This is a genomic window from Tolypothrix sp. FACHB-123, from assembly GCF_014697075.1.
Taxonomy (GTDB): Bacteria; Cyanobacteriota; Cyanobacteriia; order Cyanobacteriales; family Nostocaceae; genus Aulosira.
The window spans coordinates 1-115,343 of the sequence record NZ_JACJRE010000010.1 but is presented as its reverse complement, the minus strand read 5'-3'; the positions used below and the strand labels follow the sequence as shown (position 1 = coordinate 115,343).

Sequence of the window (115,343 nt, the reverse complement as noted above, 5' to 3'; positions counted from 1 at the left end):
GGAGATAAAGCCGGAATCGCTCACTCGTTCTATGAATTGGCAGAAGTTTATAATCGTCAAAAAAATGAGCAGCAAGCATTAACATACTATCAGCAAGCTTTATCTATTTACAAAGAGATAGGCGATACATCCAACGAAAAAGCTAGTCTCAACGCTATTGGGAAGATTTACTATCAGCGAGGAGGAGAACTTTCTCGCAAAGGACAATATCGCCAAGCTATAGAGAAATATCAGCAAGTTGTAGATATTACTACAAAACTCGGTCAGCAGGAAACAAAATTGCGGACATTCAACCAAATGGCAATAGCTTACAGCAGTTTGGGAGAATATAAATTAGCTTTAGATTACTATCATCAAGCTTTACCGATTCGCAACGAAATTTTAGGACATTGGGTGGGAGTTGAGTTTAATATTGGCAGAATTTACGAAGTGTTAGGACAGTATGATCTCGCGGTAAAATACTATAATGATGCTTTAAAAATTGCGAGAAAACCTACTTTAATTGCTAACAACGGCGAGAGTATTGGTGATTTTAAAGGAGAAGTCAACGCCCTCAATGCGATCGGGAATATTCATTACAAACAAGAGAAGTATGATTTAGCTTTAGATTATTATCGACAAGCTTTAAAAGTTGTCAAAAAAGTTGATGAGAAAAAAGCGCAAAAATTACTCGAATCCACAACATTTAACAGTATCGGCTTGGTTTACTTCAAGCAGAAAAAATATCAATTAGCCTTAGACTTTTTACAGCCAGCCTTAACCACATATCAACAATTCGGCTTTCGGCGTGCAGAAGGGGTAATTCTCCATAATCTTGGTAAGGTTTACTTTGCGCAAGAAAAGTATGATGCATCTGGAAAGTTATTACAGCAAAGTTTAGTCATTGCGCAAGAAATCGGTAATAAAGAAGGTGAGGGAAGCGTTCTCAATAGTATCGGTTACTTACTCGAAAAACAAAACAAACCAGAATTAGCAATCATCTTCTTTAAACAATCAGTTAATGCCAGGGAAGCCATTCGCCAAAATATCAGAGAACTCCCCAAAGAATACCAACAATCTTACACCGAAACCATCGCTAAAGATTATCGCCATTTAGCGGATATCCTCCTTCAACAAAACCGCGTTTTAGAAGCGCAACGGGTACTAGATTTACTCAAAGTCCAAGAACTAGAAGACTATCTGCGCAACGTGCGCGGAAGCTCGAATACTGCTCAAGGTGTCGCGGAACTTCCGCAAGAACAGCAGATTCGTCAAGGAATGACAGCACAAATCGATCAAGCGATCGCATTTGGTAAAGAACTCGCGCAACTCGAAAGCATTAACGTTACCAACCGCACCCCAGCGCAAAAACAGCGTATCCTGGAATTGCGGAAAAATCAGCAGGAAGTTACCAAACAGTTTAACAGCTTCCTCGAAAGTCCCAAAGTCCGGGAATGGGTGGTTCAACTCCAACAAACTACCCAAGGACAAAGCTTTAATTTAGAATCTTCCGCCAGCGCTTTGCAAGATAACCTGAAAAAACTCCAGCAAGATGCTGTCATTCTCTATCCCTTCGTTTTAAGCGATCGCTTAGAATTGGTATTAGTCACCCCCTACGCACCCCCAATTCGCCGCACCGTTGCAGTTAAACAAACAGAGCTTAACCGGGTAATTGCTGAGTTTCGTTCAATATTGCCCAACCGTACCGCTAACGCCAAAATTCCCGCCCAAAAGCTGTATAATTGGCTCGTTAAGCCCCTAGAAAACGACCTAGCCCAAGCCAAAGCCAAAACCATCATCTACGCTCCCGACGGACAACTGCGTTATATTCCCTTAGCTGCTCTGTATGATGGTCAACAATGGTTAGTCCAGCGCTACGGTATAAATAATATCACAGCCGTCAGCTTAACCGACCTCAACACCAAACCCCAGCCACAGTTAAATGTTTTAGCCGCAGCCTTCACCGAAGGTAGCTATACTATTGAAGTCGGCTCGCAAAAGTTTAAATTCTCCGGCTTACCCTTTGCAGGTGTGGAAGTCGAAACCCTCGCACAAACCGTTCCCCGCACCAAAAAACTGTTAGATCGGCAATTTAATCAAGATATAGTCTTAGAAATGAACGATTATTCTGTCGTTCATCTAGCTACTCACGCCGCATTCACTAGCGGACAACCAGAAGAATCATTTATTTTATTTGGTAATGGCGATCGCGCCACCTTAAGAGATATCAAAAATTGGCGCTTACCCAACGTCGATTTAGTAGTACTTTCAGCCTGCGAAACCGGTCTAGGCGATCGCTTAGGTGACGGTAGAGAAATTCTCGGTTTTGGCTATCAGATACAACAAACCGGTGCTAGAGCTGCGATCGCTACCTTATGGTCAGTAGATGACGGTGGTACTCAAGCCTTGATGAATGCCTTTTATACTATCATGGCACAAGGCAAAACCACCAAAGCCGAAGCCCTACGCCAAGCGCAAATCGCCTTAATTACAGGCAAATATGCAACCATTAACAACAAACAACCACAAATCAGCCAAAATCTCAATCACCCTTTTTACTGGGCACCGTTCATTTTAATTGGTAATGGCTTATAAATTAGCTGTATATTTTTGAATACTTAATTTTGAATTTTGAATTTTGAATTGTTAACCCGTGTCCAAAGCAGCAGATATTGGCAGTAAACGACTAATTAGCCTCGCTCCCGATGCGTGGGTACAATGGGTAACACAGCAATCTGATGTTGTAGCTAAAGAAATTTTAGCTTCTGAGTTTCAGTGGATTAGCCGAGAATCAGATGTGTTAGTCAAAGCATACAGCAACACCCACGGAGATTTTTTGATTCTCAATGAATTACAGTTGCGTTATACCAGAGATATGCCTTTACGCATGAGAGCATACGCAGCCTTAGCCCAAGAGCGGTATAATCTACCCACCTATCCAGTACTAATCAACATCTTACCGCCCCCATCTACCGTCACTATAGTTAATAGTTACGAATCAGAATTTATGGGATTACGCGCTATTCAAGATTACAACGTCATTAACTTGTGGGAAGTAGAAGCAGATATTGTATTTCGCCAGCCCCTACCATCCTTATTACCCTTTGTACCCATTTTACAAGGCGGTGCAGAAGCAACAGTTGTGCAAAGAGCATTACAGCAACTGCGAGCCTCAGAGCAATTTAATCAATTAGAACCATTACTAGCATTTTTTGCTAGTTTTGTACTAGAGATTCCTTTAGTTCAACAAATCATGAGGTGGGATATGTCTATTTTACGCGAATCTCCTTGGTATCAAGAAATTCTCACCGAAGGAGAGCAAAAAGGTTTACAACAAGGTGCGCAGCGACAGTTGATCCAAGTATTAAGACTGCGGTTTGGCGAAATTCCCCAGTCAGTACAAGCCAATCTGGAGAATCAAAGCGTTGAACAATTAGAAAATTTAATGGCTGTAGCGATCGCTGTCAATTCATTAGACGAATTTATCCAAAGCCTAGCGTAACTTAGGGATAACAGTTAACCGTCAACAAATCATATAGTTATGATGACTACAAATAAGACACTAATAACAGCAGTTGTGTGTTTTAGCTCTTGCTTCCTTGCATCGCCAACTCAGGCCATTGCAGATACAAGCATTTTTCCCCAAGAACAAGCTAGAGAAATACCTGTAACTGGATATTTTTTGAATGAGGCACAGCGTAGATGTAATACAGGAAACGAAAGCTTCTGCCATAGAATCAATCATCTAACAGACCAAGAAAAACAGCGGATTCGCGAACAAGAAAACGCTAGGCATATTCCCTATTTTAGCCTTTGTCAGCTTAATCAATCACAATTACTACCATTGCAATCCCAGCCGCAAATACCGCAAATACCGGAAATACCATGCTTGCCAAGATAACCAAATTCAACTCATCCCACCCCTAGCTAGAAAATAGGGACTAGGGGCTAGGGAAGAGATATTTTCATGCCCTCGTTGTGTGAAAAATCACATAACCGTCTAGCTAGAAAATAGACGCGGGGAATGAGATTTTCATGTTTGGTTGTGCCAAAAGCTGGCGTGGGAGACTAACTAACAGAAAATGGAATTTCACGAGCATAGGGGATAGAGCATAGGAAAACCACCAATGCCCCATGCCCCATGCCCCATGCCCATATCTATACCGTTTCCACCGGCTCATTAGTTGTTTTTTCAGTAACAGTTTTTAGGCGGGTGTTAGTACCTTTACGAATGCGATCGCTTTTCCGCACACCACCAGCCATGACATACTCTTGGCTATCTTTTCCGTATTTCACCGCAACTCCCATCAGCATCGTTTCACACAAATCGCTCAAGGTTTTTTCTAGCTCTACAATCTCTGTTTTGGCAGCATTAATCACAGCTAGAGCAGTGTTATGAGCACTCAGTTTATTACGTAACTCCTCAATTTTTTGTTGCATATTTTGCAAGCTGTTAGCATTGCCAAAATCGATATTTGGATCGATAGCTTTCAGCCCAGAAGCTCTGAGTTGAGCTTTTTTTAGAATGGGAGATGACTGTTTTGGACGCATAATAGATGTACTCCTAATAAATGTTCTAGTGTTAGCTTGTCTTAAACAAGCTGTATTCTGGCTCAGGGAAATTCACAAATATTTGGCTTTTTTTTAACAAAAATTTGCAGTATAATTCTGTAATTATGCGTAAGCTAGAGCAAGCCACCGTTTTGCTTATGTGACTTCATAACAACACTATTTCTCATTGATTGGAGTCACTTCTCGGCACAGACAAGCGACTTGTTGGTCACAAATGCATTCAGGTTATCGATGAATGAAATAATAGTGATAAGAAACGTTATAACCTTCGTCACAAATGCATTAACAGTTTTTATGGATGAAATAACAGTGATAAGAAACGTTATAAGGTTCGTCACATCTCTGATAACGTTTCTTATGAATGAAGTAACGCTAATAAGAAACCTAATAACGTTTGTCGGATCTCCTATTAGGTTCTCTATGGATGAGGTAAGGTTGGTGACGAAAGTTTGTTGCCAAAGAGCGTAGATATCCCATTTTCTGCAATCGTCAAGAGCGATGCCGTAAACTACGCACTTAAATATTCATCACCCATCGTCCGTAGGGGCATGGCACTGCCATGCCCTATAGTGTATGCATCCAAAGGAGAATCGCTATACATCCGCACTATGGAGGGTTTAGCATTGCTAAACCCCTATGATAGGTGTGTTTTCTTCATAACCTAATTCCTCACTGCATAACCACTCAAGCCTGAGAGATATATATAATCGCAACGCCAAAAAACTCACCACCAACAGCGTCAGCAGATTCCTATGCTCCGACAGACTTTATTAAATCTTGAAAAAATTACCAAAAAACTACTTATCAACCCTGGCATACTAACTAAATAAAGCCAAAATCTATTTTTACGACGTAAAAACCACAAATTGCAGAGTGTTTAGGGACTTCCAGAAAATAAATTATCCAATTTCCCAGAGAAGATATTGTTATTTTCCCCCTGCCCCGTGCCCCCTGCCTACACAGTGATAGTATATTTTTTTTAGTTGCAAGTCCCTTACCCACCACCAGGAAGCCGAAAAACTTGTCTCCTCAATTATCCCAGCCACAACCACCCAAGCGTTACCCGGTGAAATTGCTAACTTGGTCAATCGCTACAGCAATAGCATCAGGACTACTGATAAGTAGACCAAAGGAAGTTGCAGGACTTGCCCAACCACCACTATCAGCACAACAGTCCGCAGAGTTAGCCGAAGTTGAGCGACTCAATGAACAAGTGACGCAGTTGTATGAGCAGGGCAAATATAGTGAAGCGATCGCCTTGGCAGAAAAAGTTTTAGCAATTGGGGAAAAAGTACTTGGTAAAGAACATCCCAATGTAGCTACTCTCCTCAACAATTTAGCATTACTTTATTCCTCACAGGGGAGTTATGCTAAAGCCGAAGGTCTTTACCTCCGCTCTTTGGCGATTCGAGAGCAAGTACTGGGTAAAGAACATCCCGATGTAGCACAAAGCCTTAACAATTTAGCATCACTTTACTCTTCACAGAGAAATTATGCCAAAGCTGAACCACTTTTTTTGCGCTCTTTGGCAATTCGAGAGCAAGTACTGGGTAAAGAACATCCCGATGTAGCTACTAGCCTGAACAATTTAGCAGAACTTTACTCCTCACAGGGGAGTTATGCCAAAGCTGAACCGCTTTACCTCCGCTCTTTGGCAATTCTAGAGAAAGTACTGGGTAAAGAACATCCCAATGTGGCAAAAAGCCTCAACAATTTAGGATTACTTTACCGATTACAGGGGAGTTATACCAAAGCTGAACCACTTTACCTCCGCTCTTTGGCAATTCTAGAGAAAGTATTGGGTAAAGAACATCCCAATGTGGCAAAAACCCTCAATAATTTAGGATTACTTTATCGATTACAGGGGAATTATGCCAAAGCTGAACCGCTTTACCTCCGCTCTCTAGCTATTTACGAAAAAGTACTGGGACAAGAACATCCCGATGTGGCACAAAGCCTCAACAATTTAGCATTACTTTACTCCTTACAGGGAAATTATGCCAAAGGCGAAGGGCTTTTCCTGCGCTCTCTAGCTATTTACGAGAAAGTACTGGGTAAAGAACATCCCGATGTAGCACAAAGCCTCAACAATTTAGCAGCACTTTACTTTTCACAGGGGAGTTATGCCAAAGCTGAACCACTTTTTTTGCGCTCTTTGGCAATTCGGGAAAAAGTTCTAGGTCAAGAACACCCACTTGTAGCAACTAACCTCAACAATTTAGCTCTACTTTATTGGGCACAGGGTGATATTACCCGCACCACTGATTTTTTCAACCGTGGGCTTGCAGTTCAAGAACAAAATTTGCAACTCATCTATGCTGTGGGTTCAGAACAAAGAAAACAAAACTACGCTCAAACCTTTAGTGTCACCACTGACATTGCTGTTTCTCTGGCGCTACAACAATCTACCAGCAACCCCACATTAGCCAAACTCGCCCTAACTACAGTACTTCGTCGCAAAGGACGAGTGCTAGATGCCATGACTGACACTGTGCAGACATTACGCACTCAATTAGCAGCCCAGCCAGAAACCAAAAAGCTGTTTGATGATTGGTTAAAAGTGCAGGAAGAATTAGCCGCCCTCGTATATCGCGGACAGGGGCAAGAAAAATTTGCAGTTTATCAAGCTCAAATTCAACAATTAGAAACTCGAAAGGAACAATTAGAAGAACAAGTAAGTGCTAAAAGCGCCGAGTTCCGCAAAGCAATTCAAAGAGTGGAATTGGCCGCCATCCAAGCCCAAATTCCTCAGGATGCTGCACTGGTAGAAATTGTCCAATATCAGCCATTTAATCCCAAAGCTAAAAAAGAAAGCGAAAAATGGGGTAAACCGCTTTATGCAGCAGTAGTGTTGCGTGCTTCTGGGGAACCGAAATGGGTTGATTTGGGTGATGCGGCAACTATCGATCAATCTGTTGCTAGTTTCCGCCAGGTTTTGGTGTCTGCTCCGGCTGTCAGCAAATCTAATTCTAAGAACCCCTCACCAAACCTCTCCCCCACAGTCCCAGAAGTTGTGAATTCTCCCCCTTCTCTTCAAAGGAAGGGGGTTAGGGGGTTAGGTTCCGAGCATTTTAATGTTGTACAAAATACTTCTCAAACATCTGTTGAAGAACGGGGTGGAATTTTACCCACACCAATTGAGAGAAAAACCACTGTATCCCGACTTCAAACAGCCGCCCGCGCCTTAGATGAGCAAATCATGGCTCCCATCCGTCCCCTATTAGGCAATGCGCGTCACCTGTTGCTTTCACCAGATGGGCAGTTAAACTTGATACCCTTTGAAGCCCTCAAAGATGAGCAAAATCAATATCTCGTTCAACGTTATGCTTTCTCTTACCTGACCACTGGGCGAGACTTACTTAACTTGCAAAGTGCAGCTAAAGCATCCTCAAATTCTGTAATCTTTGCAGATATTGACTACGATCAACAAGATACTACAGTTGCAGCAAAATCTCGTGGTTTTGAAAATAAACGTTCTAGTGACTTTGCTAATTTAACATATGATTCATTGACAGCAACTTTAGCCGAAGGGCAAGAAATCAAAAAGATTTTTCCTCAGACAGATATTTTATTAGGAAAACAAGCCACAGAAGCAGCTATTAAACAATTAAATGCACCGAGAATTTTACATTTAGCTACTCACGGGTTCTTTTTACCAGATAAAGAAGATCAACCCCCAAACAATGAATTTCATCAGCAATTAGAAAAAGCACCAGTTTTAAATTTAGAAAATCCCTTATTACGTTCTGGTTTAGCTTTGGCTGGTTTCAATAACCGTCAAAATAAACAAAAAACCGATATAGAAGATGGAGTTCTCACAGCTTTAGAAGTAGCTGGGTTAAATTTACGCGGCACAGAATTAGTAGTTTTATCTGCTTGTGACACTGGACTGGGTGATGTGAAAATTGGTGACGGTGTTTATGGATTGCGGCGGGCTTTGGTAATAGCAGGGGCGCAAACTCAACTGTTAAGTTTATGGCAAGTGGCTGATGATGGCACGAAAGATTTAATGGTGAAATATTATGAGAAATTGCGAGCTGGTAAGGGTAGACATGAAGCGCTGCGAGAGGTGCAGTTAGAGTTCCTAAATAGTCGTCAATATCAGCATCCTTATTTTTGGGCGAGTTTTATTCCTTCGGGGAATTGGCGGGCGATGAATTAAAATTGGGCATGGGGGAGGCAGTGCGTTGGACGGGTTCCCCGGCTTGAAGCAACTGCCGTCATGGGGCATTGGGCATTGGGCATGGCACCAGTAACATTATTGTATGTAGCAAAAGATTGTCGGTGCCCTTGCCCCTACAGCGTGGTGTTCAATTGATTTAGGCGATCGCATTCCCCCTTAAGAAGGATGCAGGGATACAGCAGAGTATAGAAATTATAAATACACAAAGTTGTCTATCAGTTAAAATCTCCAATGCCACACGTCTTACTCGTGGATGATGAAGCCGCCCTGCGTGACAGTCTCACATATACATTACAAAAAGAAGGCTACACAGTGAGTACAGCCGTTGATGGGCATACAGCAATCAAACAGTTCCACAAACAAGTACCAGATATAATTTTGCTGGATTTGATGCTACCAGAAGTTGATGGAATGGAAGTTTGCTGGCGAATTCGCGCTTTTTCTAATGTCCCCATTGTCATGCTGACAGCTAAAGATCAGGATGTCGATAAAGTTTGGGGTTTGGAAGCGGGTGCAGATGATTATGTAACAAAGCCCTTCAATACCCGTGAATTGTTAGCACGGATCAAAGCTGTGTTGCGTCGGCGTTCGGAGGAAAAGCCTTGATGAAGGGCTTATTTCCCCGAATTAAATTAAACACAATTCATGCCAAGCTGTTAGGCACATATCTCATGGTCACAGCTTTTGGCACTTCGTTGCTAGCAGGTTATGTTTTGTGGTCGTTCGCTGATTATTTTATGCGAATGCGACAAGTAGATTTGGATAACTGGACGAATGCGTTAAGTGAAACTGTTGCAGATGCACTAGCCCAAAAAGATATTCCTCGCGTCAAGTTGTTAGTCGAGAGATATGGCGCACCGCAGAATGTGACACTGCGTGTTTTTAGTCACCAAGGTCTGTTGATAGCCACTTCTAACCCCAAATTAGATTCTCAGGTGAAAGACTGGTATCAAGTTCCCGGAATGCGCCAAGCTCTACAACAAAATCAATTACAACAGGGAATAGCCAAAGGAGTATTATCCAACGACGATCGCCTATACATTGCCAGACCCATTGAACGCAACGGTCAATTTTTGGGTGTATTGCGCATGTCTATTACTCTAGAGCAGTTTCAGCGACAATTTGCCAGGGTATTTTGGAGCGTTTTAGGTACTTTAGCAGTCACCTTTTTACTGTGTGCATTTATTAGCAGTCGGTTTGCTCGCAGTCTCGCCAAACCGATTGAGATTATGCAGAACTTTGCCATTCGCCTGGGTGGCGGTCATTTTGGTGATAAGCTCACAATCCATGAGAACAATGAATTAGATCAATTAGCAGCAGAACTAAACCGCATGAGCGAGCGGTTAGCTTCTCTAGATCAAGAACGGCGAGTGTTTTTAGCCAATGTTTCCCACGAACTGCGTACCCCAATCAGTAACGTTCAGGTAACAGTAGACGCGCTTCAGGGAGGAGCTTATGAAGAACCAGAATTACGCGATCGCTTTTTTCAAACTATCGACAGCGAAATCAAACGCTTATCACGATTAATTCACGATCTGCTAGATTTAGGACGTTTAGAAGCGGGAGTCACAAAACTTGAACAGCAAACCATCTCACTGCGGGGATTGATTAATCGTGCTGTCAATGCAATAGAACCGCGAATGCAAGCTGTGAAAATTTCTCTGGTGGTAAATGTAGATAACCTGATGATACATGGCGATCCAGAACGGTTATTACAGGCGATTCTCAACTTGTTAGATAATGCCATCAAACATGCACCAGCCAACTCTCAAGTATTTATTTCTGCATCCAGCAAAGGAAAACAAGCAATTATTCAAATTCAAGACCAAGGTAAAGGTATCAAAGAAAGCGATTTACCCCGAATTTTTGAACAATTTTATACAACAGACCCCGCACGTAAAGGAAACGGTAACGGTTTAGGATTAGCGATCGCCAAACGAATTATTGAAGCTCATCAAGGTAGCATCACAGCTACTAGCATTCCCAATCAAGGTGCTACTTTCACTATAAATTTACCTTTAACCTAACGCGAAAGTCCCCACCCTCAGCGCAGCAAGGTGCAGAGAAGCCCTCACATTTGCTATACCAAATCATTTCAGATAAATTCTCATGGTGTTTTTCGTAAAACTGCCGAACCATCAACCTTTGTGTGTCCAAATCCATTTCTTTAAGGTTAAAGCATATATAGCAATCTTATTTCAGTTGCGAAAATATCGGTTTTGGCTGTTGACTGGTGACTGTTGATTGTTGACTGTTAACGGTTAACAGTTAACAGTTAACAACCATGCTTGTAATATTTCATAAATCATTTGGGATTGCTATATAATTAATTTATCTAACAAGAAATACATACTATTTACTATATAGAATCATTAAATATTCGCACAAAAGTTATTGCAGAAATAAATCTAGTTCCCGAAGATAAATTGGCAGAATTATATAATTTTATTCATCATTTTCGGCTAGGTCTAGAAGTATCTCAAGATTCTCTCGATAAAACTATGCAGTTTGCTGGCTGTTGGAATGATATGTCGGATGATATATTTGCTAATTTCACTGAAGAAATAAGCACGCGCCGTCAGAGATTTTCGGTGCGTTAGGACTAAAGTCCATAACGCACCCTACCAAATTCTGCTGTATATGGGCATAATAAAAGGGCACAACATTGTTGTGCCCCTACCTGTTTAATTAATAAATTGTGCAGATTTAATTACGATGCAGAACTCTTAGATTTAGCTTCCAAATTTTCTAAGCGACTTCGCAATTCTTGATTTTGCTGCTTGACTTGATCGAGTTCTTCACGCAAATTCCGCAGCGCATTTTCTGTACCAATATTACCTTGAACTCGCGTAATCTCTTCATCAGCATAACGCCGCACCCGCCCATCTGGTGTTTGATCGGCTAGCGATCGCAATATTCCAATGGCTTTGGGTGTCTCCATTTGTCCTAAGGCGATAACTACTGCTACTTGGGTTAAGAAGAAGCTTTCTTTAGCTAGTTCGCCTAATCTTTCTAAAATACGTTCTAAATTGACGGGATTTTGCCCAACAGAGATTTTCCCTAAGGCGCGGATGGTGGCGAGGCGTAAGGCTTGGGGGACGCCGGGTTTCGTGTATTCTAGGAGCAGGTTTAAGGCTGCTTCTGAGGTTTTGAGTTCGGCTAAACCGGCGATCGCGCCACTGCGTACTACTTCATTCCAGCCTTGTCTTTCTTCTAAAACCGATTTCAGCAGTTTCAGGACTTTTTCTTCTCTGGGTTTTTCGTCTAGGTTAGCAGATGCGATCGCGCCTATCGCCCGACAAGCTGCTGATTCTACATAGTAACTGCGATCGCCATCTTGGACTAAGCCTTTGATAGCCTTATAGCTTTCCGCAGTTTTGGTTTTTGCTAGCGCATCAACTACAGCGCGGCGTACATAAGGACTTTTATCTTCCAACCCAACGACTAACCCATCAAAAGCTTGATCCAATTTAATTTCGGCTAATTGTTTGGCGACTTCAACCCGCACACCCCAAAATCCGTCATTTTTTAACGCCGCAGATAAAGCTTTTGTGGCTTCTAAACCGCCTTTTTTGGCTAAAGCTTCAGCCGCATAAATTCGCGAAAGTGGATCAGGATCGAATTCTAACTGAGCTTTTAATTCGGGAATTGGGTATTCTAAAGTAACAGTTTTTAGGTAATTATTCCCGACATCAAAGCTAATAAATTGGGGTTTGGTTTCTAGGGGGAAATAAAAACTTTGTTCCCGTTCGTTTACCCTCACTGTAAAGGTTTTGATTTTGGGAGATGTACCCGCTTCGCTATAACCAAAGCCAATAGGAATTTTTAAGTCAAATAACTCTTTACTTTGATTATTTTTAGCTTGAGTTTGGGTAACTGTTACCTTCGCTAAATTTGCATCGCCATCCCAAGAGTAAGCAACTTTAAAATCAGGATGACCTCCACGATACACATATTGGTCAAAGAGGAAGGCTAAATTTCTGCCGGTGGCTTTTTCAATTGCCCTTAATAAGTCTACTGTTTCGACAGTTTTATGAGCATTATCTTGGACAAAGGTGTGAATAGCAGGCCAAAACAATTCCTCTCCTAATTCCGCCCGAATCATGTGATAAACACAAGAACCTTTTTCATAAATATGGCGGTCATAAAGTTCAATTGCTTCGCGATAAACGTGAGTTACCATTGGTCGGCGGTAACGTCCGCTATCTTCACTAAAGTAACTCCGCGCTTCTAATAAGCGATAATATGCAGCTTCTTGGCTACCATATTCTTGTTCTGTCCACATCACCTCAGAATAAGAAGCCATTCCTTCTTTAATCCAAGCATGTGACCAATGTTTAATGACTAGCAAATCGCCAAACCATTGATGTGCTAATTCGTGAACTACTAAACTTTCGGTGTTGCGATTATCTAAAGCGGCGCGTTCATCTATTAAACAGCGATCGGTTAACAGAGTTGTAGAAGTATTTTCCATTCCGCCGAAAATAAAATCATCGACGCAAACCTGAGCATATTTCGGAAAAGCATATTTATAACCATACTTTTCACTTAAAAATTCGATCATGCGGGGAGTTTTGCCCATGCTGCGTTTTGCATCGGCTTCTCTACCTTTTTCTACATAATAAGTGACAGGTTTACCTTGCCATTCATCGCGAATTTCCGCAAAGTCACCAATCGCTAATGTCATTAAATAGGTAGGATGAATTTCTTGCTGCGACCAATGGTAGATTTTATATTTACCATCTTTACCATCTTCCTTGGTTTCAATCAGTTCGCCGTTAGAAATCGCGATTAAATGTTTAGGAACGCGGACGCGAATTTCTGAAGTCGAAAGTTGTCCAGGATAATCGAAGCAAGGAAACCAAAAGCGAGAATCTTCGTCTTCTCCTTGTGTCCAGACTTGGGTGGGCTTGTTGGGGTAGTGTTTGTCTGGTTGAATAAAGTAGATACCGCGTTGGGGTTTTTCTACAGCATAGGCGATCGCAATTAATAAGCGCTTACCTATCTCTGTCGGCGTTGAAAGCTTAATTACTAGCTTTTCGCCATCATAGTCAAACTTTTGTTCTACCTCATCCACCTGCACAGATTGAATATTCAAGTTGACAGCATCCAAAGTCAAATTATCAATTCCATTGCGGATGGGCGACAGGCGAATGCTACAGCTGCCAGAATAACTTTGGTTTGGAATATCCAAACTCAGATCTAAAAAAATATGCTCTACTTGTCCAGGGCGATCGGGGTTGTAATGAGGTTTTGCGCCTGGTAACTCAAAAGATCTGTGACCGTTATTTTCTGTATCGAAATAAAAATTGGACATTGATGGCTACTAACCTTATATCTTGATAAGTCTGGTTGGATGTAGTAAAAAATAGCGAGATTGGGTAGCTTTCCCAAATCAACTCAGCAATCTGGAAGGATTATCCTTTGCGGTTTGAGGATCGGAATCAATCAAAAGTGGCGAGAAACTTCATCTCCTTTTGGGTAGTTCTCGTCCCACCGCTTTAGACATTGGATATGCAGCATTGGTTATTTCTTCCCAATGCTCCATGCCCAATGCCCAATGCCCAATGCTCAAAACCCATCCCTCTCCCACAGTTGTTTGCCCTGATGTAAGCTGATAACCTGTACTTTTTGCCATCAGTTCAAGAGTCTCTTCTGCACTGATGCCATTTAAGTACAAATGCTCCCAAGTATTTTTATAGCTTAGGACAGTTTGCTAAATAGTAGCAGTAGATTTTTTAAGTGCAACAAGATACTATTTACGGATTTGTTTCTCACTCTGTTGTAGTAATTCTAGGAATGGTTTAAAACTGTTGGTGTATCGTAATACTAACTTTGTCAGTGAATACCGCCAAATCAGGAAAACTTATAAATACTTCCAAAAACTCTACAATCACGTTTTTACAAGCCTTCACAGCTATTGAAAAAAGAGAGGATAATGACAATGCCAGCAAGTAAATCAAAGATTTTAATTCCTGCTATTGGTGCGGCTGTAGTCGTCACAGGTGGTATAGCTGCCTATATGTTTCTTAAAGGTGGCCCCGTTGGCGATGGTGCCGGCGCTTTAGGTAGCGCTAAAGTAGTACCTTCTTCCGCTATCATGGCTACTTACATTACCACCGATCCCCAAGCTTGGGCGAAGTTGCAGCAGTTTGGCACTCCCGAAGCCCAACAGCTACTTAACAAAGGTTTAGAGTCTTTTAATAAAGATGTTTTTAAAGATAGTAATATTTCTTATGAAAAAGATATAAAACCTTGGGTTGGTGGGGTGATGGTGGCGATGTTACCACCAAATCCAGTTAAACCAGCACAATTTACACCCCCAAATGGGGCACCGACGCCAACAAGCAAGTTACAATCAGAACCAAAAGTTCTCTTTGTCGTCGGTATTAAAGATAAAATTGCAGCTTTAAATTTTAGTAACAAATTAAAGGCGCAAAAAGGAATTAAAATCCAAGAAACTGATTACAAAGGCGAAAAGATTACAGAAACCTCAGAATCAGAAAATGCTAAACCTACATATAGCGCAGTTTTAAATAATAGCCAAATAGTATTAGCTCCAGAAAAACAAGCTATAGAACAGGCAATAGACACCTATAAAGGCCAAGCTTCTTTTGCGAGTAAAGAAGGTGCAAATAGCATTCTCAGCAAAGGAATAGATGTTAAAAATACCCTAGCCCAAATTTATATTCCAGACTATGTGGGTATGGTAAAACAGTTAGCGGCGGCGAATCCCCAAGGAACCCAGTTACCACCCCAAACCCTGAAGCAATTGGAGCAAGTAAAATCGATGGTGGCGGGTGTGGGTGTAGATGATGCAGGTTTGCGCGTAAAAGCGATCGCCAATTTAGATCCGCAACTGAACAAATTCCAGTATCAAAATACGCCAGCCAAGATAGTCGGACAATTTCCCGCCGATACCTTAGCTTTAGTTAGCGGACAAGGTATCAGCCGCGCTTGGACAACCGTACTCGACCAGTCAAAAGATTATCCCGAATTTAACCAAGCAGTCGCCCAAGTTCGCCAACAACTCAAATCAACCGTCGATTTGGATTTAGATAAAGAAGTTCTTGGCTGGATGGATGGAGAATTTGCGGTTGGTGCGATTCCCTCAAATCAAGGGATATTAGCCAGCGTGGGTTTTGGCGGTGCGTTATTATTTGACACAAGCGATCGCAAAACAGCAGAAAGCACCCTCAGCAAACTCGACGAACTCATCAAAAAACAAACCCTGACAGTTGCGCAAAAAGATATCGGCGGTAAAAAAGTCACCGAATGGCAAACCCCCCAAGGTGCTTTACTAGCACATGGATGGTTAGATCAAGATACAGTATTTGTAGCCCTTGGTAGTCCCATCGCTGATGCGATCGCTGGTAATAAGAGCCAAACTTTAGAAAATAGCGACACCTTCAAAGCCGTCACTAGTTCCTTACAAAAACCCAATGGTGGATACTTCTACTTAGATATGGACAAAACCATGACCATATTTAACCGTTTTGCAGCATTTCAACCCGTACCACCAGAAGCAAACGCAATTTTAAATTCCATTCGCGGTTTGGGTGTAACTGCTACCAGTCCTGATAAATCTGTCAGTCAAGTAGAAATGTTATTAGCACTCAAACCAAAAACGACAAAATAGAAAATTGGGAAAAATGGCAAAATCAACTAATAAATAAGGTGTCAGGAACCCTTCTTTCTAGGGATGGGATAAAAGACACCTCGACACCTCGACACCGTTGACTGATGATTGATGACGGTTAACTGTTAACAGTCAACCGTTAACCGTCAACCTAAAATCCCATCCCCAGAGGGTGGGATCAGCTTAATAAAAACCTCTTGTAGCCTCAGAAAAAACAATTTTCTGAGCAAAATTTATTACTATTTTCAGGAAAAACTCATTTTTTTGGAACATCTAACGATTACAGTAAAGTTATTTTGATGATTAGATTAGCTACTAGAGGTAAAAAAGATGACAGCACATATCCTTGTAGTAGAAGATGAAGTCAAACTAGCGCGATTTGTAGAATTGGAATTAAGTAGCGAAGGCTATCAGGTGAGTGTAGCCCATGATGGAATTGAGGGTTTAACCTTAGCACGAGACAAATCGCCAGATTTAGCGGTGCTTGATTGGATGCTACCAGGACTTTCGGGTGTGGAAATTTGTCGCCGACTGCGGGCAACGGGTAACTCTATCCCCGTGATATTATTAACTGCAAAAGATGAAGTAAGCGATCGCGTGGCTGGATTAGATGCAGGTGCAGATGATTACGTAGTCAAACCCTTTAGCATTGAGGAACTTTTAGCCAGAATCCGCGCCCATCTCCGACGCACTCAAGAAACAGATGAAGATATTTTACTATTTGAAGACTTGAGTTTAAATCGTCGCACTCGTCAAGTATTTCGAGGTAAACGCGCAATTGAATTAACAGCAAAAGAATTTGATTTATTAGAGTACCTGCTAAGTCATCCCCGTCAAGTTTTTACTAGAGATCAGATTTTAGAAAAAGTTTGGGGTTACGACTTCATGGGAGATTCTAATATTATTGAAGTTTACATTCGTTACCTGCGTTTGAAATTAGAAGAAAATAACGAGAAACGCTTAGTTCATACAGTGCGTGGTGTTGGTTATGCACTGCGGGAATAGTGCGATCGCGCTTAATGTTTAATATTGAACAGCCTCAGTATAATCTGTGGATGATTTCACACGAAAACCAGTCTTGAAATCTCATATTGTTTTAGATAAATCGGTTTAACGGTGTGGTTGAGCGGCTGCAAGTAACCTTTGTATCCAGACTAAAATCTCGCGTCAATCCACTCCCAGCAAGTTATTGGTCTGCCATGAGCACCACTTACTCTACTACTTAATGTCGAATGTCTATAATATAACTGAATTCACAGATTTTCCATATATATACTTGAGTTGAATGATACAGCAATCTAATGCTCTACGAAGACTGGAAGAAATGCTTACTGAAGCAGTTAGCAATGGAGATAGAAATCAACCATCTGGGCCTATCTTATTAAAGGTAATGAAGCTAAGTAATCAGCCCCAAAATATTGTGGATTTCTATGAGCTTTTAAATAAGGCTGAGGAGGAAGCAAGAAGCATAAGAAATAACGCAAACATAAATAGATATCTACAAACGATAGAGGAACTGCATCACTGTTTTGTTGTTCATCATTTGTGGAATACTAAATGGGATACTTTTGCAACTTATATTGAGGGTAAAGGTGTTCTCAATACACTAGATGCACTAGCGTATTTTTTTAATTTTCAGAATCCTGCGATATTTCTAGAGCAGGACTTTCTAGATAAACTCAAAAGTGAGTTTAGCAGTCTTTTGGAGAGAATTTTTGAATCTGATTTATCTAAAGAGCTAAAGAGATTTTTGATAGAACGGATTGAAGATATACTAAAAGCAATACGCAGATATTATATAGACGGAACTGAAGGGCTAGAAAAAGCTACTAAATCATTGGTGAGTGATTTAGTGATGGCAGAGCATAGCCTTAAGGATAATGACAAGAATAATCCCTTGTATAAACGTGTCAAAGCATGGGGTCTTAGCCTGCTTATATACATTGCGCCTAGCCCTTACGACATCATTGGTGCTGTTCCTGATATACATGATTTTTGGGTTCCTAAATTTGAAGAGCTAGCCGCAGGTCAGCAGAAGGTTGAGCAAATAATTTGTGAAACCTCTACTATTCAAGAAGCTTTTGAAAAGACTTCATACATATTTAACAAGCAGCAACAAAAGATGATTGCAGGTAGGGAGCCAAAAGCTCTGCCTGCTTCTAAGGAAGATTCGGAAGTTACTAAAGATGATAAAAGCGATCCCTAAAAGTTAGAGATTGTATTGAATAGTACTTAAACACATAAAAATGGGATAGGCAACTTGCCCATCCCATCCAAAAATTAAGTTATATTTGCCACCCTAAATTATTAGGGTAAGCTTAGGTTCCAGAAGTCCAGGAATTGATGTACTCAATTTGGTCTGCTGTGAGGCTATCAATGTGAATTCCTAGCGCTTGTAATTTCAAGCGAGCAATTTCTTGATCTACTTCTCTAGGAACTGAGTGTAAACCAGGTTCGAGTTTACCTTTGTTCTTCACTAAGTATTCCACAGCTAAAGCTTGGTTAGCAAAGCTCATATCCATAACGGCGCTGGGGTGTCCTTCCGCAGCCGCGAGGTTAATCAAGCGTCCTTCGCCTAGTACAATCACTGATTTGCCACTAGGTAATCTGTATTCTTCAGTGAATGGGCGTACTTGCTTGACTTCTGTAGCTTTATTTGCCAAGTATTTGAGATCAAGTTCAATATCAAAGTGACCGGAGTTACAAACGATCGCGCCGTCTTTCATTGCGTCGAAATGTTCGCCACGAATTACATGTTTGTTACCTGTAACTGTGATAAACAAATCACCTTGAGATGCAGCTTCTGCCATTGGGAGGACGCGGAAGCCATCCATTACGGCTTCAATTGCCTTGATGGGGTCAATTTCGGTGACAATGACATTCGCACCTAAACCACGAGCGCGGAGTGCTGTACCTTTACCACACCAGCCATAACCAACTACAACGATGGTTTTACCAGCCAGCAGGATATTTGTAGCGCGGATAATCCCGTCTAGGGTTGATTGACCTGTACCGTAGCGGTTGTCAAAGAAGTGCTTGGTGTCTGCATCGTTGACGTTGACTGCGGGGAAGGTGAGAACGCCATCTTTGAACATGGCGCGTAAGCGCACGATTCCGGTTGTGGTTTCTTCGGTGGTACCAATCAAGTCAGCAATTTGATGTTGGCGTTGCTGAATCAGAGTGGCAACAACATCGCTACCATCATCAATAATGATGTTGGGGCGGTGGTCAAGAGCTATTTGAACGTGGCGGTTATAAGTTTCGTTATCTTCGCCTTTTTGGGCAAAAACGGGAATTTCGTGATCGACAACGAGGCTAGCTGCTACGTCGTCTTGAGTTGATAAGGGGTTACTAGCAATTAATACTGCATCAGCACCACCAGCTTTCAGGGCGATCGCCAAATGTGCAGTTTCGGTGGTAACGTGGGCACAAGCCACTAGTCTCAACCCAGCAAAGGGTTTTTCTTGAGCAAAGCGATCGCGGATTTGCCGTAAAACTGGCATTTCGCGTCCAGCCCATTCAATGCGCTGTCTTCCCAAGGGAGCTAGGGCGAGGTCTTTAACCTCGTGCTTTAATCGGGGAGAAGTTGCGGTCATCAAAAATGTCCTCTAAAAAGTCAAAAAAGGTACGTAACCTTTACGTACTCTAATAGATTATTCCACGACTCGCAATTTTTGGTTGTCATCACCAAACACTAGTCGAGGGTTCTCTGAACTAGCTTGACGTTTGATTGGGTTTCTGTCAACTGAAAACAGATGTAGCAAGATGAATTTATCAACTACTAAATATGAATTTTTGAATTAGGAAACTATTGCCAGTTACAAGTATATGTACTGGATATTTAATTTATACTTTTTTAATTTTTCCTTTATCCTGGATCGGAGTAATATCCAAAATTCCTGTAGTTATTACCCACGGTAAACAAAGTATGATGTCATCTGCCTAAAGAGATATTTCCACAAATTCTTAAATATCTCAGAAAAAAAGACAAATTCAACTTTAGATAGGTACATTTACTTAAAATTATTGTGGAGGATAGCTGGGCGGGTATTCCATAGAAGATGTTTAGCAAGGAGGTTTTGGAGTGCGCTTGAAATTTTTGGCGCTGATGAGTTCAATGGCGATCGCTGTTGTCTCAGTCCCCAAAGCTACAGCCCAAATTCCCTTTTTACCTAACTTGCCAACTCCTAGTAGTGTAAGTCAAGATTCCGACAAACAAATTGTTAGTGATTGGATTTATTTAGACGGTCGCAGGTTATTCCAGATAGCCGCAACTAGAGCTAATTTTCCAGAGCGATCGCAAAATATTCAACAAAACTTGAATGAAATTAGCCAAAATTACTTGCGTTCCTCGGCACAGACAATTAATGTCCAGGTAGAAAATACCAACAATGTGCCTGTAATTACCATCAATGGTCAATACCTAATGACCGTCACTTCCGAGGACGCCAAACTGCGAGAGGAAGATGCAACTCTGAGCGCCAATCAAATCGCGGATACATTGCAAGAGGCTTTACAGCGAGCCAAGCAAGAGCGGAACACGCAATTTATCATCGACCAAGCTAAAATAGCAGCGGCGATCGCCTTAGCAATGATTGCTGCTAGTTGGGGTGTATATCGTTGGCAGCGTCGTTCGCAAAAAAATGCCATACATTTGAGCCTACCGGCTTCTCGTGAAACGCAACAAATTACCACGCAACTAAATCAACAACAATATCGGCATTTAGACGAAGTTAAAAAACGTCTGTTTCAGCTCGCCCAAGCGGGGATTTGGGGTGGTGGTACTTTCACAATTTTGGGTCTATTTCCCTACACCAGAATTCTTCAGCTAGGAATTCTCTCAGCTGCGCAAATTCCCCTGAGATTGGGGATTGTCGCTCTGGGAACTTATGTAGTGATTCGTTTTAGCTATGCGCTAATTGACCGCTTTACCTCAACTCTCATCAACAGCGGTGCTTTATTTAATTCAGATACCTCTGAACGCTTACAATTACGTGTTTCTACTTTCTCGGGTGTAACTAAAAGTATTGCCACTATTACCTGTGTGATAGTTGGTTTTTTCCTCGCCTTAGTCGCCTTGGGAATAGATGTGGTTCCCTTATTAGCAGGTGCGAGTTTAGTGGGTGTTGCTGTCTCCCTAGCTTCGCAAAACCTAATTAAAGATGCGATTAATGGCTTTTTGATTATCCTTGAAGACCAATATGCCTTAGGCGATGTAATTAACGTTGGTACAGTCGGCGGCTTAGTTGAAAATCTCAATTTGCGGATGACTCAAGTCCGGGATTCGGAAGGAAGATTAATCACCATTCCCAATAGTGAAATTAAAATCGTCGCCAATCTTTCTAGCCGTTGGTCAAGGGCAGATTTAACTATTCCTGTAGATTACCAAGCTGATGTTGATGAGGTTTTAAAGCTAATTAGCACTGTGGCTTTAGATATGGATCAAGATCCATTATGGCAACATCAAATTGTCGAGACACCAAAAGTTTTGGGGGTGGATAATTTTGGCGATCGCGGTTTAATTATTCGCGTATGGATTAAAACCCAGCCTCTCAAGCAATGGGATGTAGCACGGGAATATCGTCGCCGTCTCAAAATCGCTTTTGATGAAGCCGGAATTATCATTCCTGTTCCTCAACAAGCCATTTGGATTAATGATGTGCAATTACAGCAACTTCAGGAGAATGGAAAAGCGAATTAGTCTTATTGATTAGTCATTGGTCATTTGTAATATAAGTAGCCAATGACACTTGAGCAAGACTTGCACAAATGCGATCGCTTATCTGGAGATTTCGCCGTCACCCTATAAAGGGTGCGGCTACTCTCACACAATTGGGTACAAATGTACTATAATAAGTATAGCGCCCACAAAGCCCGGTTAAGTTGAGAATGGCTCTGTGGAAGGTTTCTGGAAGGAAGATGGAATTAACAATTAGTACTATGATGAAGCACTACATTCTCAACCTCAACCCCACTGCTAAGCATGAATGGGATCGGTGCATTTTACGCGATCCGCTGACTGCAAAACGCCCAGATATAGCCAAATTAATCGCTGATGCGGTTGGTGCAGATACAGGAAGTTATTTGGTGAGTGTCAATATCGAAGTCACAGTATTAGAACAAGCTGCTGTACCGCAAGCCGAACAACTTTCGCTTTCATTTCCAGAGACGACTCCGCCATCCCAGCTACGGGAAGCGGCGTAATCAGGCAACCCCGATAAAAACATTTTCTCATACATAAACGACAAGGAGACACAAGGACGCACAGACGCAGGGAAATGACAATAAATAGCAAGGGACAGAGGACAAATATCCCATGCCCCATGACGGCAGTTGCTTCAAGCCGGGGAACCCGTCCAACGCACTGCCTCCCCCATGCCCTATGCCCAATTCCTAAGGAATATATTTGATTATGCAACTGAGCTATTATCCAGATGCAATAGTACAAGCTGCCCATCGAGTGAATGAACTAGATTCTCAATTAATGGCTGTTCAGCAGCAAATTAATCGATTTGAAGGTAATGCAGACCGTAGCGCCGCCTTTGATATGGATTTAAAAAACGATGCCCAACGTAAAGCACGTCGTTTTGAAGTTCTGCTGGTAAATCAGGAATATCAAAAGGCGATAGATACACAGCTAAGATTAACCGCAGAAAAAGCAAATGCGATCGCTCATTTGGAATATCTGCGGAACCAGTTTAGTATAGCCAAGTTGGAAGCAAGATTAGCGATCGCTCAACAACTTACTGATTTTGAATCTCGCGAATTAGTAGGATTGTAAGCCATTGCCCAACGCTTAATACAAACTTAGCTCCCCGACTTCTCTAAAAAGTCGGGGAGCTGTTTAGTGATTGATAAAGTACTTCCAGAAAATAAATTATCCCTTTTTCACAGCGGCAGATTTTTTCTCCTCTGCTTCCTCTGCTTAGACAGCAATGGAATATTTTTTTAGTTTTTTCAAACAACCTAAGACTAACTTAACTATACAGATATTTCATCTTGAATTTTAGTGGGAATTTTAATAATAAATTCAGATTTTTCGCCTTTAATAGAATTACAATTTAACGTTCCATTATGTAGTTGAGTAATTATTTGGTAGCTGATAGATAAACCTAGCCCAGTACCTTTACCTACTGGTTTTGTCGTAAAGAATGGATCGAAAATTTTGCCTAAATTATTTTCATCTATTCCTAATCCATTATCACTAATCCGAATTTCTATCCAATCATTTAAGAGCTTAGTATCAATCAAGATTTGACAATTATCTATTAAAAGATGATTTTGTCTTTTAGATTCTAAAGCATCTATGGCATTCACTAATATATTCATAAATACTTGATTGAGTTGGCTAGGATAACACTCAATTAAAGGTAAAACATCGTAGTTTTTAACTACTGTAATAGCGGGTGTTTCCGATGTTGCTTGTAAACGATGTTGCAAAATTGTCAAAGTACTTTCAATACCTTCATGAATATCTACTAGCTTAAATTCTGCCTCATCTAATCGTGAGAAATTGCGCAGACATATAACAAGATTCTGAATCCGCTCAATTCCTTTGTACATAGTACCTATACTTTTTTGCAGATCTTGATTTATTTCATCCAAATCTGCATACTCTAAGATTTCGGTAATTTTATGGCTATGAGCAGGGTATTCATGATGATAAAATTGAATAACTTTGAGTAAATTTTTTATGTCCTGATGCAAATAATTTAAATTTCCAAATATAAAATTGAGTGGATTATTTATTTCATGGGCAATACCTGCTACTAACTGCCCTAACGCCACCATTTTTTCACTTTGAATTAATTGAGATTGTACCTGCTTCAGTTCGCTTAAAGTTTCCTCTAATTGCTGTTTTTGGAAAAATAACTTTGCTTCTGTATGTAAACGTTCTTGAATTTCTTGTTCTAATAGTATAGATTGTTGTCGTGTTTTTTCTAGTAAATCAACATGCTCTAGAGCAATGCCTAACTGACTGCTAATTTGGACAATTATATTTATTTCTGTTTCTTGCCATTGACGAGGTGCAGAATTTTGATAAACTGCCAACAATCCCCAAAGTTTGCTATTAGCATAAATTGGTACTATTACGTAAGATTTTGCTTGCAGCTTCTCTAATAGAGAGATATAACAATTATTAAAATTAGCGTGATAAATATCTTCTACAACTCGGTAAGTTACCCCTTGGCTGTAAATCCCACCTTGTGTTGCTTGTAAGTATGTATCTTGAACCGAGAAATTAGTAGTATTTAAATTATCTGATTGCAAACTATTATTAAAAATACATTTATTATCTGTAATAATATTTTCTTGAATTTGCGGATTTTGCGTTTGTTCTTGACGTAAAGCAATCCATCCATCTGCAACAGACTCAGCAACAAACTCTCCACTCCAGTCAAGATTGAAGCGATAAACAACAACGCGATCGCACCCAATCACTTGGCGTAATTCAGAAGTTGTCGCCGCAAATATAGTTTCGATATCTAATGTTTGCCGCATTCTTTGAATTGCCATACTGAGGGCTTTTTCTCTATCGGCACTTTCTTTTAAAGCTGTTTGCCAAATTAACTGTTCTGTGTAGCGACGATCGAGTAAGGAAATAATCAAAGTAGCAACTAAAATCAAAAAACTAGCAATACCAATTTGAATCGCTAGCCATGAATTAGACGATCGCTCATTGAGATTAAATACAGATTCCGGTAGCTTAATAAAGCTGGTTGCCCACATTCCAGTGTAGTGCATACTACTAATAGCAATTCCCATCACTAAAGCACTACTCAATTTCAGCCAATCAAAACTTGATTTTTGCAGATTCCGGAAGTAGAAAGCTAGCCACAAAGCCGCACTTGATGCCAAAATAGCAATTACCACTGATAAAGCCACCAGCCATTGATTGTAATGGATCGTGGCTTGGGACATTTCCATCCCTGCCATTCCTAAGTAGTGCATGGAAGCGATCGCTAATCCCATCACCACACTACCGCCAAACAGCATTTGTATACTCAGTTTTGCACGACTAAATAATAGTAATGCTAGCCCAGAAGCAACAATTGCATCGCCCCAAGAAAGTAGGGTAATTTTCAGATCGTATGTGACTGAAATTGGTAGATTAAAAGCTAACATAGCAATGAAATGCATTGCCCAAATACCCGTTCCCATTGCTATAGCGCCTGCAACAATCCAACTCAATCTTGCTTTGAGTGGTAAATCGGGTGTAACTCTACCTGCTAATTCTAGAGCCGTATAGGAGGCAATTGTAGCGATGACAAATGATAGTACTACTAAAAGTAGTTCGTAAGTTCCAGATATCATTTTTTTATTGAAAAAAAGTAAGCTATTTACAGCAAAAATTTTAAATAAAAAATTTATTAATAACTTGCGGTTTCTTATGTTTTATTTAATACACAGTAATATTACTTGCAATACAATTATTTTTGTTTTATGATTTTGGTTTCACGATATAATTTTTGTTTTCCTATGCTTTCAGCATAGTATCTTTGTTTCGCTTTGTAAAATATTTTATCCAGTAATTGCGCTCGAAAAAATATGTATCATATAGAACAATTTCCTACACAAGCACATAGTTTAAGATTTGGTTAACCTCACTATGTAACTATGTAACTTAGCCTCTATGCTTGGCTTTTCAACTGCCATAGTTTTAATTGGAACAAAACAGCTAAAGGGACTCCAAAAGCTTCATCCCAGATATCAAATAATTTGATTACTGTAACGATGTTCCGGTGACCCTGAAGTGGGTAAACTAACTGTGAATATACTTCCTTCACCTAAGCGCGATCGCACAGTTACGCTTCCACCCATACTTTCTACCAAGGTTTTCACAATCGATAACCCCAAACCAGAACCGCCTGTAGCACGGTTGCGGGTTTCATCAACGCGATAAAATCTTTCAAAAATGCGAGATTGATGTTTTAGCGGTATACCATCACCGCGATCGCAAACTTGAATAATTGCTTCTTCTCCTTGCTGATTTAACTTCACAATTATGGGGGTATCAGCTTCAGAATATTTCACAGCATTATCAATTAAATTTAAAAATACTTGTTTGAGGCGGTTGTAATCTGCTTTTACTTCAATTGTTTGATTTGTCGCCTCAATTATAATTTGGCGATCGCTATATTTCTGCGCCATTCCTACCACTTCGACAATTAAATCATTCAGCACGCAAGGATCTAGAGAAAAATGTAAATAACCACTATCTGCTCGTGCCAAATCTAGTAAATCTTGTAACAGCCGAATCGTATGTTCTGCTTCTACAGCCGCAGTTTCTAAAGCTTCTAATTGTGTAGGTGTTAAATTATTTTGCCTTCTTAACACACTTTGTAAATAACCATGAACAATGGTTAATGGTGTCCGTAACTCGTGAGAAACATTACTAACAAATTGTCGCTCTTGCTCCCAAGATTGGGAGAGGCGTGATAATAACATATTAAAAGTTTGAGCTAATTCTTTAACTTCGCTTGGTGCACGCTCGATAGATAATTGTGCTTCTGGTAAATCGGCTAGAGAAATCACAGAAGTCATTTGGCTAAGTTGACGCAAAGGCAAAAGAGAGCGCTGAATATAAAATGCGATCGCTACAGAAATTACCAAAATCACTAAACTACTAGCAATCCCTAAACTTTGCACCATTGCCAAATACATCTTCTGTTCGCGAGTAACATCTTGTACGACGAATAACTTTCCTAACACATTACCCTTAACTGGTAAAGAACCACCGCACAAAACAAAGTAGCGCTGCTTCACCTTAGTTACTTGCGGTTTAACCGACATCTCTGTCAGAGACATTAACTCAGATGCAGCTGCATCCGATAGCTGATTCCAATTCTGAGATTTAGCAATAATTTTATTCTCCGAGCTTTTGATCCAGATAAATATATCGCTATTCATTAAGTTATCGATAGATTTTTGTACACCCTGTTCGGATGGCATCATTTCACTATAGATTTGCACATCACGGGGTAGGCGATCGGCAATCCGTTCAATATTATATTTATGGCTATTAATTAAAATTTGCTGCATTTTCAAACTAGTCCAAATAGCCAGACTACCTAATCCCAATGTTGAAAATGCAGCAATGCCAATCGTCAGGCGTATCCTTAATGAACCTGGATCAATTTTTTGCCAATTTTTGCTAATTTGATTCACTTTAATATTTGCGGTTTTGGTGTCAAACAAGTTTTATTCACAAAATCACACTGATAAATATAGGATTCTTGCCAACTAAGAGGAATTTGTAGTAAATCTCTTGTCCCTGTCATTCCTTGCCCAATAAATAGTAAGAGAGCAATGCAGTTTAAAATTGTATGCACAATCCGCCAGCGATGGGATCTATCCTGATAAATATCTTGTACAATTGCTAAAGAAAAAATCATCAGTAAAGCTGCGGTAATCCCAATATAGTAATGCGACCAATACCACTCACCTGTACGGCGAAAAACTCCATCTTGACAACCAAGAATTACTAAACCTGCGCCAGTTAAAGTAGCAAAAACTCCTCGCCACAGCCGTTGCTTTGCCTGATAGAGTAATACTAAACATGTAATCGTAGCCGCAAATATTAAGCCAATAAAAATTACTTGAAAAGTGGCTGTAGTTAACAATTGCTTTTTGACAATATTTTTACCAATTGCATAGGCTAAAGCTATTAAAGTTAAACCAACAACAGCACTTGTAAGCCACTCACCTAACTTTCTATGTTCTGGCCCAACTAATGGAGATATTTTACTTTTACCTCCAGCTAAATTTTGTAACCGTCGCTGGCGTGTTTGCCATGCGAAGTTTACTACATTACCAATCAATGGGAACACAAAAATAACTGCGATCGCTGGATGTATCAATCCTAGAAAATCAACTAATTCCATATAATACCTATCCACGTAAAATTAAAGCTCTCTAGCCAGTAAGTCATGAACATTAGACATGCTGAATCCTACCGCTACCTCACAGATAGCTGCTTAGTTGCAATCGAAAAATAGTTATTTTTCGCTCTTACGACTTTTGGGAATAATATTTTTACTGACTAATTTCAGTTTCAAATACTAGCCAAAGAAGCATAACCAAAAGTAGCATTAAATTTGCGACACCAGATTGCTACTGATTTAAATTCTCCTAACTTCACTGTTTCAGGAACAGCATAGCGTTGAGTACCGCTGGTTTTTTGTAAGCGGGCTAGACTCACATAATCTTTTTCTTTAATTCCAGATTTTGGCGGCGCATCCGAACGATATAAAATCACATATAAATCCGGGCCTTTATCAGTTTTAAAATCTCCATCGAACTCTAAGTAACGTTTTCCTTGTTCAGTGATGACTTGGACTTTTCCCTGAGTCGGATGTTCCCCAGCTTTAAATGCGCCAAAACCTCCAGCAGAAGTGGCTACATTAGCTTTAGGGGTTGTTTGAGAATCTGTTGAATTTGGGGTATTCTCATTTGTACAGCCAATGGCAATAGCCGCAATCAGACTCACAATGGCTAAATGCTTAAATCTCATACATTCATAACCGTAGATTCTTCTCTAATAACAATGTAAAGCGTTACCCCATCAACAAAATTAATTTAAGCTGAGAATTTATTAAAAATTTAGGCTGTTGATTTTTATCTCAACTTCAAAATTAACTTCCCATTCTATGGAAAATAAACCTATATTTTTTGGTACTTCTTGAGAATCTCAACTAGATTACTATCGTGGATTAAAAGTTGGAAACCATATTTATATCTCTGGAACCATAGCAACAGATGCTACAGGTGGAGTTTTTGCTTCTGGAAATGCTGATGCATAAGCAAAACGTTGTTTTGAAATTATTCAGCAAGATTTGCATAAACATTAATAATACTAGAATAATAATTTCTTCTCTCTACATACTCTGTGTACTCTGCGGTGCAAATATTATTCATCTGGGAAAATGCCATTTAGCCAACTCTTCTATATTTGAGATAGTTAAAAAATCAATAGTTTGAAACTGTCTGTCAATAGCCGGCAGACTACATATTTTTGCTCCTATATTTAAATAAGCTTGCACAATATTAGGAATAGCAACATTACATGAATCTGGACAATTTGCTGAAATTTCTATTGAATATGCTGGATTGGGATAAACTAGAATATGAGAATGCATCCAGTTATTACGTTGAAAATACTGATAAGCACAAACAGCTTCCCCAGGATTTTGTGTGAGTAAAGAAGCACATCCAAAAAAATATTTACTTTGACTGCGAATGAGATAATTTGCTAGTCCTTCCCAGAGTAATAAAAGTGCTTGACTATTGCGATATTCCTTAGCTATACATGCACGCCCAACTTCTACAGACATCTGAAGAATACCTTCGGGAATACTACTAAGATTAAAAATATCAGCAGCATCAAAACCTAATCCTTGAGAAGCCATTGTATAAGTTTGCATCCGATAAGTACCAATTGTTTTCCCAGTCAGTTGAGAAATCAGCATTAAATGATGGCAAACGGCATCAAACCTATCTCGATCCATTCGGTCAGTATTAGAATTAGAGAAACCCAGACCTAATTCCAGGTTAAAAACTTCAAATCGCAACCGAAAAATTGATTCTAATTCTGCTTCAGTTGTTGCCAGTTTTAAGATATAGTTTTTACTTTGTAGTACAGGAAAATCTATTAATGATGATGCAGGATTCCGTGAATTATCAGTGTTGGGACAAGAAATTTCCATCTGTCTTCCTACTGGGGATGGGAAAATTTTTTACTAAATTAAGGTAATGCAAAGGTAGTGATTCCTGAAAACCACCGATACCCAGATAACCAAAATGTTTGAGAATTCGGAGAGCTAATTTATCGCCAATAATTGAGGACTATTATAGTTGTTGATTCTGAAACTATACTTAGCTTTGAATATGGTTTAAAAATCTAGATGTCGTATTAAATTATGGCAAAGCAAGCGGCTTACTTAATTGTAAATTTTGCTTTTAATTCTACTGTTTGACAACTTCTCCTGAAATTAATGTATGGTTCGTTTAATTACCCACAACTACTGTGAAACATTATCTGTGTTTCCCAATTCCGAATAATTAGAGAACTGAGAAATGGGTGTTATTATTATGAATATAATTGCCTAAAAAATCTGGCAATAAGATACAGAATTTTTCTATTGTGTAATTTATCTGTCTAGTTCTCTTAATATATAGGGTCAGCCGACAAATTTATCCGTAGGCTAGCTGCTGGATACAAATAAATTTTTACAAACTAGCAAAAATTCCGGAACAATAAAATCTAAAACTTGATATCAGTTTGAGAAAAAAAGTTAACAGATGATGAGGGGCACAACATTGTTTGTGCCCCGATCGCTCATTGATGTGTCGCACACATTAGTTGAATTGGTATTACCTTCCTCCGAATTGCCTCATTATGAATTGGTAGCGATCAATTTGTACTGGAGAAAGACGCAGATCCCAACAAAAATGAACTTAAAATTAATTGCGGTGATTATTACTGTAGCGAACCCTAGTACCTGCCCACAGCAATTTTTCCCGTAGAGTCTGGTAATAGGAGTTATTTTCCCGCAAAATAATAAATTTCGCTCGACAATCAGCCATCCGCACATCAACGCGGTGTCCTGGCCAAATTGAAGTAGCTAAAACTCCGTCTGTCCATAGCTTGGTACTCAAATCATAATCCCCCAAAGGCCAAACGCTGACCACAGAACCAGGGGGTAAGACAAGAGGACGGCTAGAAAGACTCATGGGACAGATGGGAGTAATGGTAACCGCTTCCATCCCATCGTGCATGATTGGGCCGTTGGCGGAAACGGTGTAACCTGTAGAACCAGTGGGAGTGGAAACAATTAAGCCATCGCCAACATATTGATCGACAATTTCTCCGTCAATTTCCATTTCTAAAATTGAAGTGATCATGCGATCGGCAGAGGCTGGCTTGATACAGAATTCATTTAAAGCTAAATAGCGATCGCTAACTGGTTCAAAATGCGATCCTTGGCCTTCAAACACTGCTGCTTGTAACATCATCCGCCGTTGAATCGCATAGCGGTCTTCAAACAACCGATCCCAAACTTTCTCTGTATCCTGAAATTCTTCAACTGACTCGGTTAAAAACCCCAGATGACCTCCCACATTCACTCCCAGAATGGGGATGCCAGCTGGAGCTAGATGTCTGGCACCTGTTAAAACAGTACCGTCACCGCCAAGTACCAATGCCAGATCGATTGGTTGACCCACTGAAGCCAAAAACACCGGATAAGGGTTGTCTTTTGGGCCGCTAGGCCCCATCAACACCTGACATTGGCGATTTTCTAGTTGTTTAGCACAGATTTCTGCCCAGCGTTTACTCTGGGCATCTCGCGCTTTATAAGCAATGATTACCTGCTTGAGTTGCACGCGCAATTACCACTTGAGGAGATTAAACTGCTCCATATCGACGGTATCACGGTTGCGATAAATGGCAAGCACGATCGCCAAACCTACCGCCGCTTCGGCTGCGGCCACGGTAATCACAAATACGGTGAAAACCTGACCCTTAATTAATGTTGAGTCAAGAAAGTTGGAAAATGCCATTAAATTCAAATTAACAGCATTTAGCAGTAACTCAATTGACATCAGCACGCGCACAGCGTTGCGACTGGTAATTAAACCATAGATGCCAATACAAAATAAAGCGGCTGCGAGTAACAAAAAGTACTGGAGTTGCATGAATCTTTTGAGTTGTTATTCAAAATTTAGTTGTGAGTTGGGGTGAGCTAATTATTCGCGCCGCGAACCGCCACGATAAACAGGATTTTCACCAGATTCATTACCAATGTTACCGATTGCTGCCATTTCTCTGGGGCGTTCTGGCAAAGTTAACACTGTTTGTGGCATTTCAGAACTAGTTGTAGCATCTGGTAAATATTCGCGACGCGCCAAAATAATCGCTCCCACCATTGCCATCAACAACAAAACGGAAGCCAATTCAAAAGGTAGGAGAAAATCGCTAAAGAAATGCTCCCCAATCAACACTATGGAACTTTCAATAGTTACCGGAGCGGTTGCGTAAGCCCAAGGAGTTGCTAAAATCATTGTGCTTAAAAGCGCAAATAATCCCAGACTCACCACACCTGTGAATATTTTCCGCAGCCCAGCACTAGGATAGGGTGCAAAATTCTGCCGCTTGTTAACCAACATAATCGCAAACAAAATCAGCACGTTAACTGCACCAACATAAATTAGTACTTGTGCTGCTGCGACAAAATCACCGTTGAGTAACAGGTACAAGCCAGCAATACTGATGAATACGCCACCAAGCAAAAAGGCAGAATAGACGATGCTCGAAGACAACACCACGCCTATAGCTGCCCCAATCATCATCACAGCCAGTATACCAAAGGAAACAACCTGTACTCCTTCTGCTAGATTCACTGTTTTTTGTCCTCAATTCAGTTGTCAAGAATCAAAAGTCAATAGTCAATAATCAATAGTCAATAGTCATGTTTTAACTATGGACTATTGACTGTAGACTTGTGACATTTATTTTTCTGCTTTTTCTACCAAGTCTTGGGGAAGTGCACCAGCACGGGGAGCATCAGCAGGTAGATCGTGAGGTTCCATCACGCCTTTGGGCAGGTAAACTAGTTCGCGTAATGGTGTCACCATTGGGTCGTCGGTTACCTTGTAGGGTAAGCGTCCCAAGGCGACGTTGTCATAGTTCAACTCATGGCGATCATAGGTGGAAAGCTCGTAATCTTCTGTCATAGACAGACAGTTAGTAGGGCAATATTCCACACAGTTACCGCAGAAAATACAAACTCCAAAGTCAATACTGTAGTGATTGAGCTTTTTCTTCTTGCTAGCTTTGTCAAATTCCCAATCGACAACGGGTAAGTTGATGGGACAAACGCGCACGCAAACTTCACAAGCAATACATTTATCAAACTCAAAGTGAATTCTGCCGCGAAAACGTTCGCCAGGAATCAATTTTTCGTAGGGATACTGGACAGTAATAGGCCGCCGCCGCATGTGGTCGAAGGTAACAGATAAGCCTTGACCGATATAACGACCAGCTTGCACTGCTTCTTTGGCATAATCGCCAACTTGTTTGAGGAACTTTAGCATCGTGTTTTACTCTCTCTGGAATTTTGGATTTTGGATTTCCGATTTTGGATTGGATTTCAATCTAAAATCCAAAATCTAAAATCTAAAATTGGTTAACCACCGAAGGCTACGGGAAAAGCTAGTTTCAGGGCTGCGGTTAATAGAAGATTAACCAAACCAACTGGTAGCAAGAACTTCCATCCTAAATCTAACAATTGGTCAATCCGTACCCGTGGTACTGTCCAGCGCAACAGGATAGCGACGAATACTAGCAAGTAGGCTTTGAGTACGGTCATAATGATACCCAAAGAAGCAGTTACTACCTGCAAGACTGGGTTGGCTTCGCTGACTCCTACCCAATTAGCGATCGCACTAATGGGAATGGGGAAATCCCAACCGCCCAAGTATAAAATAGCAACCAGTAAGCTAGAAAGAATTAAATTAACGTAGGAACCCAGGTAGAATAAACCGAATTTCATCCCGGCATATTCGGTTTGATAACCTGCGACTAGTTCTTCTTCCGCTTCTGGTAAGTCGAAGGGTAAGCGTTCGCATTCCGCTAAGGCGGCGATCCAGAAAATCAGAAACCCAACTGGTTGACGCCAAATGTTCCAGCCTAAGATACCGTAGCCAGATTGCTGGTTAACAATATCAACGGTGCTGAGGCTGTTAGACATCATGGCGATCGCGAGTACGCTCAACGCCAAGGGAATTTCGTAACTAATTGATTGCGCTGCTGCCCGTAAGCCCCCTAAGAGGGAGTATTTATTATTTGATGCATAACCAGCCATCAACAAGCCAATTGGTTGAATGCTAGACAGGGCAATCCACAGAAATACCCCCATCCCCACATTCGTAATCACAATATTCTGTCCGAAGGGCACAATCAGAAAAGACAGAAACACCGGAATTACAACAATAATTGGCCCTAGGGTAAATAACCAGGGGTCAGATTTGGCTGGGACAATATCTTCTTTAAATACCAGCTTTAGACCATCGGCAACCGGCACCAACAAGCCAAAAGGCCCCATGTATTCCGGGCCAATCCGCTGTTGGGCGGCGGCGGAAATTTTCCGCTCTAACCAAGTGGCTACTAATACCCCCACTGTGGCTCCAATGAGCATCAATATCATTGGCAGAGGCATCCAAATAGCTTTGGCTGCGTCTGGTGGTAGTCCTAAATCCGTCAGGGATTTAATAAAAGTTCCTTGGAGGTCAATTCCTGAGTTCATGTTTCCGCTCTTTAAGTCATCTTGTGATGGCGAGTTACAAAATATTAGTTAAATTAATATCTGTAAGTTCACCCATTAATATCTCTACCGAGACGACGCCTGATTGAATTTTGATTGCTATTTCCCATGCCTAGTATACCGTTGGATGGTTTTAGCCCCCCGCAAATCAACCACAAGTTCTACTTATGGCAATAATTGGGATTCACGCAGCCAATCCCCTAATATTGTTGCCCCAGGACAAAGTTACCGCTTCCATTGTGGCAACGGTTTCTGCTTTCTTCAATGTTGATGATTCCCTTTGGTCGCCAGCTGCTATAGTAAGCAGTCCATCTGCTCATTAGCGTTGGTCAATCGGGGTATAAGAAACTTCGTGACGACCGTTATAAACCTGAGTTGGACGGAAAATCCGGTTTTCTTCTAGCTGTTCTTTCCAATGAGCTAACCAACCAGCAACACGAGCGATCGCAAAAATTGGTGTAAACAAGTCTGTGGGAATTCCCATTTTCCTGTACACCAAACCGGAGTAAAAGTCAACATTAGGATAAATTCCTTTGTGACCCAGCTTTTCTGCTACTACTCGTTCCATCTCTTGGGCAATCTCATAGTACTTGTCTTCCCCAAATTTGGAAAACAACTGTTCTGCCAAGTTTTGCAAAATCGTAGCTCTGGGGTCTTTTACCTTATAGACGCGATGCCCAAAACCCATAATCTTGGCTTTCCGTTGCAGCAAATCTTCTACATAGGGGCGTACATTTGCCACCGAGCCAATTTCTTCCAACATTTGAATGACTTCTTCATTGGCTCCACCATGCAAAGGCCCGCCCAAGGTACCCACTGCACTAGCAACTACAGCATAGGGATCTGTGAGCGTAGAAGCTGTCACTCTGGCACTAAAGGTAGAAGCATTCATCGTATGCTCGACATGCAGTATCAAGCAGACATCAAAAATGCGCGCTGCCAACTCATCGGGTTCTTTCTCGTTGAGCATGTAGAGAAAGTTAGCCGAATAGTCTAAGTCATCCCGCGGGCGCACTGGGTCGTTACCCTTGCGCATTAACTGAAAGGCCGCCACCATTGTAGGAATGGTTGCTATCAAGCGAACAACTGCATCTCGAATGTAGACGGGATTATGTAAATCCCGGCGAGAGTAAAACAAGCCTAGAGCTGCAGCTGAGGCTTGTAGAGCATCCATTGGATGACCGCTTTCTGGAAAACATTTCATCATATCCCGGATGCGATATTTAATCCGCCGATGGTGGCGAACTTCATCCTCAAATGCTTCCAATTCTTCTTTGCTGGGCAGTTCACCCCAGATTAAAAGATAAGCAGTTTCCAAAAATGTACTTTTTGCTGCTAGTTCCTCAATCCGGATACCACGATATTCTAGTATTCCCTTTTGCCCGTCAACATAGCTGATACTGGATTGGGCAGCGGGAATGCCTTCCAAACCGGGCTTGTATTCGCACACCGACATGGCAACACCATCTGCTTTATGAAAGATTTGCTCAGGCTAACTTACCAGAAATCGTTATCGCAATAACAGTGACAGTTATAACCTAAGTCCTTTCATAACTGTTATGAAACCGTTATAGCAAGTACTTGGGTGGTGTCAACCAATACATCTGACTACGACCCAGAGGAGAGCCTATTTCTGGTAGTTTTATCCCGATCATACCTGCTTTTTTCAAGACTAAGCTGGCTTTGGTTTCTCCCCAAAGAAGAATTTCCGCCCATTGGCTTAAACAAGGCTCATGTCCAACCAGGGCAATTTGGGTATTTTGAGAATAATTTCTCGGTTCTAGCCAGTTGTGCAGCCAATTATGAATATTTCCATCAGGTGCAAGATGGAGAGATTCCTCCATCTGTGAACTTAGCCCGGTTTTAATGAGTATTTCTGCTGTTTGCCGCGCCCTAGCTAAAGGACTTGTAAGTATTAAATTAAAGTGTAAATCTAGCTTCACTAGTCTTTGAGCAACTTTTTCTGTTTTTTGTCTGCCTTCCTTGGTGAGTACTCGCTCCTCATCTTTGATGGCAGATGCTCTCTCTTCGGCTATACCATGACGAATTAAATATAGTTCCACAACTTTGCCCTAAATCCTTGGCTTGTGGTCATTTGTCTGGTTAACAACTGACAAATGTACGGGCGGGTTCACAGATATCCTCACGAATTCATGACGATCCCACATAAACCCGCCCCTACTAACAACTAACTATTCTGATTGAATCGGGTTGTCTTTAGGGTTGACTAACTTCAGTAGCTTTTGCTTGATTTGAGTATCGAATACTTCCCATTTCATTTTTGCATAAGCTGAGTTTTCATTACCGCCGGATAAGAAACCCATCGGAATTTCAAAGCCGCCTGCACCTGTTCTACCTCCACCAAAAAAGCGCCCGTTATTATCTTGTCCGAAGGCTTCTTTGATGAATTCATCAGGATCAAGGGTGAGTTTGGTAGTTCGCAGAGAGCCAATTACTACTTCTAGTTCGTCATCCTCATCGTGAACAATACCGTACACTACGGCGGTGTGAACATTTTCTTCTGTCACCAAGAAATCCGCTGCTTGGGGAATAGCATCCCGGTCATCATAGCGGATGTAACCAACACCAGCAATGGAAAAGTTATTTTGGACGATGCGGTTTTTGAGCGCGCGCTCAATCACATCCATCACCCGCTTGGAACGATTTGCCTGTAAAATAGCGTTCAGCAGTTGGGCATCATAAAATCGACTGAGATACGCAGCAGCCATAAAATCCTCTTCTTGTGCTTGCATCAGTCGATTTGTATCCGATCGCAAGCCATGCATCAAGGCAGTAGCACATTTAACATGCTGGTTAATGCTGCTATCTAAGGTTAGTAATCCAGCCTGTAGATACTGTGTAAAAATAGTTGCCGTCGCCCGGACATAAGGACGGACATCAACGAATTCTGACTTGAGATCCGATTGGATGCTGTGATGATCAATCACTGCAACTAGGGGAAGGCCTGCCTGCTGTACCGTTGATAATAGCTGACTTGTGGTTCCTTGGTTATCAATTAAGATAAAACCTTGGTAAGATGACAAGTCTTTACCTTTGATGGTTTGCAATGTCCAGCGCTGAGCTGGTAAATTAGTCAGCTTGACTAAGGCAATGTTCTCCTGATGACTTAAGGTACCAGCATAAATAATTTCACATTTGATATCATACTGCTGGGCAATTAGCTGGTAAGCCCAAGCGCAAGATAGGGCATCAGGGTCAGGAAAATCTTGGAGAATTATGAGTTGACGCTCGTGGCGGTGCGCTAGAAGTGTCTTTTGCAGCTCTTCTGACTTCTGAGACACCAAGGAATTACCACGCTGAACTAGATACATACCTCCTTCACTTGTCGTTGGTGGCATGGAGGTTTTGCTAAGTGGGACTTCCACAATGGGGACTGCGTCTATTTCAGCATCCTCTTGGTTCGGCTCTGTGGTCAATGACAAACTCTCAAACTGCATCAAAGAAGGATTCAATTGCATATGGAAGGTTTTTGTAAGCGTGAGGCTCCATTGTTTAGTTAAGAAATATTAAAATCAGTGTTGGACTGATTTAGCCACACATTACGATCTTCGCAAAAATAGGGAATGGTGGCACTATACATCTCGGTCTATTTTTTATCAGTCAAAATAGCTAGCATTTACCCAATTCCACCAGTGTATTGAGATTGGTTTTGGTTACCAGTGTACTTAGTATTTCCTAATACAGTCTAAATTAAGAGAATTTTTTCATCTTTTTTATTTTTCTCTTTCAAAGAGAATTTAATTAGGAAGCTGTTTCTCCTAACTGGACTAATAGCTGACCTTTAAAGGCACAAAGTTTGTGAATGTATAGGCTTGCTTTTAGCCAGCGTTATTTACACAATTATGCTACCAATTGGATAATGTTGAGCTTGTTTTTACATTTTGAGACTCATGTTCTCTAAGCAGGCTTTTAACTTCATATTTCACAGGCAATGGATGCTTAGTCAAATTTCATAGCTGATAGTTTTATACTAGTGAATAATGAAGGATTAACAATTATTTTTATTGTTAACTAAAAATGTCATTTTATTAATTAAATTAATAATTTTGCTAATTTACCAGCCTTCGCTCCCCATTTACGCAAAATAGGGGTATAATTATGAGTCTGCAATTAAATGTTGCTCTTCCATAGGTCAGCCGTAGCGTCTCTAAACCTAACCAAAGTGAGGTCTAGAAGCCAATAGCTTTAATCCCGCAGTTACCTCCTGTTCTTAGTCTGACGCCAAAATCCAGCGTCTTCTGGGCTGAGATTTGGAATTACCTAAAGCCGTACCCATCAACCACTAATGACATACCGCCACAAAATGCCAAATTCACACAAGCATTAACTTACTTCAGTAGACTCAAAGACCGATCACATATTTTTGCCACTCTTTATGTAATCCACTCTTGAGATGTTTACTAACCTCAAAATAAAGGCTGCTGTAAGGTTGACGCGGAGGATGACGTAAAAGCATGTGTGCTTCATGAGGCGTGCGACTCCCTTTCTTCACATTGCAACGCACACAGGCTGTGACAATATTTTCCCAACTATCACCACCGCCACGCGATCGCGGAATGACATGATCTAGGGTCAATTCATCCCCGGTGTAACCGCAGTACTGACATGTATGTCCGTCTCGGTGCAGAATATTTCGGCGTGTCAGCGGAATTTCTTTATAGGGGACGCGCACGTAATGCCGTAACCGGATTACCGTTGGCAAAGGAAAATCCGAGTATAAGAATTTACCATTATGTTCAACGCGTTCTGCCTTGCCTTTGATTAATAAAACCGCAGCACGACGCCAGCTCGTGATATTGAGCGGTTCATAAGAGGCATTTAGGACTAAAACCTTACCCATTGGTAAACGCTCAAGGTATTAGTTTTACATATATTAACACATAAATACTCTACTTGGGGGATGAGAATAAATTATACTTTCGCCATAATTTACCAACTCAATATTCTGTTATCCATCAAAAATTGACTTAGTCCTACAGAAGTAAGCTACATTCAAAATTTATTTCTCAGGACAAATCACAACATTTGCTGAAGAAAAGCTAATTCTGAGTAATAAAAGTCACTCTTATGCCTGATGACTATTCAGACATTTGCCAGCCTGTAAACCAAAAACAGAACCAAGAAATAATCTTTCAGCTAGATTTTCTGAGAAAAAGCACAAATTAGCCATGTAGGAATCTTGTGACAATTCCCTAATCGAATGTAAACTGCCAGATTAATCTGATGCCATTGTTAGCAATGGAATAGATAGATCGTTTGGCAGTCAAGTATTAGTGTGATAGGAGTGAATGAAAATGTTAAGTAGCAAGCAAATTCCTGGTGTTGCTTCTGGGCAAGACGGCGATACTTATGCTTGGTTCTCGCAACGAGCTTGGGTAGAAATTGATTTAGCAGCTTTGTCTGATAATGTACGGCAGTTAGTCGGGTTGTTATCGCCGCGTAACCAACTGATGGCAGTAGTTAAAGCTGATGCCTATGGTCATGGATCGGTGACAGTAGCGCAAACAGCATTAGAATCAGGAGCTAGTTGGTTAGGTGTAGCCACAGTGCCCGAAGGCATACAACTGCGAGAAGCTGGGATTAAAGCCCCAATTTTAATTTTAGGTGCAACCCACACAGCAGAACAAATTCAGGCGATCGCTCAATGGCAATTACAACCCACACTTTGCAGCCCCAAACAAGCTTTGGTGTTTTCTGACACCCTAGAAGCCATCAATCATAGTTTTCCTTTACCCGTACATATCAAATTAGATACTGGTATGTCGCGGTTAGGAACTAACTGGCAACAAGCGGGTGAGTTTGTCAAGTTAGTGGAGGGCTTACCCCATCTGACGATTGCTAGCATTTACTCTCATTTGGCGACAGCAGATAGTCCTGATACTACGACAATGAAACAACAGCATAGACGATTTGAGGAAGCGATCGCCCAAATTCAAGCTATGGGTATCAAAATACCATCCCTGCACTTAGCCAATTCAGCCGCAACTCTCGCAGATTCTGCCTTGCATTACGACATTGTCCGTGTGGGTTTAGCTGTTTATGGACTATATCCATCACCACATTTACAAACTAAAATCAATCTCCACCCTGTTTTACAAGTGAAAGCCCGTGTCACCCAGGTAAAAACCATTGCACCGGGAACTGGGGTTAGCTATGGGCATCAATTTATTGCCCCCCAGGAACTACGCCTAGCAGTTGTGGGTATTGGCTATGCCGATGGCGTTCCCCGTCATCTCTCCAACAATATGCAAGTTTTAATTCGTGGTCAGCGAGTGCCACAAATTGGCACAATTACAATGGATCAGTTGATGGTAGATGTGACTAACATAGACGATATCCAAGAAGGAGAAATAGTCACATTACTTGGGCAACAGGGCAAAGAAAAAATTTCTGCTGATGAATGGGCAGAGAAATTAAACACTATTTCTTGGGAAATTCTCTGTGGATTTAAGCATCGGTTACCCAGGGTGGCGATGATGTAGCCTGAGACCATGCAGCATCCAGGGTCAATAGTCTGAAGTACAGTTTGTTGATTTCATAGATTATTGACCATTAATAATTTGTTGTGTTAAGATATAAAACTGATGCGGATGTGGCGGAATTGGCAGACGCGCTAGATTTAGGTTCTAGTTCCGAGAGGAGTGAAGGTTCAAGTCCTTTCATCCGCACTTTTAGTTTAAAATCAAGAAAGCAACCCCTGTGAAACAATGTTCATCGCCAATTTTAAAAATGGATATGGGGCATGGGGGTGTTTTGATTCGGTATTGGTCATTGGGGTACGCATCATACAATCTCATACCATCTAGAGGTGGAGTTTCCCTAACCATGACCAAAAACTATGAATAACAACCATTGATTACATTAATATCAATAGCCAGTTTTCACCTTTATTACTCATAACACTGCTGTTATCTTGAATAGATTAAGTGTAGAAGTAACTTTGATCACATTTAAGTAAAGATACTTATTGTTAGAGCGATAGCAATCTGCGTTTATGTACGGTTATTTTTCAGTAAAAATACTGATAAAATACCGTAATTATTGTTTGTTAGCTAGTATTTTTACTTTCAAAATTTTACAAAAGGCTACTAAAAAACTATCTACTTCATGTAGTCTTTAAATTTTATTTAATCTTTATCCAGACATGTCTGATAATCTCAGTATAAGTAAGTAAATTGACAATAACTTCATAATTGACTAAGACTTTATAATCTAAAAACAAAGCTACGGTTAACTTTATTTACAAACGAAGATAAATATTTATGTATGTTATGCTACATGGCACTAAGATTTTTTAGCTTGGTTGGTATTGTATAGAAGCTCCTGTACAAGTTTAGTCTACACGTATTGAATTTAGCTGAAGTAAAAGCAAAATGAGCACAACTCCTATAGGTAGCTACAAGTTGTTCCAGAAATTACATCCGTTATCGCTGTTGGCACAACTAACCAGTCGGCGTGCTACAGGATGCTTAAGGGTATATACAGAGACGACTTCTTGGTCGATCTATCTAGAGGACGGTAAATTAACTTACGCCTCTCATTCAGATAAAGTTTTTGAAAGGCTTGATAATCACTTGCGGCGCTTGAGTCAACAAATTCCCACACTGAATAGCGCTGCTAGGGTACAAATGCGACTGATGTTTGAAACGAACAATGAAAATCAGTCTACATCATCAAACGCTGATTATCACGCTATCTGTTGGTTAGCTGCCCAGGATTATATTAATCCGGTGCAAGCAGCAGATTTGATCGAAGAATTAGCAAAAGAAGTACTGGAATCATTCTTAGCTTTAAAAGAAGGAAGTTATGAATTTAACTCAGAAATTACCTTAGATGGATTACCCAAGTTTTGTAGTTTAGATTTGCGGTTAATCGTTGAACACTGTCAAAAACATCTGAGAAACCGTCAGGTACCTATTCAATCACCTTTACCTGCTGCGGGGAGTTCATTAAGTACACCAACAAGCAATATACCGCAAACTCCCTTATCTAAACCTAGTAATTTTGCTCGCAATAGTGATAAAAATAATACGTTTTCTCAAAAACATGCGAGCAAAGGAATTTACACCATAGCATGTATTGATGATAGCCAAACTGTCTTAAACTCTATCAAACACTTTTTGGATGAAGAAACATTTCATGTAGTCCTGATCAACGATCCAGTCAAAGCTTTAATGCAAATACTTAGGAGTAAACCAGATTTAATTTTACTAGACATTGAAATGCCCAATTTAGATGGTTATGAACTGTGTTCTTTATTGCGCCGACATTCACAGTTTAAAGATACACCGATTATTATGGTGACGGGTAAAACAGGTTTTATTGATAGAGCCAAAGCAAAAATGGTGAGGTCTTCCGGTTATTTAACTAAGCCATTTACACAATCAGATTTGCTAAAAATGGTGTTTAAACATATCGGTTAATTTTCTAAAGATAGTAGTTAATTATTACTATCAAAAAATTTAGTAGCTCAAATAGCATTTTTAGGATGTTTAGCAATGAGTCTTACTCTAATTAGCACTATTCTGATTGTCGAAGATTCCCCTAGCGAATTGCAATTAATGAGCTATTTCCTGACAGAAAGTGGCTATAATGTAATTCCTACTACTGATGCCAAAGCAGCTTTAGAACAAGCTATATTACAACAGCCGGATGTGATTATTACGGATGTAGTCATGCCAGGAATGAGTGGCTTTGAATTATGTCGTTATCTCAAGAAACATCCAGTGACAAAGAAAGTACCAATTTTAATTTGTAGTTCTAAAAACCAGGAAATCGATCGCTTGTGGGCAATGAAGCAAGGTGCTGATGCTTACCTAACTAAACCATACACAAGGGAACAACTCATACGTGCTATTAGATCAGTAGCCAATTAATCCATGAATAGTTCAAAGAATACGCTACCTGCACAGCCAAGTCCCCAAAATTTAGGAGATGGCTATATCAAATTTCAGCTAAATCAACAAACTGCTGCTATTCTATCAATGAGGCATACGCAAGAAGCGATTATTGTGCCTGTTGAGTCGGTGACTTCAATGCCTAATATGCCCGTTTGCATAATAGGATTAATGAATTGGCGGAGTCGCATAATTTGGGTAGTAGATCTGCCAAGAATGCTGAATTTAGAATCTTTAGGCAGTAGGCTGCGGCAATATAATGTAATCGTTGTGCGAGTAGAATCAATGCTGTTGGGCTTAGTTGTACAAGAGATAAAAGGTACAGCTAAGTTTTTGTCCGATGAGATTTGTTCTCCTATAGGACAGGTGGCATCCAGTTTAGTACCTTATCTCAATGGATGTATTATCCAACAATCTGAGATTTTACTGGTATTAGATGCACAAGCTATTGTCAATTCTTCTATTCTCCGCAGTGATTAGGGTGTACTAGTAATCAAGAAAAAATAGTGTTCTTATTCACAGTATTCAGGGGAATTAATTTATGTTTAATAAAACTGACACGGCTAAGAGTAATGATGCTCAAAAACGAGCATCATTGATTTCATCGCAGAAAGTATTTGGGGCAGCAATTAAACAATCAAGTAAGCCGATTAATTTACCTTCTAATGATTCTCCCCTGACGCAGGTAGTAGCTTATTTTCATAGATTAAGTCTCAATACCAAAACCACAGTGTTAGCGATCGCGATCGGGACTTTACCAACGTTGGTAATTGGCGCGATCGCTTATAGCTTTGCCAACCAATCCATTAATCAGCAAATTACCCAATCTCAACAAGCAGAAACTGTTGGCTTATTAGACAAAGTTAACCGTTACGTTTTGGGTAGATATGGGGATATTCAAGTCCTCTCTAGTCTACCATCTTTGACAAATCCCCAAATTAGAGAACTGATCACTGCTCAAGGAAAGCAAGAAATTTTAGACCGGATAATTAAGGCTGATAAAGCTTATGATAGTCTGGCTATTTTTGACCTTGAAGGTAACGTAATTGCTCAATCTACAGGTGAGCCTTTAGAAAACCATAAAGACCGTCAATATTTTCAAGATGCCCTCAAACAAAATACACCCGTGATTAGTCAGCCAGAAAAATCACAAACTACCGGTCGCGTGAGCGTTCACATAGCTGCACCTGTTAAAGATACAGTCACTGGGCAAAATATTGGCGTAATTCGAGCCAGAATGCCAGTAAGTTCTATAGAAGAGACTATCAAAAATTATGCCAGTAAGGGGCATGACTATCATTTAATCGATCGGTCAGGCAAAATTTTTCTAGCTACACAAAATAATCAAGAAGGTAGAGAAGCTAAAACTGATTTTCCTGGGTTGAGCCAACTGAAAGACAACAACAAAGTCAGCAGTTTAGTCACAGTTAACAATCTGAATCGGAAACAGCAATTTGTCAGCTATGTACCGTCGAGAACAATTGACGGGTTACCTGATTTAAAATGGGGAGCCATTATTGCCACAGACACAGAAATTACATTTGCGCCCCAAAGACAATTATTATTGACGATCGCTCTGGGAACGGCATTAACCGCAGTCATTGTTGCTGCGATCGCTGCTTGGTTAGCCAAACGGTCGACAAAGCCAATTTTGAGCGCAGCTGATGCAGTAAGTAAACTGGGTGATGGTCAACTCAATACTCGTGTAGAAGTGGAAAGAACCGATGAATTAGGAGTATTGGGTGTAAATATTAACAGGATGGCTGAGCAACTGCAAGTATTGCTAGGAGAAAAAGACCAAGAAGCCTTAAGAATTAAATTTATTGCAGATATTACTTTGGAAATTCGCAAAAATCTCCTAACTGAAGATATTTACACAACAGCAGTTAACGCCTTGCGCCCAGCATTAAAAACAGATCGGGTAATTGTCTATCAGCTAAATCCCGAAACCTGGGATGGGGTAGTTGTGGCAGAATCTCTAGCTGATGGTTGGCCAAAAATGCTGAATACGCGAATTGAAGATCCCTGTTTTCGGGAACGTCATGCCGAAAATTATCGCCAAGGAAGAGTCAGAGCGATCGCCAACATCTATCAAGAACCCCATCTCAATAATGCCAACTGTTACATTCAAAGTTTGGAGAAATACGCAGTTCAAGGCAATTTGATTGCCCCCATCATTAGCCAAAATCAACTCTTGGGTCTATTAATTGCCCATCATTGTGAAAGTCCTCGGATTTGGCAACCAGCAGACATTGATTTATTTAAACAAATCGCTGTTCAAATTGGCTATGCCCTAGAACAAGCTAGGCTGCTAGAAGAATTAGAAAAAGCTAAATCTGCCGCTCAACAAGATACTCAAGAAGAACGCCAACAAAAAGAGGCACTGCAAACCCAACTTTTAGAATTGCTGAGCAATGTAGAAGGTGCAGCCAGTGGCGATCTCACAGTCCGTGCGGATGTCACAGCCGGAGAAATTGGTACTGTTGCCGACTTTTTCAACTCAATTGTTGAAAGTTTGCGGGATATCGTTACCCAAGTCAAACAAGCAGCTACCCAAGTAAACACGGCTATCGGCTCGAATGAAGAAGCAATCCGCCAACTAGCTGAAGAAGCACTTACCCAAGCGGCGGAAATTAATCGCACCTTGGATGCGGTGGATCAAATGACTAATTCTATCCAAGCTGTAGCCGAAAATGCCCAGCAAGCGGCGATAATTGCTAATCAAGCCGCTCAAACGGCAACTAAAAGCGGGCAAGCAATGGATTTGACAGTGCAAAATATTCTTTCTTTGCGGGAAACTGTGGGTGAAACCGCGAAGAAAGTCAAACGTTTGGGAGAATCTTCTCAACAAATTTCCCGTGTGGTGTCTTTAATTAATCAAATCGCCGTTCAAACTAACTTGTTAGCGATTAATGCGGGGATTGAAGCCGCACGCGCTGGCGAAGAAGGTCAAGGTTTTGCTGTAGTTGCGGAAGAAGTAGGCGAATTAGCAGTCAGAAGCGCCGCCGCCACACAAGAAATTGAACAAATTGTGGAGAATATCCAGCGGGAAACCAGTGACGTAGTCCAAGCAATGGAAATCGGCACTACCCAGGTAGTTGAAGGTACCCGAATTGTTGAAGATGCTAAGCGTAGTCTCAATCAAATTTTGGAAGTATCGCGGCAAATTGATGAGCTAGTACAGTCCATCTCGGTAGCAACTACATCCCAAGTAGAAACTTCCCATACTGTCAGCACTTTGATGAAAGCAATTGTGGCTGTCTCACAGCGGACTAGCGATTCATCCCGTTTAGTTTCGGAATCTTTGCAACAAACTGTGGAAATTTCCCAAGAGTTGCAACAGACTGTGGGTACATTTAAGGTCAGTTAAGTAATTATCAACAGTCACAAGTCTCATGACTCATGACTAATGACAACTTACCCTGAGCGCAAGCGTTCGCGTAGCGTCTCGCAGAAAAGGGATGACTAACGACCAATGATCATTGACTATTGACTAAAAACCAAACCTATGTCACAGGACAAAGAACTGGAAATCCAGATGCAATTTCTGGAAGAAGCAATTGATTATCTCAATACCTTAGAAGGGGTATTGTTAGAAATTGATACCAGTAATCGCATCGATTCCGAGAAAATCAACGGGGCACTCCGAGCAGCACATTCCATCAAAGGTGGTGCAGGGATGATGGGATTCCGGACGCTGAGCGATTTAGCACATCGTCTGGAAGATTCCTTTAAAGTCTTAAAAACTCGTAAAAATTCCTTAGAAATTGACACCCAGTTGCAAAGTTTACTTTTATCTGGAGTGGACTGGTTACGCCAGATAGTAGAATTGCTGGCAGAAGGCAATACTATCGAAGACCAGTGGTTAGAAACCTTTTGTTACCCAGTTTTTGACGAGCTGCATCAGCGTTTGGGTGACCCTGTTCCCGAAGATGTAACAACCATGCTCTCTCCGGAAGAGGGGCAAGATATTATTCCTCTGCTGTTTGAAACCGAAGTAGAAGGTTGTTTGCAGCGTTTAGAATCGGTGTTAGCAGATGAAGGACAGCCTTGTTTGCAAGAAGAAGTAGCAATCATGGCCGCTGAGTTGGGTGGTTTAGGAGAAATGCTGCAATTGCCAGCTTTTACCCAACTTTGTGAATCAGTCACCCAGTATTTAGAAACTGCTCAACCGCATCAAATCGGAGAAATTGCCCAGTTAGCTTTACAAGCATGGCGGCGATCGCAAGCTTTAGTGCTGACCAATCAACTGGATAGTCTCCCGACTGCGATTCATCTAGCAGATCTAGTGAATGCGGAGTTACCATCGCTACAAGCAGCAGAATTTCTCCACGCAGAAACAGCCGCACCTTATTTGTTTGCAGCAGAAATTTTCACTGATGAAACTGAGGATATTGGGGACGAAGAAGAGGCGATCGTGCCTACCCATTTTGCTACTGTGGATGTAGAATTCGCCGATCGCCTAACCGAGTCTGTCAAAATCTCAGAAGCTAGTATCGTAGCTGCTAGAGAAATTTCTCCCGCTGATTATAAATGGGTTGAACGCAAAGCTGAACCGATTGGTAATGGTAAAGACCGAGAAATTCATGAAAATACAGTCCGAGTTCCCAGTAGTCAATTGGAGCAAATCAACGATCTATTTGGAGAATTAATTATTCAGCGTAATGGGCTGAACCTACAATTAGAAAGATTGCGTAAACTCGTCCGCAATCTCAGCCAGCGCGTCCAAAGTCTAGATCGAGAAAATCAGGAACTCCGCGCCGCCTACGATAAAATTGCTACTCAATCTGTAGGAGCTTCTAGTGTCTTGTCGTTAGGTGATGAGCAGCAGCATCACGAAGAAATCAACACTAGTTTTGATGTCTTAGAAATGGATCGTTATAACGAGTTAAACCTGCTATCGCAGGAAGTCATGGAAACTATTGTTCAAGTACAAGAAGTTACCACTGATGTGCAACTTAGTGTTGATGATACCGATCAAATTGCCCGCAAGCTGAATAAAACATCAAAGCAGTTGCAAACCAAGTTGACTCAAGTACGGATGCGTCCTCTATCAGATTTAGTGGAACGGTTTCCCCGTGCTTTACGCGACTTAAATGTAGAGTATGGCAAAAATGTGCAGCTGAAAATTGAAGGTGGTAACACCTTGATTGAACGCAGCATCTTAGAGGCGTTGAATGAGCCTTTAATGCATCTTTTGCGCAATGCTTTCGATCACGGAATTGAAGATCCAGCTACTCGCCGCCACATGGATAAACCCGAACAAGGTTTGATTGAAATTAAAGCCACTCACAAACGCGATCGCACAATTATTACTATCCGTGACGATGGTCGGGGTATTTCTCTGGAGAAAATTCGCGATCGCGCCTTAGGTATGGGATTAGATGCTGCTTTATTAGCTAGTGCGAGTGATGAAGAATTGTTGTCACTCATCTTTGAACCTGGGTTTACTACCTCCGATCAAGTCACAACTTTATCTGGCCGTGGCGTCGGTATGGATGTCGTGCGTAATAACCTCAAATCCGTGCGGGGGGATATTAAAGTTGATACTGAGCTAGGAGTAGGCACTACGTTTACTTTATCAGTACCGTTTACCCTGTCTGTGGCTAGAGTGCTATTAGTAGAAAGCAACCGAATGCTACTAGCATTTCCGACAGATGTGGTTTCGGAAATATTTTTACACCAGACTGAACAGGTGTTTGCGATCGCAGGTAATGAATTTATCAGTTGGCAAAGCAATATGCTGCCGTTTATCCGCCTGAGTAGCTACCTAGAGTTTAACGGCCCTCGCTATGATAATCCAGAGTTAGAAACCCCCCCAGCTATTAATGCCAGCAGTATATTAATACTCAAAAGCAATAATCAATTAGTCGCAATGCAAATCGACCGTTGTTGGGGCGAGCAAGAAGTTGCTATTCGGCAAGTAGAAGGTAACATCCCTCTACCAGAAGGCTTTAGTAACTGTACTATTCTCGGTGATGGTCGGGTAGTAGTATTAGTAAATACTAATGAGTTATTGTATAAAATTTCTAGCAAACAGCAAAATTCTCGCAGCAATCAATTACCATCAACTAGGTTGAAAACAGCATTCTTATATCCTCAAGAAGAAAAACAACCTGCGACGAGTTCCCATCAAAAAAGTACAATTTTGATCGTTGATGATTCTATTAATGTGCGGCGATTTTTAGCCTTAACCCTAGAAAAAGGTGGGTACCAAGTAGAACAAGCAAAAGATGGTCAAGATGCTTTAGAAAAACTCCAAAGTGGACTCCAAGTCCAAGCAGTCATCTGTGATATTGAAATGCCTCGTCTTGATGGTTATGGCTTTTTAGGTCGTGTCAAATCTTTGGATGAGATGAAAAATATCCCAGTGGCAATGCTAACTTCTCGCAGTAGCGATAAACATCGGAAACTAGCAATTCAATTGGGGGCGCGTGCTTACTTCTCTAAACCTTATAATGAGCAAGATTTACTCCGCACTCTCCAAGAAATCATTGTTTCTGCGAATGGCACGCTAACATCTCATAATTAAATTCCGCAGTTAGTCAAGAGCAAATTTAGCTGGCAATCTTGAACTGTCAGTTGTGGGTTAATTTGTGCAGATTTTTATGTATACCTGACAAATTCCACTATTTTAATTAATGAATTTGTCTCAAACTTTTATTGATTGTCCGTAATAAATAACAGTATTTTTTCTAATAGATTAAAGCCTATTTTTATACTGTTATCAGGGAAAGCTCCATAGCGATCGCTCACTGCAAATCGCTCATCTCCAAATTCAGCCGACAACATAGAACCAAACTAGCTGTCATAAACTGCGTCAGCCAGAATAAATGAAAAAAACTTTCTTAAGAGTCAACAGTCAAAACTATTTTCCAGTTAGGGTATGAAAATATCTTTTCCCTAGCTCCTAGTCCCTAGCCTCTAGTCCCTATTTTCAAGTTAGAGACAGCACTCAGATTAATTCTGTTTCAAAGGATTCACCCTTGGTAAGATCATAGCAAGATCAGAATTATATACCAACTAAATTGGTAAAATTATGCCAAGAAAAGAACAAGGATGGGTAACATTTCAAACCTCAGAAGAGGAACGCAAAATACTGGAAGAGTTCTGTAACCAGTCTCAACGTACTAAAACGGAAATTCTGCGGGAGTTGGTACGTGGTTTGAGCCAGCACTCTTCACCAGCTGTAGCCACACCAGTGCAAAAATCCATTACTAAAGATACTTATAATCCTGAGGGAGAAACTATTAGTCAGAAAAAACCATTAAAAGTTAGCTCGCGCAATGTTTTAAAAGGAGTTGTCAAACGGGTAATTACAGGAGCAGTAAATACGGAAGTGACTTTAGAGATTGTTCACAAAGTTGAGCTAACCTCAATGATCACTAGAGTATCAGCAGAAGAGTTGGATCTGATGGAAGGAACGGAAGCTTACGCAGTCATTAAATCCAATGATATTGTAATTGCCAGAGAGTAAGAAACCGTTTTTCGGAACTTGTTACTGTTTGGTAGGTTATGGCGCAAACATCTTTTCCAGAATAAAAATCGAGTTTCATCGTGCGCCTAACCCACCCCGATCGCAATTTAACTTTTCCCCACAGATAACTGGGCTTTCCTTGGTGTACATTGTGATTACACTGCGACCTCATCACCTAACAATTTATGAGTCGTGATGCATAAAATCCCCGAATTAGAAATTCTGGGAGTGTCAAATGTGAACCTTGAGAGTAAAAGAATAGACAGATGCACTGAATCTAGGGATCTATAGATGATAGTCCCAACAAAGTATTGGTCTAGGTAAATTATTTTATCGATTTTACTATATCTCTAGTTAGAGGTATGGTTATTTCTTTACTTCTGTGCTATTCATAACCAGAGAATAATTATAGTCATGTCTAGCAATCCATATTTACACATAGACGAGCTGTGTGTTAAATCTGCTTTGGCTAATTTTATTGCAAGTATTAAATTATTCTAAGCCAATTCTGATAACTGTGATAATTTCGATACCTTCTAAAGCAAACCCAAAATTTTCTCTACCCAAATGTTTTTATGATGTATTCTACTAATGTGTCTTATAACTCTGGTATTAAAGAGCAAATACCCTATCGCTTATTTACTAGGCGCGAAATGATACCACCACGCAATGATGTGTTGTGGCGAATCGAACGCGGTGCAGTTCGTACATTAACCTGGAGTGAAGAGGGAACATTTATTACATTAGGTTATTGGGGTTCTGGAGATTTGATCGGTTCTCCTTTATCGAAAGTCAAGCCTTATCAAATTGAGTGTTTAACAAATGTAGAAGTAAGTGTTGTACCACCCCATCTTTGGTATCAAGATGTGAATGCTTTACTGTCGCATATTCAACAAGCAGAGGAACTTTTAAGCATAGTGCATTGTAAGCCTATGTCTGTGCGTTTATGGCAATTTTTACTTTGGTTAAGTCGGAAATTTGGTCGTGACGTAGAAGATGGGAAACTGATTGACTTAAATGCGACTCATCAAGAAATGGCAGAAGTATTAAATACCACAAGAGTTACAGTTACTCGTCTTTTACAGCAATTTGAAGAGGAAGGAACATTATTACGCCACAAACGCCAGATGATATTGCGATCGCCAAATTAAAAATCTGGTGGTTGAATTCCATCAACCACCAGATTCAATTACAGAAATAAATACCGAGAAAGAGAAAAAATTAACTTTACCTAGGCTTCGACTTTCACACCTCGCCAGAAAGCAACATAGCCTTCAATATTTTTCGCCTTCTCTTTGGTGCTGGGGTAATACCAAGCAGCGTCTTGATTAACTTGCCCATTAACTTCAATGCTATAGTAACTGGCTACACCTTTCCAAGGACAAGTTGTGTGAGTATTACTATCTTTGAAATACTCTTGATTAATAGCATCAGGTGGAAAGTAATGGTTGCCTTCTACAACTATAGTTTTATCGCTCTCAGCTAAAGTAGCTCCATTCCAAATTGCTTTCGGCATAAGTAATTTGACCAATAAACTTGTAGAAATACGAATTATATTGCTATTTTCCACCGTAGAAAAAGGCGATTTCTTTTTCTTTTAAAGGCGCAAAACCAGCATCAACTAGCAATGTATCCAGTTCAGCTTGAGGAATATGCTTTGCACCAATGCGGACAATACGCGATCGCATGGTATTGGAGACACCGCTACGCTGTCTGTTTGCTTCTAATGCCATGACTTTGTTATATAGGTCTAGCTTGGCGGTTGGTATGGGAGAACCGTCAAAATCAATTCCCTGTGCGATCGCTTGATCAATAGCATCAGCACCTGTGGTTGTTTGATTTACTTGATTAGTTTCAGCAGTCATGACAAATTGGCTCATAAAGCTATAAGTAGATTTTACCAGCCATGCTGACGCCAAAAACTACTGGCTAGATTTCCCGACTGTGCCAGAGAAGGTGGCTGTACTCTTGTCACTTTTAAAGATTTTGGTTTAATCTCAAACCATCGGTATAGCTAAAGGTGATGCTATGTCTGAAGCCCAAAGTCCTCAAAACCAGGATCGTACGCTCGAACAAGCTCTGACTAACAAAATTATTAATGATTATTTTGACAACTCGGAAAGTTGGCTCAGAGCCATCTTGCGGATGTGTATATTCTCTTTGGGTCACCTAGATGAAAAACCAGTTTTTGTAGTCGAGTGTCCAAATCAAGCTGTAGCTAAGCGACTCAGCCGAAAAATTTACCCTTTTCGCGGCATTGTTTATTATTTGACTGATTACCTTGATGGACAAGAACGGACTCTGTTTTGCTACCAAGACCCCAAAAGCGGAGAATGGCACTGTTATGATAGCAGTACCCAATCTTGGAAAGCCTTAAGGCATTTACAAACACCTACTGCTTCTACAGATAATAGTTAGTTGACTGTTGACTTTGCTCACTAAAGCTCTGTCAAAGTTTTGACTATTGACTTTGGACTAATTTCGATTTTGGCTTGTTGCCATACCGGCGACAAATGCGCCTAGAATGCTACCTATCCATAGTCCTGTAGTGCTACCTTGCCATATTGCTCCTGGTGTTACCCAAGTGTTGCACAATTGTTGTACAGCCCAAGGCTGGTTGTGGCACTTTTGACTATGCAGCATGAGGGTGGTTTGTCCAGATATATAACCACCAAGAATTCCTGATGCTATGGCTACTAGGGAGCATATTAAAGTTCTATTTTTCATTAGTCAATTGTCAAGAGTCCATAGCTCTAAGTCAAGAGTCAAAAGTCTATAGTCCATAGTTTCTTTACGATTGACCATTGACCATTGACCATTGACCATTGACTATTGACAATTAACTCAACCTGTATTTCTCATCCCCGCTGCAATCCCGTTAATCGTTAACAATGCTCCCCGCAGTAGCTCACCTTTACTGTAACGGGAGTGAATTACCCCAGATGGAGATGCATTGCGTGATTGTCGCAGGCGCTTGAGGAGAGAAACCTGGATAAACCCTAAAGGTACAATTGTGCCATTGCGTAACTGAACTGAACGCTGTAATACTGGGTCGCCATCTAACAGCCGATTATGTCCGGTAATTTTTAATACCAAATCTTTTGTCTGGTAGTATTCGCTAGCAATTTGCTCAAACACCTTGGCAAATCGCGGTCTATCTTCAGGATTAGACAGTTCTTGGACGTAGTGTTGCGCCATTTGCATGTCTACTTTCGCCAAGGTCATTTCGGCTTTAGAAATCACCATTTTGAAGAATGGCCATTTCACATAAAAGTACTGCAATAGCTTTAAGTGTTCTTCCGGTTCTTCTTGCAAAAATTCTTGCAAAGCCGTACCCACACCATACCAGGAAGGTAGTAAAAATCTCGTTTGTGTCCAACTGAATACCCAAGGAATGGCGCGTAAACTGCTTAAATCTTTCTTACCTGAGGGACGACGTGCGGGACGAGAGCTAATTTGTAATTGGCTAATTTCCTCAATGGGGGTTACTTGGTGGAAGAAGTCGATAAAATCGGGTTGCTCATAAATTAAAGAGCGATAATGAGTACGCGATCGCGCTGCTAGTTCTTCCATAATTTCGTTCCAAGGCTCGATATCATCGAAGCCTGTGCGCAGCAAGCTGGCTTGAATTACCGCTGTAGTAATGGTTTCTAGATTGTACAACGCCAAATCTAGCAGGGAGTATTTAGAAGCGAGTACTTCCCCTTGTTCAGTAATTTTGATTCTGCCATTAATACTGTGTCCTGGTTGCGCCAAAATCGCTTCATAAGCAGGGCCACCACCCCGTCCTACAGAACCGCCACGTCCGTGAAAAATCCGGAGGTTGACACCATACTGTTCGGCTATTTGCTGGAGGGATTTTTGCGCTTTATGAATTTCCCAGTTACTGCTTAAGAAACCAGAGTCTTTATTACTGTCAGAATACCCCAACATCACTTCTTGAAGATTCAGGGTCAACGGACAAGTAGGAGGAGTCGCAACGCTAGCTTTATCTTTTTCTTCCTTATCTTCCTTGTCTTCCTTTTCCTGTACCTGCTGATAACCTCCGGCTAACAAAGCGCGGTATAAGGGTAATTCAAACAACTGACGCATAACGCTGCGGGAGCGTTGTAAGTCTTCTACTGTTTCAAATAAAGGTACAACCTGAATTGTACCCACAGCGATCGCCGGATCGAAAAGTCTAGCTTCTTTGGCTAATAGCAAAACTTCGAGTACATCGCTGACTTCACGGCACATGCTGATAATGTAAGTTTGGCAGATGTGAACGCCAAACTCTTGCTGAAGCGATCGCACTATCCGGAAGGTTTGAATGACATCGTTAGTTTTGTCAGAAAATGGCAATTCTGCGGGAATTAATGGTCTGCGGGTTTGCAACTCCCCTGTTAACCAAGCTACTCGCTGTTCTTCTGTCAAGTCATTATATGATTGCGGTAGAACTTGCAAATATTCCAGAATTTCATTTAGTGCATCAGCGTGACGAGAGGATTCTTGACGAATATCTAACTGGGTGAGGTTAAAGCCAAAAATTTCCACCTGTGCAATCAAATTATCCAATTCTCGGCAGCTTAAACCTGTTTCCGTTAAGTTGCGTTGAATCAAGCGCAGTTCTGCTAAAAATTCTACTCCTGAACGATACATGGGTTGGTCTTCATTTTTTGGCGTTTCCCGCTTATACAATGCCAGATTGCGATCGCAGGTATTTTCTAATCTTCTCAGGATATAAGCCAGCTTGAGACGATAGGGTTCTTGGCGATAACGCAGTGCTAAGGCATCATAGACATCACTCAACTGGGATTGATCAAACTCCAGCGATTCTAACAAGTCTGGTAAGACATCACTCCAGTGCATTGACACGCTCAATAATTCAATCAGCTGCTTTACGGAGTTCACATATCTACCCAATACCATTTTGCGCTGATAACAAGCTGTTTGCCAGGTAATTTCTGGTGTGACTGAGGGATTCCCATCTCGATCTGAACCTACCCAAGAACCAAAAGAACAGAAATTTTTCTGTGGTGGTTCCAGCCAGGGAAAGGTTTTACTCAAAGCGTATTTGAAGCGTTTATGCAGTTGAGGAATCCCATCAAATAAAACTTCTTGGAAGTAGTGCAGAGCATAGTCTACTTCATCTAAAACAGTAGGCTTAAATTGGTGGAGTTCATCAGTGCGCCACCACAGGCGAATTTCTTCGAGTAATTTTTCCCGGATTTCTGCTGCTTCCCAAGGATATCCCCCAGTTGCACTGCCGGCGCGATGTTCTATTATGTCTAGCTGCTGTAAGAGGTTTACCACCTGGCGTTGCTTATCCCGGATTGTATGGCGGACAATTTCTGTGGGATGAGCGGTAAACACCAAACGCACATCTAATTGGGCGATTAGGCGTTGAATTTGCTGGGGTGGTACATTCAACTTAAATAAATGCGGAAATAAAGCGGCAAAAGTCCCTTTTTGTTGTTCTTTTTGCTTGGCGACCCAACTCTTAGCTAATAAATCTGCGCCTATTCCGCGATTTAAAGGTACGTCATTTTCCCTTTGATTAGATGAATAGGTAATATTAGGTAAAATTTCCGGGTCTTCTATTTGCGTCTCGGCTTCCGAATAGCGAGTCAATTGCTGCCGTTGCTCGTATTCCTGCTCTATGATATTAATCAACTGAAAATACAGAGCAAAGGCACGAGCCGCACGGATGGCCTCGTTGATGTTGAGTTGTTCAATCAACTTGACAGCTGATGCAGCTTGGTCATGAGTAGCTTGCCCTTCTGGCGAACATAGATCGCGCAGTTGACCCAATAAATCTACCATTTTTTGCCCACATTCTTGCCGGAGCACCGACTCCCACAACTCCTCCACTATTTGGAGGCGGTGACGCAAAAACAATTCCGATGCGGGGTAGATGTTCGCCGCCTGAGACAAAGAGTATAAAAGGGAACTCATATTCTCTATTCTTGCAAGACAATTATTGTTTTGAATGCTATGTTCTGTAATCAACACTCAAGGAAGTAGTCCAGAGTGACTTAATTTCTAAGAGTAAAATTTTTAACTGTTGTTTAATTCGTTATCTTCTGGAAAGTCGAGTATGGGTAGGCGATCGCCCCGAAATAATTCCACACTTGCTTGTCCCATAGCTTCTAGGGCTGTAGTCGAGACTTTGCTGGCTGTCAAAAGCATAAGCATAGATGCTGTTCCTAGTTGTACAAGCAAAGATTGGGGAATGCTAAATAGCAACAAATTTAATTCCGGATTGGGTGAGGTTTTGTGGTTAGCAGGAGACATTGTTAATTCCTGGTAGTTTGCAGATTTGTAAAATCAACGGAAAATTTAACATAGGCGCAAATCACAAATGTTCATGAATATCTATCTTTGCCCATATTGTCAGCCAAGAAGGTAACAAAAGTGTTAAAACCAAACGTCAGGGTGTGATAAATGTATGGTTCTAGTTTACAAGTGCAGGCACTATACCCCAATACTCGCTTCCTCTCAAGTTAATTGCCCATGAAAACAGCATCACTAGATCGCCAGCAATCCATAGTGCAATGGGTAAGCCAAGCAACTGGAATTAACACTTTTGGGGTGAAAGTCCGGTTGCGGGGAAATGACCTACATATCCTTTGTGAAGGGACAGAGTGCCCGCGACGTTGGCGCATTTTATCTGACTTGTTGCAAGCACTCCAACAAACAGATTTAGATATCCTAACAAACAGCGAACAAACCTCAATATACCAAGTATTTGTCTACGGTAGAAAAAAAGGGGAGTCGCGACCGCAATGGTGTCATCGAGTTTACTTAAATCAACTCGAAAAACACTTGGAGCAAGTTAATCAAGCCCTGTTAGAAGATGAGAGAAAATCCCAAGCAACAGGCGGGGCGCTGATTATTTCTAATGAAAGCTTAGCAAGACAAGGACATCCAGATGGCATTTCCCGCTATCTCAGCGAAACTCTTAGTACCTTGGGTGTGGCTGTCCAGGTAAAAGTTAAGCCGCAACAGGGAAATCGTTTGTGGGTTTTTTGTCATTCAGGCTATAGTCCCGATGCCGCATTACTAGCAGAACCGATAGCCCAGAAGTTAAGACATCTGAAGCTATCAGGCTATGAAGATGCGATCGTGGTTTCGCAAGTCAATGGTGAGACTACACCTGATTGGCTGCTGCGGGTAGATTTAACCCCACCAGAGGTGATGCTGAAGGCATGGGCGCGTTGGGGGGATGTGCAAGCGATCGCCAGATTGTTAACCCAGATGTTATCAGAGTCAAAAGTGGCTGTCCAAGCTTCGTTGCAAGAATCAACATTACATATCTTTTGCACCCCATCTGTCGATCCCTTAGGAACCGCCCCAGCACCAGAGAAACATTTATGCTTGCAGCAAATCGCCTCTCAATTAGAAGCGATCGCGCCTCAAGGCATTAAAGCCGCTACTATATATGGACAAAAAACCAGTGACAAGCAACCAGCTTGGATTGATTGGATTTCTTTACCCGCCACTCAGCATCCAGCCCTAGCCCCATCAGCCCTAGAGTTAGCTACTGCTGGCGATCAACCTGCCATCGATTTTTTACTAGAAAGGTTATTAAATCCTGACTTAGATTGGCGGCTGAAAACAGGTGGTATGCGCGTAATGCCCCTAATTAAAGGTGATTTATTACACGTTATGTGTGATGCGCCTATTTGCCCAGCCCGCAAAAAAGTTGCTGCCAAAGTCGTACAGTTAATTCGTCAGTTAAAAGTTCCAGGAATTGTGGGCGTGCGTGTTTATGGGCGGCGCGCTGGTGACAAAGAGCCAGCATGGCATCATGGTGAAGACTTTCAACCTCGCCAACGTTTAGTTCCCGAACCTACTCCCGAATTTGCGGCTACGGCAATTTACATTAAAGATTTGGTACATTCTCCACCGAATGAACCTATCTTGCGTCCCGATTTGACAACAGAAGAAGTCCAGACTTTTATTCAAGACGTGACGCGGGATTGGTTGACTACAACCACTACCAAAGTTAAAAAGTTGCTCTTACAAACCCAGCTATTTACAGAACTTGGTCAGCCAACAGATTATGATTCTGATGCCCAAGGAATTAAAATAGCCTTAGTCTGGGGGACTTTGGGATTATTGCTAACTATGCAAACCGATTGGGTATTGGGGCAAATCGTTACCCATACTACCCCTAGTTCCCCATCCACCGTTGCTAGTGTCCCCAGTCCATCATCCTCTGCTCCACAAAAGCCATCATCACCCAAACCTGAGGCGAATAATCATCAGCGAACGGCATATTTTGCTAACACTAATAAGCATAAAACTAATCAGAGTAAAACTTCTGTATTCAATGCTTCTAGCTTTACCCAAAATCAGGATACGGCAACCAAAAACTTAGAAGCTGCACCACTAAAAGAAAAAGCCACTGCTACTGCGATTTTGTTAGCCGCGCGATCGCAAATGCCCAGTTATAATGCTCGGCAATTAGATGAGCAAATCGCCCTTTACAAAGAGCGTTTGGCGAAAACTGGCAATCCTCCCCATGTGTTAATTGTTGGCTCATCCCGTGCCCTCAGAGGTGTAGATCCAGCCGCCCTTTCTCAAACTTTGGCTACTCAAGGTTATCCCAACATTGATGTGTTTAACTTTGGTGTTAATGGAGCCACAGCCCAAGTTGTAGACTTTATTATTCGCCGGGTTTTAGAACCAGAAGAATTACCAAAACTGATTCTGTGGGCGGATGGTTCCCGTGCATTTAATAGCGGACGTAAAGATATTACCTTTGCCGCGATCGCTTCTTCACCTGGCTATAAAAAAGCTTTAGACAAAGCGATCGCTATGGGTACGACTGATGACTTGCTCAAAGATCCCAGCAAGTCAGCCCAAGCCGAAAAAACCAAAATTCAAAAGCCAGAAATGAGTAGTTATCAACTAGCTAATCACTGGCTCAATCAAGCTGTTGCTGCTGTTTCTGCTAGCTATCCCAACCGCGATCGCATTAAGGAGTTATTACAAAAACAACTTAACTCCTTACCCTTGATGAGCGATCGCCCCCGCGAAGGTAAAGCATCTATACAGTTAAGTAACGATGCTCCCGAAGAAGAAACTTCTCAGCAATCCGTTGATTTTGATGGTTTCCTCGCTTTGTCAGTCCGCTTCCACCCCGCTAGATATTATCAAAAACACCCCAAGGTAACAGGGAATTACGATAACGACTATCAATCATTTCAAATAGAAGGCGAACAAGACGCTGCTTTCAATGCCCTACTTGAGTTTACTCAGGCGCGGAAAATTTCTTTAGTATTTGTCAACATGCCTTTAACTGCCGATTATTTAGATCCAATTCGGCAAAAATATGAGCAGCAATTTCAACAATACATGTTACAGATGTCTGATAATCCCAACTTTATTTATCGAGACATCAGTAAACTCTGGCCAAAAGCCAACGACTACTTTTCTGACCCGAGTCACCTCAACCGTTTTGGAGCCTACGAAGTCTCGAAAAAGCTAGCTCGCGATCCGATGATTCCTTGGTCAGCAAAATAGAAATGACAAGGATGCAAAGGAAAAATAACTATTCCCCATCGCCTTATTTATCAATGACAAATGATCAATGATTATTGACTAACAAATGAACTTTATCTCAATTTTTTACGGACTTTTCCTGCTAAGTGTTCTGGGAATATACTGGACTTTGCCAGAGCAAAAATTACGTTTATGGACTCTGTTAATTGCCAGTCTAATCTTCTATGGCTCTCTTAATGTTCAGTACATACCACTATTACTGGCGCTAACTTTTATTAACTTTCGTTTAGGACTGGAGATTGGCAAAAATACCGCCCCAGCACAACGTTCTCTTGATAACAGAATTTCTAATGAGGAATGGCTGTTTGCTCAAGCTGACTGGAATCGCAAGCGTTTAAAACTTTTGTGGTTAGGCATAATTTTAAATGTTTTCCTGCTACTTGGTTTTAAATATTTACCATTGTTATTAAAAGCTGTTTTCTCTTTACCAGCAAATTCCCCTGAAGGCGCATTTAAATTTATTGCTCCTTTAGGAATTTCTTTTTTTACCTTTGAATGTATTGCTTATTTAATTGATGTTTATCGTGGTGCTCCAGCTACTAGTCAATTTCTCAAATTTGCAGCTTATAAATTATTCTTTGCTAAACTCATTTCTGGCCCCATTACTCGCTATCACAACCTAGCAACTCAAATTAATACACTACAATTACCTGCTCCTGCTCAAGTCAGTGAAGGATTGTGGTTAATTGCTAGAGGTGCAGTTAAAAAAGGGATATTAGCAGACCATTTAGGAATTTTTGTTGATTTATGTTTTGGTAATTTACAACGAGCAGGTAGTACAGACTTGTGGTTAGCTACCTTTGCCTATGGCTTACAGTTATATTTCGATTTTAGTGGTTACGTAGACATCGCTCGTGGCAGTGCGCTGTTATTCGGTTTTGTCTTACCGGAAAATTTTGATTTTCCCTACTTCAGCACCAGCATTGCAGAATTTTGGCGACGTTGGCACATGACATTAGGCGATTGGCTGCGTAACTACGTTTACTTTCCCTTGGGTGGTTCTCGCAAAGGCTTGACACGCACCTGTGGGAATTTACTCATCGTCATGCTAATTGCTGGTATTTGGCATGGTTCAACTTGGGGTTTTATCGTCTGGGGTACATACCACGGCATAGCTTTGATCGTTCATCGCCTTATAGATGCATTGAGCGATCGCAATGAAAGTTTAGAGCATTTTTGGCAAAAGCCTCTCGGCATATTTTTTGCTTGGTTCTTTACTCAAGTAATGGTGTTCACATCTTGGATTTGGTTCCGACTACCCAATTTGCAAGAATCTAGTTTAGTATTTCGCCATCTGTGGGGTTATCGCGCTGATGTTCAGTTTGCCCAAAAAGTCTATGTAGAAGCCCTAAATATCAGCCAATCCCAACTCAGCAGCAGATTAATATTTTTAGCTCTGCTGATGGCAATAGTCTATGGGTTTAAGAATCGGCTGAAAATAGAATTCAACTGGCCTGTGAAGCTTGTATTTGTACCGCTTTGCTTCTACGCAGTATGGTTATTGGCTCCTGAAGGTAGTTTGCCATACATATATTTTGATTTTTAATTAGCTTTCTTCCAGTCCAACACTTCTCAAACTAATCAAGAGCGGAAATCTAGAGTCAGGTTAAACATAGTAAAAAACCAAAAATTATGTATAATAACTATATGAAAATAAATAAAACTTTACATAAATTCATATTGGTTATTTACATAAATTTACATAAGCATTGTTAATGTATTGTGAAGAATTTTATAAAAAAATAGATTACATTTTTAATCTAAATTCATGTAAAGTTATTAAGTATCGGTGAATCAATTTTCACCGAAAATTATTTACTCAAAAATTGCACTCATAAAACAATGACAACAACCTTACAACGGCGCTCTGGCACCAGTGTATGGGATCGGTTTTGCGAGTGGATCACCAGCACCGAAAACCGTATCTACATCGGTTGGTTCGGCGTATTGATGATCCCCACCCTGCTAGCCGCTACCGCTTGCTTCGTAATCGCTTTCATCGCTGCTCCTCCAGTAGACATCGATGGTATCCGCGAACCAGTTGCAGGTTCTTTGATTTACGGTAACAACATCATCTCTGGTGCAGTTGTTCCTTCCTCCAACGCCATCGGTTTGCACTTCTACCCCATTTGGGAAGCTGCTTCCTTAGATGAGTGGTTGTACAACGGTGGCCCTTACCAATTGGTAATTTTCCACTTCTTACTAGGTTGTGCTTGCTACCTAGGTCGTCAGTGGGAATTGTCTTACCGTTTGGGTATGCGTCCTTGGATCTGCGTAGCTTACTCTGCTCCTTTGGCTTCTGCTACCGCAGTATTCTTGATCTACCCCATCGGTCAAGGTTCATTCTCCGACGGTATGCCTTTGGGTATCTCCGGTACATTTAACTTCATGATTGTGTTCCAAGCTGAGCACAACATTCTGTTACACCCATTCCACATGTTGGGTGTAGCTGGTGTATTCGGTGGTTCCTTGTTCTCCGCCATGCACGGTTCATTGGTAACCTCCTCCTTGGTACGTGAAACAACCGAAACCGAATCTCAAAACTACGGTTACAAGTTCGGTCAAGAGGAAGAAACCTACAACATCGTTGCGGCTCACGGCTACTTCGGTCGCTTGATCTTCCAATACGCTTCTTTCAACAACAGCCGTTCTTTACACTTCTTCTTGGCTGCATGGCCTGTAGTCGGTATCTGGTTTACCGCTTTAGGTATCAGCACAATGGCGTTCAACCTGAACGGTTTCAACTTCAACCAATCCGTAATTGATTCTCAAGGTCGCGTTATCGCTACTTGGGCAGACGTAATCAACCGCGCTAACTTGGGTATGGAAGTAATGCACGAGCGTAACGCTCACAACTTCCCCTTAGACTTAGCTGCTGCTGAAGTTGCTCCTGTTGCAATGACCGCTCCTGCTATCAACGGCTAACATTGAAGTCTTAGCATAATAAAAAGCGCCTTCCAGAAATGGGAGGCGCTTTTTTGCTTTATTTAATTAGGGTCATTCAGATTTTCAAACTGTTGTTGGAGTAATGCAGTTGCACTCTTACTATCTAATGGTTTAGAGAAGAAATAACCTTGTCCATACTCACAACCTAACAATTTTAGTTTTGCTTTTTGCTCGGCTGTCTCTACACCTTCTGCGACTACGTCCATTCCTAGTGCATGGCTCAGTACGATTACCGTTTCAACAATTGCTGCATCTTCGTTTGTATCTTCCATTCGGCTAACAAAAGCTCGGTCTATTTTTAAAGTGTTGACTGGAAAGCGGTGCAAATAACTTAAAGAAGAATATCCGGTACCAAAATCATCAATACTGAGCCGTAGATTTAAAGTTCTGAGTTTTAGCAGAATGCTAATTGCCGCTTCCACATCGTCCATCGCTACAGTTTCGGTAATTTCTAGTTTTAAACTTTTTCCATCTACCCTTGTTTGATGCAGAATCTTTTCAATGTATTGCACCAAATCTGGGTGTCCTAGTTGATGTCCAGAAATATTAATACTCATCATTAGTGGTGGATCGACAGGAAATTGGGTGTGCCAAATCGATAACTGAGCGCAAGCTGACTGCAAAATCCACTTACCTAAAGAAATAATCAACCCTGTTTCTTCTGCAACTGGAATAAACTCTGCTGGAGAGACAAATCCATGCTGAGGATGTTGCCATCTGACAAGTGCTTCAAACCCAATAATTTTATCTGTTGCTAGACAGACTATTGGCTGATATTGGAGATAAAATTCCTCTTTTTCAATAGCTCGACGCAGGTCTATTTCTAACTGAAAACGCTGAAAAATTTGTGTATGCATACCTGTGGCAAAGACTTCGTAACGCCCTTTACCCTGGTCTTTAGCCCGATACATAGCTGTATGGGCATCTCGCAACAAAGTTACTGGTTCATAGTCTAGTTCGGTTTGATTAAAAGCGATACCAATGCTAATGCTGGTGAATATTTCTTGCCCGTTACTGGTAAATGGTAAAGTCATAGCCTGCTGTATTTGATCGGCTATGGAGTTCACCTGATTAGTATCAGTAATATTTTCTAGCAAAATAGCGAACTCATCTCCGCCAACTCGTGCTATTTTAGCTCGGTGTCCTAAACAAGCTTTTAACCTTTGGGTGGCTTTAATTAGTAATTGGTCACCTACTTGGTGACCGAGACTTTCATTAATTACCTTGAAGCGGTCAATATCTAGAAATAGTAGGGCAAAGCGCGCATTTTTGCGATCTTTGGTATCTGCGATCGCCCATTCTAATTGTTTCAAAAACAGATCGCGATTGGGAAGGTGAGTTAGGGAATCATGCAGCAAATTGTACCTCAGCTTATAAGCCAAAATACCTCCACCAGTAACGACAAACGCTAGCATTGATGGTAATAGAGGTATCCAGCCAGCTTGTGTAAATATACCAAAGCAAATACCAGATAGACCCCCTAAAGAAATTATGCCAACTGCTCCCAGAATTAAGGGATGACGAATTCGCCATGCTAGAACACCTCCAATTACAGCCCAAGTCCACACCCATAAATATTCTGCCCATTCTGGCCAGAACCAAAATATAGGTTGTCGATCTAAAGTAGTGCTGAGAAGTTGACTGACAAGTTGAGCATGAAGTAACACCCCAGGCATAGCTGGATTTGCAGATTTACCAGCACTGTAGGGAGTGAAGAACAAATCCTTGAGGCTAGCAGCAGTGGTACCAATTAATACTACTTTGTCCTTAACCCACTCTGGTTGAAACTCACCCCGCAGCACTTGTGTCAATGACACCTGGCGTGCGACTTGTTCAGGCGAGCGATAGGTAATCATAATTTGATTACCCGCATTATCAATATTGTTATACCCACCAGAATTGGAACCTAAAGGGGGGAATATAGTATTTCCTAACTGTAAATTCGGTTTAACTTTGAACGACATACCCTGTTTAGCAAGGTACTGCAAGCTTAAGCGTAGAGAAAAGGAATAGTATTCTGTGTCGCCTTGGTAAGCATATATCAAATTCCGGCGCACAACTCCATCAGGGTCAATCAAAAAGTCATTGAAACCTATGTGTTCTGCGGATAAACCAGGAATAGGGGAGACTCCTTCTGTATTAGTATCACCAAGATTAGTAATAGTAATCACATTAGGAGCCTGAAGTTGCTTTATGAAAAGTTCGCTTCCTGGTGGTTGAGGGAGATTACGGTAAAGATCTAAGCCAATAGCTGTAGGTTGAGCCTGTTGCAGCTTGATTAATACTTGAGCAAGAGTACGATCAAAGAGGGGCCACTGTTTTTGTTCTTGGATATCAGATTCTGTAATCGTGACTACTAAAAGTCGTGGATCGGGGCCAGCATCACCTACAAGACGCACCATGTTATCAAAACAGACCAATTCCAGGAACTCCAACCAGCCTAGTTGTTTGACACCCAGCACTAGTCCAGCGATCAGAATGCTAGTTACTAAAACCGATTGCCCCAAACTCAATTTAACGATGGATCGATTAACCTGGTGTTGGCAATACTTGGTTACCAAGGATACTAAAGACGAAAATCTTTTGGAGTATTTAGCAATCACAACAATGCTAGATTGATAGAGTGGACTGTAATCAGTGAACGCTCAGATAAAGTGATGTCTACCGTATTCATCCGGTGTAAACTTCCACAAACTGATGCTGTCCTTGTAATAAGATTGTTCCCTAAGACTCTACTCAACACTCACCTGAAACCAATCTAGTGCTTTGTGTCAATGATTGCTCTTAAGTGAAGAAGTTTTTTTTAGCGAAATAGTCATAGGGTGCGTTATGTTGCTAACGCACCCTATGACTATTTACGTATTTATACTAATATGGGTGAATTGAACCTTAAGAAAATTACTGTGCTTGTAGTTAGGGCTTTTTGTGGATTTTGATATTTAAAAGCGGCTCCTGTGCGATCGCACTCAATTTCTCCGAGTTTAATAGCTGTGTCCAACTAGCAGCCAGCTGAGAATCCTGAGGTTGACTATATCGGAGTTCTGCTAAAGTGGCTAACGCATCTTGCCACAGTCCAGCTTGAGCATAGATATGAGCACGCTCAACCAGTGATGCTCTTTCAATCTTTTTAGCCAGGTTTGGCTCGACAGCTACTCGTTTAATCCACCCATGCACAACAATATCGTTAGCTCTATTTTCCGGATCGCAAATTATCGATAAATACCAATGGTATTTTTTATCTATAGCAAGTTCGGGTAAAAATTGAGCATCAAGCCATCGGAGATTGATAATTTCGCCTGCATCAGCTTTAGTATTAGAAGCGTCTTTCGTGAAAGTTTTTTCATAAACTGACTTACGGCTGTCATCTTGAAGCACAAACTCTATTGTTGTCGGCTTAGAAGTTTGAGGTATGTGAAATAGGATGTTTGGATAAGCTTGTTGTGTTAAAGCCAGATTATTTTGCGGAACCAATGCCATTAATCTTCCAGCATTACTAGAACATTCTCCACGGGTTCCCCCACCAATTCTACGCCCAGGCAAGCCCTCCTTTGGTTGATTTTCACTAGCTAGTACTTGATTGGAAGCAGCACAGGCAAGGGTAAGTACAGATGTTAAACAAATAGCAATAAATACTTTGTTTTTCATGGTTATCTTCATTAGTCCAAAGCTAGATTTAATATCTTTTTCTCAGTCATACTATTTAATAAATACTCTATTTATTAATAAGTTGCTATATTTAAACTACTTATTCTCAATTAATTAATTTGTTGTTAATTTAGATGAAATTGTTCCGAAATTTTACTTAAGTAAAAACTATAATCATCTTCAAAAATTAATTTAAAATAGGAGATTATATGCTTTATAAGCTAATTAGCAAGCCTATTTATGACAGTTGTCCATGCGGTTTGCTACTCGATAACGCTTGAATAACCAGCCCAAGCTGATTAAGCCTATAATTCCCAGCCCGTAAGTATTTTTTGGCTCTGGGATAGAAACAATATTATGAGTATGTTTTTCATAATCTTCACGAGGGTGATTCATAAATACTTGATTAAAGTCGGCATTTTGGATAATGTCGTCTATACTATATGGTGTTTTGTTGTTTTCATATTCGCTCGTGAATGCTGTCAAATAGCTCATGCCATTAGCTGTAGAACTCCTTCGTCCCCTGGAGATATAATTTTCAACAATATTATTATCTAAAGGTCTTTTGGCTTGCTTAATATTCACATCTACTTCAATCTTCTCCAGAGATGGAGAGTTAATGTCCCAGCCAATCACATCTAGTAATTTTAAATCGAGTTCCGATATTTCTAATTTTTCACCTCTTTTGAGCACTGGATGCATAATTCCTAATATTTCGCCTTCACTAGCGCTCCAGTGACTTGTTTGATAATCCGTACCATCAAAATTAGCTAGACGAGTTTTACCACCATCAATAGAAAAATACTTTCCAGTTCCATCAGACCAATCAAAGATTCCTTGATTTTTGCTAATGTCAGAATAACGAAACAGATCCATTGGTGTGACAAACGTTAAATCATTATCCTGTAATGATGGACTATTCTCTTGACTATCTGTGCCAACAATTACTTCCAAAGCATCAACACCGCTGACTATACCTAACGCATGGCCAATTTCGTGTTGCGCTACGCTTAGGAAGTCAAATTTATTACTAGAAACAATCGCATCATCAGAATAAACTCTTGAGAAATCCCAAATAGAATCTTGGATAAAATTACCAACTTCTGATTGCTGAGCTAACCATGTAGAATAGCTAATCAGTTCTCCATTACTAGTTACCATTGATTTACCCAGAGATATCTGGGCATCAAAGCCTCTTTCATTACCTGCTATTAAATTTAATGCTTTGGCATTAGCGCTACTGAGCCAAATAGTCTTGTTATTTGCATTACTATTATTATCTATAATAATATTATTGGCTGGTGTTAAAGATTGAAAATTGGCGAGATTTACAGAGCCAACATTATTCATTACCATACTAAATTCTGAACCGAAAAATTTTATAAATTTCCTGTCGATATTTTGTAACTCATCTAAAATTTTATTATTAAATATGTTTTTATCATTACTATTGATTTGCATATTTTTCATTGCCAGCAAATCACTATTAGAAGTAATATTTTGAAAACTGTTGGTAAGAAAATTATCGTATCCAACCTTTACCATAGTTGGGATGGTTCCGGCTAAAGCATTAGGGTTCGATAATTCTTGGAAATTAATATAAATATTGACTGTGCTATCACGATTACAAAAACAATTGATATCAAAATATTTGTCCTGTAATTTATAAGACCAGATACGACCAGCTTTATCAAAGCTATCTATGATTTGTTGCGGAGTGTTTTCAGCATATGTGAAGTTGAATTGTATCGCCTGGGCTGGAGAAATGCTATTGAATGAAGCTAAGGCTAGAGTAAGTTGCGCAACCAACTTTGCTTGGTACTTAAGTTTGGAGTTCATAATTTTATTCTTATATTGCCAATAGACAAGCTTTTTTAGAAATAATCAGATTATTTGCCAATCTGAAATCTTGGGTACGCTCGATAAAATCATGTATATAGTTGTTTTACGTATATGCACATCTATATTTAAACTCTATACCAATTGAAAAGTATAGAACAGCGCAATTTCTCTGAGATACTAACCTGGTAGACTTAACGACAAGTTTATGAAAAACCCAAACAAAGATAAGTAATATCTTATTATTAAGACTAAAAAATCTAGGATAAATTCTGAGACACCATCCTGGCTTAAGAATATTAATTTTAAAGGATAAGGTTAAGGCAAGCGACTTCAAGCAGGCAGGCTACTTTATAGAATATAGCAATTAATTGTTTTAATTAAGTAAATATCCGTAGATGATATTTGAAATTTTCACAAACAGTTATTTTCTCTTGGGGCAAATTCCCAAAAATTGGCTGGGATTATTGTTTTTCAAAAGTTACAAAACGGGGTTAATAACATCATGTGATTGCGAGCGCAGCTTCTACTTTATTACCATATTTAAACTGTAATACATCAAGGAAGCGTGGTTAAAGTTAGATGTTATGCCAATTCTCTGTGAAGCTGCAAATTAAAGCTGCAAGGCTGGAAGCCTGGGGCTAAACAAACAAAGCCTGCCTGTGCAGGCTAAATTATATGCATTTTCATATTGAATTGGTATTAAGTGGTGAGAGTACTATTTCCTAAAGCCAATGCGTCCACATCATAAATTAATGTAAATACTTTCATTTAAGTGATCAGGTGATATTTTAATTCTTGGGAAGAACCAGAGAGAAGATGTTAGTTAAATGCAATCTCAGGGCAATATAAAGCCGTAAGTAGAATTTCAGTTTATATTGCTCTATGCGGAGTTTCTTTCATGGTTTATCAGTATCAGGGTAATGCTTCAGTTCAGCAGTCTAAACAACAGCGTGCATTTAGCAAAAACTCGCGAAATGTAATGGAAATGCTAGTTGTAGAGGAAGTAGAGCAGCAATTCCAAGCTTTGCCTGCTAAAACTGCCAAATATACTAATCCATCGGAGGTAATTGCCTATGCATTAAATCGGTTACCTGCTTTGTATGCAACTAGCAAGCGAGGGTGGCAGAGGCAATGGCATCGAGGAAAAACTGAATTGCGCCCACAAATTGTGACAGCTGTCAGGCAGGGAATTATGGCTGTACAACGAGATCCTTTGCGGGGTGACGGGCCTTTGAGTTTCGAGGAAGAGAATGCCGCACAGGCTGCTTTGCAAAAACTTAAAGTCTTGCTGCAACGTGAGGATCTGTCTTGGGACAACTTAAATGATTTGGTTGAGCAAGCTTTATTAGATACATTACGAGGAAAAATTACCTGGCGTCGGCCTGGTGATTTAGATGAGGAAATCTTCGACTGGGAGAAGCATCCACATTATCAAAATGGATAAATTGACCAAAAATCGCGGTCAATCAAGCTTTGTCTTTTCTCCAATATTTCCGATAATGGGCAACCAAGCAATTATTCAAGGGCTGAGACAGCATTATTACCATCTGGTGATTATCAGTGCCATTACTATTTACTGTTTCGGCAATACCTACCCAACAACTGCACAAATATCCGCAGATAATGCACTTCCTGATGGACAATCCGTAGTTTCACCAGGAACTAAACCTGGGCTGGATTTTGTAATTACAGGCGGAACCCAAGCAGGTAGTAACCTCTTCCACAGCTTTGCAGCGTTTTCTGTGCCCACTGGTGGATCTGCTATTTTTCCAAATCGGAACCCAAATATTCAGAATATTATCGGTCGCGTCACAGGTGGATTGAAATCTGACATTAATGGTTTAATCCAAGCCAATAGCAACTTGTTTCTGATTAATCCTAACGGTATTGTCTTCGGCCCTAATGCTTCATTAGATATTAGTGGCTCATTTATTGCCAGTACTGCCAGTAGCCTGAAGCTTTCTAATGGAGATGTATTTAGTGCAGTTAATCCTGCTCCACCTTTGTTAACTATCAGTATTCCCTTGGGTTTACAATTTAGCAATCAACCAGGAGGCATGAAAGTAGAAGGGCCAGCGGTACCTACACCAATAGATTCGCCGTTGTTACTCCAGCCTTTTCAAACTTTAGCTCTAGTTGGCGGCGATATTTCTGTAGCTGACCAGTTATTGATTGCACCTGGTGGTCGGATTGAATTGGGCAGTGTGGGAGAAAATAGTTTTGTTAGCCTCGTCCCTAGTTCTCAGGGTTTTGCCTTGGGATATGCAGGTGTACAAAAGTTTCAGAACCTTCAGCTAGATAGATCTTTGGTAGATGTCAGCGGGCCTGGTGGTGGCAATGTTTATCTTCAGGGTGAGACAGTCACGCTAAATCAAACACTTGTGTTGGCTCATACAGCCCCTAATGCTACAGAAAACGGTGGGGGAATTACTATCCGAGGCAATCAACTAAGTCTGAATGATTCTCTCGTTCAGACGCTTACTTTTGGTTCTGCTACAGGTGGAGATGTCAACCTGGAAAGTGTGAAAGTGACAGTTCAAGGAGCATCAGCAATAGTTTCTGCGGAAACAGAAGATATTGGTAAGGGCGGTAACTTAACTATTCGTGCTGATGAGGTGCTATTAGCTGACTTGAGTATTCTGGGAACAGAAACTAAAGGCGTGGGGGCTGGTGGAGATGTAAGCATTGAAACTAGAAAGTTGAGTCTCCAAGATGGCGCACAGGTAGCAGTGAATACTCGCGATCGCGGTTTGGGCGGTAAACTGACTGTGAAAGCTGCTGATTCTATTAATTTGGTAGGAGTCGGAGAGCTAGATCAGCTTTATTCTAGTGCTTTGGTTTCAGAAACCAGCAGTTCTGGACAGGCTGGGGAAGTAATTGTGGAAACTCCAAAGTTGAGTCTCCGTAATGGTGCTACGATCTCAGCTTCGACATTTGCTGACGGCGCAGCAGGCAATATCAAAATTCAGGCAGCAGAAACAGAACTGATCAGTTCTCCAACTGTTGCTATGGCTAGTGGTCTATTTAACCAAGTCGAAATCGGAGCTACTGGTCAAGGCGGTAACATTATCTTAGCAACTGATAAATTACTGATTCAGGGTGGTTCACAAGTATCAACGAGTACATTTGGTTCAGGGAATGCTGGGAGTATCTCTGTGATTGCTCCTCAGCAAGTGGCAATCTGGGGAGAAGCTACAGATCAAAGCTTTAGTGGCTTATTTGCTCAGGTAGAGCCGGGAGCTATAGGCATGGGAGGTAATGTCACTGTAGATACTGGACAACTGTTTCTCCAAGGTGAACAGGCGCGAATCTCAGCCTCTACCAGTGATGTAGGTGGGGGAGGAAATGTCACGATTAATACTAGGGAATTAACATTGCGGGATGGGGCCCAGATTCAGGCGGCGACTGAGGGAAAAGCACCTGGGGGAATAGTTAAGGTGACAGCTACTGAGACAATTCGATTGCTAGGGACTGGCACAACTAGCCAATTTTCTAGTGGTTTATTTACCTCAACAGTAGGCGATGCGATCGCTGGTAACTTGAACATTAATACAAGCAATTTATTCATCGAAGATGGAGCGGAGATTTCTGCTTCTACCTCAGGTGCAGGTTTAGGCGGCAATATCTCTATTCATGCCTCTGATACAGTCAATTTAATCAGTACTTCCGGGTTATTTGTTCAAGCAACGGGAACTGGACGAGCAGGTAATATTCATCTCACAGCCAGTAATATGTTGCTCGATCGCGGCGGTAAAATTTTGGCGGAAACTGCTGCTGATGATGGGGGGGAAATTTCCTTAAAAGTCAGCAATATTCTGCAACTCCAAAACAATAGCCTGATTTCTGCTACTGCTGGTAATGCTAGTAAACAGGGAAACGGGGGAAATATCAAAATCAATACAACTTTTTTAGTTGCAGATCCCTTAGGGAATAGTGATATTACTGCCAATGCATTTGCGGGACGGGGGGGAAACATTCAAATTACAGCTCAGAATGTATTTGGGCTGGAGTTGCGCGCACAGCAAACTCCCTGGAGTGACATTACTGCCAGTTCTACCTTTGGTGTTAGGGGTATTGTCGAAATTAAAACTCTGGATGCCGATCCCACTAAAGGTTTAGCCAACTTACCTACACAAATTACTGATAGCTCAAATCTCATAGCTCAAGGTTGCAAAGCCGATAGAGGTCAGATTGCGAATCAGTTTGTATTGACGGGAAAAGGTGGATTATCATCTAGTCCTGAAAGCATACTTAGTAGCGATAGTCTGCTCGCAGATTTAGATACGAATCCCATCCGCAGTTCACAAAATATTGCTGGGGCGACTTCTGAACCTTCACTTGTTCCTAGTTCTCATGCCATCGTGGAAGCCCAAGCCATAGTAGTAAATTCACAAGGTGAAGTGTTGTTATTGGCACAATCTCCTCACGCCACTCCTTATAGTACTTGGTCGCCCTCAACTAATTGTTATGCAGATTAATATCTATTCTTATTTACAGAAAAGTAGCTGGAAACGATTATATATTCGGTTAATTGTCTTTATTTTTGGGATTTTTTTCGGCTTAGTTTGTACTTTATTACCTGCGATCGCCAAAGTTGATTCTTCCCCACCATCACTGATGCAAGTATCATCGAATCTGGCACAGCTAGAAGAACAGGGCAGAAAATATTATGAAGCAGAGCAATTTTTAGCAGCAGTCAAAATTTGGCAGCAGGTTCTCCAAACTTACCAGTCACAAGGAGATAAACTCAATCAAGCAAGAGTTTTGAGTAATCTATCACTGAGTTATCAACAACTAGGTCAATGGCCTGAAGCTGATCGAGCAATTTCTCACAGCCTAGAATTATTACAGGTCAAACAGGACAAGCCAGAATATTTGAAAGTCTTGGCTCAAGCCCTCAACACCCAAGGTAGTCTTCAGTTAGCAACGGGAAAATTAGAAACTGCACTCGCAACTTGGCAACAAGCCACAGCTATCTATACTAAAGCCAAAAATGAGACTGGGGTTCTGCGTAGTTTTATCAATCAGTCTCAGGCTTTGAAGGCGCTGGGATTATATCGACGCGCCTTATCTACTCTGACTTCAGTCAAGGCAATGTTACAAAAACAACCTGATTCGCCGCTCAAAACAGCTGGGTTACGCAGTTTAGGCGCGAGTTTGCGCTTAGTGGGGAATTTGACACAAGCACAGCAGGTATTGCAACAAAGTTTAGCGATCGCGCAAAAGTTACAATCTCCTGCCGAAATTAGTGCGGCATTGATCGATTTAGGAAATGTGGCACGGGCTAACCAAGATGCGGCATCAGCTTTGGCTTTGTATCAACAGGCGATCGCAATTGCACCTTCGCAGATGCTAAAAATGCGATCGCAATTAAATCAACTTAGTACTTTAATTGATACCAAGCAATGGACATCGGCGCAGACATTATGGAGTCAAATTCAACCGCAACTTGCCCAGATACCGCCTAGCCGGACAGCAATTTATGCCCAACTGAATTTAGCCCAAAGTCTGATTCGCCTAAAGCAAGCAAATCTCCCCAATGCACCAACTATAGAAAATATTGCCCAATTAGTAGCGAACAACCTGCAACAAGCGAAAACTTTAGGAGACAAACAAGCACAAGCCTATGCACTGGGGAAACTGGGCGGACTTTATGAGCAGACTCAGCAGTGGAAAATTGCCCAGGATTTAACTCAGCAAGCCCTGGTGTTAGCACAGGCGATTAATACACCAGAAATTGCTTACCGTTGGCAATGGCAATTAGGGCGATTGTTGAAAGTACAAGGAGATGAAGCGGGTGCGATCGCCGCTTATACTCAAGCTGTCAATACTCTACAATCTTTGCGTAGCGATCTGGTTGCCGTCGATCCAGATATTCAATTTAGTTTCCGCGAAAGTGTAGAACCAGTCTACCGCGAACTAGTTAGTTTACTTCTCCAACCTGGAGCTACCCAACCTAGTCAAGAAACTCTCGACCAAGCTCGTCAAGTAATTGAATCCTTACAATTGGCAGAACTAGATGACTTTTTCCGCGAAGCCTGTTTAGATAGAAAATATACGCCAGTCGATCGCTTAGATCCAGTTGCTGGCGTCATCTATCCCATTATCTTGCCAGAGCGATTAGAAGTTATTATCAGCTTACCGCAACAACCTTTACGCCACTACACAACTTCTTTACCTCAAGCTGAGCTAGAAACGATAGTAGAAAAACTGCGTAGAACTTTAGTTATTCGTTCTAAAGAAGACTTTTTGCCCTTATCTCAACAAGTATATGACTGGTTGATCCGTCCAGTGGAAGCCGACCTAGTCAAAAGTGGCATTAAAACTTTAGTATTTGTACCGGACGGTGTTTTCCGAAATATTCCGATGGCGGCACTGCATGACAGTAATAAACAATATTTGGTGGAAAAGTACAATATTGCTTTAACACCAAGTCTTCATTTACTACCGCCTAAGAAATTGGCACAGCATAACTTTAAAGTACTTGGTGCTGGGTTAACTGAAGCCAGACAGGGATTTTCTGCCCTAGAATATGTTGAACAGGAAATGAAGGAAATCAAGTCTGAAGTACCAAGCACTGTGCTGTTAAATCAGGAATTTACTAGCCAAAATCTGCAAACTTACTTGCAATCAGCGGTTTTTCCCATACTTCACATTGCTACTCATGGTAAATTTAGCTCGAAAGCCATAGAAACCTTTATTTTGGCTTGGGACGATCGCATCAGAATTAATGATTTAGATAATTTACTACAAATACCCGAACGAAAACAGCAACAGGCGATCGAACTATTGGTACTGAGTGCTTGTGAAACCGCAGTCGGAGATAAACGCGCTGCTTTGGGTTTGGCAGGAATAGCAATCAAGGCTGGAGCTAGTAGCACTTTAGCAACATTATGGTCTGTTAATGATGAAGCGACAGCTAATTTGATGCGTCAGTTTTACAAGCATTTGAGCAGTACTAAAGAAACCAAAGCAGAGGCCTTACGTCACGCGCAAATAGCCTTGTTAAAAGATCCTCAATCTGAGCATCCAGTTTATTGGGCACCTTATATTCTCGTTGGCAACTGGTTTTAACTAGAGTGAAACTCTACCACTCTCAAGGCGATCGCCATCGCTAACTCCTCATCAAAATCCTTACCACAATCGCCTACACACAGATGTGGTTTCCATCCCCTTGACGGGGAAGATATTGAAAACACCTTCATCTTGTGGGCAATTGTTGAGGTTTTCAAAAAGTTTCCATCCCCTTGACGGGGAAGATATTGAAAACAATAGCAACCACAGCAATGCAATTAACTTTCGATGTAATACCAATTAAAAAAAAATATTTGTAGGGTGGCCATTGCCATTATTCTCAACCCCTCGCTTACCCAATAAACCGCCGTCACCCTAGAAGGGTGCGGCTAATTGAACAAAGCCCACCTGCGTGGGCTGAATTTTCTTAGCCCACGCAGATGGGCTTTGTAGCGTTAGCCCCAGGCTTACAGCCTGTAGGCGGTCTGTTGGGTAAGCCAGAGAACTTAATTTGACACCAATGGGTAACCCTCGCCCCTACAATTTGGCATAATTTATTTTTTAGAGTTCCCTAACCTGTCAGTATTCTCAAACTACGGTTTGCTTTCTCATCAAGCGATTTGTTTACTCAATAGCAGAATTTAGTTCTCAAACTGGGGTTTGAGTTCTCAAACTGCAAATTTAGTTCTCAAACTGGAGTTTGAGTTCTCATTTCGGTGTATTCCGCACTCAAAAGCTGATATTGAGTTTTCAAACTGGGGTTTGAGTTCTCATTTCGGTGTATTCCGCACTCAAAAGTTGATATTTAGTTCTCAAACTGGGGTTTGAGTTCTCATTTCGGTGTATTCCGCACTTAAAAGCTGATATTGGGTTCTTCCAGGGTGCTTTACTTTCTCAATTTCGTAATTCTATTTGTAGTGGGAGCATCTTGCTCCCTATGGTTTAAGAAGCGGGCTAGAGAGCCATCGCTACATTATAGGAAACCTCAGCCAATATATATTGGCGGTTTAGATGTTTTATCTCTAGTTTTAAACTTAAATTCTAGGCATTATCACTGAGGTGTAACTGTATACTCAGGCGTTAGGTTTGGATTCTTATACCAAACCAATTAAGGAATTCTGTGTCTACTCAAACCTCAGATACAAACTTTATTCCTTTAAATGAATCGTCAGAATTTCAGTTTTCATCTAGCCAAAATGTAATAAATTTATCTCAAATTACCCCTATAGGAGATATTTGGGATAAGCACCGAGCCAATGCTGATAAAGTTTTCGAGTATTATGCTCAAGCAGGTGAAGGTAGCTTCAATCGATATGCTTGGCGAGTAAAAATGTGTTCTAAGTGGCTGGAGTTTCAATTAGTACCAGAAAAGCCTGAAGGGATTCTCCAGCTAAAGCTATCAGATGCTAAATTTTGTAGAGTTCGTCATTGTCCGGTTTGCCAGTGGCGGCGATCGCTCATGTGGAAAGCAAAAGCTTATAAAATTCTCCCACAGGTAGTCACTGATTACCCTAAGTACCGTTGGCTGTTTGTGACTTTGACAGTAAAAAATTGCCAAATTGAGGAACTTAGGGAAACCTTAGATTGGATGAATAAAGCTTTTAAACGACTGACTGAATTAAAGGTATGGCCAGCCAAAGGTTGGGTGAAGTCCATAGAAGTGACTAAGGGTAGAGATGGAGTTTCAGCACACCCGCATTTACACATTTTGGCAATGGTACAGCCTTCCTACTTCAGTCATGGCTATCTTTCTCACGCCAAATGGGTAGCATTGTGGCAAAAGTGCTTGAGAATTAATTACGAGCCAATAACTCATATTAGTGCGATCACAAAGCATCATGACCCGAAAATACTTATCCCAGAAATTCTTAAGTATCAGGTTAAAGAGTCAGACTTAATCGGCGATAGGGAATGGTTTTTAGAGTTAACCCGTCAGCTACATAAAACTAGAGCGATCGCTGTTGGGGGTATACTCAGGCAGTATATGCGGGAATTAGAGGAGAAAAACCAAGACCTCATTGCTGAAAGTGAAGAGAAAGATGAGGTTGATAGCAGAACTTTGTCTTTCAGATGGGAACGGAAGTCACAGAAGTTCAATAAAGAGTGATAACTAAGATTAGTCAAGATACTCAATATCATTAAGATGCGGTGGTTTCAGCCCCTTGAAGAATGTAGAAGCAGAATTCAAAATATAGTGAGTATAAGCCGCATGAACAGGATGAGGATAAAAAAATGCAAGACGGCGATATACCGATACAGGAGCAATAAACCAAATTACTATTCCCGTAGCATAGACAGTTTGACGTTGAATGCGAATAGACCTGTACCAACGCTGAAAAGTAGATTTTCTGGTAAAGGTATGAGGAACAAAGATACGTCCAACAGGAACACCGGGAATTTCATGAAAATTAATCAAAAATTCTGGCATTTTAATAACCTCATTAATTGTTAATCAAAGAACAACCCGAAGGGTACAGCTACAGCACACTTTCGGGCACAGCGAAGTATTTAGAAAAACAGTTTTTTTCCGAGATTCTATACACCCCACAAACAACCCGAAGGGTACATCTACAGCACACTTTCGGGCACAGCGAAGTATTTAGAAAAACGGTTTTTCCGAGATTCTATACACCCCACAAACAACCCGAAGGGTACATCTACAGCACACTTTCGGGCACAGCGAAGTATTTAGAAGAAGGGTATTCTTCGTAATTTATGAGGCATTAGCCTTTGTGAATCTCAGATTGATCCAATGAAAGCCAATAGAAAACCCCAGACACTCAAAGAATGACTGGGGTATTTTTATTACCTTTTCTTGAAACTAGGAAATAACGTCGATAAGCAAAGTAAAAAAATTATTAATATTTATGAGTCTAAGACACCTTGAGTAAATCTAGTTCGATGTTTATGAGTAACATCTAAATTGTTTGATGTAGAGGTTTACCAGAGTAATTCTGATGCAGAAAAGAAAATTCCGGCTGTTAACGATGCTGTTTGCAGCCATGCTATTTATCACTATCATCGCAGGTCAAAGTCATACTCTCAAAGCGGCTTCACCTTTGGGTAAAGATACCCTAACGATGGTGACTTCCCCCGATTATCCGCCTTATGAATTTTATGATACTCAAGGCGGTGAAAGGCAAATTGTTGGCTTTGATGTAGATATTGCCAAAAATCTGGCGCAAAAACTGGGGTTTAAACTCAAAATCATGGAATCTGATTTTAATGGCTTAATTCCCGCACTCCAAGCCAATCGCGCCGATTTTGTCATGGCGGGGATGACTCCAACTCCAGAACGTAAGAAAAATGTCGATTTTTCTCTGATTTATTACGAGGCTAAAGATACCATTGTCGCTCCTAAAAATAGCAATCTCAAACAGTCGCAAGATTTAGCTGGCAAAAAAGTTGGCGTACAATTGGGAACTATTCAAGAACAAAATGCGAAAAAAATTGCCGAAAAAGTTACAAAAATTACCGGAATCAAGCCCCTTACTTGGCTAGCTAATGCTTACACCTCAATGAGTAGCGATCGCCCGCGTTTTGGCGATGGAACCAGAGATGATTTTATTTGATAAACCCACTTCAGCTTTAGATCCGGAAATGGTTAAAGATGTGCTAGAAGTGATGCAAGCTTTAGCCCACACAGGAATTACAATGGCGATTGTCACCCATGAAATGGGATTTGCTAGAGAAGTCGCCAGTCGGATTATGTTTCTCGATGGTGGGGTTTTAGCAGAAGATACCACCCCTAGCCAATTCTTCCACAATCCCCAGTGCGATCGCGCCCAGCAATTCTTAGAAAAAATGCTCTAGCACTAAGCCGCACCCATAATTTCTAGGAAATCAATCCCCAAATCCCCACACCTATATCAGTAGTCTGACAGAATTAATTACACAATGTCATTGCGAATGGAGCGTTCGCGAAGCGGAATGACTCAATCGTAAGGCTTGGGATTGCTTCGCTTTGCTCGCAATGACTGTAAATATTTTTGTCCAACTACTTACCCAGATTCAATTACAAAAGCATTTCGGCAATTTTTGCTCACACCAGCATTAGAAGGTTCCGTAATTTTGGTACTTTGTGCTGTAGTCTTCAATAACCTGGCACAAGAGAGGACTTATCCCAAACACTGGTTATAAACTTTTACACTTTTAAGCAAGCACATCAGATAAAATTAGAGGAGAAAAAGCGAGATATTCAGTCTTAATTGCTAATCTAGCTTCTCTATTAACCAAATATTGGGAGATATTCCCAATTTAAAATCAAATTACGGTTATCTTTACCTAAAGATAGAGTAATTACTTATTTATTCTTACCATTCAGGCGATCGCTCTTAGACTACCATAGGTAATTGCTGATACAGACAACTTATATTTTTCAGCTAATACACAGGAGATAATTATGAAATTTGGTATTGATATTGGCCATAATTGCCACCCTGACACAGGAGCATTAGGTATAAAAAAAGAAGATGACTTAACTAAAGCCGTCGGTAACCTGCTCATGCAAAAACTAAAAGCAGCAGGTCATACAGTAATTGATTGCACCCCAAAAACAGCTAGTAACGTCACAAACTCTCTAGCGCAAAGAACCAATAAAGCGAATGCCAACAATGTGAATATTTATGTTTCTATTCACTTTAATGCATTCAATGGTAAAGTTCATGGCTCAGAAGTTTTCGCCATGAGTAACGCCTCCAAAGGTATAGCCCAATCAGTTCTCAAAGAGATTGTCAAATTAGGGTTTGCTAATCGAGGCGTAAAAAATACACCTCTATTCGTCTTAAAAAATACACAAATGCCAGCTATTTTAATTGAATGCTGCTTTTGTGATTCCCAAAAAGATATGGATATCTTTGATGCCGAAAAAATGGCTGAAGCCATCAAAGATGGATTAATTGGTGATTCAAAAGAAGAAACAGCTAAGGATGATAAAGACGATAAAGATAATAAAGAGCATATTGTGGAAATTACAACAGCAACTTTATTAAAACCCTCTACCGATCAATCCTCAGATCTACCTAAAGAGAGTTTAATTGAGATTGCTCCTGGAAAATACCCAGTTTTAGACGCTCGTTTTGAAGAACAGCATTATTGGGTGAAGTGGCCTGACAAAACCAAAGGAAACCGAGATACACATTTTGTGTTTGCCGGACACTGTAAAGTTGTGTAAGAAACTGTTTTACAAACCACAAACTTTACCCTCAATCTCTCTATTACCAAGCTAGAGTTTAGATTCAAAAAAATCTAGACTCTGCGCTCTCTGTGTCCTCTGCGGTTAACAAAATCATTTTTGACTAACCGCACAAGCAAAGAGAAGCTGGAGAAATAATATCAATTGGAAAAAAGAATGCAACAGACCCTAGGGGATAGCACTACCAATTTGTTATATTCTTTTGCCAAATGGGTATTAATTTATTTACTAACTGCAAATTCCTCAGTTCTGAAGACATTAAACATACTGTAGTTCTTGATTAATTCCGAATAAACATTTAATGTTTCCTCATTCACCCGCTTGACACTAAAACGTTCTATATTTTGTTTAGCTTGAGATTGCAACTTTTGTAATTGTTGCGGATCGCTGAGTAAATGTCCTAAAGCCTTAGCTAAAGTTTGACTATCTTTTGGCGGTACTAACAGTCCAGCTTGTCCTCGATCCAAAGTTTCGGGAATCCCATCGACATCGCTAGCAACAATTGCACAACCTGCTTCTCTGGCTTCTGTTAGCACTAATCCAAAGGATTCGCAGTGGGAAGGAAGGACAAAGATATCGCTAGCAAGCATATAGCGTTGGGGATCTGCTTGGAAGCCTTCAAAATGAATGCGCGCACTAAAAGCTGTACTTTGCACTATCTTTTCAAACATAGCGCGATCGGGGCCATCCCCCACTAAATATAAATGTGCTTGGGGAAAGTCGGGAGCAATTTTGACAAATGCTTCTATTAACTCCACAATGCCTTTACGAGTGTACATTCCAGCTACCGTTGTAATCGCTGGACGACATAAAGGCATTGGTTCATAATCTTTAATACTGCAATGACGGGGACTATGTAATGTCCCGTTAGCAACTACTCGTAATTTACTCTGCGGTATACCACGTTTTACCATTGAATCAGCAACAGCATTACTTACAGCAATTACGCGATCGGCTAATCCCATTAATACAGCACTGCGCTGAAACTCATTGTGTACGGTAGAAACTAAACTATATTCACCATTATTTTTCAAAACTCCGGCTAGCACAACCCCTGTCATCATATGTGCATGGACAATATCTGGCTGAAATTCTTGGATAATTTCTCGATAACGCCAAGCAGCTTTGAGCATATTTAATGGTGTTCTTGACTGATCGAGATGAAAATGTTTTACGCCATTTTCTGCAAATAATGCTTCGTATTCTCCGCCATCTGAGGCGACGGCTACAGAATGGCCATTTTGTGCTTGCAAACAAGCTAAGTCTACGGCTACATTCACAATTCCATTGCCAATTTTTTGTACGTGATTGGTGATATGTAGTATGCGCATTTAAGTTTTCTCCACAGAAATTTTTATAGAAAATGGATGATTCAGCACCGCAAAGTAGCTCAGATATCAAGAACTCGATAGTCCTCTTTACTGAGATTGATCGGTTTGTCCTACCTAGTCTTAGAAGGTAGGCTGTATTATCAATGAATATTGATTACTAAATAATTTGGTAAAAAAACCAAACTATATCCTAACCGTAAATAGACTTAAAGCCTGACCAATGATTAAGACTTAAAAAATATTTCATGAGAGCCTAAAAATCGTTGAATAAAACCAGGAGGTAGGCTGGAAATTTGCGAATAATAAGCAGAAATTGCTCGATTCTTCTTGTCTTGAACTGAGGAAATTGAAACATAGTAGGCTGCGGCTATATCCTGCAATTTGAGCAGAATAAATAGCGGCGCTCTCCAGAATAACCAAATGGGGTATTGTAGGAGTTCTACTGTAATTTCCGCTTGGGCGATCGCATCTTTCACCAATTGATAGGTGGCTTCATGATCTCGATGGCAATCTTTACGATGAGGTACGTATACTTCCTCAGGCTGATAACGGTTTAAGAGTTCAGCTATCTGTTTAATTGTTTGTTGTCTTTCTTCATTGTCTAAATCTGGTAATTTCCCATCAGGTTTTTCTAAAAAATAAATTTCCGATGGTTTTACTCCCAGAATTTCTAATGCATTTACTGCTTCTTGCTTACGAATTTGGACGATTTGATTTTGCCCATCCTCTGAATTACTGCTACCCTGTCCATTAGTAATAAAAGTGATGATGACTGGGATATTATGCTCTCGTTTCCAAGCGATCGTACCACCACAGCCAAAGGTTTCATCGTCCTGGTGAGGTGAAAACACCATTGCTGATTTTTGGCTGAATTTTAGAGGCTGACTTCCATTTTTAATAATCCATTGAAATAGTAGTCGAGAGTGTAAATATTGCAAATGCTCTAGCCAATTATGTGGAATGAATGTTTGGATTCGCTGTAAATGCATTTTTAAATTCATAATTATTAACTTTAATGATGCTCCAACAACTGAGATATTTAGTTACCATATGCAGTTATTACTGATTCCAGATTCAGCAATTTCTATATATTCTTTTTTTGTTCAATATTGATATTGCTGTTATGACATCATAATTTAATCAACAAGTGTTGTCATCAAATATATTTGTGTTTTCTGTAAAAATCTTCAATTAATAACAAGAGAATGATAAAGTTTTGGTAAATACTATTTTTGAAATTAATAAACATCACAAATTTCTATTCAATTTGATATTGAATAGAAAGATAATATTTATTTGTTATCCAAACAAATACTGATTTTAAAAAACAAATCTAGCTTGGGCTATTTGATCTAATTCAATTAAACACATATAAGTACAGCAATGCTTGCTTGGATACATATTTTAATTCAATTTAAATTAATAATTATGGATATATTTGAGAAAAATATCTAACTATTAATTTGGCAATCAAAATAGAGAACCTTACATAAATAAATAGTATTTAATCTTGGAGCGATGAGATACCCGAATTATTAAAGAATTCGGGTATCTCATGAGTTATAATTTTGAAAAATTTAACTCTGTAATCGATACATAATTACTTTACCTTTCCAATTTTCTTCCACAAATACTAAGTACTCACCATTGCTGCGCCGAAAAGCGCGGATACCGTAGGGTATATCAATCCAACCGCTTTCTCCTGCAACTTCCGGGCCGGGTTTGAACTGTTGTACTTGCACTCCGGTAGCGGCGTTATAAACATGTACTTCTGCGGTTTTAAATGTGACAGCAAATACATAGTCTCCAGCTACACTCATCGCTGCGGTGGAAACTTCACGCTTACCTGTGGTGTCGTGAGGAACGACGATCCGCCAACGGGGTGTGGGATTTTCTTGACTCCAATTATCAAACCGAATGATTTCCGATCCGACAACGCCACTATCGTCACCTGTGGCTGGATGTTCTACAGTAAACCCTGACAAGTACATGGTGTCTGTGTCTGGAAGATACTCGATCCGCCGCAAATCGGTAAACATGCTGGGAGTCTTTTGCTTTTTCATGGAACTATAGCCATAGATGGGGTTACCACGATCATCTAGTCCTTGTAGGGGATAGTGGCGAATACCAATACCATCTTGAGTGCGCAAAGTTTTCCAGACATCGCCTTTACTGTCTACCCACCAACCGCCTAAGTAGGGATAATCTTCACTCTTGTCGTACTCATCTTCATCGAACTTACCATTACCATTGCGATCGCGCCAAATCCACTCACCTTTTTCTGGTTGATAAGGCGGCCATTTCCCTGTAATTGATTGTTTACCGTCGCCACGAGTTCCAACAAACATTGCTGATGGAATGGCAATTTTACTCTTATTACCGTTATCAAATCGATAAATTTGCAGAAAACTAGCATACATATCCGAAAGAAACAAAAAAGGCTTACCTTGAATGCGACGGAAAAAGGTAGCATCTGGGGATGTATGCAATCGGGGATCTTGAGGGTATTTAAAAGGATTGAGGGTGTAATTTTTAAAAGTCCATTTTTTCCCCGGTGGCTGATTGTAATCCATCACAAAGTGTTCTTGTTTGGTGAAGACATCCACGCCGTCACTTTGGGGATCGGTATCAGCATTATCGACAAATATTAATCCCAATAATTGCCAAAGAAGTTTTCCTGATGGTGAAAACTTTCTTAAATCTGTTCCCGATCGATTAAAACCATTATTGTTGATATAAATATTCCCTGCTGCGTCGGTACCTAACCCTGTAATTCCATAAAGTTTTAAATCTTGGACTTCTCCAGGGTTACCTGCATAAATACCGCCTTTAGTCCCAAATGTCCCTACTTGTACAGGTTTACCTGTAACGTTGTAAATCAATATTTGTTGGCGAGGGCCATTTTCTGCAACTAAAAGTTTCCCTTGAGAATCGATAGCGATCGCAGTTGGTTCGACAACTTGCGTAATCTCTGGCGGTAATGGTTTCCCGGTGCGGGAATAATGGACAATCTTTGCTGGATTAGTACCTTTTTTCGGTTGAATAATCCAGAGATTACCTTGACGATCTTTAGCGATCGCACCTGGTCTGCTAACATTAAAGCTGCGTAATTCCTGCATCGTTTCCGTACTATAAACACGAATCCGATTAGCAGCCGAATCACTTACATATAATTCTTGATTTACAGTTGCTAAGCCAGTAACCTCACCCTTGGTACTGACAATTAACATACTCTTATCCCAACCACGACCACCAGAAAAAGGTGCAGGTTTTCCCGATAAGTCGTAGCGTCTCACGCAGTACCAATCCGTTCCCTCTGGTGGATAATCTTTTTCGGTTTTACCAATGCTTCCTTGATGTATTGCTAGGTAAAGATATTTACTATCTACAGTGACGGCTTTACCTCCAGTACGACTCCATCCGTGAGTATCTTCAGCCATCCCAATAGTCTTACCATCTTTATATATTCCGGCTTCTCTACCTGCTTCATCCCATACACTATTGGTATATACTGTGCCATTTCTAGCAACATACATCGCTTCAATATTGTTTTGTACCCAATATTTACCACCGCCAAAACTATTACCTATCCACGATGTTTTGTAGGTGTTTGTCGGCATTCCGCTGACAGTCCAACCTGTTGTCAGTCCCATTGAAGCAATCATCACTCCGAAAATTAGACACATTAGAAATGTGAAAAATTTTCTCTGCTGAAAATTCCGCTGTCGCCAGATTTTTTTAATATATTGATTAAATTTATGATATATTCTGCTGAGTTTTTGCATTAATCCTAAGTTCATATAATCTCCAAATTTATCTGGCTAAGGCAAAAAATCTATATTTTTCTTGCTTCAGAGAATATTTTTGAATATGAGCCTATAACCCATCACAAAGTATTATTTAATACCTGTTAGCGAATAATAGGTATTAGTTAGCCAAATCGTAATTAATTGTCAAAACCCTGATATGTTTGACGCTATGCAAGCTTAGCTGTTGTAGAGTGGTAGATTTATTGTGCGCTTGCTTAGTTAAGATTGTCCAGCCCTAAATAATAAATTTTTGCATCATAGTCAGTCATCTTGCATTTAACAAGATATATACATAAATAACAAAGCTAGGAAATAAAAAATAACTAGTTTACGAAAACTTTATAAAAATCACATGCTTTTTTAAATTTAACTTTGCGAGCGATCGCGTTTTTTAAACCAGGTATTAATCATCACTTTTATATTATTAAAAACAGTAAATCTGAATACAGAATTTTGCGCTAGGAATCTGACATTGTACGCCTACTTGTGAAAGATAAAATGTAAATATTTCAGTAATTTTTTATGATAAAAGTATCAGATTAATCATTATCAGTATCATTGAGTCATTAAAAATACAAGTCAAAATTTAATAGTTGACGTTTCAATATAGATAGTTTAAAACAGAGAATTCTGTGTAAATTTATCATAACACTTTTCCTATATAGGACTCCTAAAAGTACTGATGATGTAATAGAGTGCGGAATAAAAGTAGTAGCAACGTAAATTGATTGTTGAATGCTAAAAGTGGTTGAGTTGGGGACAAAAACTACCGCAAGCAATTACCATATATCACAGGAGTTCAATAGGTGGAACCTAGCAAAGACAATATCGCGCCAGCATCTATACTCACATTAGGAATGGGCTGGTTTCCGCACACACCTGGAGGATTAGAACGCTATATTTATGATTTAACGCATCAATTAGCAGCGAATAAAGACAAAGTAGAATTATGTGGAGTAGGGTTACCAAATACACAAATAACTACCCCCATTAAGCTAACTAATTTAGCAGAACCAGAGAGTGTAATTTGGCAAAGATTATGGTCGATTCGCAGGAATTTTCAAAAAACCAGAAGCCACAAACCAGATGCGATTAACTTACATTTTGCATTGTACAGTTTTCCGATTTTGGATCTTTTACCGCCAGGGGTACCAATTACCTTCAACTTTCATGGACCTTGGGCATCTGAGAGCCTAGAAGAAGCAGATAATAAAATAGTGAGTGTTTTACTCAAGCGCTGGCTGATCGAAAAAAATACTTATAAACGCTGCGATCGCTTTATCGTCCTCAGCAAAGCATTTGGTAAAATTTTACATCAACAATATCAAATTCCTTGGGATAAAATCCACATTATCCCTGGTGGAGTTGATATTAATAGATTTCAAGCCAACCTCTCACCCCAAGAAGCAAGAAACAAATTAGGCTGGCCTGATAATCGTCAAATATTATTTACCTCCCGACGTTTAGTCCATCGAGTTGGATTAGATAAATTATTGCAAGCATTAGCAATAATTAAACCGACAATTCCTGATGTTTGGTTAGCGATAGCTGGGAGAGGACATATTCAAGCTGCACTAGAACAACAAGCTAAAGAATTAGGGTTAGAAGACAACGTGAAATTTTTAGGTTTTCTCCCTGATGAACATTTACCTTTAGCTTATCAAGCGGCTGACTTAACAATTATGCCCAGCCAAGCTTTTGAAGGCTTTGGATTAGCAATTATCGAATCTCTGGCTTGTGGTACTCCTGTTGTCTGTACCCCCGTTGGCGGAATGCCAGAAATTTTAGAACCCTTATCTCCAGATTTAATTACTACCTCTACAGAAGTTTCAGCTATTGCTGAAAAATTAGAACAAGTCCTACTAGGAAGCATATTAATTCCCTCTAGAGAAGCTTGTCACCAATACGCCGCCACCAAATTTAACTGGCAGAAAATATCCCAAGAAGTACGGCAAGTTTTATTAGGAGCGAGGGAATAGGGGTTAGGGAAGCGGGACAAGGAATTTTAGATTTTAGATTTTAGATTTTAGATTTTAGATTCAAACCCAATCCAAAATTGCAAATCCAAAATCCAAAATTGAATTGCCCAATGCCCAATGCCCCATGCCCAATGCCCCATGCCCAATAACAACTGATCAATATGTTAAAAATCCTGTTTTTAGACCAAAGTGGTAAACCAGGGGGTGCAGAACTATGTTTAATAGATATTGCTAAACCCTATCGCGATCGCTGTCTTGTGGGCTTATTCACAGATGGCCCATTTAAGACTTTATTACAGGAAAATCAAATTCCTGTAGAAGTTTTAACTGATCGAGCAATTCAAGTTAAAAAAGGAAGTAGTTTTTTTCAAGCATTAAAAAGCTTAAGACAAATCATACCATTAATTACTAAGGTAATTAACAGAGCAAAGAACTACGATGTAATTTATGCCAATACTCAAAAAGCATTAGTTATCGGTGCGATCGCGAGTTTTTTTGCCCGTCGTCCTCTGGTCTATCATTTACATGATATTCTCTCGAAAGAACACTTTAGCCTGAGTAACCGGCGTATTGCCGTTAACTTAGCTAATCGTTGTGCATCCTTAGTAATTGCTAATTCTCAAGCCAGTCAAATAGCCTTTATAGAAGCAGGCGGAAGGAAAGAACTTACCACAGTTATCTATAACGGCTTTGAACCAAAAACTTATCAAATTAACGAATTTGATGTTAGACAAATACAGCAAGAATTAGGATTAATTGGAAAATTTGTCATTGGACATTTTAGCCGTCTTTCACCTTGGAAAGGACAACATATATTACTTGATGCCCTTGCCCAATGTCCCCAACAAGTAACAGTAATTTTAGTTGGAGAAGCCTTATTTGGCGAACAAGAATATGTTCAACAATTACATCGACAAATTACGGCATTAGGACTAGAAAACCGCGTTAAATTTTTAGGCTTCCGTTCTGATATTCCGCAGTTAATGGCAGCTTGTGACTTAGTTGCCCATACCTCCACTTTTGCAGAACCCTTTGGTAGAGTCATTGTGGAAGCTATGTTGTCTGGTACGCCTGTAGTTGCTAGTAAAGCTGGAGGTGCGATGGAATTAATTAAACCGGGAATCAACGGTTTTTTATTTCAACCAGAAGACTCTCAAGAATTAGCACAAGTAATTACTGCTTGTTTACATCAAAGACATAACAGTGCAACTATGGCTCATAATGCCAGAAAAATGGCGACTCAGCGATTTGATATCACAAGTATTAATCAGCAAATTTCCCAAGTTTTATTATCTAAGTTTAGATAATTAAGCGACATATCAATATATTCTAGAGGGCAATGCACTGTCTTGCCCCTACAATTTGTCGTATTTTTGTTCAAATTGATATTAGGCTTAAAATCTGCATAAATGATCAATGACTAATAACAAATGACAACCCTAACTAGTTATTTTTAATTCCAAAAACAACATATTTCACCATCCAATATTTTCGTAGCGTGACAGTAAATTGCTGTAACTCCTGAAAAAGCTGCACTAAGGGAGTTTGCATCATCTAGGTTAGCTTCAACTAGCTCAACTTTGGCATTATTCAACTTGGATAAAGAAATACGATTAAGGTCTATTTTCCTGGTGATTGCACGCAGATTAGTCACGCCTTGTTCGAGGAAGCCTTTGACGACATTCCCACCAGTACCACCAGTTACGCCAATAAGTAGAACTTTACTCATTTTTGACCTTGAAATAGATAGAAGTATAAAAATCGACTAATGAAATTACTATGATTTTGATTTATAGGTATAAAGCCAGTCTTCAAACTCTGACTGACTCATCTTTACTTACAATTTAATTTTAATCACATTAATTATGAAGGGAAAATACGCTAATAGTTAGGGCTTTATTTGGTCGATTTTGCCGTACTTAAGCACTTGCTAAAAACCAAGCAAAAATATGCGATCGCTCTCAATTTCAATTATAAAATTCATACTTTTGGCAGATGCATAACATTTATAAGCTCATCAAAGACACTTTATTTTTTCGCTGCATTAATTAATGATTATAAAAATGTAGGAATTCCATATAATTTGCAATATTTCTTAAAAATATTTAAAATCAAGGCATAACAAACGCTAAAAATTATCCTTCTGCCTGCTTTAATTAAAAATTAAATTTAACCTTAAGATACATGAGATTTTATTGACTGGTTAAGTATAGTTAATTACAATTAATTGTAAAGATGAACCTTATTATAGGTTCATGAAAAAAATCTCTAGGACAATAAAAACAAAAACTACTCAAAGAATTGGGATAAAATTTATGAACGCTAGAATTGTTACTTTGCTAGCAATCATGACAGCTTTTACAAGCTTAGTAAGCCCGGTTCAAGCACAGTCATCAGGGGCAGCAAACCTAGATATACAACAATATGATGCAATCACTGGTGATTCGTTAACGGGAATAAATAATCGAAGTTCACAACAGGATTTTCAAATCTTTTTTGAGCAAAAAAATCCAGCAGTTACTTACAATGAAAATCAAGCTAATAATATAACTGCTGAAGATTCACGATTAACAGAAGCCCTATCAGCACCAAATAGTTCTGTATTCTTTGTTCCTGTTCAATCTTTTAATGGGAATGACGGAACCCAAGTACAGTTTGATTTTGGGAATAGTCAATAGTCAGTTGTCAGTTGTCAGTTGTCAGTTGTCAGTTGTTAGGTGTCATTTCCCCACCCCCTTTGTCTACTATTTCCTAAGACAAGGTAAATTTTTGTACGGCTGCAACTAATTGGTCGATTTCTGATTCTAAAGTAAAGTAATGCACGCAGGCGCGGACACAATCAGGATCGCGAATTTGGCGAATGAATAGCCTTTGTGATTCTAAAAATTGGACTAACTTTAAAGTAGTTTGGGGTTTTTGGTTCGCTAGTTGAAACGAAACTAAACCACTTTCGGGAGGAGATGTCCGCAAACATTTGACATTAGGTAAAACTGTTAATTGTCGCCATAGGTATTCACTGTGGCGACAAATTTGTTGATAGCGTTCCTCTGCGGTTCCCCATTGACGATGAATAGCGATCGCCTCTTTTAAACCAACGTACAATGGATAATCTGATGTTGCGACTTCATACTGACTACCGTCGGGATTCCAATCTATCGGCTGACCGCGATCGCTTAAAATCACACTCCGCCAACCAACAAAAGTAGGACTCAAACTAGCTTTGACTTCCGGACGCACATATAAACCGCCTACACCAGCAGGGCCGCATAACCACTTGTGACCGGTGAAAGCATAAAAATCTACTCCTAATTGAGTTAAGTTTAACGGCATAGCCCCAACAGACTGAGCCGCATCTACTAAAAGTAGCGAATTATTATTCCTGCATACTTCGGCAATTTTGTCTAGAGGTAAAACTTGACCTGTATTCCAGAGGATATGACTTAAAACCACCAGACGAGTATTAGGGCGTAAATTTTGGGCGATCGCTTCTACAGGATCACCTATATTTAAAGTATCCATCAAAGGACAAGTGGTAACTTCTACCCCAAACCTGCGACTGATTTCTTGAGAAATAGCGATAATTCCTTGATGTTCGCAATCGGAAAGTAGTATATGGTCGCCAGAACGCCACTCAATACCCCACATGGCGATATTGCAACCAACTGTGACATTTTCTGTGAGAGTAATCGTATTTGCTGGTACATTAAATTCAGATGCGATCGCTTCTTTTGTCGCATTAACGTTTAAGCCAATCCAACGCCCCACTTCATTACCAAAAGGGCCTAAGCTTTGGATTTGCATTTGAGTTTCGCTAATCGCCGCCATTACTCCTTGAGGCATTGGCCCTTGCCCGCCATAATTAAAATATGCCTTATTCGCTAAAGCTGGAAATTGCTCTCGATAGCTATGCAAATTCTTTTGTAGGGCAGAAAAACTAGTCATACTCATTTTGGATTAAACTGGCAAAAATAGTGTGTGGTCATTGGTTAAGAAATTGTTGACGCTTGACCCTTGACTGTTGACTGTTAACTGTTGACTATGGACTTTGGACTCCCAGAAAATGCTAATTCTTGCTAGCTTAAAGGAATGCTAATAAATGCCGATCTGTTACTGCAATATCAACGCTGTAAGCGCCGACCTTTTCTAGATAGTCGCGGTGATAAAACCCAGCGAGACACTCCCAATGAGTTGCTGCTAAAACTGCAACAAGACAAAATTGCTTATCAAAAGAGTATTTTGGCAAATTTGTCTTACCATCAGCCAGATTATCCCAGAAGAGACTGGGAAGCTGGACAAGCCGCAACTTTAGAATTGATGCAACGTGGGGTTGAATATATTCATCGGGGAATATTGTTAGTTAGTTACGACGAATGGGTAAATACAGAAAGTGAAAATTTCTCTGCTTCCCCAGATTATCAAAAATATACCCTGCTCAGCTGTCCAGATTTACTCGTAAAACAACCTGGACAATCTCGTTTTGGCGATTGGATGTATGTCCCCGCAAATTTGGAAATGGGGAAACGTCCCAAGCAGGAATATCAAGTAGGAGTTGCATTTCATGCTCAAGTTTTAGCAAAATTCCAGGGAACCTCACCCCACACGGGTTTATTGCAATTGCGTACCAGAGAAAATACTTATGCAGTAGATTTACTGAAATGGACGCCACAGATGCAGCTGATATTGTCAGAGTTGATAGCAGCTTTAGAGTCATCTGATGGTGCAGAAGTATTTATTTCTCGCCAAAAATGCAATCTTTGCCATTGGTATAGTCAATGTTACGCGATCGCTCAATCGCAAAAACACCTTTCTTTGTTACCGGGAGTCACACCGGTTCGCTACACTCAACTCCAAGAACTAGAGATAAATACACTGGAATCCCTAGCTAGTACCAGTCCCAGTATCCTCGAAAATCTTACTGGTTTTGACCATGAGGTAGCCCATAAATTAGTAGTACAAGCTCAATCTGTACTGCAAAATCGTCCGTTTATCTTACCTTACCCCTTACCTTTAGAAACTATTACTTACACAGCCCCTATTGAGATTTATTTTGATATTGAGGCACAGCCGGACTTAAATTTAAATTATCTCTTAGGCGTTTTGGTAGTCAACAGGCAAACCAACACAGAACAGTTTTATTCTCTGTTAGCCGAAAAACCAGAAGACGAAGAATTAGTGTGGCGACAATTTTTAGATTTGGTTTGGCAATATCCCGAAGCCCCAATTTATCATTTTTGTGCTTACGAATTCGACACAGTCAAACGACTAGCAAAGCTTTACCAAACTCCCTATTCTTCTGTGCGTCCGATATTAAATAGATTTGTGGATGTTTATGAACAATTAACTCAAAGCGTCGCCTTACCGATAGAAAGCTACGCTTTAAAAGCCATTGCGCGTTGGTTAGGGTTTGAATGGCGCGATAAAGAAGCTAGTGGAGCTAAGTGTATTTACTGGTACGACCTGTGGTTAGAGACAGGCGATCGCACTTTATTAGATATAATTCAACGCTACAACGAAGATGACTGCCTCGCCACCCGCAACGTCAAAGACTGGCTAGTACAATTTTTCCAAAAAGAATACTATCTACGCCCCGCCTAACAACAGTCAACACTCAACAGTCAACAGTCATCACTCAACAGTCATCACTCAACAGTCATCACTCAACAGTCATCACTCAACAGTCAACAGTCACTCACCCCTTCTTCTACCATCTGCCTTAATTCAATGATATTGTGTTTGGTGACTTTGACACTTTAATTTTAGCGATCGCTATCCATGCAGCTTATCCAAAAAATTTTCGCTAGACGAAGAATTATTTATTTTATTATCCCCATACTTATTATCAGTCTTTGTTGGAGCAATATCGCATCAGCGGCTGTTACCGTTAGTCAGATCCAGTTTATCGGACAAGCCACTCTTCCTAAAGGATTGTCCTTCCAAAACACCCCCGTTGGTGGTTTATCGGGAATTACCTACGATCCCAAAAAAGACCTTTATTATGCAATTTCTGACGACCGCAGTGAAAAAGCTCCTACTCGTTTCTATACTTTGAAAATAGATTTGAGTACAGGTTCGCTCAAAAATAATGGTGTTGTTCCTGTTGCGGTTACAACACTCTTAAATGAAAATGGTAACACGTTTGCTAGAGCTACCAGCGATACCGAAGGAATTGCCTTCACTAGCAAAAATACTGTCTTTGTTTCTTCGGAAGGTGATGCTAAAGAACTCGTTAATCCTTTTATTAAAGAATTTTCTTTATCTACTGGTAAGGTAATTACAACACTACCCATACCAAACAAATTTTTACCCGCTAAAAATGGTCAGTATGGTATCCGCGATAATTTGGCTTTTGAAAACCTCACCATTACACCAAACGAAGCAAAGCTATTTACAGCCACTGAAAATGCTCTAATTCAAGATGGTGTAGAAGCGCAACCTAATACCAGCACTTCCTGCCGAATTATACAGTATAATTTACAAACCCAGCAGCCAGAAAAGGAATACCTTTATCAAACTGAACCAATATCATCCTTTTTGAATTTTACTGGTAAGTTTGCTAGCGGATTGCCTGATTTAGTTGCCCTTGACGATCGGGGAAATTTCCTGAGTTTAGAACGGTCGTTTACCGGCTTAGGATTTGCTATTTTATTATTTCAGGTTTCCCTAGAAGGTGCTGATGATATTGGGCATATCGATAGCCTCTTAAGTATTAACTCCCAAAAAATCAAACCCGTTCAAAAAAAACTGTTATTAGACTTGCGAGGTTTAGAAGTACTGCTCGACAATATCGAAGGCTTAACCCTCGGCCCCAAATTACCTGATGGTCAACGCTCATTAATACTTGTCAGCGACAACAATTTTAACTCTTTACAACGTACCCAAATCCTAGCCTTTAAGCTGAAAATCGAATCACCTCTGATGAGAGTCTTACGGCGTCTCATCCCCATTTTCCAACGCTAAATTTTAGCTGCTGGTAATGACTTTTTAATCAGGACTTTGGTTCTAAATTTTACGTATATTTACGCAAAATAAGGGGTGAAACCACCATCCTGATTTAGGGATTCAGTGGAATCTCCCATACATTTTGCAAAACAAATATGTTACACCATGTTTAAGAACTGTTACAGATAATTTTTTGTAATTTTATTAAAAATTCACCAAGGTTTGGAGTAAATTTTACTCGACATGATAAATTCTCTAAAATTATTAACGTTTTTTATAGATAAAATATAGTTTTAAAGAGAGTTATGTTAATAACTATCTAATTTTTAAAATCAGTAATTTTATGGTGCAGAATCCAATTCCGAATCTAGCCAACTCCAAAACTGAATTAGATATTTATATTGGAAAATTTTTAAATAACCGCTATTTAATTAGAGATTTAATTGGCAAAGGAGGAATGGGTAGGGTTTACCTAGCAGAAGATGTTGCCAAAGGTGGAATGGCAGTTGCAGTCAAAATCCTATCACTTAGCTTGGGAAGTCAGCAAATATCCCAAAGATTTGCTAGAGAAATCTTTATTGGCGCACAATTAGGACGTAAAAGTAAAAATATTGTCCGGGTATTTAGTTATGGTGTTACCGAAGAAAATATTCCTTTTTATGTGATGGAATATCTCCAAGGTAAAAATCTCAAACGTATTCTGAAAAATCAAACATTATCTTTAACAAAAATATTAGATATTTGCCAACAAATTTGTCTGGGTTTGCAATGCGCTCATCAAGGTATCATCCTCAAAGGAGAAAACTATCCCGTTGTTCATCGAGATATTAAACCAGAAAATATCTTCTTGTTAGAAGAACTGAAAAAAGATAATATCGTCAAAATTCTTGATTTTGGCATTGCAAAATTTTTAACAGAGCGCAGTGGGATGACACTGACTGACTCCTTTATCGGTAGTTTACCTTACTGCTCTCCCGAACACATGGAAGGACGCAAACTACTAGATGTGCGTTCTGATATCTATAGTTTAGGCATCTTAATGTTTGAAATGCTGGCAGGAAAACATCCATTTCAAACAACAAGTAACTCATTTGGTACTTGGTATCAAGCCCATCACTTTCAAATTCCACCTACATTTGAGGAAGTAAATTCTCAATTAGCGATTCCGCCAAAATTGCAGAAATTAGTGATGAGTTGTTTAGCCAAAGAAGTAGGCGATCGCCCGCAAAGTATCAAAGAAATTTTGACTAATTTAGACCAAATCAAATTACAAATCGAACAGTCAGCTACTAATAATAGTGATGATAACTTACAGCCATCTACTCTACAAATAGTACCTGTAACTTCATTAACAGAAAAAGAATGCTTACAAAAAACCTGGCCAAAGAATAGACCAATTGCACCAATTGGCTTTCCCTACTTATTACATACATTACAAGGTACTATTCCCACTTTTTGGGCAATGTTACCGAAACAAGAAATTGCCAAATTTTTAGATAAAAAATATGGCACTGAATTTATTGCTAAAATGAATATCTATCCCATGATATTATGGGTTACAGTCTTACATAATGCCCAAAAATCCCAAACAAAATGGCTCTCTTGCTTTTTAGATATGAATGATGGACGGGGGCAAAAAATAGTGCGGAGTTTAGTAGAAGCAGGCTACTATCACTTACTATTTTTTTCTATAGAAGAGCCGACCAATTGTAAACATGTAATTACCTTAACCCTGAGTGCTAGCCAGCGTCAGTACTTAACAGATTGGTTAGCAAATAAGCAAAATTACCAGGAATTTATCTCTACCAAGCAAGCAAAAATCATTTTAAAGGCAGATTATGAAAGGTTAAAACCTGGAATCATCCGCAAATTAGTAGAAATTCCAGAGAATAAAGAAACAAGTTTAAAAAATTGGCTATTAAAAATATATTATTACTTTTTTAGAAAAAAATAATTTATCAGACTGGATTTAAGTTGAGAATAATTAAGTAATAGTATTATTTTTATAATTTGGATAAATAATTAATAAAGGGGAGTCTTAAGAGGTTGTAAAGGTGAATAAAAGCTCATTTGCATCTCCAAAAGTGACAAAGTTACTTGCCAATCGTTATCAACTGCTCGAGTTAATTGGCAATGGAGGTATGGGCAAGGTTTTTTTAGCTAATGATATGTTGCTGGGAGGAACCCCAGTAGCAATTAAATTCCTCGCTCAGACTGTTTGCGAACCAAAGATGCAAAAGGATTTTGCCAAAGAAGCATTGATGAGTGCAGCTTTGAGCCAAAAAAGTATACATATAGTTAGAGCGTATGATTATGGCGTAAGTGAAACAGGCAATCCTTTTTACGTCATGGAATATTTATCGGGTAAGTGTTTAAAGGAATTAATTCCGATGAACTTGCCTATGTTTATGACTTTAATCCGCCAGATTTGTTTGGGCTTACAATGTGCCCATCAAGGTATCAACATTGATGGCAATATTTATCCATTAGTGCATAGAGATATTAAGCCAACCAACATATTAGTTATTCCCGACCCTATCTTAGGTCAGTTAGTAAAAATCCTAGATTTTGGCATTGCAAAATTTTTAAATCATGTCGCAACTAATAGCACCAATAAAGGATTTCACGGCACATTACCTTATTGTTCACCAGAACAGTTAGAAGCAGAAGAATTAGATAGTCGCTCTGATATTTATAGTTTAGGGGTAATGATGTTTGAAATGCTGACAGGTGAAAAACCTTGGCAGCCAGAAACAGATCATTTTGGTGCTTGGTATAAAGCACATCACTTTCAAGCGCCAAGAACGATCGCTCAAGTCAAACCCAATCTAAAATTGCCCCGAGAATTAAATGATTTAATTATGGCTTGTTTGGCGAAAAAAGCCAGCGATCGCCCCCAAAATATTGCTCAACTGCTGCAAGTGTTGGAAAAAATCAATCGCTCCCATTATTTCACCTTGCCGTCAAATACCAGTACGGGGTTAGTAGACAACCATCTCCCTCCAGAATTACCCAAGAACTCTGAGTTACCCCTAGCTGTAGAACAAGCCTGCTACAAACTTACCTGGCCTGAGAAAAAACCCATTCAAGAAATTGTCTTTCCCCAAATTATCGATACCGAACCGGGATCTGTAGGAGCGCTGTGGCTGATGTTATCCAGTCAAGAAATCAAAAAACGCAGCCTTTCAATTCGTCACAACGAATTTCTGTTTATTACATCCCCTCACCCGATGCTACTGTGGCTGACAGTTTTATACAATCGCCTACTTGTACCTAAGTGGCTACCTTGCTACTTAGATATGCAAAACCCACAAAATCAACGCCTAGTAACTGCCTTAGCAGAAAATGAACGCTACCCGTTAATTTTATTTACTCTCGAACCACCCCATTCCTGTATCAGCGTTATCAGCAGTTACATCGATCCCACCCAGCGACAACTCTTGAAAACTTGGGTAAAACAGAGCCAAAGCTTACCAAATTCTGCTCAAGCCCAGTTGAGCAAAAACATCTTAAAGCAGCAGTATAAGCAAATGCAATCCCAGATTCAGCAGCGTTTAGGCGCAAAGCCCCCCGCTGTGGGAGCGGGTGTTGTGTGAAGAGATATGGCGAAGGGGGGACAAGAAATTTTGGATTTTGGATTTACGATTTTGGATTGGAATTCAATAGACTTCTTGCATAAATCTTTTGGTGTTGTTGATTAATCATTTGACAAGCTCACGCATAGACGCGGAGCGGCTTCCCTCAGGGTAGCCGCAAAGGCGCAAAGAAGAACGCGAAAATTAGGACTTTTTCAAGCTAGGTCTAATCTAAAATCCAAAATCTAAAATCTAAAATTGTTTCCAATGCCCCATGCCCGAAATTTTTCTTCCAGATAGTTGACAACCCAAGTGAAACGGTACATAATAACAAAGTTGCCGATTGAGGGACTGTAGTTCAATTGGTTAGAGCACCGCCCTGTCACGGCGGAAGTTGCGGGTTCGAGCCCCGTCAGTCCCGTTGAATTAGATAAGTTACAAGTGCTGAGTCTTAAGTAGACGCTAGTGGAAGAAGTTTATTTGTAAATTCTATCTCATTAGCGATCGCCTAAAACTCAGCGCTTGTTATAGTGATCGTGCTTTGAGAAAGAGAGAAAGAACTGTGACAGTTAGAGTTCGGATTGCTCCCAGTCCCACGGGAAATTTACATATTGGTACAGCGAGAACTGCTGTATTTAACTGGTTATTTGCTCGTCACCACGGCGGGAAGTTTATTTTGCGGATTGAAGACACAGACTTAGAGCGATCGCGTCCTGAATATACAGAGAATATTCTCGAGGGTTTGCGCTGGTTGGGTTTGAACTGGGATGAGGGGCCATTTTTTCAATCTCAACGCCTGGATCTCTATAAACAAGCAGTAGAAAAGCTCTTAGCACAAGGGTTAGCTTATCGCTGTTATACCACCTCGGAAGAATTAGAAGCTTTACGAGAAGCGCAAAAAGCTAAAGGGGAAGCACCGCGTTATGATAACCGTCACCGCAATCTTACCCCAGAACAAGAAGCGGCTTTTAAAGCAGAAGGACGTAGTTTTGTTATTCGCTTCAAAATTGAAGATGAGCGGGAAATTGTCTGGAATGACTTAGTTAGAGGCAAAATGTCTTGGCGCGGTAGCGATTTGGGCGGTGATATGGTCATTGCTCGCGCTTCCGAAGCCGGAGTTGGTCAACCGTTGTACAACTTTGTGGTTGTAGTTGATGATATAGATATGCAAATCACCCATATCATCCGGGGTGAAGACCATATCGCCAATACAGCTAAGCAAATTCTGCTTTACGAAGCCTTGGGAGCAAAAATACCCGAATTTGCCCATTCACCGCTAATTTTAAATATGGAAGGGCGCAAGCTGTCGAAGCGTGATGGCGTAACCTCGATTTCTGATTTTAAAAAATTAGGCTTTACTTCTGAAGGTTTAGTTAATTACATGACTTTGTTGGGTTGGTCACCATTAGACTCGACTCAAGAAATATTTACCTTAGAATCAGCAGCGAAAGACTTCGGCTTTGAGCGTGTGAATAAAGCCGGTGCAAAGTTCGACTGGGCGAAGTTAGATTGGTTAAACAGTCAGTACATCCACCATACCCCAGTAGACAAGCTGACAGATTTACTCATACCTTATTGGGAAGAAGCTGGTTTTAAATTTGAGGGTGGCAGAGAACGAGCTTGGTTAGAAAAGCTAGTAGCGTTAATTGCCCCTAGCTTAACTCGCCTCAAAGATGCGGTAGAGCAAAGCCAACTGTTTTTTAGCGATACCGTAGAATTTAGCGAAGAAGCAGTGAAACAATTGCAGCAAGAAGGTTCTGCGGCGGCGCTGCAAAGCATTTTGACAGCTTTAGACAATCAAGAAAAATTAGACGAAGCCAGCGCCCAGGAGATTATCAAGCAAGTAGTCAAAGCGCAAAATGTCAAGAAAGGTTTAGTAATGCGATCGCTCCGCGCCGGCTTAACAGGAGATGTTCACGGCCCCGATTTGATTCAATCTTGGTTACTACTCAACCAAATTGGTTTAGATCGCTCGCGTTTGAATCAAGCCATAACTGCTGGTAGTTAAATAGCGATCGCATCTGATACAGCGACAAACTACCAGTCTTTATAAAAATTTTAGATTTTTAGAGGCGTACCTATGTGCGCCTTTATTAATAATTAAAGCAACCAGAACAATTGATGATGCTTGACTGTTGACTGTTGACCGTTGACCGTTGACTGTTAACTGTTGACCAATGCCCAATGCCCAATGCCCAATGCCCAATAACAACCTAGTTAATTATTCTATTGTTCGGGAACATTTTGTGTAAAATTAATGTCTTTATCTACACTTAGATAACCATGTAGTTAAAATGCCGAAAATAGCCTTCAATAAAGGGATAAGCTTACCATTTTTGATACTTGCATTCTTCGTTACATCAACAACTTACACCAGAGCGGATACGCAACAAACACCACCCATATTTGGAGATGTTACCATCGGCAAAAATTTTTCCCCAGATCCGTTTACAGTTCGGGGGATGAGTGGCGGCTCAATTCCCGGAAATCAAGTATCAAAGCGTCCGGCTACTCCCACTGGCCCCTGTACGGGATTTGTCGATGAAGCTCCAGACCATAAATTAGAGTTAACTAGTAAATTTGACTACTTGAAGGTGCAAGTGCAAAGTCCTGAAGATACGACAATTATCGTCAAAGGGCCTGGTGGTATCTGGTGCAATGACGAGTTGTCAGATGGTCAAAATCCTGGTATTGCGGGTGAATGGCTCCCCGGAACTTACCAAATTTGGGTGGGTTCCTATGTCCAAGATAAGTATTTGCCTTACACGCTGCAAATTACAGAAGTGAAGTAGGGGCTAGATTTTATCAAAATTCGCAAAGGTTGAAACCCCACCCACAAAGGGTAGCTGTCTTTAATTTTGAATTTTGAATTTTGAATTTTGAATTGCTTCATTTGGTGGTGGGTGCTTGTAGGCGCTCCCACAGATGGCTGTTTGTCGCCGCAAATACATCAGCTACACCGCTAGGATTTCCGCATCCAAAATCAAGCATTGACAATAGGATAGAAGAGTAGAGAAGCGCCCAGGATTAAGGAAGCAAGCTTTAATAATGCTTCGTCTTGGGGACTTTTCTTAATTCTCGTTGCTTTTGGGGTGTAGTTTTGTATTAAAATTAAGTTAACTTTAATTAAGATTCGTGATGTCGTTATAGATTTGCTGTAAGGCCCTTAGAGTTTCTATAGCGATGCGCGTAAAACATCAGATTAAGCAAAATGGATTTATCAAGATCCGTTTCCCAGCGATTTAGCAACCAAGTAAAGGATGGATGATGACAAAAACTTTTGAATTCCCCCATTAAAAGCCTTTGTGGTAGCGTTACCAAAGGGTAGCGCAGCTTACAAGGTTCAGTTAAGTTGAAAAATTTTATAGTTTTTACTCAACTCTCATCCTGAAATTGCAGGATGATTACATCATTTGGTTGCTAAAGCTGATGAGTTCTATTGGCATCTAGAGGCAGATAAAGATGAAATTTTCTTGGAAAGTCCTTCTACTTTGGACATTGCCTGCTTTGGTAATTGGCTTTTTCTTTTGGCAAGGGGCATTTGCAGGTGCGCCGGCTGATATGACGAAAAATGCAGCCAATACCCGCATGACTTATGGTCGCTTTCTGGAATATGTGGATGCTGGTCGCGTCAGCAGCGTAGATTTGTATGAAGGTGGCAGAACAGCAATTGTCGAAGCCGTCGATCAAGACATCGAAAATCGTGTCCAACGGTGGCGGGTGGATTTACCTGTGAACGCGCCTGAGTTAATCAGCAAGCTTAAAGACAAAGGAATTAGTTTTGATGCTCATCCCATGCGCAATGATGGCGCTATTTGGGGTTTATTGGGCAATTTAGTTTTCCCAATTTTATTGATTACCGGTTTGTTCTTTTTGTTCCGTCGCTCCAGTAATCTTCCCGGCGGACCCGGTCAAGCAATGAACTTCGGTAAGTCGAGAGCGCGGTTTCAAATGGAAGCCAAAACCGGGGTGAAATTTGACGATGTAGCAGGTATTGAAGAAGCGAAAGAGGAATTACAAGAAGTTGTCACCTTCCTCAAACAGCCAGAAAGATTTACTGCTGTAGGTGCGCGGATTCCTAAAGGCGTGCTGTTAGTAGGCCCTCCAGGAACCGGTAAAACTTTACTAGCAAAAGCGATCGCTGGGGAAGCTGGCGTACCTTTCTTTAGTATTTCTGGTTCGGAATTCGTGGAAATGTTCGTTGGTGTGGGTGCTTCCCGTGTCCGCGACTTGTTCAAGAAAGCTAAAGACAACGCTCCTTGTATCATCTTTATCGATGAAATTGACGCTGTAGGTAGACAGCGTGGTGCAGGTATCGGTGGTGGTAACGACGAAAGAGAGCAAACTCTCAACCAGCTACTAACCGAAATGGATGGTTTTGAAGGTAACACAGGCATCATTATTATTGCTGCTACCAACCGTCCCGACGTATTAGACTCAGCATTGTTACGTCCCGGACGCTTTGACCGCCAAGTAACAGTGGATGCACCAGACATCAAAGGACGTTTGGAAATTTTACAAGTCCACGCCCGCAATAAGAAATTAGACCCCAGTGTATCCTTAGATGCGATCGCTCGTCGTACTCCTGGATTTACAGGTGCAGATTTAGCCAACTTGCTCAACGAAGCGGCAATTCTCACCGCCAGAAGACGCAAAGAAGGCATTACCCTCACCGAAATTGATGATGCGGTTGATCGGGTAGTTGCGGGGATGGAAGGTACTCCCTTAGTTGACAGCAAGAGCAAGCGCTTAATTGCTTACCACGAAGTCGGACACGCCTTAGTGGGAACACTGTTAAAAGACCACGACCCAGTACAAAAAGTTACCCTCATTCCTCGCGGACAAGCACAAGGTTTAACTTGGTTTACTCCCAACGAAGAACAGGGTTTAATTTCCCGTTCTCAGTTGAAAGCGCGGATTACTGGTGCTTTAGGTGGACGCGCAGCCGAAGAGGTAATTTTTGGTGCGGCTGAAGTTACTACTGGTGCTGGTGGTGACTTACAACAGTTATCGGGAATGGCTAGACAAATGGTTACCCGCTTCGGGATGTCAGATTTAGGCCCCTTGTCCTTGGAAAGCCAACAAGGTGAAGTGTTCTTAGGTCGTGACTGGACAACCAGATCTGAGTATTCTGAATCTATTGCATCTCGGATTGATGGTCAAGTGAGAGCGATCGTTGAAGACTGTTACGAAAACGCCAAGAAGCTTATTCGTGATAATCGCAGCGTCACTGACCGTTTAGTCGATTTGCTGATTGAAAAAGAAACCATTGACGGTGCTGAATTCCGGCAAATTGTGGCTGAGTACACTGATGTACCTGAGAAACCTCAGTATGCGCAGCTATAATCACTAATTGAAAATTAGTTAATTTAATGGGTATGGAAATAACACCATACCCATTTTTTTATTTGTGAAGCTGCACAAAACTATATCTTTTTTGAACGCAAAGTTACGCTAAGGTTAACGCAAAGGTACGCAGAGTTTTTTCAGTTACAAATTTTTGAAAAGAATTACGTGCATTTTTATATTAAATTGAGATAAACTATATGTTTTCATAAATATTAATTACGAATTACGTTAGCGCAGCGTTAGCGACGAAGGAGCGTCACTTGTACTGAGCGAAGTCGAAGTATTACGAACTACGAATTATTTTAAAAGGTTATTTTGCTTTAGCAATATAACCCCATTTACCGACAAAATTGTATGAATTCAATTGACCACCTACAAATACCCCAGCTAAATCTTCAAAAAAAGTATGATAATTCACAATATAGCGAGGTTTAATTAACACATCACCATTGCGATTAATATAACTTTGTTTTTCACCAATGGTTACCCACGCAACACCATCAGAAAAGTCTGATACTGAATCAAATTTATTTTGCAGAACAAATTTACCAGTAGTATCAATAAACTGTCTTTTATCATTTATAGATACTACGGCTAAACCTTCAGAAAAATTTGAGGCATAGGGAAATATTATCGGAAATGCCTTTTTTCCAGTTTTATTAATAAAAACATAACCACCATTGACTGGAAATCTTGCCAATCCATCATAAAAAGGACTGCTGACATCTACTGTATCTAATTTCTCTACTTCAGTAAATTTCCCTGATTTATCAATAAAACCAAAAACTGAATTTGTTGAAGCAAATGCTACTCCATCATAAAAAGCATCAGCCCAGAGAAATTGTGGTTTAATAATAAATTTTCCTGATTTATCAATAAAACCAACTTTCTCTTGATAGCCAACTGCTGCTAAACCTTCAGAGAAATGTGCAAAACCGAATAAACCTCTTGGAGAATCAAATTGCGGTTTAATGACAATTTTACCTGTGGTATCAATGTAGCCTATCTTGCCATTAACTATAATCGTGGCTAAACCTTCATAAAAAGGAAAAGCTTTGTCAACATTTTGCGCGATCGCTATTTTACCTGTCTTGTCTATATAGCGATATTTACCACCAATAGTTACTAATCCTAACCCATAAGAAAACGGGTAATGCTCATAATATTGCGGTGCTATAATTATTTTGCCAGTTTTATCGATTACACCCCATTTCTTGCCAATTTGCACCCAAGCTACACCATCAGAAAAACCTTCTACAGCATCAAACTGCGGCTGAATTTTAAATATATCGCTACCAACTACATATTTTGATGGCACTAAATTCCACAGAAATAAAGCTTGACAAATTAAAGCCGCAAATTCGCCTCTAGTAATTGGTTGATTGGGACGTAACCTTCTGACATTGGGATAATTGACAGCGAAAAAGTTTAGACAAGCAGTTGCGATCGCGGCTTTAGCATAATCAGGAATTTCCGCCGCATCATCTAAAAATTCTAGCAGAATTGCATCAGGGTTTTGCACTAAATTAAAATTTACTCCTTTTACCAAAATAGTTATTGCTTGCACCCTTGGTAACAATTCGTTGGGTTTAAAAGTGCCATCAGGATAACCTTGGAAAAATTCTCTAGCACTAGCAAATTCAATTGCTTGTTCTGCCCATAAATTTGGTGAAACATCCGAAAATTGCATCGGATTTCGTCTGGCTGGCAGATTAACAAAAGCTTTCATTAAAATCGCCGCAGCTTCAGCACGAGTAATTGTCTTTTCTGGTAGAAATGTACCATTTGGATAACCTTTAATCACTTCGCGTTTGGCTAATTCTCTGATACATTTTTCAGCCCAATGATTTTGAATGTCACTAAAATTGAGAGAATTTGACATATCTTAATAATCTCGCAATATATGAATTTAAGTAGGAAATTCCCTTCAAAAAATACCCTATTAGTCAGGTATTTCAACAAATAATACAACTACTGCAATATAAATATATGGGAATTAGGCGATGTCTACGATAAGCTGCTCTGCATCTACGCAATTTGGGCGATCGCTCGTCCAAAATCCTCTAAGAATGTCATCATAGTTAAGGTAAAACATTCTGGAGATAAAGCTACGGTTTACGCACGTCCTTTAGCACGGTTAATTGAGCAATTGCAACGCCTACCAGGAGTGGGGCCTAAGTCTGCCCAGCGCTTGGCTTTGCATATTTTGAAGCGACCAGAAACAGAAGTAGAGGCTTTGGCACAAGCTCTGATTGATGCTAAAAAACAGGTGGGCTTGTGTTCTGTCTGCTTTCATTTATCTGCTGAACCAGTTTGTGAAATCTGTCGCAATCCTAACCGCGATATCAATACTATATGTGTAGTCGCCGATTCCCGTGATGTGATTGCATTGGAAAAAACCCGCGAGTTCAAAGGTAAGTATCACGTTTTGGGCGGGGTGATTTCGCCAATGGATGGTATCGGCCCGGAACAGTTGACTGTTCAAGCTTTAGTGAGGCGGGTGAGTCAACAAAAACCCCAAGAAGTAATTTTAGCGATTAGTCCCAGCGTGGAAGGGGAAACCACGACATTATATATCGGTCAACTATTGAAACCATTTACCAAGGTGACGCGAATTGCTTTTGGTTTACCTGTGGGTGGAGATTTGGAGTACGCCGACGAGGTGACATTAGCTAGGGCTTTGGAAGGGCGGCGAGAGTTGGATTGAGGGTTGTGATTTTTTGGTTCAGGCGATCGCATTCCTGGCAATGTCATTATATAAAGTGAAAATGCGATCGCATTTCTGGCAATGTCATTATTTTTAAATAAAAATGCCTTAACGCGAATAAGTCTATTTACCAGGGGGAAGCGGGAGTTCGATATTTAATTTGCTTCCTATTTCCATAACATTGTTTGTAAAGTCTGTTATACCTGCAATTGGTGCAGCGATTAAACTAACAGCAGTTAGTAAAGCTGTTAGACGCTTTTTGAGTTTGGCTGTCTTGCGTTCTTGTTCTGGCTTTTGAATTTCTGCTTCTACATCATCAATATCAATAATGATGTCGTCGCGGATTTCTGGGGGAAATTGGGCGGCTGTTTGACGCATGGTGCTGATGATTTGCATTAGTTCTGCTACGCTTGCGCCGCTTGTTTGATTAAAGTTGCTTACTGTGACTTGGGCTTGGTTTTGAGCGACAATTCCAATAGTTGCGCCTTTGAAATCATTTTGGTTTTTATCACCTTGGATTTTATCGTGCATGATTTTATCACCTGCAACGTTATCGCCTTTGCCGTGTTGATTGATGGTGTTAGACATATTTTTTAGGGGTTTGTCATTGAATTTTGGGAGTTGATGGGCTGGTAAAGCTTGCATGGCATAGGTTTGACCGTCATCATCACTAAATTCTACCTCGTATACTTCGGCAGTGAGGATTTAGACAATGGTTGCCACTTGTCCAGCAAGGAGATTCTGGTAAATGATTTTTGAGCGCGACCACATCTAGAATTTTTAGCATCATCCGATTATTTTATCTCCATCAATATTATCGCCTCCAAAATTATCGCCTTTTCCATATTGCTGAATATTATAATTATTAGTAATACTGATCAAAAAATTCTCTAATATTTCTTGTTTAGATAAATCATTACCCATTGGTAATGATTGTTGCTGTATATTTGCTTTATCTTCAATTTCTAGGAGTTGATATTTATCTTCACAAATACAATATAGCAAAGTAATATACAAGCTCTTGTCATCCTCTAAATACAAATCGAATAATTTTTTTTGATGTTGTTTTAAAAAATATTCTTCATACTTGCTTAGTCGAGATTCAAACAAATTTTTATCTAGTTTAGTAATAGTAATTTTAGTTTCTACCTCCAAATCATTGCACAAATGTATAGCTTTCAAATAAAGAATACTAGAAAAATCATTTATCAAAATAACATTAATTATATCCTCTAGAGTTTTTGTTATTCTTTCTAATTCTTTTTTATTCACTTGGAATGCTACAAAAAAATGTTTTCTTATATATTCAGGATTTTCTTTAAAAATATAATCATCTTTGGGAAGTATATTGATGAGAATTACAATTCTATCTTTTGCATGAGCCATTCCTAATTTATAACAATTTTCATAAGAAATATTTCCTTCGTAGCCAATAATTAAAATGCATTTATCTTGAAGAATTTTATTGATCTTTTTGATGTCTATGTTGTTGAGACTATATGTAATACCTTCACAACATATAGTATTACCAAATAATTCAATGATGTGCTGAGTAATAATTTCACATAAGCTTTTCCGAGAGTTAGGAAAAATTACATATATTTTGTAATCAATATTCATTCTTTATCTTCAGTCAAAAGGATTGTATATCGGATATTTTTATATACATTTCTTATTTAAGAAGATATGTCAACATTTATTTTGCTTTCTACAAGATCTTCATAGCTGGGTACAATAAAAATATCAGATTTCTTTCGACGCGATTCTAGTGATTCGTAGCCATCTAAAAGTTGACGCAAATCGAGTTTTAATTTTAGTTTGCCGATGGTGACTGTTCTTTCACCCATTGCCTCAAGTCCCAGAAGTTCTTGGTAGTCGAGGGGCGGATGATTGGGATAGCCAGGGATGGGAACCCATTCGGTGATTTCGAGATTGGGGATACTTTTGTGGATTTTGTTGAAGACATCGCGGAGTATACCGAGAAATAAGCGACGGGTTTCTTTGCGTCCGCTAATGGTGATGAAGATTTTTTTGTCTTCGGGATCGGCTTTGATGCAAGCAATGTTGTAGATTTCGTTGTGTTCTTGATATCTCAACATGACGCCACTGCGCCAATAGATTTGGTTATGAATTTTTTCGTGGGTGATGACGATGAAGCGAGAAATGATGCTTTCGGGGAGAACTTTGTAATGGTATTGCAATTCCAGGGTTTCGCCTTCTAATTCTGTTTCCTCTGGTTCGTCTTTGGGCAGAAGTCCCGCAATCAGGAATTGTGGTGGCTGACATTCTAGGGCAAAGCAAAGCTCAAATTTTTTCATCAGCCCGATTAGATAGCCGTGACGCTGGGTGGGGTAACGCTTTGGATTGAGGATGCGGCTGAGATCCGCATAGGTGAAAATGCCTTTGTTTTTAGTTTTAAGTATTTCATCGCTCAGGAGCGCGTAAATGCCTTCTGTCACCCAGTTGGGTTTGAGGACGTTGGTATCTTTGAGGATGGGATGCTCGCGGAAGTTGAGAACTAAGCCGAGTCGATGCAACAAATCGATGAGTTGCTCTTGGTTTTGTTCTTCGGGAATTTTGTTTTCGTAGCAGATGCCGATATAGTTATTGTAGGTGATGAAGTCTTGAGGCATGGATTCAAGTTGCTGTTTGACCTCAAACCATGAGAGCGGTAGAAGGTCGTAGACTTCTTTGCGGTTGGCGATTTGTTGCAAAATTGCGGCGCGAAGTTCATCAATGCCGATATTTTCTTGGCAGGAAGTTTCGATAATGGCTTGGATGTTAGGATATTTTTCGCGTAATGCCTTGCGGTTGATGTCGAGGGGTTGTTCGTCTTTTTTGTTTCCAACGATAATCACGGGGGACTGTCCGCCGAAGGTTTCGATTAGTTTCAGCCAATATTCGATGCGGTTTTCTTCTTCGCTGGTGCGACAATTACAAACTAGGAGATAGAGGCTGCACTTAGTGAGAAAAAACTGATGTGTGGCATGATAAATTTCTTGTCCGCCAAAGTCCCAAACATTCAGGCGGATGTCTTTGCTATTGACCTGTACGTTCCAAGTTTGGACATTGAGTCCGTCGGTTTGGGGTTGATTTTTATCATATTTATTGCGGATTAATCGCTCGATGAGGGATGTTTTGCCGACGCTACCTTGTCCGACGAGCAAGAGTTTGGCTTCGTGTAATGGTCGAGTTTCACTTGTGCTAATTTGCCGCAAGTAATTCAAAATCTTTTTTGTATCTTTTGAATTAAGAATTTCTAATGGAATATTGGTTATTTGGTTGCCACTGAGGTCAAGCTGGGTGAGATTGGTTAATTGTGCCAGCGCCTCTGGTATCTCGGTTATTTGGTTGTCACTGAGGTCAAGTACCCTCAGATTGGTTAATTGTGCCAGCGCCTCTAGTATCTCGGTTATTTGGTTGTCACTGAGGTCAAGCTGGGTGAGATTGGTTAATTGTGCCAGCGCCTCTGGTATCTCGGTTATTTCGTTGCCACCGAGGTGAAGCTGGGTGAGATTGGTTAATTTAGCTAGCGCCTCTGGTATCTCAGTCAACTCTTGCCCCGACAAGTCTAACTCTCGCCAACCCTCAGCCGCCGCGCGATCTATCAGTAGCAATAACTCATCCTGCGTCATAATTCCCAGCAAAAGGGTAAAAAGAAAGAAGATTGATGCAAATTATCTTAACTGATATGAAAAAAATGCTACATCTTCGCTTTTTGGCGATGTCTACGCGCTTTGAGATTTTGCGATTCAGGATCGGGTAAAACTATTGCAATTCTTAGCATTCACGCTTTCCAGGTGTTTAACCTATGTGACTACAGCTATAACGTTGTCACTCAATACAATCGCATTGTCACTCGATGCAATGCGATCGCAGACCGATGCATTAATATAACAAAGCAGTGCGATCGCTTAAAATTCAATAGAGTTCAGTTAGGCTGAGATGCAATATTTCGTAGGGGCACGGCACCGATAAGATTACTGTATACACCAAAAGATTGTGGATGCCGTGCCCCTACTACTATTTGATTGCACTTAGGTTGTTACATTAACAATGTCAGCCGTTACATTAACAATGTGAGCCGTTACATTAACAATGTGAGCCGTTACATTAACAATGTGAGCCGTTACATTAACAATGTGAGCCGTTACATTAACAATGTGAGCCGTTACATTAACAATGTGAGCCGTTACATTAACAATGTGAGCCGTTACATTAACAATGTGAGCCGTTACATTAACAATGTCAGTCGTTACATTAATAATGTGAGCCGTTACATTAACAATGTGAGCCGTTACATTAACAATGCTAATGAAGCAACTTGTGTGTACACCATAGCTTTTAAGGGCAAAGTCTTAAATGGGTATTTAAAAAATTGGATGTCCCTTGGACAAATCAGTTGAGATGCGATCGCCTACGCATTTTATCAATCGCATACCCGATATATCGCCCGCAGGCTGGAAGCCTGGGGCTATTAATACAAAGCCCACCTGCGTGGGCTAAAAAAATTAGCCTGCATTTGCAGGCTTTGTTTAATTAGCCGCACCCTTGAGGGTGACGGCGGTATGGCGGTATCAGCGCAAGTATTCTCACTAACAATGCTTATGTGGAAAATACTGGTTTCGCTACTAGATTAATATTGCTGCTTTCCTCGCTTAATTCGCTAAGTTTGCTGACTGTTGCATCAATATTTTTCTTCGCATCGCCAAACAACATCAGGGTATTTGGCTTATAAAATAGCGGGTTTTCTACTCCAGCATAGCCGCTTGCCATACTGCGTTTCATGACGATGACTGTACCAGCTTTCCAAACTTCGAGTACAGGCATTCCCGCAATGGGGCTATTGGGATTTTCTAAGGCGCTGGGGTTAACAGTGTCGTTAGCACCAATGACTAAGACTACATCTGTTTCCGTAAAATCCTCATTAATTTCGTCCATTTCTAAGACGATATCATAAGGAACTTTCGCTTCTGCTAACAAAACATTCATGTGTCCTGGCATACGTCCAGCTACGGGATGAATACCGAAACGCACTTTAATTCGGCGATCGCGCAATCGTTTGACAATTTCGGAAACGCCATGTTGTGCTTGGGCTACTGCCATACCGTAGCCAGGAACAATGATCACACTCTTGGCACGGCAAAGAATTTCTACTGTGTCTTCTACTGTCGCTGAGTTAACTTTACCTTCTGGCTGTGCGCCATCTGCCATAGTTGCGCTAGTTGTCTGCGCCCCAAAGCCGCCTAAAATGACGCTGATGAAGGAACGGTTCATGGCTTTGCACATGATGTAGCTGAGGATTGCCCCACTACTACCGACTAATGCACCGGTAATAATCAGTAAGTCGTTAGATAACATGAAACCAGCCGCCGCCGCCGCCCATCCAGAGTAGCTGTTGAGCATGGAAATTACCACCGGCATATCCGCGCCACCAATTGCCATGACAAGATGAACGCCTAAAACTGCGGCAATTGCAGACATGATTAATAAAGGTTGCAATCCGATTGTTACTTCTGCACCGAGAAATTGACTACCAAGCCAGATTACAGCCGCAAGCATAGCTAAGTTTAATAAATGCCTTGCTGGTAATAGTAAGGGTTTGCTGCTGATGATACCTCTAAGTTTACCAAAGGCAACGATTGAACCAGTAAAGGTGACTGCACCAATAAATACACCAATAAATATTTCTATTTGGTGGATTGTGGACTCTCCAGGATTCAGTGGCGTTTCTTGGAGATAATTAGCAATGCCAACGAGAACTGCGGCTGCACCGACAAAACTATGCAGAATTGCTACTAATTCTGGCATAGAAGTCATGGCTACCCGCGAAGCGACAATTGCCCCTATAACTGCTCCGGGAATAACAACTGTAGCCAAGATACCGTAAGCATTGATATTTAGAGATAGGGCAGTTGCTACAAAAGCAATCAGCATTCCTACGATGCCATAAACATTGCCTTTGCGTGCAGTTTCTTGATCGGATAGTCCCCCAAGGCTGAGAATGAATAAGGCGCTAGCGACAATATAGGCTACTGTCAGTAAATTATTTGACATAAATCTTTTACCTTTGGAACATTTTGAGCATTCTTTGGGTGACTAGGAAACCGCCGGAGATGTTAATTGTGCCGACAAGAATTGCGATCGCTCCCAGAATTGTTGTAGATAAGTTGGATGTTCCCGATATTTGCAGCATCCCGCCGAGAATAATGATGCCGCTAATGGCGTTAGTCACGCTCATTAGTGGTGTATGCAATGCTGGTTTGACATTCCAAATTACTTGCCAACCAATAAAGCAAGCCAGAACAAACACAATAAAATGAGACAAAAATTCTGGCGGCGCACTTATCCCAATACCAAGTAAGGCGACACCAACCAATAACAGCCAAATTACATTACTCCCACCTTTGGCTGTGCTGGGAACTGGGGAAGCTGGCGCAGTTGCTAAGACTGGAATCGGCTCTTTGACTTTATCTTCACTTTTGCTACTTTTGGTTGCTGTTACCTCTACTTTTTTCTCTACTTTTGGCGGTGGATAAGTTATTTCGCCACTATGAACGACTAAAGCGCCTCTAATGACTTCATCTTCGAGATTGACTTGAAAATTCTTTGCTCCTCCCATGTCTTCGAGGAGATGGTAAAGATTTGTACCGTAAAGTTGACTGGCTTGTTGTGCCATGCGGCTAGGCAAATCTGTTAAACCAACTATGGTTACTCCCTTGTGACGGTAAACTTCACCGGGATGAGTACAGGCACAATTCCCACCTTGCTCGGCTGCTAAATCAACAATTACCGAACCTTCTTTCATACTCTCAACCATTTCCTGAGTAATTAGCACTGGTGCTTTTTTCCCAGGAATCAAGGCTGTAGTGATGATAATATCAACTTCTTTGGCTTGCTCGGCAAACAGCGCCATCTCCGCCTTGATGAATTCGTCGCTCATCACCTTGGCGTAACCGCCTTCACCAGTTCCATCTTCAGCAAAGTTGAGTTCGAGAAATTCTGCTCCGAGACTTTCTACCTGTTCTTTAACTACTAAGCGAGTATCAAAAGCGCGCACAATTGCGCCTAATCCTTTAGCTGTACCAATGGCGGCTAATCCCGCAACGCCCACACCAATAATCATTACCTTGGCTGGTGGTACCTTACCGGCTGCGGTAATTTGTCCGTTAAAGAAGCGCCCAAAGTGGTTAGCTGCTTCAATTACCGCCCGATACCCTGCCAAATTTGCCATTGAACTTAAAGCATCTAGCTTTTGCGCTCGACTAATCCGGGGGATTGCATCCATCGCCAAGACTGTAGCTTGACGCGATACTAATTTTTGCAATAAATCGCCATTTTGGGCAGGCCAAATAAAACTAATTAACGTACTTCCCTGATGCAGTAAATCAACTTCATGTTTACATGCATCTGGGTGCAATTGCGGTGGGCGCACCTTGAGGACAATATCTGCTTCTGTCCATAAAGTTGCTGCATCTGGGACAATCTGACATTGTGCTGCGGTGTAAGCATCATCATTAAAGTTTGCGCCGCAGCCAGCATTTCTTTCTACTAATACATCAAAACCCAGCTTTTGCAAGCGTTTGACTGTATCTGGCGTAGCGGCTACACGCTGTTCGCCAGGATATACTTCTTTTGGAATACCAATCTTCATTGGCGTTCTCCTATTGATTTATGCAGTGTTCCCAGTTGTTGAGAAGGGGGGAGAGAAGCAGAGGGGCAGAGGAAGCAGAGGAAGCAGAGGGGCAGAGGAAGTAAAACACATAATTAATCAATGCCCAATGCCCAATGCCCCATGCCCTAATTTGGCTGTATGCAATTTAATGTGGAATTGAATTATGCGATCGCCAAAATTTGGGAATAATGAGGATTTTATTGCTGACTGTATTTAGTTGCTAGGAGCGATCGCTTTTAACGGGAGGTTTAGATCTTGCACCAACCTCAAAATGACGCTGAAATTAATTGTGGTACGCCATGCGCACGCCACTTAGGACAATTTTAAGATGGAATGTTTTCGGCAAACCGCCTCTCAGCACGAAATATGAAAACAACTTTTGTTTACAAAAGTGTTTTTGTTTTTGTCTCCCCTACTCAGGTTGTATCTTTGATATTGATTGAATTACTTATTCTAAAGATACTATTTCTTATAGTATAGGATATCGATAATTGTATTAATTCTTCACAACCATTATTGGTTTTAGTAGACCAAATATCTAGCGACTAGGGTAAATAATATTTACTATAGCAATATCAACAAAAAAATAATAATTTTGGTTCTTCAGTAGCTATTATGCCAAATTATTAGTTATAGCACTCATATAAACACAAAAAAAGCATCTTTATTTTGCCAAAAGCCTTATATGTATTGACATC

At 40.5% G+C, this 115,343-nt stretch carries 83 protein-coding genes, 2 tRNA genes and 2 pseudogenes (1 of these 87 running past the window's edge); 46 read left to right on the top strand and 41 right to left on the bottom strand.

Features of this window, described 5'->3' with window-relative positions; genetic code table 11:
* The 3 genes in view from H6G41_RS09690 to H6G41_RS09680 are tightly spaced (at most 58 nt apart) and all read left to right on the top strand, a layout consistent with a single transcriptional unit that may run on beyond the window.
* On the top strand, positions 1–2,574 hold the 3' portion of the coding sequence (locus tag H6G41_RS09690; protein ID WP_190745879.1) for a tetratricopeptide repeat protein. 3,006 nt of this gene lie to the left of the window's left edge; 2,574 of the gene's 5,580 nt are visible here — the last part of the coding sequence; its start codon lies beyond the left edge, outside the window; it ends in the stop codon at positions 2,572–2,574.
* Between the two features lie 58 nt (positions 2,575–2,632).
* Positions 2,633–3,481 (top strand): DUF4351 domain-containing protein, encoded by an 849-nt coding sequence (locus tag H6G41_RS09685; RefSeq protein WP_190745877.1) that lies wholly within the window; start codon positions 2,633–2,635, stop codon positions 3,479–3,481.
* A gap of 39 nt (positions 3,482–3,520) precedes the next feature.
* Positions 3,521–3,880, top strand: coding sequence for a hypothetical protein (locus H6G41_RS09680; RefSeq protein WP_190745875.1), 360 nt, complete (start codon positions 3,521–3,523; stop codon positions 3,878–3,880).
* A 257-nt stretch (positions 3,881–4,137) separates the two neighbouring features.
* Here the strand turns inward: H6G41_RS09680 and H6G41_RS09675 are convergent, their stop codons facing one another.
* Positions 4,138–4,530: a hypothetical protein gene (locus H6G41_RS09675; RefSeq protein ID WP_199316108.1), complete on the bottom strand. Its 393-nt coding sequence runs from the start codon at positions 4,528–4,530 to the stop codon at positions 4,138–4,140.
* Positions 4,531–5,572: 1,042 nt separating this feature from the next.
* On the opposite strand from H6G41_RS09675, the gene H6G41_RS35030 reads away from it, so the two are divergent.
* The 3 genes from H6G41_RS35030 (at position 5,573) to H6G41_RS09660 (ending at position 10,761) form a co-directional block, all read left to right on the top strand.
* A complete protein-coding gene (locus tag H6G41_RS35030) occupies positions 5,573–8,713 on the top strand; it encodes a CHAT domain-containing tetratricopeptide repeat protein (RefSeq protein ID WP_242037860.1) in 3,141 nt (1,046 codons plus the stop codon).
* A 252-nt stretch (positions 8,714–8,965) separates the two neighbouring features.
* Positions 8,966–9,340 carry a response regulator transcription factor gene (locus H6G41_RS09665; RefSeq protein WP_190745873.1) on the top strand — a complete coding sequence of 125 codons (375 nt, stop codon included), beginning with the start codon at positions 8,966–8,968 and terminating at the stop codon, positions 9,338–9,340.
* Positions 9,340–10,761, top strand: a complete 1,422-nt coding sequence (locus H6G41_RS09660; protein ID WP_190745871.1) for an ATP-binding protein — start codon at positions 9,340–9,342, stop codon at positions 10,759–10,761. The genes H6G41_RS09665 and H6G41_RS09660 overlap by 1 nt, the downstream gene beginning before the upstream one ends.
* A gap of 683 nt (positions 10,762–11,444) precedes the next feature.
* On the opposite strand, the gene H6G41_RS09650 is transcribed toward H6G41_RS09660, so the two are convergent.
* Complete coding sequence (locus H6G41_RS09650; RefSeq protein ID WP_190745869.1) at positions 11,445–14,051, bottom strand: M1 family metallopeptidase; 2,607 nt, start codon at positions 14,049–14,051, stop codon at positions 11,445–11,447.
* 150 nt (positions 14,052–14,201) lie between these two features.
* On the bottom strand, positions 14,202–14,372 hold the full coding sequence (locus H6G41_RS09645) for a hypothetical protein (protein ID WP_190745867.1): 171 nt from the start codon (positions 14,370–14,372) through the stop codon (positions 14,202–14,204).
* A 306-nt stretch (positions 14,373–14,678) separates the two neighbouring features.
* Here H6G41_RS09645 and H6G41_RS09640 point away from each other — a divergent pair, with 306 nt between their 5' ends.
* The 3 genes from H6G41_RS09640 to H6G41_RS09630 all read left to right on the top strand — a co-directional run bounded on the left by H6G41_RS09640 (position 14,679) and on the right by H6G41_RS09630 (position 18,579).
* Entirely contained in the window at positions 14,679–16,373 is a 1,695-nt protein-coding gene (locus H6G41_RS09640) for a DUF3352 domain-containing protein (protein ID WP_190745865.1), read from the top strand.
* Between the two features lie 330 nt (positions 16,374–16,703).
* Positions 16,704–17,378 (top strand): response regulator transcription factor, encoded by a 675-nt coding sequence (locus H6G41_RS09635; RefSeq protein ID WP_190745863.1) that lies wholly within the window; start codon positions 16,704–16,706, stop codon positions 17,376–17,378.
* 319 nt (positions 17,379–17,697) lie between these two features.
* A complete protein-coding gene (locus H6G41_RS09630) occupies positions 17,698–18,579 on the top strand; it encodes a hypothetical protein (protein WP_190745861.1) in 882 nt (293 codons plus the stop codon).
* Positions 18,580–18,691: 112 nt separating this feature from the next.
* On the opposite strand, the gene ahcY is transcribed toward H6G41_RS09630, so the two are convergent.
* On the bottom strand, positions 18,692–19,969 hold the full coding sequence (gene ahcY / locus H6G41_RS09625) for an adenosylhomocysteinase (protein WP_190745859.1): 1,278 nt from the start codon (positions 19,967–19,969) through the stop codon (positions 18,692–18,694).
* A 488-nt stretch (positions 19,970–20,457) separates the two neighbouring features.
* Between ahcY and H6G41_RS09620 the strand changes: the two genes are divergently transcribed.
* The 3 genes from H6G41_RS09620 to H6G41_RS09610 all read left to right on the top strand — a co-directional run bounded on the left by H6G41_RS09620 (position 20,458) and on the right by H6G41_RS09610 (position 23,154).
* Positions 20,458–22,074 carry a mechanosensitive ion channel family protein gene (locus H6G41_RS09620; protein ID WP_374939416.1) on the top strand — a complete coding sequence of 539 codons (1,617 nt, stop codon included), beginning with the start codon at positions 20,458–20,460 and terminating at the stop codon, positions 22,072–22,074.
* A 239-nt stretch (positions 22,075–22,313) separates the two neighbouring features.
* On the top strand, positions 22,314–22,577 hold the full coding sequence (locus H6G41_RS09615) for a hypothetical protein (protein WP_190745857.1): 264 nt from the start codon (positions 22,314–22,316) through the stop codon (positions 22,575–22,577).
* A 205-nt stretch (positions 22,578–22,782) separates the two neighbouring features.
* Positions 22,783–23,154 carry a hypothetical protein gene (locus H6G41_RS09610; protein WP_190745965.1) on the top strand — a complete coding sequence of 124 codons (372 nt, stop codon included), beginning with the start codon at positions 22,783–22,785 and terminating at the stop codon, positions 23,152–23,154.
* A 200-nt stretch (positions 23,155–23,354) separates the two neighbouring features.
* On the opposite strand, the gene H6G41_RS09605 is transcribed toward H6G41_RS09610, so the two are convergent.
* From H6G41_RS09605 to nuoH, 10 genes are all read right to left on the bottom strand, one after another.
* A complete protein-coding gene (locus H6G41_RS09605) occupies positions 23,355–25,688 on the bottom strand; it encodes an MHYT domain-containing protein (RefSeq protein WP_190745855.1) in 2,334 nt (777 codons plus the stop codon).
* A 396-nt stretch (positions 25,689–26,084) separates the two neighbouring features.
* The gene (locus tag H6G41_RS09600) at positions 26,085–27,542 is read right to left on the bottom strand and encodes a cell wall metabolism sensor histidine kinase WalK (protein WP_190745853.1); all 1,458 of its coding nucleotides are present in this window, start codon (positions 27,540–27,542) and stop codon (positions 26,085–26,087) included.
* Positions 27,539–28,258 carry a DUF4079 domain-containing protein gene (locus H6G41_RS09595; RefSeq protein WP_190745851.1) on the bottom strand — a complete coding sequence of 240 codons (720 nt, stop codon included), beginning with the start codon at positions 28,256–28,258 and terminating at the stop codon, positions 27,539–27,541. The genes H6G41_RS09600 and H6G41_RS09595 overlap by 4 nt, the downstream gene beginning before the upstream one ends.
* A 170-nt stretch (positions 28,259–28,428) precedes the next feature.
* Positions 28,429–28,887: a DM13 domain-containing protein gene (locus H6G41_RS09590; protein ID WP_190745849.1), complete on the bottom strand. Its 459-nt coding sequence runs from the start codon at positions 28,885–28,887 to the stop codon at positions 28,429–28,431.
* Positions 28,888–29,287: 400 nt separating this feature from the next.
* Positions 29,288–30,079: a GNAT family N-acetyltransferase gene (locus tag H6G41_RS09585; RefSeq protein WP_190745847.1), complete on the bottom strand. Its 792-nt coding sequence runs from the start codon at positions 30,077–30,079 to the stop codon at positions 29,288–29,290.
* Positions 30,080–30,836: 757 nt separating this feature from the next.
* Positions 30,837–31,757 (bottom strand): NAD(+) kinase, encoded by a 921-nt coding sequence (locus H6G41_RS09580; RefSeq protein ID WP_190745845.1) that lies wholly within the window; start codon positions 31,755–31,757, stop codon positions 30,837–30,839.
* A 6-nt stretch (positions 31,758–31,763) separates the two neighbouring features.
* Complete coding sequence (gene nuoK, locus H6G41_RS09575; RefSeq protein WP_006199065.1) at positions 31,764–32,069, bottom strand: NADH-quinone oxidoreductase subunit NuoK; 306 nt, start codon at positions 32,067–32,069, stop codon at positions 31,764–31,766.
* A 51-nt stretch (positions 32,070–32,120) separates the two neighbouring features.
* Positions 32,121–32,774: an NADH-quinone oxidoreductase subunit J gene (locus tag H6G41_RS09570; protein WP_190745843.1), complete on the bottom strand. Its 654-nt coding sequence runs from the start codon at positions 32,772–32,774 to the stop codon at positions 32,121–32,123.
* A gap of 108 nt (positions 32,775–32,882) precedes the next feature.
* Complete coding sequence (ndhI, locus tag H6G41_RS09565; protein ID WP_190745841.1) at positions 32,883–33,467, bottom strand: NAD(P)H-quinone oxidoreductase subunit I; 585 nt, start codon at positions 33,465–33,467, stop codon at positions 32,883–32,885.
* Positions 33,468–33,559: 92 nt separating this feature from the next.
* Positions 33,560–34,678 (bottom strand): NADH-quinone oxidoreductase subunit NuoH, encoded by a 1,119-nt coding sequence (gene nuoH, locus H6G41_RS09560; RefSeq protein ID WP_190745839.1) that lies wholly within the window; start codon positions 34,676–34,678, stop codon positions 33,560–33,562.
* 185 nt (positions 34,679–34,863) lie between these two features.
* Here nuoH and H6G41_RS09555 point away from each other — a divergent pair, with 185 nt between their 5' ends.
* Complete coding sequence (locus H6G41_RS09555; RefSeq protein ID WP_190745837.1) at positions 34,864–35,019, top strand: hypothetical protein; 156 nt, start codon at positions 34,864–34,866, stop codon at positions 35,017–35,019.
* On the opposite strand, the gene H6G41_RS09550 is transcribed toward H6G41_RS09555, so the two are convergent.
* The 4 genes from H6G41_RS09550 to H6G41_RS09535 form a co-directional block, all read right to left on the bottom strand.
* On the bottom strand, positions 35,016–36,152 hold the full coding sequence (locus H6G41_RS09550; RefSeq protein WP_190745835.1) for a citrate synthase: 1,137 nt from the start codon (positions 36,150–36,152) through the stop codon (positions 35,016–35,018). The two genes, H6G41_RS09555 and H6G41_RS09550, sit on opposite strands and share 4 nt — an antisense overlap.
* A gap of 112 nt (positions 36,153–36,264) precedes the next feature.
* Positions 36,265–36,759 (bottom strand): phosphohistidine phosphatase SixA, encoded by a 495-nt coding sequence (gene sixA / locus H6G41_RS09545; RefSeq protein WP_190745833.1) that lies wholly within the window; start codon positions 36,757–36,759, stop codon positions 36,265–36,267.
* A 129-nt stretch (positions 36,760–36,888) separates the two neighbouring features.
* Complete coding sequence (locus H6G41_RS09540) at positions 36,889–38,175, bottom strand: bifunctional oligoribonuclease/PAP phosphatase NrnA (protein ID WP_190745831.1); 1,287 nt, start codon at positions 38,173–38,175, stop codon at positions 36,889–36,891.
* Between the two features lie 884 nt (positions 38,176–39,059).
* On the bottom strand, positions 39,060–39,557 hold the full coding sequence (locus H6G41_RS09535) for an HNH endonuclease (RefSeq protein ID WP_190745829.1): 498 nt from the start codon (positions 39,555–39,557) through the stop codon (positions 39,060–39,062).
* 454 nt (positions 39,558–40,011) lie between these two features.
* Here H6G41_RS09535 and alr point away from each other — a divergent pair, with 454 nt between their 5' ends.
* The 7 genes from alr to H6G41_RS09500 all read left to right on the top strand — a co-directional run bounded on the left by alr (position 40,012) and on the right by H6G41_RS09500 (position 50,146).
* A complete protein-coding gene (gene alr / locus H6G41_RS09530) occupies positions 40,012–41,199 on the top strand; it encodes an alanine racemase (RefSeq protein WP_190745827.1) in 1,188 nt (395 codons plus the stop codon).
* 104 nt (positions 41,200–41,303) lie between these two features.
* Positions 41,304–41,385 (top strand) — tRNA-Leu (locus H6G41_RS09525).
* Between the two features lie 705 nt (positions 41,386–42,090).
* Positions 42,091–43,140, top strand: coding sequence for a response regulator (locus tag H6G41_RS09520; RefSeq protein WP_190745825.1), 1,050 nt, complete (start codon positions 42,091–42,093; stop codon positions 43,138–43,140).
* Positions 43,141–43,215: 75 nt separating this feature from the next.
* Entirely contained in the window at positions 43,216–43,593 is a 378-nt protein-coding gene (locus H6G41_RS09515) for a response regulator transcription factor (RefSeq protein WP_190745822.1), read from the top strand.
* A gap of 3 nt (positions 43,594–43,596) precedes the next feature.
* Positions 43,597–44,094 (top strand): chemotaxis protein CheW, encoded by a 498-nt coding sequence (locus H6G41_RS09510; protein ID WP_190745820.1) that lies wholly within the window; start codon positions 43,597–43,599, stop codon positions 44,092–44,094.
* A 61-nt stretch (positions 44,095–44,155) separates the two neighbouring features.
* On the top strand, positions 44,156–46,984 hold the full coding sequence (locus H6G41_RS09505) for a methyl-accepting chemotaxis protein (protein ID WP_190745818.1): 2,829 nt from the start codon (positions 44,156–44,158) through the stop codon (positions 46,982–46,984).
* A 138-nt stretch (positions 46,985–47,122) separates the two neighbouring features.
* Positions 47,123–50,146, top strand: coding sequence for a hybrid sensor histidine kinase/response regulator (locus tag H6G41_RS09500; RefSeq protein ID WP_190745816.1), 3,024 nt, complete (start codon positions 47,123–47,125; stop codon positions 50,144–50,146).
* Between the two features lie 128 nt (positions 50,147–50,274).
* Here H6G41_RS09500 and H6G41_RS35720 read toward each other — a convergent pair whose 3' ends face one another.
* The gene (locus H6G41_RS35720) at positions 50,275–50,406 is read right to left on the bottom strand and encodes a hypothetical protein (RefSeq protein ID WP_277878074.1); all 132 of its coding nucleotides are present in this window, start codon (positions 50,404–50,406) and stop codon (positions 50,275–50,277) included.
* 247 nt (positions 50,407–50,653) lie between these two features.
* Between H6G41_RS35720 and H6G41_RS09495 the strand changes: the two genes are divergently transcribed.
* Entirely contained in the window at positions 50,654–51,091 is a 438-nt protein-coding gene (locus H6G41_RS09495) for a molybdopterin-binding protein (protein WP_190745814.1), read from the top strand.
* 575 nt (positions 51,092–51,666) lie between these two features.
* Positions 51,667–52,242 carry a Crp/Fnr family transcriptional regulator gene (locus H6G41_RS09490; RefSeq protein ID WP_242037859.1) on the top strand — a complete coding sequence of 192 codons (576 nt, stop codon included), beginning with the start codon at positions 51,667–51,669 and terminating at the stop codon, positions 52,240–52,242.
* 80 nt (positions 52,243–52,322) lie between these two features.
* On the opposite strand, the gene H6G41_RS09485 is transcribed toward H6G41_RS09490, so the two are convergent.
* Both H6G41_RS09485 and H6G41_RS09480 read right to left on the bottom strand, forming a co-directional pair.
* Positions 52,323–52,607 (bottom strand): DUF427 domain-containing protein, encoded by a 285-nt coding sequence (locus tag H6G41_RS09485; RefSeq protein WP_190745812.1) that lies wholly within the window; start codon positions 52,605–52,607, stop codon positions 52,323–52,325.
* Positions 52,608–52,650: 43 nt separating this feature from the next.
* Complete coding sequence (locus H6G41_RS09480; RefSeq protein ID WP_190745810.1) at positions 52,651–52,956, bottom strand: DUF4090 family protein; 306 nt, start codon at positions 52,954–52,956, stop codon at positions 52,651–52,653.
* A gap of 163 nt (positions 52,957–53,119) precedes the next feature.
* Between H6G41_RS09480 and H6G41_RS09475 the strand changes: the two genes are divergently transcribed.
* Positions 53,120–53,509 carry a hypothetical protein gene (locus H6G41_RS09475; protein ID WP_190745808.1) on the top strand — a complete coding sequence of 130 codons (390 nt, stop codon included), beginning with the start codon at positions 53,120–53,122 and terminating at the stop codon, positions 53,507–53,509.
* Positions 53,510–53,566: 57 nt separating this feature from the next.
* On the opposite strand, the gene H6G41_RS09470 is transcribed toward H6G41_RS09475, so the two are convergent.
* The 3 genes from H6G41_RS09470 to H6G41_RS09460 all read right to left on the bottom strand — a co-directional run bounded on the left by H6G41_RS09470 (position 53,567) and on the right by H6G41_RS09460 (position 57,364).
* Positions 53,567–53,818, bottom strand: a complete 252-nt coding sequence (locus tag H6G41_RS09470) for a hypothetical protein (RefSeq protein ID WP_190745806.1) — start codon at positions 53,816–53,818, stop codon at positions 53,567–53,569.
* A 117-nt stretch (positions 53,819–53,935) separates the two neighbouring features.
* The gene (locus H6G41_RS09465) at positions 53,936–57,025 is read right to left on the bottom strand and encodes a phosphoenolpyruvate carboxylase (protein WP_190745804.1); all 3,090 of its coding nucleotides are present in this window, start codon (positions 57,023–57,025) and stop codon (positions 53,936–53,938) included.
* A 102-nt stretch (positions 57,026–57,127) separates the two neighbouring features.
* The gene (locus H6G41_RS09460) at positions 57,128–57,364 is read right to left on the bottom strand and encodes a hypothetical protein (protein ID WP_190745802.1); all 237 of its coding nucleotides are present in this window, start codon (positions 57,362–57,364) and stop codon (positions 57,128–57,130) included.
* A 219-nt stretch (positions 57,365–57,583) separates the two neighbouring features.
* Here H6G41_RS09460 and H6G41_RS09455 point away from each other — a divergent pair, with 219 nt between their 5' ends.
* The 3 genes from H6G41_RS09455 (at position 57,584) to psbA (ending at position 63,565) form a co-directional block, all read left to right on the top strand.
* On the top strand, positions 57,584–60,601 hold the full coding sequence (locus tag H6G41_RS09455) for a DUF1574 domain-containing protein (RefSeq protein WP_190745800.1): 3,018 nt from the start codon (positions 57,584–57,586) through the stop codon (positions 60,599–60,601).
* An 85-nt stretch (positions 60,602–60,686) separates the two neighbouring features.
* Positions 60,687–62,186, top strand: coding sequence for an MBOAT family protein (locus H6G41_RS09450; protein WP_190745798.1), 1,500 nt, complete (start codon positions 60,687–60,689; stop codon positions 62,184–62,186).
* 296 nt (positions 62,187–62,482) lie between these two features.
* Positions 62,483–63,565 (top strand): photosystem II q(b) protein, encoded by a 1,083-nt coding sequence (gene psbA, locus H6G41_RS09445; protein ID WP_190745796.1) that lies wholly within the window; start codon positions 62,483–62,485, stop codon positions 63,563–63,565.
* A gap of 62 nt (positions 63,566–63,627) precedes the next feature.
* Here psbA and H6G41_RS09440 read toward each other — a convergent pair whose 3' ends face one another.
* The 3 genes from H6G41_RS09440 to H6G41_RS09430 all read right to left on the bottom strand — a co-directional run bounded on the left by H6G41_RS09440 (position 63,628) and on the right by H6G41_RS09430 (position 69,070).
* The gene (locus H6G41_RS09440) at positions 63,628–66,093 is read right to left on the bottom strand and encodes an EAL domain-containing protein (protein ID WP_242037858.1); all 2,466 of its coding nucleotides are present in this window, start codon (positions 66,091–66,093) and stop codon (positions 63,628–63,630) included.
* A 406-nt stretch (positions 66,094–66,499) separates the two neighbouring features.
* Positions 66,500–67,231 (bottom strand): DUF928 domain-containing protein, encoded by a 732-nt coding sequence (locus tag H6G41_RS09435; RefSeq protein WP_242037857.1) that lies wholly within the window; start codon positions 67,229–67,231, stop codon positions 66,500–66,502.
* 234 nt (positions 67,232–67,465) lie between these two features.
* The gene (locus tag H6G41_RS09430) at positions 67,466–69,070 is read right to left on the bottom strand and encodes an NF038122 family metalloprotease (protein WP_190745790.1); all 1,605 of its coding nucleotides are present in this window, start codon (positions 69,068–69,070) and stop codon (positions 67,466–67,468) included.
* Between the two features lie 901 nt (positions 69,071–69,971).
* Between H6G41_RS09430 and H6G41_RS09425 the strand changes: the two genes are divergently transcribed.
* Genes H6G41_RS09425 through H6G41_RS09415 form a run of 3 tightly spaced genes read left to right on the top strand, consistent with a single transcriptional unit; the run spans position 69,972 to position 76,147 of the window.
* Positions 69,972–70,517 (top strand): late competence development ComFB family protein, encoded by a 546-nt coding sequence (locus H6G41_RS09425; protein WP_242037856.1) that lies wholly within the window; start codon positions 69,972–69,974, stop codon positions 70,515–70,517.
* Positions 70,510–73,551 carry an S-layer family protein gene (locus H6G41_RS09420; RefSeq protein WP_190745789.1) on the top strand — a complete coding sequence of 1,014 codons (3,042 nt, stop codon included), beginning with the start codon at positions 70,510–70,512 and terminating at the stop codon, positions 73,549–73,551. Before H6G41_RS09425 ends, H6G41_RS09420 begins: the two co-directional genes overlap by 8 nt.
* Positions 73,541–76,147, top strand: a complete 2,607-nt coding sequence (locus H6G41_RS09415) for a CHAT domain-containing protein (RefSeq protein ID WP_190745787.1) — start codon at positions 73,541–73,543, stop codon at positions 76,145–76,147. Before H6G41_RS09420 ends, H6G41_RS09415 begins: the two co-directional genes overlap by 11 nt.
* Here H6G41_RS09415 and H6G41_RS09410 read toward each other — a convergent pair.
* Entirely contained in the window at positions 76,144–76,305 is a 162-nt protein-coding gene (locus H6G41_RS09410) for a hypothetical protein (RefSeq protein WP_190745785.1), read from the bottom strand. The genes H6G41_RS09415 and H6G41_RS09410 overlap by 4 nt on opposite strands.
* 902 nt (positions 76,306–77,207) lie before the next feature.
* On the opposite strand from H6G41_RS09410, the gene H6G41_RS09405 reads away from it, so the two are divergent.
* The gene (locus H6G41_RS09405) at positions 77,208–78,194 is read left to right on the top strand and encodes a protein rep (protein ID WP_308796156.1); all 987 of its coding nucleotides are present in this window, start codon (positions 77,208–77,210) and stop codon (positions 78,192–78,194) included.
* A 9-nt stretch (positions 78,195–78,203) separates the two neighbouring features.
* Here the strand turns inward: H6G41_RS09405 and H6G41_RS09400 are convergent, their stop codons facing one another.
* Entirely contained in the window at positions 78,204–78,515 is a 312-nt protein-coding gene (locus tag H6G41_RS09400) for a hypothetical protein (RefSeq protein WP_190745783.1), read from the bottom strand.
* A gap of 529 nt (positions 78,516–79,044) precedes the next feature.
* On the opposite strand from H6G41_RS09400, the gene H6G41_RS35025 reads away from it, so the two are divergent.
* The 3 genes and pseudogenes from H6G41_RS35025 (at position 79,045) to H6G41_RS09385 (ending at position 81,260) form a co-directional block, all read left to right on the top strand.
* Positions 79,045–79,659, top strand: a complete 615-nt coding sequence (locus tag H6G41_RS35025; protein WP_190745781.1) for a transporter substrate-binding domain-containing protein — start codon at positions 79,045–79,047, stop codon at positions 79,657–79,659.
* Positions 79,610–79,900: pseudogene (locus H6G41_RS09390) on the top strand (peptide ABC transporter ATP-binding protein); the annotation flags it as partial. The gene H6G41_RS35025 and the pseudogene H6G41_RS09390, both read left to right, overlap by 50 nt.
* A gap of 589 nt (positions 79,901–80,489) precedes the next feature.
* Positions 80,490–81,260, top strand: coding sequence for an N-acetylmuramoyl-L-alanine amidase (locus tag H6G41_RS09385; RefSeq protein WP_190745779.1), 771 nt, complete (start codon positions 80,490–80,492; stop codon positions 81,258–81,260).
* 242 nt (positions 81,261–81,502) lie between these two features.
* Here H6G41_RS09385 and H6G41_RS09380 read toward each other — a convergent pair whose 3' ends face one another.
* The 3 genes from H6G41_RS09380 to H6G41_RS09370 form a co-directional block, all read right to left on the bottom strand.
* Positions 81,503–82,612: a glycosyltransferase family 4 protein gene (locus H6G41_RS09380; protein WP_190745778.1), complete on the bottom strand. Its 1,110-nt coding sequence runs from the start codon at positions 82,610–82,612 to the stop codon at positions 81,503–81,505.
* Between the two features lie 224 nt (positions 82,613–82,836).
* The gene (locus H6G41_RS09375) at positions 82,837–83,613 is read right to left on the bottom strand and encodes a PIG-L deacetylase family protein (protein ID WP_190745776.1); all 777 of its coding nucleotides are present in this window, start codon (positions 83,611–83,613) and stop codon (positions 82,837–82,839) included.
* A gap of 576 nt (positions 83,614–84,189) precedes the next feature.
* Positions 84,190–86,277, bottom strand: coding sequence for a hypothetical protein (locus H6G41_RS09370; RefSeq protein WP_374939415.1), 2,088 nt, complete (start codon positions 86,275–86,277; stop codon positions 84,190–84,192).
* A 1,001-nt stretch (positions 86,278–87,278) separates the two neighbouring features.
* Between H6G41_RS09370 and H6G41_RS09365 the strand changes: the two genes are divergently transcribed.
* Positions 87,279–88,400: a glycosyltransferase family 4 protein gene (locus H6G41_RS09365; RefSeq protein WP_190745957.1), complete on the top strand. Its 1,122-nt coding sequence runs from the start codon at positions 87,279–87,281 to the stop codon at positions 88,398–88,400.
* Positions 88,401–88,561: 161 nt separating this feature from the next.
* The gene (locus tag H6G41_RS09360) at positions 88,562–89,707 is read left to right on the top strand and encodes a glycosyltransferase family 4 protein (protein ID WP_190745772.1); all 1,146 of its coding nucleotides are present in this window, start codon (positions 88,562–88,564) and stop codon (positions 89,705–89,707) included.
* 146 nt (positions 89,708–89,853) lie between these two features.
* Here the strand turns inward: H6G41_RS09360 and H6G41_RS09355 are convergent, their stop codons facing one another.
* Complete coding sequence (locus tag H6G41_RS09355) at positions 89,854–90,129, bottom strand: NmrA family NAD(P)-binding protein (RefSeq protein WP_242037855.1); 276 nt, start codon at positions 90,127–90,129, stop codon at positions 89,854–89,856.
* Between the two features lie 586 nt (positions 90,130–90,715).
* Between H6G41_RS09355 and H6G41_RS09350 the strand changes: the two genes are divergently transcribed.
* On the top strand, positions 90,716–91,078 hold the full coding sequence (locus H6G41_RS09350; RefSeq protein ID WP_190745770.1) for a hypothetical protein: 363 nt from the start codon (positions 90,716–90,718) through the stop codon (positions 91,076–91,078).
* Positions 91,079–91,151: 73 nt separating this feature from the next.
* Here the strand turns inward: H6G41_RS09350 and H6G41_RS09345 are convergent, their stop codons facing one another.
* Positions 91,152–92,342: an aminotransferase class V-fold PLP-dependent enzyme gene (locus tag H6G41_RS09345; RefSeq protein WP_190745768.1), complete on the bottom strand. Its 1,191-nt coding sequence runs from the start codon at positions 92,340–92,342 to the stop codon at positions 91,152–91,154.
* 144 nt (positions 92,343–92,486) lie between these two features.
* Between H6G41_RS09345 and H6G41_RS09340 the strand changes: the two genes are divergently transcribed.
* The 8 genes from H6G41_RS09340 (at position 92,487) to ftsH2 (ending at position 104,260) form a co-directional block, all read left to right on the top strand.
* Positions 92,487–93,995, top strand: a complete 1,509-nt coding sequence (locus H6G41_RS09340) for a TM0106 family RecB-like putative nuclease (RefSeq protein WP_190745766.1) — start codon at positions 92,487–92,489, stop codon at positions 93,993–93,995.
* Between the two features lie 177 nt (positions 93,996–94,172).
* A complete protein-coding gene (locus H6G41_RS09335; protein WP_190745764.1) occupies positions 94,173–95,357 on the top strand; it encodes an esterase-like activity of phytase family protein in 1,185 nt (394 codons plus the stop codon).
* Positions 95,358–95,682: 325 nt separating this feature from the next.
* On the top strand, positions 95,683–97,293 hold the full coding sequence (locus H6G41_RS09330; protein ID WP_190745762.1) for a serine/threonine-protein kinase: 1,611 nt from the start codon (positions 95,683–95,685) through the stop codon (positions 97,291–97,293).
* 100 nt (positions 97,294–97,393) lie between these two features.
* A complete protein-coding gene (locus tag H6G41_RS09325; protein ID WP_190745760.1) occupies positions 97,394–98,935 on the top strand; it encodes a protein kinase in 1,542 nt (513 codons plus the stop codon).
* Positions 98,936–99,261: 326 nt separating this feature from the next.
* Positions 99,262–99,335 (top strand) — tRNA-Asp (locus tag H6G41_RS09320).
* A gap of 141 nt (positions 99,336–99,476) precedes the next feature.
* Positions 99,477–100,922: a glutamate--tRNA ligase gene (gene gltX, locus H6G41_RS09315; protein ID WP_190745758.1), complete on the top strand. Its 1,446-nt coding sequence runs from the start codon at positions 99,477–99,479 to the stop codon at positions 100,920–100,922.
* 286 nt (positions 100,923–101,208) lie between these two features.
* Positions 101,209–101,706, top strand: coding sequence for a hypothetical protein (locus tag H6G41_RS09310; protein ID WP_190629509.1), 498 nt, complete (start codon positions 101,209–101,211; stop codon positions 101,704–101,706).
* Positions 101,707–102,376: 670 nt separating this feature from the next.
* Positions 102,377–104,260, top strand: coding sequence for an ATP-dependent zinc metalloprotease FtsH2 (gene ftsH2, locus H6G41_RS09305; RefSeq protein ID WP_190745757.1), 1,884 nt, complete (start codon positions 102,377–102,379; stop codon positions 104,258–104,260).
* Between the two features lie 313 nt (positions 104,261–104,573).
* On the opposite strand, the gene H6G41_RS09300 is transcribed toward ftsH2, so the two are convergent.
* Positions 104,574–106,145 (bottom strand): WG repeat-containing protein, encoded by a 1,572-nt coding sequence (locus H6G41_RS09300; RefSeq protein ID WP_190745754.1) that lies wholly within the window; start codon positions 106,143–106,145, stop codon positions 104,574–104,576.
* Positions 106,146–106,340: 195 nt separating this feature from the next.
* On the opposite strand from H6G41_RS09300, the gene recR reads away from it, so the two are divergent.
* Positions 106,341–106,970 (top strand): recombination mediator RecR, encoded by a 630-nt coding sequence (gene recR, locus H6G41_RS09295; protein ID WP_086685392.1) that lies wholly within the window; start codon positions 106,341–106,343, stop codon positions 106,968–106,970.
* A gap of 123 nt (positions 106,971–107,093) precedes the next feature.
* Here the strand turns inward: recR and H6G41_RS09290 are convergent, their stop codons facing one another.
* The 4 genes and pseudogenes from H6G41_RS09290 to H6G41_RS09275 all read right to left on the bottom strand — a co-directional run bounded on the left by H6G41_RS09290 (position 107,094) and on the right by H6G41_RS09275 (position 110,605).
* Positions 107,094–107,558 (bottom strand): hypothetical protein, encoded by a 465-nt coding sequence (locus tag H6G41_RS09290; protein ID WP_242037853.1) that lies wholly within the window; start codon positions 107,556–107,558, stop codon positions 107,094–107,096.
* Positions 107,559–107,624: 66 nt separating this feature from the next.
* Positions 107,625–107,675: pseudogene (locus H6G41_RS36180) on the bottom strand (hypothetical protein); the annotation flags it as partial.
* 81 nt (positions 107,676–107,756) lie between these two features.
* Positions 107,757–108,590, bottom strand: a complete 834-nt coding sequence (locus H6G41_RS09280) for a hypothetical protein (protein ID WP_190745752.1) — start codon at positions 108,588–108,590, stop codon at positions 107,757–107,759.
* Positions 108,591–108,646: 56 nt separating this feature from the next.
* Entirely contained in the window at positions 108,647–110,605 is a 1,959-nt protein-coding gene (locus H6G41_RS09275) for a COR domain-containing protein (protein ID WP_374939414.1), read from the bottom strand.
* Between the two features lie 444 nt (positions 110,606–111,049).
* Between H6G41_RS09275 and H6G41_RS09270 the strand changes: the two genes are divergently transcribed.
* Positions 111,050–111,376 carry a hypothetical protein gene (locus tag H6G41_RS09270; RefSeq protein ID WP_190745749.1) on the top strand — a complete coding sequence of 109 codons (327 nt, stop codon included), beginning with the start codon at positions 111,050–111,052 and terminating at the stop codon, positions 111,374–111,376.
* Between the two features lie 199 nt (positions 111,377–111,575).
* Here the strand turns inward: H6G41_RS09270 and pntB are convergent, their stop codons facing one another.
* Positions 111,576–113,027 (bottom strand): Re/Si-specific NAD(P)(+) transhydrogenase subunit beta, encoded by a 1,452-nt coding sequence (pntB, locus tag H6G41_RS09265; RefSeq protein ID WP_190745747.1) that lies wholly within the window; start codon positions 113,025–113,027, stop codon positions 111,576–111,578.
* Between the two features lie 7 nt (positions 113,028–113,034).
* Positions 113,035–114,624 carry a Re/Si-specific NAD(P)(+) transhydrogenase subunit alpha gene (gene pntA / locus H6G41_RS09260; RefSeq protein ID WP_190745745.1) on the bottom strand — a complete coding sequence of 530 codons (1,590 nt, stop codon included), beginning with the start codon at positions 114,622–114,624 and terminating at the stop codon, positions 113,035–113,037.
* Positions 114,625–115,343: the final 719 nt, after the last annotated feature.

Coding starts and splice junctions, on each gene's coding strand:
- H6G41_RS09585 (WP_190745847.1), bottom strand. CDS start 30,079: ATGGAAATTTCTTGTCCCAACACTGATAATTCACGGAATCCTGCATCA.
- H6G41_RS09630 (WP_190745861.1), top strand. CDS start 17,698: ATGCTTACTGAAGCAGTTAGCAATGGAGATAGAAATCAACCATCTGGG.
- H6G41_RS09510 (WP_190745820.1), top strand. CDS start 43,597: ATGAATAGTTCAAAGAATACGCTACCTGCACAGCCAAGTCCCCAAAAT.
- alr (WP_190745827.1), top strand. CDS start 40,012: ATGTTAAGTAGCAAGCAAATTCCTGGTGTTGCTTCTGGGCAAGACGGC.
- H6G41_RS09650 (WP_190745869.1), bottom strand. CDS start 14,051: ATGTCCAATTTTTATTTCGATACAGAAAATAACGGTCACAGATCTTTT.
- H6G41_RS09540 (WP_190745831.1), bottom strand. CDS start 38,175: ATGCAATTGAATCCTTCTTTGATGCAGTTTGAGAGTTTGTCATTGACC.
- H6G41_RS09280 (WP_190745752.1), bottom strand. CDS start 108,590: ATGAATATTGATTACAAAATATATGTAATTTTTCCTAACTCTCGGAAA.
- ndhI (WP_190745841.1), bottom strand. CDS start 33,467: ATGCTAAAGTTCCTCAAACAAGTTGGCGATTATGCCAAAGAAGCAGTG.
- H6G41_RS09550 (WP_190745835.1), bottom strand. CDS start 36,152: ATGTCGGTGTGCGAATACAAGCCCGGTTTGGAAGGCATTCCCGCTGCC.
- H6G41_RS09370 (WP_374939415.1), bottom strand. CDS start 86,277: ATGATTGCTTCAATGGGACTGACAACAGGTTGGACTGTCAGCGGAATG.
- H6G41_RS09420 (WP_190745789.1), top strand. CDS start 70,510: ATGGATAAATTGACCAAAAATCGCGGTCAATCAAGCTTTGTCTTTTCT.
- ahcY (WP_190745859.1), bottom strand. CDS start 19,969: ATGACCGCAACTTCTCCCCGATTAAAGCACGAGGTTAAAGACCTCGCC.
- H6G41_RS09330 (WP_190745762.1), top strand. CDS start 95,683: ATGGTGCAGAATCCAATTCCGAATCTAGCCAACTCCAAAACTGAATTA.
- H6G41_RS09275 (WP_374939414.1), bottom strand. CDS start 110,605: ATGACGCAGGATGAGTTATTGCTACTGATAGATCGCGCGGCGGCTGAG.
- H6G41_RS09490 (WP_242037859.1), top strand. CDS start 51,667: ATGATGTATTCTACTAATGTGTCTTATAACTCTGGTATTAAAGAGCAA.
- H6G41_RS09495 (WP_190745814.1), top strand. CDS start 50,654: ATGCCAAGAAAAGAACAAGGATGGGTAACATTTCAAACCTCAGAAGAG.
- H6G41_RS09615 (WP_190745857.1), top strand. CDS start 22,314: ATGATGAAGCACTACATTCTCAACCTCAACCCCACTGCTAAGCATGAA.
- H6G41_RS09435 (WP_242037857.1), bottom strand. CDS start 67,231: ATGAAAAACAAAGTATTTATTGCTATTTGTTTAACATCTGTACTTACC.
- H6G41_RS09605 (WP_190745855.1), bottom strand. CDS start 25,688: ATGATATCTGGAACTTACGAACTACTTTTAGTAGTACTATCATTTGTC.
- H6G41_RS09430 (WP_190745790.1), bottom strand. CDS start 69,070: ATGAACTCCAAACTTAAGTACCAAGCAAAGTTGGTTGCGCAACTTACT.
- H6G41_RS09680 (WP_190745875.1), top strand. CDS start 3,521: ATGATGACTACAAATAAGACACTAATAACAGCAGTTGTGTGTTTTAGC.
- H6G41_RS09350 (WP_190745770.1), top strand. CDS start 90,716: ATGAACGCTAGAATTGTTACTTTGCTAGCAATCATGACAGCTTTTACA.
- H6G41_RS09500 (WP_190745816.1), top strand. CDS start 47,123: ATGTCACAGGACAAAGAACTGGAAATCCAGATGCAATTTCTGGAAGAA.
- H6G41_RS09455 (WP_190745800.1), top strand. CDS start 57,584: ATGAAAACAGCATCACTAGATCGCCAGCAATCCATAGTGCAATGGGTA.
- H6G41_RS09660 (WP_190745871.1), top strand. CDS start 9,340: ATGAAGGGCTTATTTCCCCGAATTAAATTAAACACAATTCATGCCAAG.
- H6G41_RS09460 (WP_190745802.1), bottom strand. CDS start 57,364: ATGTCTCCTGCTAACCACAAAACCTCACCCAATCCGGAATTAAATTTG.
- H6G41_RS09385 (WP_190745779.1), top strand. CDS start 80,490: ATGAAATTTGGTATTGATATTGGCCATAATTGCCACCCTGACACAGGA.
- H6G41_RS09425 (WP_242037856.1), top strand. CDS start 69,972: ATGGTTTATCAGTATCAGGGTAATGCTTCAGTTCAGCAGTCTAAACAA.
- nuoH (WP_190745839.1), bottom strand. CDS start 34,678: ATGAACTCAGGAATTGACCTCCAAGGAACTTTTATTAAATCCCTGACG.
- H6G41_RS09345 (WP_190745768.1), bottom strand. CDS start 92,342: ATGACTAGTTTTTCTGCCCTACAAAAGAATTTGCATAGCTATCGAGAG.
- H6G41_RS09340 (WP_190745766.1), top strand. CDS start 92,487: ATGCTAATAAATGCCGATCTGTTACTGCAATATCAACGCTGTAAGCGC.
- H6G41_RS09400 (WP_190745783.1), bottom strand. CDS start 78,515: ATGCCAGAATTTTTGATTAATTTTCATGAAATTCCCGGTGTTCCTGTT.
- H6G41_RS09355 (WP_242037855.1), bottom strand. CDS start 90,129: ATGAGTAAAGTTCTACTTATTGGCGTAACTGGTGGTACTGGTGGGAAT.
- H6G41_RS09515 (WP_190745822.1), top strand. CDS start 43,216: ATGAGTCTTACTCTAATTAGCACTATTCTGATTGTCGAAGATTCCCCT.
- H6G41_RS09645 (WP_190745867.1), bottom strand. CDS start 14,372: ATGGCAAAAAGTACAGGTTATCAGCTTACATCAGGGCAAACAACTGTG.
- H6G41_RS09415 (WP_190745787.1), top strand. CDS start 73,541: ATGCAGATTAATATCTATTCTTATTTACAGAAAAGTAGCTGGAAACGA.
- H6G41_RS09360 (WP_190745772.1), top strand. CDS start 88,562: ATGTTAAAAATCCTGTTTTTAGACCAAAGTGGTAAACCAGGGGGTGCA.
- H6G41_RS09310 (WP_190629509.1), top strand. CDS start 101,209: ATGCCGAAAATAGCCTTCAATAAAGGGATAAGCTTACCATTTTTGATA.
- H6G41_RS09635 (WP_190745863.1), top strand. CDS start 16,704: ATGACAGCACATATCCTTGTAGTAGAAGATGAAGTCAAACTAGCGCGA.
- H6G41_RS09375 (WP_190745776.1), bottom strand. CDS start 83,613: ATGAATTTAAAAATGCATTTACAGCGAATCCAAACATTCATTCCACAT.
- nuoK (WP_006199065.1), bottom strand. CDS start 32,069: ATGCAACTCCAGTACTTTTTGTTACTCGCAGCCGCTTTATTTTGTATT.
- H6G41_RS35025 (WP_190745781.1), top strand. CDS start 79,045: ATGCAGAAAAGAAAATTCCGGCTGTTAACGATGCTGTTTGCAGCCATG.
- H6G41_RS09640 (WP_190745865.1), top strand. CDS start 14,679: ATGCCAGCAAGTAAATCAAAGATTTTAATTCCTGCTATTGGTGCGGCT.
- H6G41_RS09335 (WP_190745764.1), top strand. CDS start 94,173: ATGCAGCTTATCCAAAAAATTTTCGCTAGACGAAGAATTATTTATTTT.
- H6G41_RS09365 (WP_190745957.1), top strand. CDS start 87,279: ATGGGCTGGTTTCCGCACACACCTGGAGGATTAGAACGCTATATTTAT.
- H6G41_RS09465 (WP_190745804.1), bottom strand. CDS start 57,025: ATGAGTTCCCTTTTATACTCTTTGTCTCAGGCGGCGAACATCTACCCC.
- H6G41_RS09480 (WP_190745810.1), bottom strand. CDS start 52,956: ATGACTGCTGAAACTAATCAAGTAAATCAAACAACCACAGGTGCTGAT.
- pntA (WP_190745745.1), bottom strand. CDS start 114,624: ATGAAGATTGGTATTCCAAAAGAAGTATATCCTGGCGAACAGCGTGTA.
- H6G41_RS09590 (WP_190745849.1), bottom strand. CDS start 28,887: ATGAGATTTAAGCATTTAGCCATTGTGAGTCTGATTGCGGCTATTGCC.
- H6G41_RS09505 (WP_190745818.1), top strand. CDS start 44,156: ATGTTTAATAAAACTGACACGGCTAAGAGTAATGATGCTCAAAAACGA.
- H6G41_RS09665 (WP_190745873.1), top strand. CDS start 8,966: ATGCCACACGTCTTACTCGTGGATGATGAAGCCGCCCTGCGTGACAGT.
- H6G41_RS09675 (WP_199316108.1), bottom strand. CDS start 4,530: ATGCGTCCAAAACAGTCATCTCCCATTCTAAAAAAAGCTCAACTCAGA.
- H6G41_RS09595 (WP_190745851.1), bottom strand. CDS start 28,258: ATGGAATTAGTTGATTTTCTAGGATTGATACATCCAGCGATCGCAGTT.
- psbA (WP_190745796.1), top strand. CDS start 62,483: ATGACAACAACCTTACAACGGCGCTCTGGCACCAGTGTATGGGATCGG.
- H6G41_RS09450 (WP_190745798.1), top strand. CDS start 60,687: ATGAACTTTATCTCAATTTTTTACGGACTTTTCCTGCTAAGTGTTCTG.
- H6G41_RS09485 (WP_190745812.1), bottom strand. CDS start 52,607: ATGCCGAAAGCAATTTGGAATGGAGCTACTTTAGCTGAGAGCGATAAA.
- H6G41_RS09290 (WP_242037853.1), bottom strand. CDS start 107,558: ATGTCTAACACCATCAATCAACACGGCAAAGGCGATAACGTTGCAGGT.
- H6G41_RS09300 (WP_190745754.1), bottom strand. CDS start 106,145: ATGTCAAATTCTCTCAATTTTAGTGACATTCAAAATCATTGGGCTGAA.
- H6G41_RS35720 (WP_277878074.1), bottom strand. CDS start 50,406: ATGTTGTCGGCTGAATTTGGAGATGAGCGATTTGCAGTGAGCGATCGC.
- H6G41_RS09555 (WP_190745837.1), top strand. CDS start 34,864: ATGGCAATAATTGGGATTCACGCAGCCAATCCCCTAATATTGTTGCCC.
- ftsH2 (WP_190745757.1), top strand. CDS start 102,377: ATGAAATTTTCTTGGAAAGTCCTTCTACTTTGGACATTGCCTGCTTTG.
- pntB (WP_190745747.1), bottom strand. CDS start 113,027: ATGTCAAATAATTTACTGACAGTAGCCTATATTGTCGCTAGCGCCTTA.
- H6G41_RS09380 (WP_190745778.1), bottom strand. CDS start 82,612: ATGCGCATACTACATATCACCAATCACGTACAAAAAATTGGCAATGGA.
- H6G41_RS09535 (WP_190745829.1), bottom strand. CDS start 39,557: ATGGGTAAGGTTTTAGTCCTAAATGCCTCTTATGAACCGCTCAATATC.
- H6G41_RS09470 (WP_190745806.1), bottom strand. CDS start 53,818: ATGAAAAATAGAACTTTAATATGCTCCCTAGTAGCCATAGCATCAGGA.
- H6G41_RS09520 (WP_190745825.1), top strand. CDS start 42,091: ATGAGCACAACTCCTATAGGTAGCTACAAGTTGTTCCAGAAATTACAT.
- H6G41_RS09475 (WP_190745808.1), top strand. CDS start 53,120: ATGTCTGAAGCCCAAAGTCCTCAAAACCAGGATCGTACGCTCGAACAA.